We start from the raw sequence: 113,828 nt of genomic DNA, 5'->3' as shown, positions 1-113,828 counted from the left end.
CCTCGCGGGAGAAAACGCTGCCCATCGGATTGTGCGGGTTGTTGACCAGGACGATGCGGGTGCGCTCCGAAAAGGCCGCTTCGAGTGAGTCGAGGTCCGGCTGGAAATCGGGGGCGAGGAGCGGGGCCGTGGTGTGCCGGGCTCCGGCCAGGCCGATGATCGCCCCGTACGCGTCATAGAAGGGCTCGAACGTCAGCACGTCGTCGCCCGGTCCGCTCAGGGCCAACAACGTCGCTGCCAGCGCCTCGGTCGCTCCGGTCGTGACGATGATCTCGGTTTCCGGGTCCGGTGACAGGCCGTAGAACCGCTGCTGGTGGGCGGCAACGGCGCTGCGCAGCGTGAGTGTTCCCTTGCCCGGCGCATACTGGTTGGCTCCGCCGCGGATGGCGTCAATGGCGGCGGCGGCGATTTCCGCCGGGCCGTCCTCGTCGGGAAACCCCTGCCCCAGATTGATGGCGCCGGTCCGCGCGGCAAGGGTCGTCATCTCCTCGAAAATGGTGAGGCCGAGGCCTCCGTCGTCGCCGAGGAGGTTCGATCCGGCCGCGGTCCGCTGCCACGGCGCCGGAACGCCGGCCCGCCGGCCGTGAACGAGTTGCCGCATAGCTGTGCTCATGACTCCCAGTATTACCACCGAAGCGTGGTGCACCGCCCGCCCGGATCGACTAGATTCGACTCTATGCGCCGTGCCGTCTGCCCAGGATCCTATGACCCGCTCCACAAAGGCCACGTGGAAATCATTGCCCGTGCCGCCAGCATGTACGACGAGGTCATCGTCGCCGTCTCGACAAACTATGCCAAGAAATACCGTTTCAGCCTGGACGAGCGGCTGACCATGGCCCGCGAGACGCTCTCCTACCTCCGCGGCGTGAGCGTTGAAGCGATGGGTGAAGGCCTGCTGGCCGAATACTGCCGCAGCCACGGCGCCGGCGTCATCGTCAAGGGCCTGCGCTCGTCGCAGGACTACCACTACGAGCTGCCGATGGCCCACATGAACCGGCATCTGGCCGGCATCGAGACGGTTTTCCTCGCCGCGGAGAGCAGCTACACGCACCTGTCGTCGACCTTGATCAAGGAGATTGCCTCGCTGGGCGGGGACATCTCGGAGTTCGTGCCGAAGGCCGTACTCGCCGGTTTCCGCGCCGCGGAGCAGCCCCGGTAGCCCGGCCCGGATCGCTTCCGGCGGTTGCGGCGGAGCCCGCGTTTGCTAACGTTTGACCATGCCTCAAGCTCAATCCGTACGAAAAGCCGTTCTGCCCGCCGCCGGGCTGGGGACCAGGTTCCTGCCGGCCACCAAGGCCATGCCGAAGGAAATGCTGCCCGTCGTCGACAAGCCGGCCATCCAATATGTCGTCGAAGAAGCGACGCGCGCCGGCCTGGACGACGTGCTGATGATCACCGGGCGCAACAAGCGTTCCCTGGAGGACCACTTCGACCGGGTCCCGTTTATCGAGCAAACCCTGGAGGACAAGGGCGACGCCGACAAGCTGGCCGCGGTCCGGGAATCTTCCCAGCTGGCCGACATTCACTACCTGCGCCAGGGCGACCCCAAGGGGCTCGGCCACGCCGTTCTCTGCGCCAGGCAGCATGTGGGCAACGAGCCCTTCGCCGTCTTGCTGGGCGATGACCTGATCGACGAGCGCGACGAACTGCTCACGGAGATGATCGCGGTCCAGCAGGCGACCGGCGGCTCCGTCATTGCCCTGATGGAGGTCGATCCGGAAGCGATCAGCGCCTACGGGTGCGCGGACATCAGCCGCATCGACGGCGCGGCGCACGTGAAGGTGAACGGCCTGGTGGAGAAGCCCGACGCCGCCGAGGCGCCGTCGAACCTGGCCGTGATCGGACGTTATGTCCTGCACCCCGCGGTCTTCGACGTCCTGGAGGAGACCCCGCCGGGCCGCGGCGGAGAAATACAGCTGACGGACGCGCTGCAGGTGCTGGCCGGCTCCGAGGAGGCCGGCGGCGGTGTTTATGCCGTGGTCTTCAAGGGGCGCCGCTACGACACCGGCGACAAGCTCAGCTATCTCAAGGCCGTCGTCTCCCTGGCCACGGAGCGCGAGGACCTGGGACCCGAGCTGCGTTCCTGGATCGTCGACCTGGCATCACAGATCCAGGCCGAGAGGCCGTTGGAGCCCGCCGGACGGGACTGACACCCCCGCAGCGCCGCCGGTTTGGGCCCGCGGGAGATCCGGGCTAAGATGATACGTCGGTCGTATGTTCTTTAGGAGTTCTCAGTACTGTGGTCTTGAACCATGATCAAAGTTCGGCCTTGACCCTTGCGGTCAAGGACCTCGGGCGCAGCCCGGGCACCATGCGGACTCTTGAAGAACGTATCGCTGCGCCGAAGGATTTCGGGGCAGCACTCATTGGCGTTCAGGAAGGCTCCGACATGGAGCTGGACCTGAAGCTTGAGGCCGTGCACGAGGGAATCCTGGTTTCCGGCACCGTTTCCGTGGCAGTCACGGGCGAGTGCGGGCGTTGCCTGGATCCCATCGCGTACGACCTCGACGTCAATGTGCAGGAACTCTTCTACTACGAGGAAGCTGAACTCCTCGAGGAAGAAGAACAGGACGAACAGCGGCGGGTTGAGCGCGATCTGATCGATCTCGAACCGGCGCTGCGGGACGCAGTGGTGACCGCCCTGCCGTTCCAGCCGGTGTGCCGGGAAGACTGCCAAGGCTTGTGCCCGGAATGCGGGATGCGCCTTGAAGAGGATCCGGGTCACCACCATGAGGTCGTGGATCCTCGCTGGGCAGCCCTTGCCGGGTTGGCCGGTACGGCCGCCGACGAGGCGCCCGAAAGTAAAGAGTCAGACGAGAGAGAAGAGAGTTAGCCGTGGCTGTTCCCAAGCGGAAGATGTCCCGCTCGAATACGCGCGCACGCCGGTCCCAGTGGAAGGCCACTGCGCCCAACCTGGTCAAGACCGTTGAGAACGGCCGTGTCACCTACAGCCTGCCGCACCAGGCCAAGGTTGTCACCGACTCGGCAGGCACCGCGCTGTTCCTTGAGTACAAGGGCCGCAAGGTAGCCGACGCGTAACAACGTCCGGCATGCCTTCAACTGAAGAGCTTTTGGAGCGTCTCGGCGTTGATATCGACGCCGAGACGCTCCGTCTTGCTTTAACCCACCGTTCCTACGCCTACGAGCACGGCGGACTGCCGACCAACGAGCGCCTGGAATTCCTCGGCGACTCGATCCTGGGCTTTTCCGTGACCGACGCGCTGTACCGGGACAACCCGGACCTGCCCGAGGGCGAACTGGCCAAGCGGCGCTCCGCCGTCGTCTCCACCCGGGCGCTGGCCGGCATCGCGCGCAGCCTGGACGTCGGCCGGCATGTGCTGCTCGGGCAGGGCGAAAAGCTCACCAACGGGGCCGACAAGTCCTCCATCCTGGCCGACACGATGGAGGCCCTCTTCGGCGCCGCCTACCTGTGCCAGGGCATCGAAACGGCGCGCCAGCTGGTGATGCGCCTCGTCGGGCCGCTCCTGGCGGACGCCGACGCCCTGGGCGCGGGCACAGACTGGAAGACCAGCATCCAGGAGCTGGCCGCCGCCCGGAAGATGGGCACCGTGACCTACCGGGTGGACGGATCGGGCCCGGACCACGCCCGGACCTTCGTGGCCACGCTGCTGATCGGCACCACCGAATACGGCCGCGGCACCGGACATTCCAAGAAGGAAGCCGAGCAGGAAGCGGCCGCCACCACGTGGCGGGCGCTGCGTGCCTCGCTGCCCGTATCGGTGACGGAGACCGCCGACTCCGATGCCTGAACTGCCTGAGGTGGAGGTTGTCCGCCGCGGGCTCGCCCAGTGGGTCCGCGGGCGGACGATCACCGGAGTGGACGTCCTGGACGAGCGTTCCATCCGGCGCCACGCCCTCGGAGCCGACGACCTGCGCGGCAACCTCATCGGCGCCCACGTGGCCGACGTCGCCCGGCGCGGGAAATTCCTCTGGATGCCGCTGCTGGAGACCACGCCGGACCCTTCGCCGCACCCCGGCGCCGTTAACGCCGTGCCCGACGAGCCCAAACTCGCCCTGATGGCGCACCTCGGCATGAGCGGCCAACTGCTGGTCGAAGACAGCGGGCAGCCCGACGAGAAGCACCTGAAGGTCCGGTTGACGCTCAGTCCGGCCGGCGAACCCGACGGCCCGCCGATGCCGGCCGAGCTGCGGTTCGTGGACCAGCGGATATTCGGCGGCATGTTCCTGGCCGACCTGATGCCCACTCCCGACGGCCATGCCGGCGGGATGTCCGAGACCGGCCTGCCGCTGATCCCGGTCGAGGCCGCCCACATCGCCCGCGACCCGCTCGACCCCGCCTTCTCCTTCGAGGCGTTCTACCAGCGCCTGCGTGCCCGCAAGACCGGCATCAAGCGCGCCATCCTGGACCAGGCACTGGTCTCCGGCATCGGCAACATCTACGCCGACGAAGCCCTCTGGGCCGCGCAGTTGCACTACGCCCGCCCGACCGACACCCTGCGCCGCAAGGAAGCGGAGCGGCTGCTCAGCGCGTGCCGGGACGTCATGAGCAGGGCGCTCGAGGCCGGGGGCACCAGCTTCGATTCCCTCTACGTGAACGTCAACGGCGCCTCCGGATACTTCGAACGGTCACTGAACGCCTACGGCCGGGAGGGCGGGCCCTGCCACCGCTGCAGCGCCCTGGGCCTGTCCACGAAGATCCGCCGGGACACCTTCATGAACCGGTCGTCCTACACCTGCCCGGCCTGCCAGCCGAGGCCCCGGAACGGCCGCTGGTAACGGGCTACCTTCCCAGCTCCGCCAGCACCGCGTCCGTGTAATCGGGCCACGCGTCTGCGGCCCAGGGCCCGAAGTCGCGGTCGGTGAGCGCGATGCAGGCGGCGCCGGCCTCCGGATCCACCCAGAGGAAGGTGCCGGACTGGCCGAAGTGGCCGAACGTTTTCGGCGAGCTCTTGCTGCCGGTCCAGTGCGGCTCCTTGTGGCCGCGGATCTCGAAACCCAGGCCCCAGTCGTTGTTCTGCTGGCGGCCGAACCCCGGCAGCACACCCGCCAGCCCCGGGTAGGCCACCTGCGTCGCCTCCTGCACCGTGGCGGCGGCCAGCAGCGACGGCCGCTGCAGTTCCGCTGCGAAACGGGACAGGTCGGCGGACGTGGAGGTCGCCCCGGCCGCGGGGGAGCCGTCCAGGCTGGTGTCCTTCATGCCGAGGGGAACGAGCACGCCCTCGCGCAGGTAGTCCGCGAACGCCATGCCCGCCGCGGCCTCAAGCGTCTCGCCGAGCACCTCGAAGCCGGCGTTGGAGTAGAGCCGCCGGTCGCCGGGGGAGAACCGCACGGTGCGGTCGCCGAAGTCGTAGCCGGCGCTGTGCGCCAGCAGGTGGCGGACGGTGGCGCCGTCGGCGCCCGCCGCCTGGTCCAGTTCCAGCGCGCCTTCCTCGACGGCCAGCAGCACCGCATAGGCGCTGAGCAGCTTGGTCACGGACGCCAGCGGGAAGCGCCGCTGCTGGTCGCCATGGGAGGCAACGACGGCGCCGTCGGCCGCGACGACGGCGGTGGCCGCGTTGTCCACCGGCCAGGAATCGATCAGCTTCACGCTTTCCAATGCTTGCTCCTACCTCGTCGTTCCGCCGTAGTGGGCTGCCAACCGTCGCAGCCCTTCTTCGATGCTGACCTCGGGCACCCAGTCCAGCACCTCGCGGGTGCGGCGCTGGTCGAACCAGTGCGCGGTCGACAGCTGCTCGGCGAGGAAGCGCGTCATGGGCGGTTCGTCGCGGACCAGCCCGCGCGCTCCGGCGGCCGTCCAGGCCCGTTCGATAACCGAACCGGCGCCGCGGGCCAGCCAGCCGGGAACCGACCAAACGGGCGCCATCACGCCGGCGGCCCGGCAGATGCCGGCGATCAGTTCGCCTACCGGCCGGGGCTGGCCGTTGGTGACCACCAGGGCTTGGCCGTGCGCCTGGTCCATCCGTTCGAGCGCACGGACAATGGCTGCCGCGGCGTTGTCGATATAGGTGGTGTCGATCAGCGCGGCGCCGTTGTCCAGCAGCGGCAGCCGGCCGGCCCTGGCCCGCGCAATGACGCGTACCACCAGCTGGGTGTCGCCGGGGCCCCAGACGATGTGGGGGCGCACGGCCGCGACCCGGAAGCCGGGGGAGTCCGCGGCCAGCGCGAGCAGCTCGGCGGCGGCCTTGGACCGGGCGTAGTTGCCGCGGGCACGGTCCGGGTCCGCCGTCCCCGCGCCGGCGCCGGCGATGGCCTCGCCGACATGGGCGACCGAGGGGGAGGACACGAACACCACGTCGCGCACGCCCGCCGACCTCGCCGCGTCCAGCAGCGTGCGCGTGCCGTCGATGTTGGTGGCCACGAACTCGCTCCACTGGCCGGTGAACGAAACTTTCGCCGCCAGGTGGATCACGGCGTCGACTCCCTCGACGGCCCGGGCGACGGCGCCGGCGTCCGTCAGCGAACCGAGGACGGTCCCGACGGCGGAGCCCACGCCGGCGGCGGGGCGGCGCTGGAAGGTGCGGACGCCGTGGCCCTCCGCCAGCAGCAGCCGGGCCACGGCGGCGCCGAGCATCCCGCTGGCACCCGTGACGAGGACGGTCCGGGTTTCGGCGGCGCTCACGGTGCGGTGATCCGTCCGCCGGCCAGCGCCTTGCCGGCCCACACGGCCAGCCCGGCGCGGTCGATCTTGGAGTTGTGCCGGATGTCGGTGGGCAGCTCGGGCAGCACCAGGACGGCGGCCAGCTCCAGACCCGTGGCGCGGGCGACGGCGGTGCGCACCTCGGCGCCGAGGGCGTACGGCGCGGTGTCCGGCTTCGAGGACGGCGGCGCGGTCTCCAGCACCGCGACCGGGACCTGGGCGCCCGCGGGACCGACGCCGACGACGGCGGCAAGCCGGACGCCGTCGTGCGTTTCCGCGGCCTGCTCGGCGGCCACCGGGGTGGCGACGCCGTTCGCCGTCGTGATGATGTGCGCCAGCCGGCCCTCGACCCACAGGCGCCCGTGGGCGTCGAGATGGCCCACATCGCCGGTGCGGTGCCAGCCGGGCACGGACGCGCTGTGCCGTTGCGTGATCCAGAGCCGGTCGTACCGGTCCTTGACGTGCGGGGCGCTCACGAGGATCTCCCCGGTGACGTTGGGGTCGGTCGTCGGCAGTTCCGCCACGCTGCCGTCCGGGGCCACCGCAGCGATGGCCACCGTGGCCCCCGCCACCGGGGTGCCGACGCAGACGCCGTTTCCGAAACCGGCCGCGCGGATTTCCGCCAGGCTGATGTCCGTCACCGGCAGCGCTTCGGTCATGCCGTAGGGGGTGTGCAGCTGGGCGGACGGCATCAGCGACTGCACCTTGGCCAGCAGCGGCTCGGGGATCGGCGCGCCGGCCGAGAGCAGCAGCTTCACGTCGGCCAGGGCCACCCTGTGTTCGTCCGTGAGGCCGTCGGCGGTGGCGAGCACGTTCGCGAGGGCGGCCGGCGAGGCGAAGACGGCGGTGGCGCTGACCGCCGCGGCAGCATCGGCCAGGGCCGCGGCGGTGAGCGTCTTGGGCGCAGTGACGTCCATGTCCGGGGTCACCGAGGTGGCCCCCAGCGCCGGGCCCAGCAGGGCGAACGGCGCGAAGCCGGCCACCAGCGAGGTGCCGGCTTCCAGCCCGTAGGTCTCCTTAAGGGTGTCCCGCATGGCGGCCAGCCGGCGGTGCGTATAGACGACGCCCTTGGCCGGCCCGGTGGAGCCGGAGGTGAAGAGGACGGCGGCGTCGTCGTCGGGCTTGGGGGCGGTGCGCCCGGCGCGGCCGCCGCCCGGGCCAGCCGCAGCAGCGGCGGCGGATTCGAGCAGTTCGGGCACGGTGTAAGCGACTCCGTAGAGCCGGCGCTTGGCCCCGCCCATTTCGGTCACGCTGATCCGCTCGCCCGGCCAGTCGAACAGCCGCGCGGCCGCGAAGGCACGTTCGATGCCGATGATGAACCGGGGGCCGGCCCCCTCGATGGCGCGGCTCAGGCCGGCGGGTCCCAGCCCGGCGTCCGCCACCACGATAACGGCGCCGAGCTTCAGGCAGGCGTAGATCAGGCTGGTCAGTTCGATGCCGGGCGGCACCAGCAGGTTGACGCGGTCGCCTGCTTTCACGCCGATCCCGGCCAGGCCGTCGGCGAGCAGGTCCACCTGGCCGGCGAGCTCGGCCCAGGACAGCGTCCGCTTTCCTGCCGCCGCGGCGCCCAGCGGGGCCATGTCGACGACGGCGGGGGAGTCGTCGGTCCGGCGTTCGTCCAGTTCGGCGAGCATGGAGCGGAAGGGGGCCGCAACCCGCGGCCCTTGGGCGGCGGCCGCGTGCCCGCAGCCGGACACGGCGGCGTCGAGCCAGGTGAACACGGGGCCGGCGATGTCGCGGTCTTCGGGGAGCAGGTGTCCGGCGCCTTCGAAGCGGTGCACATCGGCCTGCGGCAGCCGGTCCAGCAGGTCGCGCAGGTAGCGGTCGGAGAACACCGGATCCCTGGGGCCCCACAGGATCAGCGCCGGAACGTCCAGGCTGCGGATGCCCTCGGCCACCCCGTTCAGCGCGTCCCAGCTGGGCGCGGCCTCGTCGGCCGGGATGTCGGCCACGAAGTTGCCCACCCCGGTGCGGCGGGCCGCGTGCCGGTACGGGGCCATGAACGCGGCCCTGACGTCCTTCGCCAACGGAGGATGCGCCAAGGCGTGCGTGACGCGCAGGAAGGCGGCCGACGTCGTCGTTCCCCAGCGATGCACGGCGGGGTGCAGCGCCAGTTTGAGCGGGGCGGGCAGCCCGAACCCGGCGGGGTGGACGGCGGTGTTGGTCAGGACGACGCCGGCGAGCTGGTCGCGGTGCCGGGTGGCCCAGCCCAGCGAGATCACGCCGCCCCAGTCGTGTCCGACGGTGACGACGGGGCCGGTGATGCCCAGTTCTGCGGTCAGGTCGCCCAGGTCGGTGATCCGGTCCTCGAGCCTGCGGAAGCTTCCGGTGCGTTCGGAGAAGCCCATGTCCAGCTGGTCGACGGCGACCACGCGCCACGGGGCCGCGGCGTCACCGGCGGCGGCCAGCAGGCTGCGCCACAGGTAGGACCAGGTGGGGTTGCCGTGCACGCACAGCAGGGTGCCGGCTGGTTCGATGCCGCGTTCGGCCAACTGCGGGCCGTTGTCCAGGAGGTGCCAGGTGTGGGCGCTGCCGGCCTGGTCTACAGCGGCGGTGGAGCGAACGCGGACGCGGCGGGACCAGGCCGGGTCGACGCCGGGCCAGAGGGGGGTGTCTACCACGCAATCTCCATCATGGTGGTGTTCAGGCCGGAGCCCACGCCCATGCAGAGCACGCGGTCGCCGGTGCCCAGGGTCTGGGCCTCCTGGGCGAGGGTCATCGGCAGCGAGGCCGGCCCCACGTTGCCCCACTTCGGGAAGGTGATCGGCACACGCTCGCGGACCAGGTTGACGGCCTTGATGATCGCGTTGGTATACGAGGTGGAGACCTGGTGCGTGACGTACCGGTCCATGGCGGTCCAGTTCCAGCCGTCGCGGTGGGCCTCGTGCCAGGCGTTGACCACCAGTTCCAGCCCGTTCTCCAGCAGGCCCTTGGTGTCCGTGAACATGCCGGCCGGCCCGCCGACGCACAGCTCGTGGTGTTCGGTGCCCGCGCGGGAGACGCCGCCGAGGATCCGGTGCGAGCCGGGGTGGGCGTCGGCGGGGCCGATCACGGCCGCGGCGGCCCCGGACCCCAGGGTCAGCGTGGCGAATTCGCGCAGGTAGTCGGCGCGGGTGGAATCCGGGTGGTTCAGCCGCTCGAAGGTGGTTTCCTGGGTCGGCTGCGCGTCCTCGCCGGCGACGATCAGCGCGTACTTGATCTGCCCGGCATCGATCATGTTGGCGGCCAGCGTTATTCCGTTGACGAAGCCCAGGCAGGCGTTGGCCAGGTCGAAGTTCATGGCCGACGACGGCAGCCCCAGCCCGTGGTGGATCTTCACCGCGACGGACGGCTCAAGGTTCTTGCGGGTGACGGAGGTGTTGATCAGCAGGCCGATCTGGCCCGGCTCCACGCCGGCCTCGGCGAGGGCCTTGGCGCCGGCTTCGATGGCGGCGTCGTCGAATGATGAACCGGGCGACCACCAGCGGCGTTCGGTCACGCCGGCAACACGTTCCAGCAGCTTCCGGGAGAGCTTCAGGCGCTTCAGGCTGGGTGCCAGCCGGTCGTCGAAGTCGGCGGAAGTGACGGCTACCGGGGCCTCCACGCTCGAGACGGCCAGCAGCGCCGTGTTGTCATGTCGAAACGTCGCGTTACCGATCAATATCCAGCCTTTATTCGTCTTCGGGGACGTTCACCTGTACACGGAAAATCCCCCATTGGTACCCGAACTCTTAACTATGCACCCCGAACCAGCGTTCCGCACATGCAGAGAATGGCATGCGTGTGTGGTCATTGTCTCTCCGGCTGCCTTTGCCCGTGCCTCGGATCGCCTTGCAGACGTTACTCGGGGGCCCCGGAGCGTGATTCGAGGGGGCGTTCGGATCCACCTGGATGCGGGCTGGAATCTTTTGGAATTCCCTTGTTGTTTAAGCGGCGGTCCGCCAGAAAGAGCACCCCTGCAAGTGTGCAGGCGACGGCGGGCCAATAGCTGTAGCGGTAGTCGGCTGCCGGCACAATGGGGAAGTACCCCACCAGGTAGAGGAGCGCCGACCAGCCCAGGGCCGCGACCTGCGGCCGCAGGTGCCGTGTCTTGGGGAGGGCCACGATCAGCGCTATCGAGGCGGCGAGCCAAAACCAGGCTTTAAAAAACCAGGGAAAAGTCTTCAGGCCGAACTCAACCACGTAGTCGTAGAGGATGTTGTCCGCCTTCGACGGCTCCACGCGGTACTCAGCGGGGACAACCTCTGCGCCGGTACCGACGAATTCCAGCTTGCTGGTGAAGAGGAACCGGGCGTACGTCTCGGCGCGGTAGTACAGGTAGCGGGCCGGATGCGTCACCACTTCATCAATCCACAGGTCCCGGACCTCCGACTGATAAGCGATCGGTTCAAAGGATTTGCCGGTTGCCCCACGGCCGTAGCACTTCCAATAGGCATCCCAAATAGCTTCTTCGGCCCGGCATTTTTCGCCCGCGGCAAGCAGTTTGTCTTCCAGTTCCTGGGGGATATCCGCGTCCCTTATCTCTTCGGCGGGCACGGTGAAGATGATGTCGTCGAGGAAGACTTGGGATAGCTGGCCGGTGGGTTTGGGCTGGAATGCGGCGTTGAACGCCGCGCCCGTGCCCAGTATCAACACCAGGAACGTCGCGGCGGCCACGACATATCCGCCCCGCACGCGTCGCCGGTTGGCTGTCAGCCGCCTGCGCCGCTTGGGGGATGCGTTCCGCCAGGCCCGGTAGAGGAGGAAGACGAGGGGAAGGATCGCAAAGAACGCGTTTTTCCGGACCATCCCTCCGTACAGCAGGAACAACAGCGACAGGGCGAGCAACGGATACCGGAGCCTCGGGAAGCGCTCGGCGAGCAGGATGAGGACGGTGCCGCTGAAGAACGCGATCATCATGTGCACGTCCTTCCACAACACGCCCAGGAACGTGATGGTGAACGGCAGCAACGGAATCGCGAGGGCGAGCGAGGACATGAGCCGGCTGCGGGTGAGATCGTGAAGATAGATGGCCAAGAGCAGCGCGGCACTGAACGTCACCGCGACCTGCACCAGCACCAGCGAGCCGACGTCGCCGGTCAGCCTGTACAAACCTGTCCAGCCGACGGTCATGACGGCGGGGTGCCAGTCGTCCAGCGGAATCAGGCCGAGAACCTGCTTGAGCTGATGGGCGGAATCATTCGTCATCCGCCCGGGGTGGTTCGCCACCCACAGAAAAGCCGTGGCCAGGAAAGCGGAGGCGCCCAAGACTGTAAGCCACCCGTAGTCCGCCGCAGTCCAAGCGGTGCGCACACCCCTCGGGCCGCCGGCCCGGGCACGGGGGGAACGTGCCGATGCATCGCTCACGTGTTCGTCCCGTCCAGACGCGCGTGGGCCGGGTCCGCCCACGCCCCGCCTGCATCCTGCCGGTGCTGCGGCGGCTCCAGGCGCAGGTATGCCAGGCGCGCTGCTTCATGCCGTCCCCGCTTAAGGCCGTCGAGGATGATGCCGATACAACCCACCAGTACCGCCAGGCCCATCACGGCAGCAGCCAGGATCGCCGTCGGGAAGCGGGGCACCAGGCCGGTCTGGAAGAACTCGACGACCACGGGCACCCCCAACCCCAGCGAAGCCAGTGCCAGCACCGCGGCGATGATGCCGTGGAAGAGGGCCGGCCGTTCATGGCGGACGAGCTCGAAGATGAGGGACAGGATTTTGAAGCCGTCCGAATAGGTATTGAGCTTGCTTTCGCTCCCCTCGGGCCGTTGGCGGAATCCGACCTCGACCTCGGCCTGCGGCAGCCGCAGTGACGTGACGTGCACCGTGAATTCGGTCTCGATTTCGAATTCCTTGGACACGGCGGGGAATGACTTAACGAAGCGGCGCGAAAAGACGCGATATCCCGACAACATGTCCGAAACCTGGGATCGGAAGAGGACGCTGACGACCCGGTTGAACATCCGGTTCCCCATGGCGTGCCCCGGGCGGTACGACCCGGTTTCCGACGTGTCGGCACGAACGCCGAGCACATGATCGTAGGGTCCGTCCAACAGGGCGTCGATCAGGCGTGGCAGGTCCGCTGCCTCGTACGTGTCGTCGCCGTCGATCGTGACGTAGATATCGGCGTCAATATCGGCAAACGCCCGCCGGATGACGTTGCCCTTGCCCTTGCGCGTTTCCGTCCGGACGATGGCGCCGGCGGCCCGCGCCAGCTCGGCGGTCCGGTCGGAACTGTTGTTGTCGTAGACATAGACCGTTATCCCCGGGACGGCGAGCTCCAGATCCCGGATGACGGTGGCGACTGTCTGTTCTTCGTTGTGGCAGGGGACAATGGCGGCAATGCGCTGCCCTGGATGACGGGCTGGATCTGACACTGGCGAAAGCACTCCTCACCGGACGTGGACTGGCCTTCAGGGTAGTTCTCCGTGGCCCTTACACAAGGTTGCCACCCCGCCCGCCGGGATGCGCGCACCTGCACACGCCGGCCGCTCCACACGTTTGTCCACCGCGACAAGCCCGTCGTGCCCGTGTATCCGCGGCGGACACGGTAGATTGAGGCAAGGAAAACGTCCGCCGCGGGAGACACAACGTGCATCTTAAATCTCTGACTGTGCGGGGCTTTAAGTCTTTTGCGTCGGCGACGACCTTCGACTTCGAGCCCGGCGTCACCGCCGTGGTCGGTCCGAACGGGTCGGGAAAGTCCAACGTGGTGGACGCCCTCGCCTGGGTGATGGGGGAGCAGGGCGCCAAGACGCTGCGCGGCGGCAAGATGGAGGACGTCATCTTCGCCGGCACGGCGGGCCGCCCGCCGCTGGGCCGGGCGCACGTGTCGCTGACCATCGACAATGCCGACGGCGCCCTGCCGATCGAATACTCCGAAGTCACCATCTCCCGCACCCTGTTCCGCACGGGCGGCTCCGAATACGCCATTAACGGCAGCAGCTGCCGGCTGCTGGACATCCAGGAACTGCTCTCGGACTCCGGGCTGGGCCGGGAGATGCACGTGATCGTCGGCCAGGGCCAGCTGGACAAGGTGCTGCACGCGACGCCGGAGGACCGCCGGGGCTTCGTGGAGGAAGCCGCCGGCATTCTCAAGCACCGGCGCCGCAAGGAAAAAACGGTGCGGAAGCTGGAGTCCATGCAGGCCAACCTGCAGCGGCTGACCGACCTCACCGGCGAGATCCGCCGGCAGCTGACGCCGCTGGGCAAGCAGGCCGAGGTGGCCCGCCGGGCCCAGCAGGTCCAGTTCGAGGTCCGCGATGCCCGGGCCCGGCTGCTCGCCGACGAGCTGGTGGAGCTGAGCACCTCACTGGCCCAGGAAGTGGCGGACGAGGCCGCGCTGAAGACCCGGCAGGCCGAGGTGGAGAAGACCCTGGAGTCCGGGCGCCGGCGCCTGGCCGAGCTGGAGCGGCTGGCGGCCGAAGCCACCCCGGAGCTCAATGCCGCGCGCGAGCGCTGGTACCAGCTCTCGTCCACCCGCGAACGCTTCCGCGCCCTCGCCGGCCTGGCCAATGAACGACGGCGGCTGCTCGGCTCCGCGGACCGGGAACCGGAGGGCGGGCGGGACCCGGAGGTCCTGGAACAGCAGGCGGCCGAGGTCCGCGAGGAGCAGGCCGAGCTGGAGTTCGAGCTCGAGGACCGCCGGGCCGCCCTCGACGACGCGATCGAAGGCCGCGCCGCCGCCGAACGGGCTGCCGAGGACGAGGAAAAGCGGCTGACCGGCATCCTGCGCGCCGCCGCGGACCGGCGCGAGGGACTGGCCAGGCTGGCCGGCCAGGTGGGGGCAGCCAGGTCCCGGGTGGAGTCCGCCGAGGCCGAGCTGGGCCGGCTCCGCGCCTCGATCGGCGAGGGCGAGGAACGCCGGCGCCAGGCGCAGGCCGAATTCGCCGCGCTGGAGTCGCAGGTGGCCGGGGTGGAACAGGGCGAAGAGGGCCTGGACGCCGCGTACGAGGACGCCAGCGACGAGCTCGCCGTCATTGAGGCGGAGCTGGAGCAGCTGCGGGCCGACGAACGCGAGGCCGAACGCGAACGCGACGCCCTCGCCGCGCGCAAGGAGGCGCTGGAAGTCGGGCTGAACCGGCGGGACGGCAGCGAGCTGCTGCTGGCCTCCGGAACCGAGGGCGTGCTGGCCCCGCTGGCGGACCTGGTCACGGTGGAGCCCGGCTATGAGGCGGCGATTGCGGCAGCCTTGGGGCCGCTGGCCGAAGCCGTCGCCGTCGCGGACCCCGACGCCGCCGTCCGGGCGCTGGAACTGATGAAGGCCGACGACGCCGGCCAGGTGGACCTCCTCATCGCCGGCGCCCCGGTGCCGGCGGGCGGAAGCGCCGACGGCAGGGCGGAACTCCCGGACGGGGCGATCCCCGCGGCCGGCCTGGTCCAGGCCAAGCGGGGCGTCGAAGGAACGGTCCGCACGCTGCTGGGCTCCGCCGTCGTCGTGGCGGACCTCCCGATGGCGGCAGGGGTCATCGCGGCCGACCCGGCGCTGACCGCCGTCACCCGGGACGGGGATATTTTTACCGCCTGCTCGGCGCGCGGCGGGTCCGCCGGCGGCCCCAGCCTGCTGGAGGTCCAGGCAGCGGTGGACGAGACCATGCACAAGCTCGAAGCCGCCACGGCCCGGGCCGAGCGGGCCAAGTTCGCGATCGCCGGCGCCACCTCGCGCCGCGACGAGGCCAGGCTGCGGGCAGAGGCCGCCCTTGAGCAGCTGCACGAGTCCGACGCCCGGCTGGCCGCGGTCGCCGAACGCCTGGGGCAGCTGGGCTCGGCGCTGCGCTCCGCCACCGGGGAGAGCGAACGGCTGGCCAAACTGGTGCAGGCCGCCGAGGCCAACATCGTCACCGAACAGCAGAAGCTGGCCGACATCACCGCGCGGCTGGCCGCGGCACAGGCCGCCGAGGATGCCCCGGCCGACGCCGAACCGTCCACCGAACAGCGGGACGCGCTCGCCGCGGCGGCCGCCCGGGCACGCCAGGTCGAAATGGAGGCGCGGCTGGCGCTGCGCTCGGGCGAGGAACAGCTGACGGCCATCGGCAACCGGGCGGCCTCGCTGGAACGGGCCGCCGCCACCGAACGGCACGCCCGGGCGCAGGCCGCCGAGCGCGCCCGCAAGCGCCGGCTCCAGGCCGCCAAGGCCGCCGCCGTCGCACAGGGCGCCCGGGAGGCACTGGCCTGGCTGGACGTCTCGGTGGACCTCGCCGAGCGGGAACGGGACGAGGCCGAAGAGGTGCGCGCGGCGTGGGAGGCGGAGCTGTCCACGGTCCGCTCGTCGACCGACGCGCTCGCCGCCGAACTGCGCGAACTGACGGACACGGTGCACCGCGACGAGCTGGCACGGGCCCAGCAGCGGCTGAAGATCGAGGCCCTGCAGACCCGGTCCATCGAGGAGCTGGGCCTGACCCCCGACCACCTGATCGCCGAATACGGGCCGGACCAGCCGGTGCCGGTCGCCACCGCGGCGTCGAACGACAAGTGGGCCGCCCTGCGGGCGCCGGTGGACGAGGACGGCAACGCCGTCGCCGAGGGTGTCCCGTTCGTGCGCGAGGAGCAGCAGAAGCGGCTCAAGAAAGCGGAGCGCGACCTGGCCGCGTTGGGCAAGGTCAACCCGCTGGCGCTCGAGGAGTTCGCGGCGCTGGAGGAACGCCACCAGTTCCTGAGCACCCAGCTGGAGGACCTCAAGGCCACGCGCAAGGACCTGCTGGAGATCATCAAGGAAGTCGACGAGCGGGTGGAACAGGTCTTCACCGAGGCCTACCGCGACACCGCCGTGCAGTTCGAGCGCGTGTTCGGCCGGCTTTTCCCGGGCGGCGAGGGCCGGCTGGTGCTGACCGACCCGGAGGACATGCTCACCACGGGCATCGACGTGGAAGCCCGGCCCGCCGGCAAGAAAATCAAGCGCCTGTCCCTGCTCTCCGGCGGCGAGCGCTCGCTAACCGCGGTGGCCCTGTTGGTGGCGATCTTCAAGGCCCGGCCGTCCCCGTTCTATGTGATGGACGAGGTGGAAGCGGCGCTGGACGACACCAACCTGGGCCGGCTGATCACCATTTTCGAGGAGCTGCGCGAATCCAGCCAGCTGATCGTCATCACCCACCAGAAGCGCACCATGGAAGTGGCCGACGCGCTGTACGGTGTAACGATGCGCGGCGACGGCGTCACCACCGTCATCTCGCAGCGGCTGGAACACGCAAAGGCTCTGGTCGACTGAGCAGAAAGGCAGGCGAATTGGCGGGAATACCGGGCGAGACAGCCCAGATGCTGACCATCGACGGATGCGAGGTCCGCATCCGGACCGTCGGCTCCGGGCCCACGGTCTTCGTGCTGGTACACGGCATCGGCGTCTCCGGACGCTACTTCGAACCCCTCGCGGCCGAACTGGCACGGCACGGAACGGTACACCTGGTCGATCTGCCCGGACACGGCGGAACCGCCAAACCCGACCGGGCACTTTCGCTGGTGGACTTCGCCGGGCTGGTCGACGCGGCCATGGGCCGGCTGGACATCGGCCCCGCCGTGCTGGTGGGCCACTCGATGGGCTGCCAGATCGTCGTCGAGATGGCGCTGCACCACCCGCACACCGCCGCCGCGCTGGTGCTGCTGGCGCCGACGGCGAACCGCCGCGAGCGCACGGCCTGGCAGCACGGCCTCCGGCTGCTCCAGGACGGGTTCCGGGAACCGCTGACCGTGGACATGATCGAGGCCACCGACTACCTGCGCTGCGGGCCGCGCTGGTTCCTGAAGACACTGCCGGCCATGCTCGACCAAAAGCTGGAGCAGCGGATCGCCGGGGTGCAGGTGCCGGTGCGCATCGTCCGCGGCGACCGGGACCCGATCGTGCCGCTGGACTGGTGCCGCGAACTGGCCGATGCCTGCCCGGGCGCCACGGTGGACAGCATCCCCGGCGAGGCGCACGTGATGATGTTCCGTTCGCCCGGTCCGGTGGCCCGCCTGTGCCTGGCCACGGCCGGCTTCGACGATGCTGCCGTCATAGACCGGCAATGAACCGTCTGCTCCCTCGACTGCGGCTGGGCCGGGCCTGGCTGCTGGACTACGCCTACATCGGCCGCCGGCAGGTCCGCGGACTCTTCGACCGGACCGGCCCGGCGCGGTACCGGGAGGCCGGAACCCGCGCGGCGGACCCCGTCGTCGTACTTCCGGGCATCTACGAGTCCTGGAAGTTCATGCGCCCGCTGATCGAGCACGTCCACGGGCGCGGGCATCCGGTGCACGTGATCGAGCCGCTGGGCTTCAACGTGGGCAGCGTCGAACGGATGGCCGGGCTGGTCGCCGACTACCTGCGCGGGCAGGACCTGGACAACGTGACCATCATCGCGCACAGCAAGGGCGGACTGATCGGCAAATACGTGATGACGGGCGCGGAGTCCGGGGCGCGGGTGAAGCGCATGGTGGCGATCGGAACGCCGTTTTCCGGCTCCCGCTACGCGTCCTTCGCGGTGACGCCGATGGTCCGGGCGTTCGCGCCGAACAACCGCGTCCTGCGGCGGCTGCTGGCCAACCTGGCTGTCAACCACCGGATCGTGTCCGTCTACAGCGCCTTCGACCCGCACATTCCCGGCGGCTGCCGGCTCGAGGGCGCAACCAACATCCGGCTCGAGACCAGCGGGCACTTCACGATCATTGCCGAGGACCGCGTCCGGGACATCATCGACCGGGTGTTGGACGGCGCGACGCCGGAATAACCGGCCCGATGCAAGCTGCGGCGCCTAGTCGCCAGCGGAGGGCGGAGCGGTGACGACGGAAGCCTTGATATACGGCTTCCGATCCCATGGGGCAAGAACCGCGTCGTCCGGGCCGGTGCCGGTTTCGTCGTCCAGATACGGAAGATTGAGGACCGTATGGAGGATCCCGGTGATTCGAATTGGCTCTCCCGGCGACAGGTCGTCGAGGTCGGTGTCGTAAATGATCAGCAGCGGTTCAACGGCGGGGTCCGCCGGGTCTGCGATGGTGAAGGCTTCGGGCGCGACCACTTCTTCCACCGCCCCGGTCACAGTGACCGACTTTCCCTCGAGCGAGTCCAGCGTGTTGACGAAGCCGCGGTCGTAAGGCCCCTCATAGTCCGGCGCGCTGCAGCCGGCCAGTCCCAGGCCCAGCAGTGTGAGCAACGCGACGGCGGCAACGCGGGCTTTGCATGCTGCGGGAGTGGAGGCAGGCACTTCTTCTCTTCCTTTCAGCCCGTCGGCTCCCCGGGCCATCTGTCCGTGCACACCGGTGCTCCGGTGTGCCGGGACTTATCCGGTGCCGGAAGATTGCCGCGGGGACCGGCTCCGAGCCACCCTAACGGGAACCACGGGCGGACCGCTACCGCCCGAGCGCCCATTGTCCGTGCCCCGGTTGGGCGTTAGTGTCGAAACCAGAATCGACCCCTCCCGGGCTGCAGGCAAACGGCCGGGCGAAGCGCAGGTGCGCACGCCCGGGGCCAGGAGGCTGGGAGTGTGGTCGGCTACCGATGCGAGAGGGCAGCCGCCGAGCCGTGACGGCTGCCCCGGGGCAACAAAAAAGGAGGCAACATGGCTGGATCGTTCGAGGGAGGCACGCGATGGGCTCCGTAGTTATTTTCGCTCCCTCGCCCGTGCTCACCGTGACGGTGGAGGACGTCGAGGGCACCGCCGATATCCACCTGCACGCCGGTGGCCAGGGCGTCTGGCAGGCGCGGATGCTGACCGCACTCGGCGCGTCCGTCACGATGTGCGCGGCGTTCTCTGGCGAAGCCGGCGGCGTGATCCGGCATCTGATCGCCGACGAGGGGGTCAAGGTCCTCCCGGTAAAGGGCGAGGGCAGCAGCGCGGCGTACGTCCATGACCGGCGCGGCGGCGACCGGGAGGTCATCGCCGAGAGCCCCGGGGAAAAACTGACGCGGCATGAGCTCGACGAACTTTACGGCCTGACCCTGCAGGCCGGGATCGAGGCGGGCACGGCGATCCTCAGCGGCGCGGTCCGCGAAGACGCCGTACCGCACGACGTCTACCGGAGGCTTGCCGCCGACCTGCGCACCGCCGGCTGCCGGGTGATCACCGACCTCACCGGCGACCGGCTCACCGCCGCGCTCGCCGGAGGCGTAAGCGTGGCTAAAATCGCCGACGACGAACTGACCGAGAGCGGGCGGGCCGCCTCGGACGAACCCGAGGCGATCATTGAGGCGATGCGCGGCATGCACGACGAGGGGGCCGGCACGGTGATTGTCACCCGCGCGCACCTGCCGTCCCTGATGCTGCACGACGGCGCCCTGAGCGAGATCCGGGTCCCGGAGATGCAGAGCGTGGACACCCACGGGGCGGGAGACTCGCTGACCGCCGGGGTCGCGGCCACCTTGGCCGACGGCGGCACCATGCACGAGGCGGTGGTGCTGGGCACGGCCGCCGGCGCGCTGAACGTGACCCGCCACGGCCTGGGCACCGGGGAAGAGGGCGCCATCCGGAACCTGACCAAGCTGGTGACGGTCTCGCCGTACGACGGCGGCGGGAAGGCAACAGGCCGGAAAATCAGCCCCGACGAGTTGGCGCGGAAGGTTCAAGAACAATGAGCAAGCCGAAGATGGTCCTGATCACCAACGACGACGGCATCGACTCCCCGGGCCTGCACGCCCTGGCAGCGGGAGTCCTGGAGGCCGGCCTGAACGTGACGATCGCGGCGCCGGTTGCGGAAGCCAGCGGCAGCAGCGCGTCCATTACGGCCCGGGAGGACGAGGGCCGCATCCGGATCGAGCGGCGCACGTTGAAGGGCCTGGAGTCCGTGCCGGCGTTTGCCGTGCACGGCACGCCGGGCTTCATTGCCATGATCGCGCCGCACGGTGCCTTCGGGGACGGCCCGGACGTGGTGCTCTCCGGCGTGAACCGCGGCGCGAACGTGGGCCGGGTGATCCTGCACTCCGGCACGGTCGGCGCCGCGCTGACCGCGGGCGTGAACGGCGGCCGCGGGATGGCCGTGTCGCTGGACACCGGGCTGGAGCCGGAACAGCTGAACTGGAACACCGCGGCGCGGCTGGCGACCGGGCTGCTGCCGTACCTGATGGACCAGCAGACCGGAACCGTGCTGAACCTCAACGTGCCCAACGTGGACGGCACCCGGCTGCCCGAATACCGGTCCGCGACGCTGGCCGAATTCGGCATCGTGCAGACCACGCTGGCCGAACGCGGCGACGAGGACCTGCGCCTGGCCATCGCGGACAGCCAGGAGGAAGCCCCGCCGGAGAGCGATTTCGCGCTGCTGGCCGCCGGCTTCGCCACGGTCACCGGAATCCAGCCGGTCACCGAGAGCAAGATCCCGGAGCTGTCGGCCACCATGGCCAGGGTTCAGTGGTAATCGCGAAAACCCCATGAGGGAGGCCAGGGTCCGGATGGATCCTGGCCTCCCTTTTCTTAGTGCGCCGCCGGCTGCATGTCCAGCCCCCTGGTCAGACGAGCTGCCGGGGGATGCTGCGCTGCCAGTTCTGCGAGTAAACGCGGGGGTTGCCGCTTACCTCGTCCAGCTCGTACGCATCCAGCTGCGCGTTCACCACGAAGTCGGTCGGCGTCGACGTCAGCACCGTCCTGGTCTGCACCTCGACCCGCCAATCGCCGCGTTCGTAGCGGCGCACCGTCTGGGTTTCGCCGCGGACGGAGTTCACGTCGTTCCCGCGGGAGGTGTACCACTCATTGGTGACGCGCCGGATGTCGGTGCCCGTTTCGTCGATCCGGAACCGGCCCTGGTCGTTGATGATCTCCACCGTTGATGTGCCGGCCTCCAGGTCGCGGATCGTGCGCCAGTGGTGGTTGCCGGGGTTCAGCAGCGTGGTCTCCAGCTCCGGGGCGGTCTCCGGCTCCGCGAAGGGACGCAGTTCGCCGTCGTCCGCCCGCGGCTTGCGCACCGGAAGGTCGAGGGTGCCGCCGGCGAAGACGGTGACCGTCGCCGGTTCCGGCGACGGCCAGACCAGCGGCCAGTACGACGTCGACACCGAGAGCCGCAGACGGTGCCCGGCCGGGAACGACTGGGCCAGGCCGTTGAGCGGTATCTCGACCCGGTAGCGCTCGCCGGGTTCCAGCGGCTCCGGATGCTCGCTGCCGTCGCGGTGCGTCAGGTTGAGCAGGCCGTAGGTGACCCGCGTTGCCTCGCCGTTCGGTGCGACGTCGGAGAGCCGGACCACCAGCTGGGCGACCGGCTTGTCCGTGGCAACCTCGAAGGCGGCGACGGGGCGGCCGAAGACCTCCACGTCGCCCTCCAGCGGGTCGGTCTCGTAGACGAGCGCGCCGCCGTCCTCCTCGCGCTGGTCGGACGGCAGGTCCGGCAGCGCCGCGTAGGACGCCCACTTGCCGGCGAACATGCCGACGCTCAGCGGCGAAAGCAGGTCGACGCTGCCGCCGGGCTCCACCGGCGAGCCCTCCGGGAACAGCCCGTAGCGGCCCAGCTGCCACCGCTGGTTCTCGATGTTCGGCGACGGCCAGGACGGTTCGGCGACCCAGTGGCCGGGCCTGTCCTCATAGGACGGTTCGGGGGAGACCGCGTCCTGCATCCAGGCCCGGACCATCGGTTCCTCCATCAGGCCGGTGTCCTTGCCCTTCAGCCAGTGGTCCCACCAGCGCACCGTTTCCTGCAGGAACCCGATGGCCGGGCCGGGCACGCCCAGATGCGGGTACTTGTGCCCCCACGGTCCGATCAGTCCCTTGCGCGGTACCTCCAGGTTCTCCATCAGCCGGAAGATGGCGTTGGTGTAGCCGTCGGCCCAGCCGCCGACCGCCATGACCGGGATCTTGATCTGCGAATAGTCTTCGCAGACCGACGCCGGCTTCCAATAGTCGCCGCGGGTCTGGTGCTCCAGCCAGGTCTCCAGCCAGAGTCCGCTGCCGGAGAGCCGCTCGTGCCACATCTCGCGCCACTTCTCGCCGACGATTTCCGGGTCCGGCGGCAGGCTGTTAAACGCGAACATGACGGTGGCCTCGGAGAGGTTGTCCGCCAGCAGGCAGCCGCCCATGTAGTGCATGTTGTCCACGTACAGGTCGTCGGTGGCCGAGGCGCTGATGATCGCCTTCAGCGCCGGCGGCTGCCGGGCGGCCATCTGCAGGCTGTTGAATCCGCCCCAGGAGATGCCCATCATGCCCACGTTGCCGTCGCACCAGGGCTGGTCCGCCAGCCAGGCGATGACGTCTTCGGCGTCTTCGTGTTCCTGCGGCCGGTATTCGTCCACCAGCACGCCGTCGGAGTCGCCGCTGCCCCGCATGTCCACCCGGACGCTGACGTAGCCGTGGCCGGCCATGTAGGGGTGGTTCAGCTGGTCGCGGCCGCGCGAGTTGTCCCGCTTGCGGTAGGGGATGTACTCAAGGATGGCCGGCACCGGCCGATCCTCGGCATCGGTCGGCATCCAGATCCGCGCGGCCAGCCGGGCGCCGTCGCGCATGGGAATGAAGACATTTTCGATCGAACGGACGTCGTGCGGAAAGCTTTCAACAATGTTCATGCAGTGCTCATTGCTCCTTTCTGCCGCCGCCGCGGCGGCGGTTGGTGATCGCCTGCAGGGCGGCCGCGGGGGCAAGCCGCACGGGCTCCCACGACCCGGGGACCCGGGGAGACTCGCAGACCGCGGCGGCTCCAGGCGGCGTGACGGCGGCCGGAGGCGGGCGGGATGACGGGAGTCTGCCCGGGTCGGCACAGGCTTATCGGGAGGCGGCGGCGACGGGTTCGAACTCGAAGGGCAGCGCTTCCAAGGCGGCGTCGTAGCGCTGCACCAGCTGCTCCCGGTCGTCGGCGCCGAGATACAGGATGCCGATGACGTAGCGGTAGCTGTCCTGGTTGGGCAGTTCGGAGAGCCGGTCGCCCACATTCACCTGCGGCGTGAAGTTGGCGTGCGGGATCTGCTTTGCCAGCCGCGCCGTGTCCTGCTCGTCCGGCACGCGTGTCACGATGGCGTCCTCGTCGTGGAAGACCATGCACTGGGAAGCGACGGCAAATTCGCCCTTGCGGTGCGGCATGGACGGCTCGACGCCCAACGCGATATCGATGGCGACCTCGTGGTTGGAGACGCCGTCCACCTTCGCAAACAAGTCGCTGTGGGACTGGGAGATGCGGGTGTTGACCTCGATCAGCCAGAGCTGGTCCTCCGCCTCGTCCCACATGAACTCGGCATTGAAGCAGCCATTGTCGAAGCCCACATGGCGCAGGTACCGCTCGGACAGGTCGATCATGCGCTGCTGGACGGACTCCGGGACGCTGTTGGCGGGGTAGTCCAGCCGCTCGAAGCTGGTGCCGGCGGCGTCCTTGTGCATGTCGAACACGCCGTGGGCGTTGTATTTTCCGCGGAACATGGTTCCCTCGGGGGCGGCCTGGGTGCCGGTGACGAACTGTTCGGCCAGGCAGGTGTTGCCGCCGGCGTCCTGCAGTTCGGGCGGCAGGTCCACCATCTGCAGGACCTCGTTGAAGGCGTCGCCGACCTGCGCAATTTCCGCGCGGATCGCCCGGATGGCCTCGTCGAAGTCCTCCTCGTTGCGGATCTGGAACCCGAGGTTGGACGAGTGCGCCTTCACCGGCTTGACCCAGAAGGGGAACGGGATGTCGATCTGCTGCAGCGCATCGTCGTTGAACGGGTTGAAGGAAGCGAACTCCGGGACACACTCGGGGATGGATTCCCGCTGTTGCAGCCGGCTCCAGTACTTGTGCTCGCACTTGAGCACGCTCTCCAGGGAGGGAGCAGCGATCCCGTATTCCTTGGCCAGGATCGGCCCGATCACGCTGGTGGGGAAGTCCCAGTGGGAGACGATGGCGTCCACACTGCCGTCAAACTCGCGCAGTTGCTGCCGCGCCGCGTCCAGCAAGGCGGTGAAGTCGATGTCCTTCTCGCGGACCAGCCGGTCGTAGTCGAGCAGGCTGTGGAAGGTGTAGTTCTCGGCGCCGCGGACGGTCTGCAATTCGCCGGCTTGGAAATCGGTCAGTCCGAGGATAAATACGTTCTTCAAATTAGTGCCTCCCGTTCTTGGTGATGAACCTCATCGGCCGGTGCGAGGGGCGAAAGGTCATGGGGACGCGCTGGTTGATTGGTTGGGGGGACAACTTCGACACAACCATGCACCGGATAGGCCGTCAAGGCGGCATCCGTCCCCCCCAGGGCGTCCGGCGGCGGCATCGGCGTCCAGTACGGCATGATGTGGGCATGGCGCAGAAACAGGCAACAACCGGGCAGCTGATGGACGACTTCGTGCGGGGCTTCGACTATCCGATGTACATCGTCACGGCAGCGGGGGCCGGAGGCGAGCGGTCCGGCTGCCTGGTCGGTTTCGCCACGCAATGCAGCCTGAAGCCGGCCCTGTTCCTGGTGTGCATCTCGCAGCAGAACCGCACCCATCCCGTGGCGCTGGAGGCAGGCGTGCTTGCGGTCCACGTGCTCGGGCGCGGCCAGCGGGCGCTCGCAGAACTGTTCGGCACCGCGACGGGCGACGACGTGGACAAGTTCGCGCATTGTGACTGGCTGCCCGGACCGGAGGATGTTCCGCTGCTGGCGGACGCCGCCCGCGTCATGGTCGGGCGCGTCGTGAAGAAAGTCGATCTCGGCGACCACACCGGTTTCCTGCTGTCCCCGCTTGAGACCCGTGGCGGCGACATCACCGACCTTTTGTCGTTCAGCGACGTCCAGGATCTCGACGCCGGCCACCCCGCCTAGGGATTTCCGGCGCCAACCACCCGCCCAGGATCCTTCGGGGGCGGCCATCCCGCTAGGATTCGACGGTGACTACACCGTGCGCCAGCCCCGACCGTGATGCCGCCCTGCAGATGTGGAGTGAGTACGCAGCCGCGCGGCCGGAAGCCATCAGCCCCGGTGAGGAAGCCGTCGTCGACCATTTCGGCGACAGTGCCGCGCTCGCGGACGCGCTGCTGGGGCTGGTCATCGCCGGCCCGAAGCGCGCCACGGCCGCGCTGGTGGCCGAATTCCACCGGCAGGGGGAACGGCTTCCGCGGATCGGGGACCACTGGGTGGCCTGCGACGGCTCGGGCAAGCCCCGGGTCATTTTGCGCTCCACCGAGCTTCGGCTGGGGCCGCCGGACAGCGTGGACGACGCGTTCGCCTGGGATGAGGCCGAAGACGACCGGCAGCGCTCGACCTGGCTGGAGCAGCACTTGATCTACTGGAAGCGGGTCTGTGCCGCGCAGGGGATCGAGTGGCGCGGAGACAACGAAGTCGTGTTCGAGCGCTTCCGGATCGTCTGGCCGCCCGAGTTGGCGGACTGACCTTTCACCGCTTTGGTTACTGCCCCGCCAGCCGCCCGCGGACCATCTCGCTGACGGCCTTGCCGTCGAAGCGGCCCGCCACCTTCTCGGTGACCGGCTTCATCACGGCTCCCATCTGCCGCATGGACAGCTCCGCACCGTCCGCCTTGAGCCCGGCGATGGTGTTGTCCACGATCTCCGCGACCTCGGCCTCGGTGAGCGGCTGGGGCAGGTACGCCTCGATGACCTCGGCTTCCGCGATTTCCGCGGCGGCCCGCTCCGGCTCTCCGGCTTCCGCGTAGATGCGGGCCGTGTCGCGGCGCTTGGCGGCTTCCTTCTGCAGCAGCGCGGTGGTCTGGGCATCGTCCAGCTCCACCGGCGTCTTGCCGGACTTTTCCTTGGTTGCTATCTCGCCCAAAACGTTGCGCACCGTGGTCAGGGCCGTCTTGTTCCCTGCCTTCATGTGGGCGACGACGTCGGCCTGCAGTTGCTCTTTCAAACTCATTCGGTTCCTCGTTCCGGTGGGGTTCGTGGGGTTCGGTGGGTGCTGTGTCGGTCGGTGGCGTAGCGGGTGACGAAGTTGCGAAGTATCCGCTGCGGGATCGTCACGGTGCGTCCGCGCACCCGTCCCATGACGGCATCGGCCTGGTCCGGCGGGAAATAGCCGGCGTCCCGGTAGATCCAGATCCGGGTCAGCAGGCCGTCGACGTCCAACTCGGCGTGGAACTGGGTGGCGTAGAGGTTGTCCTGCAGCCGGAACATCTGGTTGGGGCAGTGCTCGGACCCGGCCAGGCGCACTGCGCCCGCGGGCAACACCGAGCATGCCTCCTTGTGGCCCACGAAGGCGCCGAACTCGCGGGGCAGGCCGGCCAGCAGGGGATCGGCGGCGCCGTCGTCGGTCAGCACGATCTGCGCCTCGCCGATCGGCTCGCCGTACTGCCGGTCCACCACGCCGCCGCCGTACCGGCCCAGGGTGCCGACGCCGTAGCAGGCGCCCAGGAACGGGAAATCGTGGGCGACGACGGTGTCGAGCAGCTGCTCCAGCTCGGCCTCGACGCGCAGCTGGGCGGCGGACTTGAACGCGTCGTCGTCGCTGGAGGTGTACGGGCTGCCGCCGAGGATGATTCCGCTGTAATCGTCCAGATCGATGGCCGGCATTGGTCCGGCCTCCAGCCGCACGCGCTGCAACTGGCCCGGTTCCAGGCCGCCAAAACGGGCGAAGGCCGCGTACTCCTCATCGGCTGCGGTGTCTTCGGCGCGCGTGGCCAGGAGCAGGAACGGCTTCATGCGTCGATCGTACAGTCGCTGCGCCGGGCCTTGGAACGTGGATGTCCGGCCGCGCCGCCCGACCCGTGACGCGGAACGGTCAGCGGCTAGGCTAGGAACCGTGGACGCAACCATGATCATCATTTACGTAGTTATCGCCATTGTCGTCATCGGTTTGGTGGCAACGCTGCTGCTGCGGGGCCGCAGGACCCCGCCCGGCACATACACCACCACCCGGGACGCGAACGACCCGGCCATGCCGCCGACCGGGGGCGGTACCGGCACCCTGGAAGCGCCCCGCGGACAGACGGCCCCCGCACCGCCCCTCGGCGCACCGACCGAGGAGGAACTGCCGCCGGCCGACGTCGAAATTCCGGAGGACGCCGCCGCGCTGGAGACCATCCCGGTGGAGACGCCGGCGCCGGTGCAGGGCCGCCTGTCCCGGCTGCGCGCCCGGTTGGTCAAGTCCAACAACGCCCTGGGCAAGGGGCTCCTGGCGCTGCTCGCCAGCGACAAGATCGACGACGACGTCTGGGACGAAATCGAAGAGACGCTCCTGCTGGCCGACCTGGGCACCGAGCCGACGATGGAACTCGTGGACGCGCTCAAGGACCGCGTGAAGGTGGAGGGCAGCCGCAGCCCGGAGCAGGTCAAGGCCATGCTGCGCGAGGAACTGATCAAGCTTGTGGACCCGTCCATGGACCGATCGCTGGCCGTGATGCGCCATGCCGACCGCCCCGCGGTGATGATGGTGGTGGGCGTCAACGGCGTCGGCAAGACCACCACGGTGGGCAAGCTGGCCCGCGTGCTGGTGGCCGAGGACAAGGACGTGATCCTCGGTGCGGCGGATACCTTCCGTGCGGCCGCGGCCGAGCAGCTGGCCACCTGGGGATCGCGCGTGGGCGTGCCCACCGTGAAGTCCGACGTCGATGGCGCGGATCCCGCGTCCGTCGCCTTCGAGGCGGTAAAGGCCGGTATCGAGCAGGAAGTCGATGTGGTCATGGTGGATACCGCCGGGCGCCTGCAGAACAAGGTGGGCCTGATGGACGAACTGGGCAAGGTCAAGCGCGTGATCGAGAAGCAGGCCACGGTGGACGAGGTGCTGCTGGTGCTGGACGCGACCACCGGCCAGAACGGCCTGAACCAGGCCAAGGTGTTCGCCGACGTCGTCAACATCACCGGCATCGTGCTGACCAAGCTGGACGGCACCGCCAAGGGCGGCATCGTCGTCGCCATCCAGCGCAGCCTCGGCGTGCCGGTGAAACTGGTGGGCCTGGGCGAAGGCGCCGACGACCTGGCGCCGTTCGAGACCGAGGACTTCGTGGACGCTCTGCTGAACTAGCGCCAGCTGGTCTGGTCCGCCAAACGGGCGTTGCTGCCGGACGGGCGCCGGTCGCTGTCCGGCCGGTGCCCGTCGCTGCCAGTCATGCGTCACTCTCGGTCGTGTGCCCGTCGCTGACCACCCCGGCCGCCGTGACGGGTTTTTCACCGGCGGCCGACTCCGGGCCCGCGACACGCAGCGCGATGAGCAGCCCCCAGACAAGGGCCGCGACGGCCAGCACTGTGACGTCGACGCTGCCTCCTGTTTCCGGCCCCAATAGCCAGCTGGTGCCCAGCGAGACGGCACTGAAGGCCAGCACGGTGCGCAGCAATGCGCGTGCGGGCGGCCAGAGCGCGTGCAGCAGGCCGGCGGCGGCCAGCGTGATGCCCAGGGCGCCTTGGACCGGCCAGTGGTCTATGCCCATGGTCCAGTACTCGGGTTTCGAGCCCGCGGCACGCGAGACCCCGACGGCGTACCAGGCGTAGGCGGCCCAGAACGGCAGGGCCAGCACGGCCAGCACCATCAGCGGCCAGTCCACCGCCATCCGCGGCGCCGAAAAGCGCGTCCCGGCGCGCCGGGACGACCACCACAGGCCCCAGGACATGATGCCGAGTGCCGCGGCCATCACCACGGGTCCGGGGCTCGCGCCGAGCAGGGCACCCAAGAGGAGCGCCGCCGTCGTCAGCCACAGCAGGGCGAGCACCGGCGCGATGTCCCTTGGCCGGAACGCCGCCCAGCCGAAAGCCAGTGCGACGGCGAAGGTGGTGAGCACGCCCCAGCTGGTTTCCAGCGCCGCAACCTCGGCGAAATAGGAATCTTCGACGAACATGGTCGACAAGTCGGTCAGTCCGAACCCGGGCAGTACGGCCCAAAACACGACGGCCACCGCCGCCACAACGCGTCCCCCAACGGTCATGGATCAGAGACTAGCGGCGAACGCGGCGCCTGGCTACCGCTGGAATCCAGGTGGGGCTAACAGCTGTTTCCAGGGTTGTTCGCTGCCGGGATCAGCCCGCCGCAGGTTCCTCCTGGGGCTTCACCAGCGTCTCGCGGCCGAAGAGCAGCCACAGGAGCGCCGCCGCCAGCATGATCGCGCCGGTGACCCCGAAGGCCCAGGCGTAGTTGAGCCGGTCGGCGAGCGCTCCGGCCAAGACCGGGCCGATGATCGCGCCCGCGTCGGTGCCCATCTGGAAGACGGCCAGCACCTTGCCGCCGCTGCGGTCGTTGCCGATGATGTCCGCGACGGCGGCCTGCTGCGCCGGTCCGAGCAGTCCGGACCCGAAACCGGCGATGACCGAAGCTGCGACGAACACCGGAACGGACTCGGTGAACCCGATGGCTGCGATCGCGAGCCCGGCCACGGTCAGCCCGGCGACCACCAGGGGGCGGCGTCCGGCGGTGTCCGAGAGGCGGCCGGAGAAGGTCAGCGCCAGCGCGTTGCCGACCGCGAAGACGGCCAACGCCAGCCCGGCGGTCTCCGGGCCAGCGCCCAGCACAGCCGCGGCGAAGAGCGGAATCAGCGCCATGCGGACCCCGAACGTGGCCCAGCCGTTGGCGAAGGCGGACACGACGGCGGCCCGGTACCCCGGGTCCGAGAGCGCCTCGCGCAGATCCATCGCCTCGGGAGCCGGAGCGTCGTTGGCCGTGCGGGCGGCGGGTTTCTTGAGCATGACGGCGACGACGGCGGCCGCCACGAGCAGCGCGAGGGCATAGACCACGAACGGCATCCGCAGCCCGAATCCTGCCAGCAGGCCGCCGGCCACCGGGCCGAGGATACCGCCCATCAAGAACGTGCCGGCATACAGGCTGGAAACCCGGCCGCGGCCGTCCGGCGGGGCCAGCCGCAGGATCAGCGCCATGGCCGACACCGTGAACATGGTGGAGCCGAGGCCGCCCAGGCCCCGGAAGATGAGCAGCTGCCAGTAGTCCTGCGCCAGCGCGCAGGCGCCGGTCGAAGCGGCGACTATCAGCAGCCCGGTCAGGTAGACCCGGCGTTCACCCCAGCGGCCCACCAGGGCGCCGCCCGCCGGCGCGAAGACCAGCCGGGCGAGGGCGAACACGCTGACGATGATGCTGGCAGCCGCGACTCCGACGTCGAAACTCGCGGCGAACTGAGGCAGGACTGGCGCCACCAGTCCGTATCCCAGCGCGATGACGAAGGCAGCGGCAACGAGGACCTTGATGTCGCGCGGAATCGGAGTGGGTGCAGGCTTGCCCGGTCGCTGGTGGCCGGACAGGCGAAACTGACGCGCCGTGCGGCGGAAAACTGGCATGCCAACCAGCGTAGCCCGACCCGCGCGCCGGCTCGGTGTCAACGCCGGGCCGCGCACCGCCGTCGTCCTCTATGCCACTCTGTGCCGCCGCTCTGTGCCGCCGCTCTGTGCCGCTCTCGGTGCCGCGCGAAACACTGCCGAAACACGCCGGTTGCACCGGTTTTACCTGCGCGGGCTTCTTGTAACGCGGCCGCAATGAAGCATCCTGCTGGCCGAAACACGCCGTCGTCAGTCTTGGTTCATCGGTGGGAAATTACCCGCCAACGAACGAGGGGACGTGAAACATGGATCTGTCGGCAGGTCACGTCTGGGTAATGATTTCGGCGGCCTTGGTGCTGCTCATGACGCCGGGACTGGCATTCTTCTACGGCGGGATGACGCGGGCCAAATCGGCCCTGAACATGATGATGATGAGCTTTTCCGCCGTCGCGCTGGTGGCGGTGGTCTGGGTGCTGTGGGGTTACTCGATGAGCGGGGGCGAGGGCGTGGCCCAGCTCTTCGGCAATCCGTTCGCCGCGTTCGGCCTGGAAGGGCTGCTTAGCACCCCTGACCTGATCAGCGCCGGGTACGGTGCCACGTTCGCGATCATCACGGTGGCACTCATCTCCGGCGCCATCGCCGACCGGGCAAAATTCAGCGCCTGGGCGGTCTTCGTGCCGGTCTGGGTCACGCTGGTTTACTGCCCGCTGGCCTTCATGGTCTGGGGCGGCGGCTTGCTGGGGGCCGAGGGAGCCATCGGCGCCTGGGCCGGGGAGGCGATCGATTTCGCCGGCGGCACGGTGGTGCACATCAATGCCGGTGTAGCGGGCCTGGTCCTGGCCCTGATTCTGGGCAAGCGCAGAGGCTTCGGCAAGGACCCTGCACAGCGCCCGCACAACATCCCGCTGGTGATGATCGGCGCAGCGATGCTGTGGTTCGGCTGGTTTGGATTCAACGGGGGAGCGGCGGGCACGGCGGAGGAAGCCGGGCTGATCTGGGTCAACACCATGGCCGCCCCGGCAGCCGCCATCGTGGGCTGGCTGGTGACCGAGCGCCTCCGCGACGGCCGCCCCACGTCCCTCGGGGCGGCCTCGGGTGTGGTCGCGGGTCTGGTGGCCATCACCCCGGCCTGCGCCAACGTATCCCCTCTGGGGGCGGTGGGTCTGGGCCTGGTGGCGGGCGTGCTGGCCGCGCTGGCGGTGGGGCTGAAGTACAGGCTGGGCTACGACGACTCGCTGGATGTGGTGGGCGTCCACCTGGTTGCCGGCCTGGTCGGAACGCTGGCCCTGGGCTTCATCGCCCTGCCGGTCGAAGGTGCAGGCGGTGGTCTCTTCTACGGCGGCGGCGTCGCCCAACTGGGGGCGCAGGCCGTGGCGGCGCTGGTCTCCATGGTGTTCTCTGGCGTGCTGACCCTGATCATCGGCTTGGCGATCCACAAGACCCTTGGCTTCCGGGTGACTGCAGAGGATGAGGTCACCGGCGTGGACCTCGCCCAGCACGCCGAATCCGCCTACGAATTCGGCGGCCTGGGCACCGGCGGAACATTCATCCCGCACCCGGCAACCGACCCCAGCGCCCGCAGCACGATCAAGGAAGAGGTCAACGCATGAAACTGGTCACCGCAATCATCCGGCCGGAAAAGCTGGAGGCAGTCCGCAACAGCTTGGAAAGCTATGGGGTCCAAGGGCTGACCGTCAGTGAGGCCAGCGGGTACGGGCGGCAGCGCGGCCACACGGAGGTCTACCGCGGCGCCGAGTACACGGTGGACCTGCTGCCCAAGGTCCGCGTCGAGGTCTTGGTGGGGGACGATTTGGCCGACGACATCGTCGACGTCCTCGTGGCCACCGCCAACACCGGCCGCGCGGGCGACGGCAAGGTCTGGCTGGTGGATGTGCAGGAAGCGGTCCGCGTCAGAACCGGCGAACGCGGCGAGGCTGCCATCTAGGACTGGAACCTTTGGCAGATTTCCCTGGCCCGGTTGTTCCGGCCGCCCCTGCGGCGTCCGGAGCAACCGGTTCCTGTGCGCGGGTGCACTCGCGGTGTCTGCGGCGGCCCGGAAACCGCGGCGGTGCCGCGGTTTCGTCGCATGACGGTGGGCTGGTTTCCCCTCAAGACGCACCCGTCTGCTTCGCGTTTAGCCGTTAGCCTGCTGAGTTGTCCTACACAGGGAAGGACGGTTCCCCGTTCAGCCATTGGCTGGCTGAGTTGTCCTCCACAGGGAAGGACGGTTCCCCGTTCAGCCGTCCGAACGCTGAGTTGTCCTACACAGGGGAATGACGGTTCCCCGTTCAGCCATTGGCCGGCTGAGTTGTCCTCCACAGGCAGCTGTCGATGGCAGGTTATGCACTTTCCTCGAAGATTCGTTCTACCCGGGGCGTGGGCTGCGTAGCGTTGAAGTATGGCAGCGGAACCGTTCGACGAGGCACAGGAGCCGGAGGATCACTCCGGTACCCCTGCCGCGTCCGACGACGGTGCCGGGCCCGACAATGGTGCCGCCGAACCGGTACCGGTCCCGCGGGGGTGGGCGGACGACTGGCGGGAGCTGGGACCGGCGGAACTGGCCGGCCTGCTCGCCGGTACGGACCCGGCGGCTCTGGACGATTGGTCGACCCTCGACTACCTTCAGGCGGTGCGCAAACACGAGGCCTGGACCCAGTCCCGCCGCCTGCGGGCCGTGCACCGCCTGGCGGTGCTCCGCCCGGCAACCGGGCCCGACGCCGGGGCACCGGACGGGATCTGCCGGCACGCCGCCGCCGAGCTCGCACCCATCCTGGCCGTGCCCCGCCAACGCGCGGCCGCGGAACTGGCCGACGCACACCAGATCGCCACCTGCCTGCCCGCCACCCTCGCCGCCCTCGACGCCGGCGACCTCGACCTGCCCCGCGCCACCGCCATCGCCCGCAAAGGCGCCGGCCTGCCGCCCGAGGTCCTGGCCGGCTATGAAGCCCGCGTTGTTCCCGGCGCCGGGATTATCACCCTGGAATCCGTCCAGGCCAGGGCCCGCACAGTCCGCGACCGGCTGCACCCCGAATCCCTCGAGATCCGGCACCGGGCCGCGATGGAACGCCGCACCGTCCACTACCAGCCCCAGGACGACGGGATGGCCGAACTTTACATCCGCACCAGCGCCGACAAAGCGCTGCTCGCCTACAACCTGATGCAGGCCCACGCCCGCAAACTCCAAACCGTCGACGAAACCCGCACCCTGGGCCAACTCCGCGCCGACGTGTTCACCGACATGCTCCTGCGCTACCCCGGCCACGCCTACCAGCCCACGGCCACCGCCACAGACACAGACACCGGACCCGCCGCCGGCGACACAGCCGCCACCCAGACGGCCACCGACAACTGCGGAACAGCGGCCACCCAAACCGCAGCCAACCCGCGGGAAACGGCCCAGTCCGGAACTGCTGCCGCAACCGGGTCCGCAGCCGCCGGGACTCTACCGGGCAGCACCAAAGGAACCGGCCCAGAAATTCCGGACACAGGAGTTGCGGCGTGCACCGCCCGAAACACGGCAGCCGGAGGGACGGCAGGGCAGGGGCCCTGTAGCTGCGGTGCCGGGAACGTGACCGCGTCCGTCGCCGTGACCGCACCCCTCGCCACCTTGTTGCGCCTTTCCGAAGAACCCGGCGACTTCACCGGCTACGGGCCGATCCCGCCGGGCATGACCCGCGACCTTGCCGCGCTCGCCAAATCCTGGTTGATCGTGCTCACCGATGACTATGGCAAGGCAGCCGCCGTCGCCAAAGACCTGCGCCACCCGCCCGAATGGCTCAAACGCCTCGTCCGGCTACGCGACCGCCACTGCCGGGACTTCGGCTGCACCGTCCCCGCAGACCAATGCGACATCGACCACACCATCGCCTGGGAAGACGGCGGCAAAACAGTCTTGGAAAATCTCAGCGCCAGGTGCAAACCCGGGCACAAAACCAAACACCACGGCGGCGGAACCGTCACCCAAGACAGCGACGGGACCCTCCACTTCACCACCCGCTCCGGCCACACCCACACCACCACCCCCGACCAAGGCTGGACACTCACGCTCCCCTCAGCCCCCGGCGCAGAAGAAGCCACGGAAAGCCCGGGCAACGGGGCCAAAAGTCCCCGGGGCTGTACCGGCGGCGAGGGCGACACCGGCGGCGACGAAGCGCCGGACGGCCCATGGGACAACACTCAGCCGCCGTTCTAGACACCCCGCCGCCCGTTCTAGTTACTTGGCGGCCTGCATCTCCGTCAGGGGAGCGGCCTGTCGCTCCGGGAAGTTGACCAACCGGCGGGGCCGTTGCTGCCCGCTTCGTACTCTTCCAGCGGCACTTCGTCTTTTTCCCAAGCCTTCAGCACGGGCTCGACTATCCGCCAGCACTCCTCGGCGGTATCCCCGCGGACGGACAGGAGCGGGTCGCCGCGCAGCACGCCTTCCAACACTTCGCCGTAGGGCAACAGATCGGCCGAGTGCAGGTCGGCGCTCATGACCGCCCGGTCCAGAGTGAAGATGTCCCCGGGACCGTTCACATCGATCTCAAGTTGAAGGGTTTCGGGTCCGAGCCCGATCCGCAGCCGCGTCGGGGCGTCGATGCCCTTGAAGCCCGTCGGCAGGTGGTTGACCGGCCTAAAGGTGATGATTACTTCCTTCTGCGGCTTGCCCAAAGCCTTGCCCGAGCGGAGGATGAACGGCACGCCGGACCACCGGGAGTTGTTGATCGAGACTTCAACCTCGGCCAGGGTTTCGGTCTTCTTGGCCGGGTCCACGCCCTGTTCGTCGGCGTAGTCCGGGGTGTCGCGGTCGCCGATCCTGCCGGCGGTGTAGCGGGCACGTCGAGTGCTCTTGCCGAAATCCGGGTTGACGCTGCTGGCGCGCAGGACGCTGCCGATATGGTCGCGCAGGTCCCGCTCATGGATGGTGGCCGGGGCGTTGAGGGCGGTCAGCGCCATCACCTGCAACAAGTGGCTTTGGATCATGTCACGCAGCGCGCCGGCCCCGTCGTAGTAACGGGCACGACCCTCCAAGGCCAGCCCCTCATCGTAGAAGATCTCGACTTTCGCCACATGTTCATTGCTGAGCAGCGGCTCCAGCAGGCGGTTGGCGAAGCGCAGGCCGAGGATGTTGAAGACCGTTGCCTTGCCCAGGAAGTGGTCCACCCGATGGATATGGTCCTCCGGCACCAGCTTCAACAGCGTCTTGTTCAGCGATGCGGCCGATTCACGGCTGGAGCCGAACGGCTTTTCCAACACCAGCCGTGTTCCCTCCGGCACGTCCTCGGGCCGGAGAAGCTCGCAGGCTTTCTGGCTGACCGCGGGCGGCAGGGCAAAGAACACGGCCACCGGGCCATCCAGCGCGGCCAGCAATTCCGCCAGTGCGCCCTCCGCCGTCACGTCCACCGAGTGGTACCGCGTGTTTTCCTGGACCTCGCGCAGTTGCCGCCGTCCGTCGTCGTTCGCGTCCCTCGCGCAGGAATCAAAGGCGCCGCGGACGCGTTCCTGCCACCTGCCCTCGTCCCAGTCATCCGACCCGGCGCCCACTACTTTCAGCCCGCTGGTCCTGCCTTGCGCGATCAATTTGCCCAGCCCGGGCAGCAGCAGTCGGCCGGTCAGATCGCCGGAAGCCCCCAAAATCAGCAACGTCCGGATCTGCAGCGGCCCGTCGGCAGCGGGGGCGGACACGTCCTCGGGCTGGGTCTTTTCCTGTGTCTGGGTCTGTTCAACGCTCACGTTCCCACCTTGCCACGGCTGTACGGCAGGGGGAACGGTCCATGGGCCGGGCGAGCTCGCACCCCACCGGCGTTCCTCCTTGCCGCGGTTCCTCGGCGGGATATGAGCCGACGGCCGAGTGGTCGCGATTTCCGGCGCGACTGCTGCCACCGCCAGTTGATACCCTTAAGTGCTGAACTCCGGCGCGGCCCGGGGACTGTGAACCAGATCGACGAAAGTAGACACGGCGCGTGTTCAATTCACTCTCTGACCGGTTGGCCTCGACCTTCAAGAATCTGCGCGGCAAGGGACGGCTGTCCGAGGCCGACGTCGACGCCACCGTTCGCGAAATCCGGCGAGCCCTGCTCGACGCCGACGTCGCGGTGCCCGTGGTGCGCGAGTTCGCGGCCCACGTGAAGGAACGCGCGCTCAGCGAAGAGGTCTCCGCGGCCCTGAACCCGGCCCAACAGGTCGTCAAGATCGTCAACGACGAGCTGGTCAACATCCTCGGCGGGGAGACCCGGCGCATCAAGCTGGCCAAAACCCCGCCGACGGTGATCATGCTCGCTGGCCTGCAGGGTGCCGGCAAGACCACCCTGGCGGGCAAGCTGTCCAAGTGGCTCAAGGGCCAGGGCCACAGCCCGCTGCTGGTGGCGGCCGACCTGCAGCGACCCAATGCCGTGACCCAGCTCCAGGTCAACGGTCAGCGCGCCGGCGTGCCGGTCTACGCCCCGCACCCGGGCGTGCAGTCCGAGTTCGACGCCGTTACCGGCGATCCGGTGGCCGTGGCCCGCGACGGCGTGGCCGAGGCGCGGCAAAAGCTGTACGACGTCGTCATCGTGGACACCGCCGGACGGCTGGGCGTCGATGCCGAGATGATGCAGCAGGCAGCTGACATCCGCGCCGCCGTCAACCCGGACGAAGTGCTCTTCGTGATCGACGCGATGATCGGCCAGGACGCGGTCAACACCGCGCAGGCCTTCAACGAAGGCGTCAATTTCACCGGCGTTGTCCTCTCCAAGCTCGACGGCGATGCGCGCGGCGGCGCGGCGCTCTCCGTCGCGTCGGTGACCGGCAAGCCGGTGATGTTCGCTTCCACCGGCGAAAACCTGGACGACTTCGAGATCTTCCACCCGGACCGGATGGCCAACCGCATCCTCGACATGGGCGACATGCTCACCCTGATCGAGCAGGCGGAGAAGTCCTGGGACAAGGGCGAAGCCGAGCGGATGGCGCAGAAGTTCGCCGACCAGGAAGACTTCACCCTGGACGACTTCCTCGCCCAGATGCAGCAAATCCGCAAAATGGGCTCGATGAAGAAGATGCTCATGATGATGCCCGGCGCCGCCAACATGCGCCAGCAGCTCGAGAACTTCGATGAACGGGAAATCGACCGCGTGGAGGCCATCGTCCGGTCGATGACCCCGCACGAGCGCGTTGCCCCGAAGATCATCAACGGCTCCCGCCGAGCCCGCATCGCCAAGGGCTCCGGTGTGCACGTGTCCGAGGTCAACGGCCTGCTGGAGCGTTTCGGCCAGGCCCAGAAGATGATGAAGAAGATGGCCCAGGGCGGCGGCATCCCGGGTATGCCGGGCGTGGCCGGGCCGGGTGGCTTCGGTGGCGCCCGGAAGAAGCAGCAAACCGCGAAGGGCAAGAAGAAGGCCCGCTCCGGCAACCCGGCCAAGGCGGCACAGGAGCTGCGCGAGGCCGAGGAACGCCGGAAGAACAAGGCCTCCGTTCCCGCCGGCAGTGCCTTCGGCGTCCCGCAGGACGGGCAGGACTTCGACCCGTCGGCGCTGAACCTGCCCAAGGGATTCGAGAAGTTCCTCGGCAAGTAGCCCCGAAGCTGTACCGCGAAGGCTGTAATGCGGCAGGTAAATGCCCCGTCGTTTTCCGGCGGGGCATTTTCCGTGGGCCGGCGAGGGCGCTTATCCACGCCGCGCCGCGCTTTCCATGCTCCGGAAGGTAAGCTGGTTGTCGAATCGTTTCAACGGGGACTCGCACCGGCGGGTTACGCGGCTCCTCAACACGGGCGGCCCATTCGCCCGGCGACGACCGGCCACCGGCGGCAGCGCAGCGAAGGAGTTTTGTGGCAGAGCAGGCACGCGGCGACGACGACGGCCAGCCCGGAAAGCGGCGGGACACCGTCGCGGTGATCGTGCGCAGTGTCGGCGGCTCCGTGGTGCTGGTGGACAATCCCGGCGGGCCCCGACTGCCGGCGACGCCTGTCCGGCCGGGCGAAGACCCGCGCGCGGCAGCGGCCCGGGTGCTCGCCGAGTCCTCCCTGCTCGTACCGCCCGGGCGCATCCTCGCACTGGATTACCAGCCGCTGGACGGCGAAGCCGCGGAAGCCATTACCTTCGTGTACGACGGCGGAACGTACGACGGCGGTGCGCTCGCCGCCGGTGCCGGGGGACAGGCGGTCTTCCTGCCCGTCGAGCAGGCCGAAGCCGTCCTGGACCCGGCGCAATCGGCGCAGCTGGCCGCGGGGCTCCGGGCCCACGAACTGCTCACCGTGGTTGAACTGCGCCACGGGCAGCCGCTGCGGACCGGGCAGTTGCGCGTCCCGGAACGAGAACTGGTGCCCCACGTCTGGGCGGCGGAGGCCGCCGGCGACTCCAAGGGAACCGTGGGTTCCGGCGTTTAGTATTTCTCCCATGGCAGTCAGTGGCAGCGGAGAGCGGGTGGTCTTTGTCCACGGCACCGACAGCTTCGGGGCTGCAGCCTGGCCGCGCCAGCACCGCCTGGCCGGACGCTACGACTGCCTGTTCCTGCGCCGCCACGGGTTTGATCCGCAGGCTGAGCCCCGGCCGACCGACTTTGACGAGGACGCCCGGATCGTCGGCCGGCACCTCGGCCCGGGTGCCCACGTCGTCGCTCACGCCCAGGGCGCCGTCGCGGCGATGATGGCCGCGGTCGAACACCCCGGCAGCGTGCACTCGCTCACGTTGTTCGAACCCGCCTGCCTGTCCTTGACCGCGGACCTGCCGGCCACCCGTGCCTACCGCGAGCGGCTGGAGCCGTTGTTCGACGCGCGGCGGGAGCTGACCGACGAGGAATACCAGCGCGCCCTCGTCCGGCTGGTGGTCGGCGCCGAAGCGCTGCCGCTGGCCACCGTGGCGGACCGGGCACAGGCGATGCGGGTCCGCCTGCAGGCGCCGCCCTGGCAGGCGCCGCTGCACATCGTCCCGGGCCTGCCCACCCTGGTGGTCACCGGCGGCTGGGAACCGCTGTACGAGGAAGTGGCCGAATACCTGGCCGCGACCGGCGCCGTCCACCGCCACGCCGGCGGGCACCACCGCCCGCAGGACACGGACCGGGGCCATGCCCTGCTGGCGGCCTTCCTGGCCGGGGCAACACTGCCGGACTGATCAGAGGTTGCTAGCGTGGAGCTATGAATGAATCAGCCTGGGAACCGGCGTCAGGACAGCTGTGGTGGCCGTGGCCGCTGGACGAAGCGGGCGTGGCCGCCCTGCAGCAGCAGCTCACCGACCGTTCGCTGCTCGGTGCCTTCGCGGGCGGCGCCCCGCAGGCCGGCGACAGCGTTGTCTCCGTGCTCCTGGCCGTGAACGGGGAACAGCGCGCCGCCGTCCTGGATCCGGCCGGCCGGGCAGTGCCCGGGCCCGACGTCGCGGCCCTGGTCCGCGGGCTCTCTGCCGACCTGGGGGCGGCCGTGGAGATTGACGGCATCGAATACGAGGCACCGGCACCGGACGCGGCTTTGGAAGTGGAGGAGATGCCGGAACCGGACGAGGCCGAGGAGCTCGAAGCGCCGGACGCCGCCGAGCTGCGCACCGTGCTGGTGGGCCGGTTCCGGCGCGAGGACCTGATGATGTTCGGCGCCCTCAACGGCGTGGAACTCCACGTCCTGGAGCCCGATGCGGGCACGCCGGGCGCGCCGGGCACGCAGGGCACGCCGGGCACGCCGGGCGCGCCGGACCGGGCCGCACCCGGCCAGCGGATCGTCTTGGTCTACGGGGAGGCCGCGCCCGGGCTCTACAACTGGCCGGCCTCGGCCAAACCGATCGTGGCGCTGATGGACCTGGACGGCTTCCGCGCCGTCGAGGCATGGCTGCCGGGCACGCGGAGCGACCCGGACACCAGCTTCTGGCACGCCTGGGAGGCACCGGCCAAGCCGTTCCCTTCGGCGTCCCGGGCCGACGCCGAGGCGCTGCGGCTGCTCGGCCGGATCGTGCACCCGGAAGGCCCCGACACGCAACGGCTCAGCGATGTGCTGGGCCTGGAGCCGGGCGCCGTCGAGGGGCTGCAGGACCTGCTGTCCTCCCCGGACGAGCCCGGAATCCTGGCCCGCGCCGGCCAGTTGCTGCAACTGCCGCCGATCGCCGCCCGGCTCGCCGAAGGGTCGCTGCAGCCCGACCGGGTCCCCGGGATGGAATCGATTCCCGTCCAGTCCATCGGCAAGGCGCTGCTGGAACTGGCCAGCACTCCGGCCGAGGGCAGGGGCCCGTTGGCGGCGTGGCAGCGCGCCGTCGTCGCGCGCCCGGCCCTGCTGGCCGGCAGCGCCGCAGCGGCCGCCACCGGCGCCGCCCTGCTGTTGCGCGCCGCCGGACGCCGGCCCGCGAGCTCCCGGTTCCTGCGCGCGGGCGCGCTGGGGCTGGTGCTGCAGGCGGCCGGAGACGTGGCCCTGGGCAGCTACCTGGCGTACCGGCGCCGCCGCTGACCACTGATACACCGGCAGGCGTTCGGACTGGAATAAACGTGAAGCTTCAAGTATTGTTAATTGCATGAACATTCAAGTAAACCCCCAGGACCTGCTCTCGGCCGACCTCAGCATGGGCACCGTGATGCTCAAGGTCGGCGACATGAAGAACATGACCAACTACTACCAGCAGGCGCTGGGGCTGGACCCGGTCTCCGAGGGGCTCGGCGGGGTTTACCTGGGCCGCGGCACCACGCCGCTGCTCCACCTGGCCCCGGCCAACGGGCTGCAGCTGCCGTCCCGCGGCGAAGCCGGCCTCTTCCACACCGCCTTCCTGTTCGAGAACCAGTCGGACCTGGCCGCCACCGTGGCCACCGCGGCGCAGACCGACCCCTCCCGGTTCGCCGGCAGCGCCGACCACCTGGTCAGCGAGGCGTTCTACTTCACCGACCCGGAGGGCAACGGCATCGAGCTCTACTGGGACCGCCCCCGCGACCAGTGGTCCTGGAACGAGACCGCCGACGGCAAGGAGGTCCACATGGACAGCCTGGCCCTGAACCCGCAGACCTACCTGCAGAGCCACCTGACCGAGGAGTCGCTGTCCACCCAGCGCGAGGCCGGCGCCGGGATCGGCCACGTGCACCTGCAGGTCGGCGACACCAACGTCGCCGAGGAATTCTACGTGAAGACCCTCGGCTTCGAACGCACCGCCGGCTGGCACGGCCAGGCACTGTTCGTCGCCGCCGGCGGCTACCACCACCACATGGCCATGAACGTCTGGAACAGCCGCGGGGCAGGGCCGCGAAAGGACACCCTGGGCCTGGGCGAGGTGCTGATCCACGTGCCGACCGAGGATGAGGTCGGCGCCCTGACCGAACGCCTCACCAGCGCCGGCATCGCCCACCACCACACCGGGGCCGAGCTGCGCTTCGAGGACCCGTGGCGCAACCAGCTGCGCGTCGCCGTCGGCTGAGGCGGATTCCCGCCCGGTGCGGCTAGGCTGAAGAGGTACCACTCGGTCTAGCCGCGGAAGGACCTGCAGATGTCCGGAACCACCGAAATCTTCGTCGCCACCCACGATGTCGCCGTCCGGCGCGCCGCCGAGCTTGAGGCCAGCGTCGACTCCCGCGGGGAAACCGACGGGCCGATGGCCGAGGTCGAGGATGCGCCCAGCCTTCGCCTCAACGGGGTCACCGACCTGGAGGTCGAGATCCTCGGCGGCCTGGCCGCGAAGGCCGTCGGCGCCGCCGGCGGCGAGGCCCTGGACATGGCCGACGTCTCCAGCGACTACCTGATGGTGGCCCCGGATGCCATGGTCCAGTCGCTGGCCGAACTGCTGACCTACACCGACGACGACGGTGCCTCCCTGATCCCGGAGGTTGCCTCGCGGTGGGCCGCGGAAGAGGACATGCCGTTCAGCGGGGCCATCGCCGAAGACAACGTGCGCCGGATTGCACAGCTGGCGTCGCTGGCGGAGCAGGCCGAACGCCAGCAGCTCTACGTCTGGTCCACGACCGCCGAAGCCTGACGTTTCCCGGGTCGAGCGGCCTGAAGTGCCTGCCGCCGAACCGGTGGCAACGCGCCGCCGTCGCCAAGTCGCGCGGATTGGTTCCCATCTGGCACAATAGACAGGTACTCGATCTGCGCGGCCCCTCTCTCCGCGTGTGTATCTTGTCCTTTGAACCCCAACCATGGCCCGCCCCACGGGAGCAGACATACGGGTTCGCCCATTTTCAGAACCAGGAGTGACCACAACAGTGGCCGTAAAGATTCGCCTTAAGCGCTTCGGTAAGAAGTTCTCTGCCCACTACCGCGTCGTTGTCATGGATGCCCGCGCCAAGCGCGACGGCCGTGCCATCGAGGAGATCGGGCAGTACCACCCGACCGAGGAGCCCTCGTTCATCGAGATCAACTCCGAGCGTGCCCAGTACTGGCTCGGCGTCGGCGCCCAGCCGACCGAGCAGGCCGAAGTTCTGCTCAAGATCACGGGCGACTGGCAGAAGTTCAAGGGCATTGAGGGCCAGGAAGGCACCCTCAAGACCAAGGCTGCCAAGGAAGCCTTCGTGGCTCCCGAAAAGGACTCCGTGATCGTCCCCGAGGCCATCACCCCGAAGGCCAAGAAGGAAGAAGCTGCCGAGGCTCCGGCCGAGGAAGCAGCCGCAGACGAAGCCGAAAAGGCTGAGTAATGCTGGCCGAAGCGCTCGATCATCTGGTCCGCGGGATCGTTGACAGTCCTGACGACGTCAAGGTAACGCAGAAGAGCAACCGCCGCGGTGACATCATCGAGGTGCGTGTTCATCCGGAGGATCTGGGCCGCGTCATCGGCCGCCAGGGCCGCACCGCCCGCGCACTGCGCACCGTGGTGAACGCCTTGGCCGATGACCAGGTCCGCGTGGATGTGGTCGATACCGACCGCCGCCGCTGATCCGGATCGGCGCCTGCCCGGCATCGAGCCGGGCACCCATTCCATAGCCTCCGGCCCCTGTACCAGATAATGGTCCAGGGGCCGGACGTTTTTCTTCCAAAGGAGTCTGCATGCAGGTACAAGTTGCCCGGATCGGCAAGCCGCACGGCATCCGGGGCGAGGTCACGGTGCAGGTGCTGACCGACGCTCCGGCCGATCGCTTCGTCCCCGACGTCGAACTGACCGTGGAGCCGGCCGGTTTGGGGCCGCTGACGGTGCGCAGTGCCCGCTGGAACAAGGACATCCTGCTGCTGGGTTTCCATGAAGTCGCCGACCGCAACGGCGCCGAAGAACTCCGCGGCGCCAGGCTCTTCGTCGACACCGAGGATGTCGAGGACGACGACGACGCGTGGTACGAGCACGAGCTCGTCGGCCTCGAGGTGCGCATCGGGGAAGACGTGGTCGGCAAGGTCTCCGGCCTGAACACCATGCCCGCCCAGGACCTGCTGGTCGTGGAGGACCTGGACGGCGGGGAAGTCCTCGTGCCGTTCGTCGAGGAGATCGTGCCGGAGGTGGACGTGGAGGCCGGCTTTGTCCGGCTCACCCCGCCGGCCGGGCTGTTCGAGCTGAACTCGCCGGATGCGCAGGAGACCCCCGACGACGGCGAGGGGGAGCGCTAGGTGCGCATCGACGTCGTCAGCATCTTCCCGGAGTACCTGGCCGCGCTGGATCTGTCGCTGATCGGCAAGGCGCGCCAGGACGGGCTGCTGCAGTTGCAGGTCCACGACCTGCGCGACTTCACCACCGACCGCCACCGCACCGTCGACGACACCCCGTACGGCGGCGGCGCCGGCATGGTCATGAAGCCCGAACCCTGGGCGCAGGCGCTCGAGTCGGTCGTCGCCGCGGGCCCCGGTGAACTGCTGCCGGCGCCCCAGGATTCCGCCGCGGACACGGTCCCCAAACCGGCCGCCGCCCGGCCCGTCCTGATCGTCCCGTCCCCGGCCGGCGAGGTCTTCAACCAGGCCCTCGCCTACGAACTGGCCGCCGAGGACCACCTGGTGTTCGCCTGCGGCCGCTACGAAGGCATCGACGAGCGAGTCCTCGACTGGGCGGGCGGGCATTTCCGGGTCCGCCCGGTCAGCCTCGGCGACTACGTGCTGAACGGGGGAGAGGTGGCGGTGCTGGCGATGGTCGAGGCCGTGGGCCGGCTGGTCCCCGGCGTCGTCGGCAACCCCGACTCGCTGGTGGAGGAGTCCCACTCGGACGGGCTGCTGGAGTATCCGGTCTACACCAAACCCTCCGAGTGGCGCGGCCGCGGTATCCCGGACGTGCTGCTCAGCGGAAACCACGCCAAGATTGCCCGGCACCGCCGCGACGAACAGCTGCGCCGCACCGCCGCGCGCCGCCCGGACCTGGTCCTGGACCTGGATCCGGAGACCCTAAACAAGCAGGACCGCGCCACCCTGGCCCAACTCGGTTACACCGTCACGCCCGAGCGGGTCGTGCCGGATTCGGCGCACCCGGAGCTTCAGCCGCGCCGCATGTAGGGCTGGGGCGGCATGTAGGGCTTGGGCGGCGGCGGAATTAGAGCTTGGGCCCTGCCGTGTGGCAAAATAGAGGATTGTGTCCGCTGGGCACGTTCCTGCCACAGGGGGAGCGTCGCCAACAGCCGGACTCTCCGGCCGCCGATTCCCGGATGGCCGGTTTCCTGAATTTCGGCAGCGACCGTTGCAGGCACCGCCTGACCGTCCTGCCGTGACCAAAGTGAATGACCTGTGGCGTTCACCAGGAGTGAGAAATGCATATCCTCGACTCTGTTGACGCAGCATCGCTGCGCAGCGACGTTCCCGAGTTCCGCGCCGGCGACACCGTCAAGGTGCACGTGAACATCATCGAAGGCAAGACCGCCCGTATCCAGGTTTTCCAGGGTTTCGTCATGGGCCGCCAGGGCCATGGTGTCCGCGAGACCTTCACCGTCCGCAAGGTTTCCTTCGGCGTGGGCGTGGAGCGTACCTTCCCGGTACACTCCCCGATCATCGACCACATCGAGGTCGTCACCAAGGGCGACGTGCGCCGCGCCAAGCTGTACTACATGCGCAAGCGCCACGGCAAGGCAGCCCGCATCAAGGAGAAGCGCGACTTCGGCACCGCCAAGTAAAGTTGCCCACCGGCAGCTTCTTGACCTAACCAGTGCAGCACCTCCCTGGTTCCCCCGAAGCCTCGGGGGAACAACCAAGACGCCGGCCCGGACTTCCGGGCTGGCGTTTTGTGTTGGCCGTCGTCGCCTGCGCCGTGGTGCTCAGCGCCGTCGTGCGCGCCACGCTGCTGGACGTGTACTACATCCCGTCCGGCTCGATGGAGCCGCTGCTGGAGACCGGCGACCGTGTCCTGGTTTCCCGCACCGACTACCACTTCGGCGGGATCCGGCGGGGCGACCTGGTGGTCTTCGACGGGCGGGGCTCGTTCGCGCCCTTCAACAGCGGCAAGTCCCCGTTCGTGGACGCCGCGCAGCAGGCCGGCCAGTGGCTGGGCATTGCCGGCAGCGACACCATCTACGTGAAGCGCGTGATCGGCCTGCCGGGGGACTCGGTCGAGTGCTGCGGCCCGGACGGGCGGCTGCTGGTCAATGGCGAGCCCGTCGAGGAGGATTACCTCTTTCCCGGCGACGCGCCCAGCGAGGTGGAGTTCTCGGTCCAGGTGCCCAAGGATAGATTGTGGTTAATGGGGGACCACCGGTCGGCCTCGGCCGATTCGCGGGCCCTCCTCGGCGCGCCCGGCGGGGGCATGGTCCCCGTCGAGCGCGTCATTGGCCGCCCGCTGAGCATCATCTGGCCGCTCGACCGGGTGTCCGGGCTGGAGCGGATACAGTTGGATGCCCAGCCAGCGGAGAATCGAGGATAGTGAGTATGGACCAGGACCCGAAGGACACTGGCGGGTACCAGCCGGATGCCTCCGGGCCGCGGAAGCGCGAACGCCAGCGCGAACGGCAGAGCGAACGGAAGAACGCCGGACGGAACTCCCTGTTGTCGTGGCTGAAGGAGATCGCCACGATTGTCGCGGTCGCCGTCGTCCTTTCTTTCCTGATCAAGACCTTCCTCTTCCGCGCCTTCTTCATCCCGTCCACCTCGATGGAGGACACGCTCGAGGTCGACGACCGGATCTTCGTGAACCTGCTGGTCCCGCAGCCGTTTGAGCTCAGCCGCGGCGACGTGGTGGTTTTCCAGGACAAGCTCAACTGGCTGCCGCCGAACGGGGCGGATGAAGGCAACTGGTTCCAGCAGATCCTCACCTTCGTCGGGCTGATGCCGGACGCATCCCAGCAGCACCTGGTCAAGCGCGTCATTGGCCTGGGCGGCGACCAGGTGGTCTGTTGCGACGCCGATGGCCGCATCTCGGTCAACGGGGAGCCGCTGGACGAGGATCCCTACCTGGCGCCGGGCTCGGACAACACCCGGATTCCCTTCGACGTGACGGTGCCCGAGGGTAAAATCTGGGTCATGGGCGATAACCGGAACCATTCCGCGGACTCGCGCGAACACCAGGACGAGGCGTCGAGGGGCTTCGTGGACCTCGAGTCCGTCGAGGGCAAGGCCAGCGTCATCGCCTGGCCGCTGGACCGGCTGGGCTTCCTGGGCAATTACCCCGAGGTGTTCGACGGCGTCCCGGAACCGTCCGAAGCGTCCGGCGGCGGGAAGCCGGCCCTGGCCCGGCAGGACGAGGCGCCGTGACCGGCAGGAACCCCACGCTGCGCTTCGAGCGGTCCTTTGCGGAGGCGGGCCACCGGCTGGTCGCCGGTGCGGACGAAGTGGGCCGCGGGGCCCTGGCCGGACCGGTCAGCGTAGGGATGGTGGCCATCGACGCGACCTCGGCCAAGCAGATCCGCGGCGTCCGCGACAGCAAACTGCTCAGCCCGGCGGACCGGGTGGCCCTGGTGCCTAAGATCCACAAGTGGGCGACGGCCTACGGCGTGGGGCATGCCAGCGCGGCCGAAATCGATGCGCTGGGCCTGATGGCGGCCCTGCGGCTGGCCGGCGCGCGGGCCTGGGGCCAGGTCCTGGCCACCGCGCGCCCGGACATCGTGATCCTCGACGGCAACCACGACTGGCTGTCGGCGGGGGAGCCGTCGCTCTTCGACGACGTCACGCAGCCCGGCTGCGACGCGCCGGTCCGGACCAGGATCAAGGCGGACCTGCAGTGCCTCAGCGTGGCCGCGGCCAGCGTGCTGGCGAAGGTGGAGCGCGACGCGATGATGACCGGCTACGCCGCGGACTATCCGGACTACGCCTGGGACATCAACAAGGGCTACGCCACCGCCGCGCACCGCGCCGCCCTGCTTGGCATCGGTCCCTCGGAGCTGCACCGCCGAAGCTGGCGGCTGACCCCCGAGGAACCGCTGATGCCCGCCGTCGAACTCGCGGAGTAAACGCCGCGGGGCAATCTGGGGCAGGATGGATACATGAGCGCCGAAGACCTTGAGAACTACGAGACCGACATGGAGCTGCAGCTCTACCGGGAGTACCGCGACGTCGCCGGCCTGTTCAGCTACGTCGTAGAGACCGAGCGCCGCTTCTATCTGGCCAACCACGTGGACCTGCAGGCGCGCTCTGCCGACGGCGAGATCTACTTCGACCTGACCCTGCAGGACGCGTGGGTCTGGGACGTCTACCGTTCCGCCCGGTTCGTAAAATCCGTCCGTGTGATCACATTCAAGGACGTCAACGTCGAGGAGCTGTCCAAGAACGACGACCTCACCCTGCCCAAGGGCGGGCTCGAGGGCTGAGCGGCTACCGGCCGCCGATCCCGTCCAGAGTGATGTAGGTCTTGCGGACGGTGTCGTGGACTTCCCACGTGCCCTTCCAGCCGGCGGGCATGACGACCGTGTCGCCGGCGCTGGCTTCCACCGGCTTCTGCCCCTCGGCGGTGATGGTGACCCGCCCGGCCAGGATCTGGCAGACCTCGTGGTAGCCGTCCCGCACCGCGGTGAACAAACCGGGGGAGCACTCCCATATGCCCACGTTGAGGCTGTCCGCGCTCCAGATTTCGCGCGATGCCTCCTGCTGCCCCTCCGTGACCGCCGTGGGCTTGGGCTCGGGCGCTCCGAGCGCGGCGTGGGGCGCCGCCGGGAGGTGAATGGTGTCAATGGACATGGTTGATCCTTTCCAAGGGGTGGGCCGCGCTGGTCGGGCAGGGCATGCTCGCGCCGCCCGACCAGCGCGAAGTACTTCAGGCGCGGCCGGAGATGAGGTCTGCGGCCTTGGCAATGGGGGAGGTTGAGGTGCGGCCGGAGTTCTCCGACTTGTCCGCGGCGTAGTACGCCGCGTACATGGCCTGGACGGCAATCCAGCGCAGGGGTTCCACTTCCCAGGTGCGCACCCGGCGGTTCACCCACGGCATGGTGGTCAGTTCGCTCTCCGTATCCAGCACCAGGTCCCGCAGCGTGCGGCCGGCCAGGTTCGTCGCGGTCACGCCGGTGCCGACATACCCGCCGGCCCAGCCGATGCCGGTCTCCCGATCCAGGCCGACGGTGGCCTTCCAGTCGCGCGGGACTCCCAGCACACCGGCCCAGGCATGGTCGATCCGTGCGCCGCGGGTGGCCGGGAACATCTCGTGCAGGATCGCGGCCAGGTTCTGGATCGTCTCGGGCTGGGTGGCCCCGTCCGTGTCCGTCTTGGAGCCAAACCGGTAGGGCACGCCGCGCCCGCCGAGCGCAATCCGGTTATCGGCCGTGCGCTGGGCGTACATGTAGGCGTGCGCCATGTCGCCCACGGTATCGAACTCATTCCACCCGATCGCCGCCCAGACGTCGTCTCCGAGGGGCTCGGTGGCGATCATCGACGAATTCATCGGGAGCCATTCGCGGTGCGAGCCCTTCAGGTTCGCGGTGAAGCCCTCCGTCGCCCGCAGAATGTACTCGGCCCGGACATCACCCCTCTCCGTCCGCGCCAGCCGGGGGCTGATTTCGGTGACGGTGGTGTCCTCGTAGATGCGCACGCCCAAGGCCTCCACCCTTTCCGCCAGCCCTCGCACCAGCTTGGCCGGATGGATTCGGGCACAGTGCGGCTGGTGGACGGCGCCGAGCGGGCCGGCAATCCGGACCCGCTCGTTGCTTTCGGCCGCGCTCAGCAGGCGGACGCCGGCCTCGGGCCACTCGGCCTCGGCTGCGGCCAGGGCCTTAAGCCGTTCCAGCTGGGCCGGATTGCGGGCCACATTCAGCTCGCCGCCCTTGCGGACACCGGCGTCGATGCCCTCCGCACCGGCGACCGCGATAACCTCGTCCACCGTCTCGTTCAGCAGCGTCTGGAAGCGGCCCACCAGCGCACGGCCGTGCGCCTTGACGTACTGGCCGCGGCCGCCGGTGATGCTGTTGGTCAGCCAGCCGCCGTTGCGGCCCGAGGCGCCGAAGCCGGCGAAGCGGCTCTCGAGCACGACGATATCCAGCTCCGGCCGGGCCTTCTTGAGGTAGTACGCCGTCCACAGCCCGGTGTAGCCGGCGCCGACGATGGCGACATCGGCCGTCGTGTCGCCGGCCAGGGCCGGCCGGGGCGCGGGCAGCCCGTCCTCGGCAAACCAGAAGGAGACGTTGCCGTTAACCGTCGAGGCCGTCTCGGTGATCAGTTTTTTGTTCATGGTGGGGTTTCCTAGGTCGTGGAGACGAGGTCGGAGTCTTCGAGCAGCACGCCGTCCCGGGCGGACCAGTAGACGACCGCATCGTCTCCGGGCCGCAGGCCGTTGCTTTCGGACAGCGGGGTGCGGACGATGCCGGTGGAGCCGTCGGGCAGCTGCAGTTCATACTTGTGGCCGGAGCCCAGATAGATGTTCTGGACCACCTTGACCGGGACGGTGACGGCGCCGCCAGGGACTTCCTCCGCCTTCGGGGCGACGCGCAGCTGCTCGGGCCGCAGGACCAGGGCACCCTTACCCGAGACGCTCCGGCCGGCGGGGCCGCGGAGTTTGGCCCCGTGGAAGTCCATGGACCACTCCGGGCCGGCCGCATCGACGTCGGCACGGAAAATGGTGGACTCGCCCATGAACTTGGCCACGAACAGGCTGGAGGGGCGCTCGTAAAGCTCGGCACTCGTACCGACCTGCTCGATCCTGCCGTTGTTGAAGATGGCGATGCGGTCGCTGAGGATCAGGGCTTCTTCCTGGTCATGGGTGACGAAGACGAAGGTGCGACCGACTTCCTGGTGGATCCGCTTGATCTCCAGCTGCAGCTTCTCGCGCAGGTTCTTGTCCAGCGCGCCCAGCGGCTCGTCCATGAGCAGCGCCCGGGGGTTGAAGACCATGGCGCGGGCGAAGGCGACGCGCTGCTGCTGGCCGCCGGAGAGTTCGCGCGGGTAGCGGTCCTCATAGCCGGACAGTCCGACGGTCTTGAGTGCCTCGGCAATCAGCGTTTGCTGTTCGGACTTAGGGGTCTTGCGCTGCTGCAGCGGAAACGCAATGTTCTCGGCGACGCTCATGTGCGGGAACAGGGCGTAGTGCTGGAAAACGACGCCGAGCCCGCGCTTGTGCGCCGGCACGTTGTCCACGCGCTGGCCGTCGATCTCGATCGAGCCGCTGGTCAGGTCCGTGAAGCCGGCAACGAGGTTCAGCGTGGTCGTCTTGCCGCTGCCGGACGGGCCCAGCAGGGTGATGAATTCACCCGGCTCGATGGTCAGCGAGACGTCGTCCACGGCGGTGGATTTGGCATAGCGCTTGGTGACATTCTGGATGTCGATCCGGGTGCCGGCCCCGGTGAGCTTACTGGACACGTTTCCTCCTACGCATACTGAGCAGCCCGACGGCAATGATGATTGTCGTCAAGAGCATGATCAAGGTTGCTGCGGCCGCGATGGTTGGGTCCGTGTCCCTGGTGACGGACGAATACATCTTGACGGGCAGCGTTTCCAAGTACGGACTTTTAATGAAGATCGACAGCACGACCTCGTCGAACGAGGTCACGAAGGCGAAGAGCGCGCCCGAAACGACTCCGGGCAGGATGGACGGCAGGATGACCTTGAGGAACGTGGACCATCGGTTCGCGCCCAGGCTCGCGGCCGCCGTCGCCAGCCGCTGATCGAAACCGCTCAGGGCCGCCGTGACGGAGACCACCACGAACGGCACGGCCAGGACCGTGTGGGCGAGCACGAAGCCGGTCAGGGTGCCCAGCATCTGCAGCCGCAGGAAGATCGCGTAGATGCCGATGGCGAGGATGATCGCCGGCACCACGATCGGGGCCAGCAGCAGCGCCTGCAGCGTCTTGGCAGTCCGGCGCCGGACGAACTTTTGCAGGCCCATCGACGCCGCGGTGCCTATGACGGTCGCCGCGACGGCAACGATGACGGCGATCAGTATCGAATTGCCGAGGGCGGACATCCACGCCCGGTCGGTGAAGAAATTCTCATACCAGCGCAGCGACCAGCCCGACGGCGGGAAACTCAGCGAGGCCTTGTCCGTAAAACTGAGCGGAATGACGATCGAGGTCGGCGCGATCAAGATGGCGGCCACCAGGCCCGCATAGACCAGCAGCAGGGACCGGGTCAGCACGGAATGTTTCACAGCAGTCCTCCTTCATCGCCGGCGGCACGTTTGCTCTTGCGCAGCAGCAGCGCCAACAGGCCCAGCAGCAGCAGCGTGGCAAGGAGCAGGATGACGCCCAGTACGCTGCCGCGACCCCACTGGAGTTGGCCGTTGACCTGCACGTAGATGTATTGCGAGATCAGCATCTCGGACGGCGAGCCGAGCAGCGCCGGGGTGATGTAGAAGCCCAGCGCCTGGATGAAGACCAGCAGGGAGCCGGACACCACGCCGGGCATGGCCAGCGGCATGAAGATCCGGGTGAAGGAGACGAAGGGAGCGGCGCCCAGGCTGCTGGAAGCCTGCAGCAGCCGCAGGTCCACGTTCCGCATCGACGCGTACAGCGGCAGCACCATGAACGGCAGCAGCACCTGGACCATGCCGATCAGGACGCCCGTGGTGTTGCGGATCAGCTCGAACGGCCCCAGCCCCAGGAACCCGAGCATGCCGTTGAGCAGGCCGTTGTCCTGCAGCAGGATGATCCACGCGAAGCTGCGGATCATCAGCGACGTCCAGAACGGTATGAGGACTATGACCACCAACGCCGCACGCATCTTGGGGCCCGAAATCACCATGAAGTACGCGTACGGATAAGCCAGCACCAGGCAGATGGCTGCGGACAGCAGCGCGACCCACAGGGTCCGCCCGAGCACGGCCCAGTTGCCGGCGTTGGCGGCAAACCACTCGTAGTTCTGTGTGCCGGGCACCGGGTCCGCCACGCTGCGCCACATCGCCTCGGCCAGCGGGTAGGCGAACACGCCGGCCATCAGCGCCAGCGCCGGGAGCAACAACAGCAGCGGACTCAGCCGCGGGCGCCTTCCGGCCGACGGCGCTGCGCCGCCCTCGCCATTCCCCGTCCGGCCGGCCGGGGCTGCCGGCCGCACGGGGTCTTTGACTGCATTGCTCATTAGGAGACCCAGGCCGTCCAGCGTTCCAGGGTCGAGGCGTAGTTCTCGCCCCACCATTCGAAGTCGGAGACCAGGACCTTGTCGGCGATCTCCGGTTCGGTGATCAGGAACTTCTTGCCGTTTTCATTCACCGCCGGCTTGGCGTCCACGTGGACCGGGGAATACGAGGTTTCCTCGGTGAGCTTCTCCTGCTGTTCCTTGCCGAGTGCGTAGTTGATCAGCGCCATCGAGGCCTTCGGGTTCTTGGCGTTCGTGGGAACGGCCAGGACGTCCATGACCACGACGCCGGCCTCCCAGACCGGCTCGAACGGGGCTCCGTTTTCCACGGCTCCGTAGGCGCGGCCGGACCAGACGATGGCCATGTCCACTTCCTCGGCCTCAAGCATCTGCTGCGACTGGGCTCCCGTGGTCCAATACACGAGGCTGTCCTTGATGGTGTCCACCTTCTTCAGCGCCCGCTCGACATCGAGCGGGTAGAGGTCTTCCTCGGCCACCCCGTCTGCGATCAGGGCGCCCTCGAGGAGGCCGCCTCCGACGTCGGCGCCCTGGACGGCCCGCTTGCCGGGGAACTTCTTGGTATCGAAGAAATCGGCCCAGCCCTGGGGCGCCTCGCTGTACTTCTCGGTGTTGTACACGACGACCGCCGCGTACTGCATGGCCGGCACGTAGCAGTCGCTGGCCAGGCCCTCGGGGATGTTGGACTTATCGATGATCGAGTAATCCAGCTTCTGCAGGAGCTTTCCGCATTGGCCGGCCGCCCAGTTCGAATCGGTGTCGACGACGTCCCACGTCACGTTGTTCGACTCCACCTGCGCCTGGATCTTCGCATACTCCATCGGCCCATCGGACAAGACGTTCGCCCCGGACTCCTCGGCGAACGGCGTCACTGCCGCCGCCATCTGTCCGTCCTGGTAGATGCCGCCGTAGGAGGCAAAGGTCATGTTCAGGCCCTCCAAGGCGCCGGCTTTGACCGTTCCGGCCTCCGCGGGACCGGTGCCCAGGTCGATGTCGGCCGAGGCGGCACTGCCGCCACCGCCACAGGCCGACACGAGCAGCGCGACTGCTGCCGCCATTCCAACCGGCAGGGCCCGCCGGCGGCGGGATGTGCTAAGTGCTGACATTATTTCTCCTCTTTCGTGTGGAACGCTGAGTGCGGAAGCGCCGGCTGTCGAACCGTTCGGCCCGCTGCTTTAGATGGTTGGAGGGCTGATGATCCACATGACCTCGGACGTGCCGTGGGCCAGGTTCCGAAGGCCGTGCGGCGCGGACGAGAGGTATTCGACGCTGTCCCCGCCTTCCAGGACATGGGACTCGCCGGAGAAGCGGACCTCCACCCGCCCCTTCAGGCAGACGAGGACCTCCTGCGCATTCCCGTGGGCGTACAGTTCCTCGCCGGTCCCGCCGTGCATGTCGAGTTCGCCGGCGTAGACCTCCAGGTTCCGCTGCGGGGAGCCGGTGAGCAGGTACTTGTTGAGGCCGTCGCCGGCATGGAAAACCGGCCGGTCGGCCTTGCGCAGTACCCGGCCCTCGGGCCTGGTGCCGTCGATCAGCTCCGCCGTCGTCGTTCCGAGGGCTTCCGCGATCTTCTTGAGCGTGGCGACGCTGGCGTTCGAGTGCGCGTTTTCCAGCTGGCTCAGGAAACCCGAGCTGACGCCGGTCAGCTGGGCCAGGCTGCGCAGCGAGATGCTCCGCAGTTCCCGTGCCGCACGAATGCGCTGGCCGATCGGCTGCTCGTTATCCGCCGTACCGCTCATCGAACACCTCCTTTAGTCTTCCTAACGCGGTGATTTATGTCACTTATCACCGTGTTTAGTAGACCCTAGCCCGGTTGTTCAGCCGAAAACAAGCGTTTCACCGATTTTTTTGTGAGCCGCGTCTCGGGGCTGGCCGAAAAACCCGTCCGCTTCCTTGGGGCCTCACTCGCCGAGGTCGGCGCCGAGCTGAAGGCGCGCCGCCGCCAGCAGCAGCGACTTGGTGTAGTCCGGCGTGATTTTCGGGTCCTTCGTGGCCACGGCCATGATCAGGCCGTCGATGAGTGCGACCAGGGTGTCCACGATCTGTTCCACCGGGATCGCGGGGGTGAAGCGGCCGGCATCCGTGCCTTCGGCAATTGCTGCGGCCAGCGCCTTCCGCCACAGGGTGTTGGTGTGCAGCACAACGGGTTGCACCTCCCCGTGCCTGCTGGCCGCCGCGCAGGATTCCAGCCAGACGGTGCAGTGCTCCGGATCCGTGACCGCGCCGGCGAGGAGCGCCCGGATTTTCGCGGCCGGGTCCTCCTGCCGCTGCGCGGGCAGCTGCCATTCCGTCGCCCTGCGCTCACACGCGGTGACCAGCATTTCGCGGACCACGGCGTCCCGGCTGGGGAAGTAGTGCTGGATCATTCCAATGGAGATTCCCGCTTCCGTGGAGATGTCCCGCAGGCGGATTCCGTCGAATCCGCGGGCCGCCAGCAGGCGTTCCGCCGCCTCGAGGATGAGGCGCCGCCGCGGCTGATCCTCGACGGTCAGCGCGCGGCCAGGGGCGGCAACGGGGCTCATGTTTTCCCTTCGATGGGCTGTGATACCGTTCACAATAATTCATTATTAACGCGAAGGACAGCGGCCCGAGTGCCCCATCCGCGGCGGGCCCGTGGACCGCACGGCGGGCCAGTGACCTGCTGCCGACAGAAGCGAGGAAAACCATGGACCGGCTCGTAGACCGCACCATCAGCGCGGCAGCCTTCACCGAAGAGGCCCGCGGGCCGCTGCCCGCCCGCGCGCGCACCGTCGTCGTCGGCGGGGGAATCATCGGGGCCAGCATTGCCTATCACCTGGCGGCCTCGGGGGAGACGGACGTCGTCCTGCTCGAAGCCAACGTCCTGGGCAGCGGCACCACGTGGCACGCGGCAGGCCTGGTGACCGGCGGGAGGACGACGACGGCGATGACCAAGCTGGCAAGTTACGGCCTCGAGACCTACGGCACGCTCGAAGAACGCTCCGGGCTCGACGTCTCGTTCCAGCAATCCGGCTCGGTGATGGTGGCGCGGACCGCCGGCCGGGTGGATGAAATGCACTACGCCTGCGACGTGGCCCGCCAGAACGGCACGGAGGCGGAGATCCTGGATGCGGCCGGCCTGGGCCGGCTGTGGCCGCTGGCCCGGACCGACGGAGTACTCGGCGCGCTCTACCTGCCCGACGACGGGCACATCAACCCCGGGTATGCGGCGCTGTCCTTCGCCAAACTTGCCCACGGGCTCGGCGTCGCCCTGCGCGAAAACGTGTCCGTCACCGGCATCCGCCACGGCCGGGGCGGGGTGACGGGCGTCGTCACGGATCAGGGGACCATAGAGGCCGAACGGGTGATCCTCGCCTGCGGGCTGTGGACACGCGACCTGGCCTCGACCGCCGGGGCGCATGTGCCGCTGTATGCCGCCGAGCACGTGCACGTGCGGAGCGGGGAGATCGACGGCGCCGTGCCCGAGCTGCCGGTCTTCCGGGATCTGGACAACAGCTACTACATCCGACACGAGTCGGGGCGGCTGCTGGTCGGCGCCTTCGAGCCCGACGGGTTGCCGCGGCCGGTGAGCGGGATCGGCAGAAGCGGTTTCGCGGAGTTCGAGGCCGACTGGGAACACTTCGCGACGATCCGCGGCAAGGCGGAGGCGGCGGTGCCGGCACTGGCGCAGAGCCGTTACGACCGCTTCCTCAATGCCCCGGAAAGCTTCACCCCGGATTCCAACTTCGTCCTCGGGGAAACGTCCGAGGTGCGCAACCTCTTTGTCGCGGCCGGCTTCAACTCCCAGGGCATCATTTTCGCCCCCGGCGCCGGTCGGGAACTGGCCGAGTGGGTGATCTCCGGATCGCCCGGCTTCGACGCGGCCGCGGTGGACGTCCAGCGGTTCTCGCGGCACCAGAGCAACCGGCGCTACCTCCATGCCCGGACCCGGGAGGGGCTTGGACGCCTCTACGCCATGCACTGGCCGCAGCTGCAGCCGACCACGGCCCGGAACGTGCGGCGCTCGCCGCTGCACGCCCGGCTCGCCGAACTCGGCGCCTGCTTCGGGGAGCTCAACGGCTGGGAACGGGCCAACTGGTACGGAGACCCCGGGACCGCGCCGCAGTATGAGTACAGCTACGGCCGGCAGAACTGGTTCGACCGTGTCGGCGAGGAGCACCGTGGCGCACGGGAAGGGGTGGTGCTGTTCGACCTGAGCTCCTTCGCGAAGATCGAAGTGGCAGGTCCGGACGCGCTGGCGGTCTGTCAGCAGGCCTGCACGGCAGACGTCGACGTCCGCGTCGGCAAGGCCGTCTACACCCTGATGCTCAACGAGGCCGGGGGGATCGAGCTGGACGGCACCGTCACCAGGCTCGGTGAAGACCGGTTCCTTGTGGTGACGCCCGCCTTCAGCCAGGACAAGACGCTGGGGTACCTGCGGCGGCTGGCGCAAGGCAAGGCGGCCGCGGTCTTCGATGCGACGGCCGGCCTGGCGACGATCGGGGTCATGGGACCGAAGAGCCGGGAACTGCTCGGCCGGGTCTCGCCCGAGGACTGGTCGGACGCCGCCCAGGCCTACACCGAGGGACGGACCGTGGAGGTTGCCGACGGCTTCGCCTACGCCCTGCGGGTGAGCTTCGTCGGCGAACTCGGCTACGAGCTGTACCCGGGCACGGACACGGCCCTCAACGTGTTCGACGCGTTGTGGGAGGCCGGCCAGGACCTCGGCGTGCGGCTGGCCGGCTACCACGCCCTCGACTCGCTGCGCAGCGAGAAGGGTTTCCGCCATCTCGGGCACGACATCGGGCCCGCCGACGACCCGTACTCCGCAGGACTCGGCTTCACCGTGGCGCTGGACAAGCCGGGCGGCTTCGTGGGCCGGGACGCGGTGGCCAAGCTGGACCCGGCGGCGCCCGCCCACCGGACCGTCTACCTGGCGCTGGAGGACCCGGAGGCATTGTTCGTGCACGACGAGACCGTGTTCTGCGACGGCGTGCCGGTGGGCCGCATGACCAGCGGCAGCTACGGCTACACGCTGGGACGCGCCGTCGGGCTCGCTTCGGTCGCCGCGGATACGGACCTCTCCGGAACGTTCACGGTCGAATGCCGGGGCCGGCTCGTCGCGGCCACAGTCTCACGGCGCCCGTTCTACGATCCGAAAGGGGAACGGCTGCGCGGTTAGCAGCCGGCCTGCCGGTCGAGGCCTGACCTGCACCTCGGTGCGGCGGGGTGTTCCGCGGCCGATCAGCGGCCCAGCGCGGTCGGAACACCCCAGTCGGCGCTATCCGCGGCCTCGAAGCGACCCAGCCGGTAGGGGCTGATGTCAGCCTCAGGCTGCTTGTCCTCGGCCAGGTCGGCGACAATGATGCCCATCAGCGCCGAATACTTGAAGCCCTCGCCGGCATCCCCGCAGGCTACAACGACGCCGGGGACCGGCGAATCGACGACGAACCTGCCGTCGGGGGTGTCGGTCCACACGCAGACCTGCGCGTCGAGCACATCAGGTTGCAGCGACAGCAAGTCGCGGCGCAACCGTTCGCGGATCATGCCGGTGCGCACCTCATCCGGGGACCTGTCGGCGTCCCCCTCGATGTAGTGCCGCAGCGGACTGTCCAGGCCGACCTTGTAGCCTATGCCGGGGCTGCTCATGGCGTAGATGCCCGGTGCTTCGTCAGTCGGGCCGTCGAAAAAGCAAGGATAGTCGTCGGTGGCGCCCCGCGCGCCGCCGAAGTGGACCACCTGCTCCAGGTACGGCCGAAGCGGCGCAGGCAAGCCAAGCTGTGCGAGCAAGGTGCCGCTCCCCGGACCGGCCGCAATCACCAACACGTCCGCATCGACGCGCCGGCTATCGGAAAGGGAAGCGCTGACGGTTCCCGAAGCCGCCGAAACCTGGGACACCGTGGCTCCGTGCAGGAAGGTGCCGCCGGCCGCGGAAAACAGCCGGAACTGGGCCTGCAGGCTCGCATCGGCCAGCACCACGCCGGCGTCCCGCTGCCAAATGGCATCCCGGCCGTCCGGCCTCAGGCCGGGCAGGAACGCTGCAACGTTGTTCGCGTCGACCTCCTCGAAGGGCACATCTTCGGCCAGGAGGGTCGACCGCAGGCGCGGCAGCGACAACGTGTCGCGCCACAGCAGGCCCTTTTGGTGGTAAACGGGTTGCCCGGCCCTGCTCGAGAGCCGCTTCATGGCCTCCAGCCCCAACCTGGACAGCCGGACCCGGCCGGGGTCCGGGTCGGCAATGCGCCACATGCGCGTCGGCCCGTAAGAGGACGACAGGGGGTTGGATACGCCGAAGCGGTCAATCAGGGTGACGCGATGACCCCGGCCGGCCAGCTCGGCCGCTGCCGGCAAACCCCATGCACCGGCTCCGACGACAGTTATCCTCACTGCAATGTCCTTCCTGCGCCCCGGGCCGTTCCTGTACCGTGCAGCATGCCGGCGCCCGCTTGCGCGCGACGAGAGGCTGAACCGGTGGCCGATATGGAGCGCAGGCCGGGGCGTGCTGCGCATCACTTCTTCAGCGTAACGGAGGCTGTCGCCCTGCCCTGCACAGGCCGCCGCACGGGGCGGGATTTCCGCATCCCGGGGGTCACGTGAAGCTGCCCTCCGCCGTCCGCCGCCACGCTGGAGGGCATGAGAGCGAAAGACGACCTGGGCCGACGCGGTGAGGAGATGGCCGCGTCCTATCTTTCCGGCGCCGCCAGCGTGTCATCGACCGAAACTGGCGCAGCCCCGACGGCGAACTGGACATCGTCTCCGTGGACGGGGCGACCATCGTGGTCTCCGAGGTCAAGACCCGGCGCAGCACCGACTACGGCCACCCCTTCGAAGCCATCACCGACGCCAAGGTCCGCCGACTCCACTTCCTGGGGCACCAGTGGCTGCGCGACCACGGCATGACCGGGACGGCGATGAGGGTGGACGCCGTCGCGGTGCTCTACGGGCAGGGGCGCTGGCCCGTGATCGAGTACCTGAAGGGCGTCGGCTGATGGGGCTCGGACGGACATTCTCGGTGGCGCTGGTGGGACTGAACGGGCACATCGTCGAGGTAGAAGCGGACATCGGCCAAACCCTCCCGGCCTTCATTCTCCTGGGGCTGCCGGACGCGGCCCTGACCGAGGCCAAGGAACGGATCAAGGCCGCGGCGAAGAACGCCGGGGTCCCGCTCAGCAGGCGGAAGATCACCGTCAACCTTGTCCCCGCTTCGCTGCCCAAGAAGGGCTCCGGCTTTGACCTGGCCATCCTGATGGCCTCGCTCCAGGCGGCGGGAGACGTCCGGCCCAGCGGCCGCAACATCTTCCTGGCCGAGCTGGGACTCGACGGGAGGCTCCGGCCGGTCAGGGGTGTACTCCCGGCGGTGATGGCGGCCGTCGAAGCCGGGTATCCGCATGTTGTCGTTGCCGACGCCAACGCCGCCGAGGCCGCGCTGGTGCCGGGCGCCCGGGTGCGCAGCTTCAGCAATCTGGTTGAGGTCTTGATGGCCTTCGGCGCCGACGCGAACCGGCTGAATCCCGCCCCGCCGGAGCGGCTGGGCCCGTCCGTCCCGGCCGCAGCACCTCCTGCGCCCGCCCCCGACCTGGCGGACGTGGCGGGGCAGCATGAAGCCCGGGAGGCGCTGGAAGTAGCCGCTGCGGGCGGCCACCATTTGCTGCTCGTCGGTCCGCCCGGTGCCGGCAAGACGATGCTCGCCGAACGGTTGCCGGGCATCCTGCCCGATCTTTCCGACCACCATGCCATGGAGGTCACCGCCATCCACTCCCTGAGCGCCACGGCCGCCCCGCTGACCGAGCTGGTGCGGCGGCCGCCGTACGAGAGCCCGCACCACACGGCAACGGCGGTCTCCATCATCGGGGGCGGCTCCGGCATGCCCCGCCCGGGAGCGGCCTCGCGGGCACACCGCGGGGTGCTGTTCATGGACGAGGCACCCGAATACGACCGGCAGGTGCTCGACGCGTTGCGCCAGCCGCTGGAGAGCGGGCGGCTGGTGGTACACCGGGCAGCGGGCAGCGCCACCTACCCGGCCCGTTTCCAGCTCGTCATGGCGGCGAACCCCTGCCCGTGCGGGCTCTCCGGCGGCAAGGGTTTGGATTGCACATGCACGCCCGACCAGAGGCGCCGCTACTTTGGCAAGCTCTCCAACCCCCTGACCGACCGCATCGATCTGCAGTTGACTCTGCCACGGCTGACGGTGGGGATGATGGCCATGGGTGCGCAGCGGGAAGACAGCGCGGCCGTCGCCGCCCGGGTAGCGGTGGCACGGACGGCACAGCGGGCGAGGCTGCAGCCGTGGGGCATCGGGTTGAACGCGGAGATCAGCGGCGAACTGTTGACCGGGAAGCTGCGGCTTCCGGCCGCTATCACCAGGGACCTGGACCGGGCCATGGAATGCGGAGTGCTGACCGGCCGTGGCTACTCGCGGGTCCTGCGCGTTGCGTGGACGCTCGCCGACCTGTCCGGCCTGGACCGACCGGACCGGGACTGCGTCGGCACGGCGCTGGCCTTCCGCCAACAGGTCAAGGCGGCGTGACCATGCCGTCCCCATCTGCGGCCGCAGGCCAGGAGGAGATGACCAGAATGACGCAACTGCCGTCCAGCGACGAACGCCTTGACAGGGCGGCGCTGTCCCGGCTGATGGAGCCGTCTGACTGGATCGGCCAGGCTCTGGTCGCTGCTGCCGGCGCCCACGACGCCCTCAGGGTCGCCACCGGCCAGATCAAGGCCGGGCACGGTCTGCAGGCGGAATTGCTGCGCGCCCTCGACCGCGTACCCTCTGCCGGCAACGCCCAGCCGCTCAGCGACGCCCTCGAGCGGTGGGCACCGCGCATCAAGGACCTTGCGCCCGAACGCGACCTGGCCGTGATCGGCAGGCTAGGCGGCACCGTGCTCATACCCGGAGACGCCGTGTGGCCGGCCGCGTTGAAAGACCTCGGGCTGGGCGAACCGCTCTGCCTCTGGGCGCGGGGAAGGTTCACGGACGGCATACCGGACGTCCGGACAACGGTGGCCGTTGTCGGTTCCCGTGACAGCACGAATTACGGCAACCAGGTGACCGGCGACATCAGCAGCGGACTCGCGCAGCGGGGCTATTGCGTGATTTCCGGCGGGGCCTATGGGATCGACGCGCAGGCCCATCGTTCGGCCCTGGCGGCGGAGACCGAACATGTCGCCACCATGGCGGTCATGGCCGGCGGCCTGGACCGGTACTACCCGGCCGGAAACGAAGAACTGCTCCGCACCATCGCCAACCGGGGGATCCTGCTGGCCGAAGTGCCGCCCGGCGCCGCACCAACACGTTGGAGATTCCTGCAACGAAACCGGCTCATCGCGGCGTTGGCCGCCGCAACCATTGTGGTGGAGGCCCGCTGGCGCTCCGGGGCACTGAATACTGCCCATCACGCCGCGGGGCTGGGCCGCGGCGTGGGCGCCGTCCCCGGATCCGTCTACAGCGCGAACTCGGCCGGTACCCATCGGCTGCTGCGCGACGGGAGCGCAACTGCCGTCACGGATGCCGCAGAGGCGGCCGAGCTCGCGGGACCGCTGGGAACAGTGCCCGCCGGGGGCCAAGAGGTGCTCGCCGACCACGACGGACTCGGCGTGGACGACCTGCTGCTGCTCGACGCCCTGCCGGTTCGCCGGGGAAGCACCGTTGACAAGCTCGCCACGGTTGCGGGCATCCCGGTCCGCACCGTCCTCGCGGGGCTCGGCCGGTTGGAAGCGGCAGGACTGGCCGTCCAGGACGCCACCGGCTGGCGCCGGGGGCGGCGGGACTGAGTAGGACACAGGGAAGGAGCGCGGCGGCAATTCAGCCGTGCCCCCGTGCGCCTCCTTGAGTTCGGCTGGCCGGACCAGCAAAGTGAGGGGATGAGCTCTGCAGACCAACCCGAACCGCAGGGCACCGAGCCGCTCCCGCAGGCCTTCGACGCGGCCCTCGATGGCTTCGCCCGCTATCTGAAGGCGGAACGGGCGCGCTCGGAACATACCATCCGCGCCTATGTGACCGACGTCCGGCACCTGCTCGGCTACGCAGCGGAAACCGGTGCCCGGGAGCTGCCGGACATCACCCTCGGGACCCTGCGGTCCTGGCTGGGCGCGATGAACGGAGCCGGCATGGCCCGATCCACGCTGGCGCGGCGCACGGCCACCGCCCGCACGTTTATGGGCTGGGCGTTGCGGGAAGAGCTCATCCACACCGATCCGTCGCTCCGGCTGAAGGCGCCCAAACGCACCGGCTCGCTGCCCACCGTGCTGCGCCCGGCCCAGGTCGACGAGCTGTTCCGAACGCTCGCCGAGGAAGCCGCCGAGGGGGAGCCGATGCCCCTGCGGGACCGGGCGATGATCGAACTGCTCTATGCCACCGGAATCCGCGTCAGCGAACTCGCGGGCCTGGACATCGACGAAGTGGACAACGAACGCCGGACCATCCGAGTGCTCGGCAAGGGCAACAAGGAACGCACCGTTCCGTTTGGACTGCCGGCCGCCGTCGCCATGGACGACTGGCTGCGCCGCGGCAGGCCCAGGCTCGCCACCGCGGAAAGCGGTCCGGCCCTGTTCCTCGGCCAACGCGGCAGGCGCGTGGACCCGCGCCAGGTGCGCTCCGTCGCGGCGAGGCTCTTCGGCCTGCTCGGCGACACCTCAGCCACCGGGCCGCACGCCCTCCGGCACAGCGCCGCCACGCACCTGTTGGATGGGGGAGCGGACCTGCGGGCCGTCCAGGAGATCCTCGGCCACAGCACTTTGGCGACCACCCAGCTCTACACCCACGTCTCCGTGGACCGACTGCGCCGCAGCTACCAGCAGGCGCACCCGCGGGCCTGATCGCGGACAGCAGCGGCGGGCGGGACCGGCCGCCCGCCCGGAACGCGGCCGCCCCGGGTGGCCCCCGGACCGGCTGCACTGGCGGAACCGGCGACACGCCATAACACATTGGTAGTTACACTGGCGCAATTCGATGCCGTACGGCACAATGAGGAACGAAGCGTCGGAAACAGCAGTACTGACAAGTTCCATCCGTTGACAGGCTGAAGGTCGTTGGGGAAGACGTACCTACAGCAAATGGAGGATGGGATGTCTGTTGTGATGACGCGTGGAGTGCTGTTTGTGCATTCAGCACCTTCGGCACTGTGCCCGCATATCGAGTGGGCCGTCGGATCCGTCGTGGACAAGCGAACGGATCTCGAGTGGACCCCGCAGCCTGCCGCGCCCGGAATGTACCGGGCCGAGCTGTCGTGGGTCGGCGCGCAGGGGACCGGCGCCATGCTGGCCTCTGCCCTGCGCGGCTGGGCCCATTTGCGCTATGAAGTCGCCGAAGAGCCGAGCGCCGGGGTGGACGGCGGCCGCTGGTCGCACACGCCCGAACTCGGCATTTTCCACGCCATGACCGACGTCCACGGAAACATCATGGTGAGCGAGGACCGCATCCGCTACGCCTACGAAGCCGGTGCCGGCGATCCCGCAGCCGTCTACCACGAACTGTCCCTCGCCCTGGGCGAGGCATGGGACGAAGAACTCGAGCCTTTCCGCCACGCCGCTGAAGGCGCCCCCGTCCGCTGGCTGCACCAGGTCGGCTGACGCCGGCTCTTCCCTCCCTCCTCCATCCACGCAAAAAGGGAGGGCGGCCGGTGAAAACCGGCCGCCCTCCCTTTCGTGCTGCCCGCAGGCAAGCACCGGAATGAACCGTCAGACGTTGCGGAACACGACGACGGCGTTGTGGCCGCCGAACCCGAAGGAGTTGTTCAACGCGACGATGTCGCCCTGCGGCAGGTCGCGGGACGAGGTGACCACGTCCAGCGGAATCTCCGGGTCCTGGTTCTCCAGGTTGATCGTGGCCGGAGCGCGGCGTTCGTAGACGGCCAATACGGTCATCACGGACTCCACGGCACCCGACGCGCCGAGCAAGTGGCCGGTCTGCGACTTGGTCGCGGAGACCGCAACGTTGTCGACATGGTCTCCGAGCGCGGCCTTCAGCGCAGTGTATTCCGGCTTATCGCCGACAGGGGTGGACGTGGCGTGGGCGTTGACGTGCACCACGTCGGTCGCCTGTGCCCGGGCGTCGAACATCGCGGCCTTCAGCGCGCGGGTGGCGCCCAGTCCCTCGGGATCGGGGGCGGTGATGTGGTAGGCGTCGGCGGTGACGCCGGAGCCGGCAAGCTCGGCATAGATGCGGGCACCGCGGGCCAGGGCATGTTCCTCGGCCTCGAGCACCAGCGCGCCGGCGCCTTCGCCCATCACGAAGCCGTCCCGGTCCAGGTCGTACGGGCGCGAGGCACGTTCGGGGTCGTCATTGCGCCTGGACAGGGCCTGCATCGCGCTGAACGCCGCGATCGGCATGGGGTGGATCGCGGCCTCCGCGCCGCCGGTCATGACCACGTCGGCCTTGCCGGCGCGGATCAGGTCGATGCCCAAGGCCATGGCTTCGGTGCCGGAAGCGCAGGCGGAGACCGGGGTGTGGGCGCCCGCGCGGGCACCCAGGTCCATGCTCACGGCCGCGGCCGGGCCGTTCGGCATCAGCATCGGCACCGTCATCGGCAGCACCCGCCGCGGCCCGCGGTCGCGCAGCGTGTCCCACGCATCCAGCAGCGTCCACACGCCGCCGATACCGGTGGCGAAAGCCACGGCCAGGCGGTCGTGGTCAACCTCTTCGATGCCGGAGTCTTTCCAAGCCTCACGGGCCGCCACCACGGCGAACTGGGTGGAGGGGTCCATCCGCTTGGCTTCGACCCGGGTCAGTACTTCGTCCGGGCGGTTGCTGGCCTGGGCAGCGAACGTCACCGGCAGTTCGTACTGGGCTACCCAATCATCTTCGAGGGTACGGGCCCCGGAAACGCCCTTGAGCGCATTCCGCCACATCGTGGGGACGTCGCCGCCGATCGGGGTGGTGGCGCCGAGGCCGGTGATGACTACTTTGCGTGCCATTGATTCATTCTCTCAATAGTGATTGGGCAATAAATCCGGTGCGGCGGCCGGACCGGGGGTCACCGGCCGGCCGCCGAGTCCCGGGAAGCCCCCGGGTGGCGCGGAACTAAGCCTGGGCGTTGACGATGAAGTTGACGGCGTCACCGACGGTCTTGAGGTTCTTGACCTCTTCGTCCGGGATGCGCACGCCGAACTTTTCCTCGGCGTTGACCACGATGGTCATCATCGAGATGGAATCGATGTCCAGGTCATCGGTGAAGGACTTGTCCAGCTCGACAGCCTCCGGGGCCAGGCCGGTCTCTTCGTTGACGATCTCGGCCAGTCCGGCCAGGATTTCTTCGTTGCTAGCCATGGTGGCTCCTTTTCTTGTGCTGCCGGACGGTGTCCGGACGGGGTGTCAAACCGCGGTCTGCGGCCTGGTTCTGGTGGGATTGTAGGGGAGGCCCGACTACCGCAAGGCAGTCTACGGCAGGACGATGACCTGCGCGCCGAAGACCAGGCCGGCGCCGAAGCCGATCTGCAGGGCGAACCCGCCGGAGAGCGCGGGGTTCTCCTGCAACAGGCGGTGCGTGGCCAAGGGGATGGACGCCGCCGAGGTGTTGCCGGCATCGGCGATGTCGCGCGCCACGACCACGCTCTCGGGCAGCTTCAGCTGCTTGACCATCTCGTCGATGATGCGCATGTTCGCCTGGTGCGGCACGAAGGCGGCGAGGTCCTCGGGCTGCAGGCCGGCCGCCTCGAGCGCCTGCTTGGCTACCTTCGCCATTTCCCAGACCGCCCAGCGGAACACGGACGGCCCGTCCTGGCGCAGCGTGGGCCAGAGCTTGCTGTCCGTCTCGTCGAAGGTGTCCGAGACGGCCGAGAGCGAGCCGGCGGCCTCTGCGGCCAGCGATAGCTCGCGGACGTGGCTGAGCGAGTGGGTCATGCTGATGGTGTCCCACTTGCTGCCGTCGGAGCCCCAGACCGGCTTGCTGATGCCCGGGGTGTCGGACGGGCCCACGATGACGGCGCCGGCGCCGTCGCCCAGCAGGAAGGAGATCGTCCGCTCGGTGTTGTCGATGACGTCGGAGAGCTTTTCCGCGCCGACCACCAGCACGTAGTCGGCGGTGCCGGAACGCACCAGGGCGTCGGCCTGCGCGATGCCGTAGCAGTATCCGGCGCAGGCGGCGGAGATGTCGAAGGCGGGAGCCGGGGTGGCGCCGATCCGGTCGGCCAGGGCCGCGGCGGCCGACGGCGTGGCGTAGGGATGGGAGACGGTGGAGACGAGGACGGCCCCGAGCTGGTCGCCGGTGATGCCGGCCTGAGCCATCGCTTCCTTGGCGGCGCCTTCGGCCATGTCCAGCACGGACGTGTTGGCGTCCGCCCGGTGACGGGTGACGATCCCGGTCCGCTGGCGAATCCATTCGTCGGAGGAGTCGATCCACTGGCAGACGTCGTCGTTGGTGACGATGACGTCCGGACGGTACGCTCCGATGCCCAGGATGCGCGTGAAGTCGCGTAGCGGGGTCTGCTGGATGACGGGTGTGCTCACTGCTCGGATTCTCCAGACGTGCTGTTCAGGACGGGGGTCTGTTCGGTGTGCTCGGCGATGAAGGCGCGAGCCGCTTCCAGGTCTTCCGGCGACTTCAGGGCCATGGTTGCCACGCCCTTCATGCCGCGCTTCGCCAGCCCGGCCAGCGTACCGGCCGGCGGCAGTTCCAGCAGTCCGGTGACGCCGACGGACACGAGCTTCTCCATGCACTTGTCCCAGCGGACCGGGCGCGACACCTGGGCGATCAGGCTGTCCAGGTTTTCGTCGCCGCCGAAGACCGGTTCGCCGTCGTAATTGGAGAGCAGGGTCAGCGACGGCAGGGCCGGCTTCAGCTGGGGACGCAGGGTTTCCAGGGCGCTGACCGCCGGGGCCATGTGTTCGGTGTGGAATGCGCCGGCGACCTTCAGCGGGATCACCCGCGCCTTGGCCGGCGGATTCGCGGCGAACGCCTGCAACTGCTCGAGCGTGCCGGCGGCGACCGTCTGGCCGCCGCCATTGGCGTTGGCCGGGGTGAGCCCGGCCGCTTCGATCGCGGCGAGCACTTCGTCCGGATCGCCGCCGAGCACGGCGCTCATGCCGGTCGGGGTCTGGGCGGCGGCGCGCGCCATGGCGTTGGCCCGCTCGCGCACGAAGTTCATGGCATCGTTCTCGGTCAGCGCGCCGGCGATGGCGGACGCCGTAATCTCACCCACCGAGTGGCCGGCGACGACGGTGGACAGGTCGAGGGGCTCCTCGGCGGTTAGGGCGCGGGCGGCCAGCAGGCCCGCGGCCACGATCAGCGGCTGGGCGACGGCGGTGTCCTTGATGGTCTCCTCATCCGACACGGTGCCGTGCGTGAGAAGGTCCAGCTGGGCGATGTCGCTGAGCAGTCCGAGGTGTTCGGGCACACCGGGGACCTCGAGCCAGGGATTGAGGAATCCGGGCGTTTGGGAACCCTGGCCCGGGCAGACTATTGCAAGCACGTATTCAAGCTTTCCAAAGAGGAGGCGGTTTCCACGGTGTTTCGGCACACGAAGCTCGCCGAACCGCTTTGTAGGAAGTCTACAAGGTGGCGCAACTACTGCCGAGCCGCCGCGCGGTCCTTCGGGCTCCGCGCTGGAGCCACCAGACGTCCCACGCCGAGGGCGGTCTGCAGCACGAAGGCCTCCCGCGGCAGCAGCGGATCCCAGCCGGTCACATCGCACACCCGGCGCAGCCGGTAGCGCACCGTGTTGGCGTGGACGAACAGTTCCCGCGCCGTGGCCTCCAGCGAATGCCCCAGCGACAGGTAGCTGGAGAGCGTTTCGACCAACCCGTTGCCCGCGTTGAGCAGCGGCACGTAGATGTACTTGTAGAGGTCGCGTCGCGCGGCGTCGTCGCCGGACATCACCCGTTCGGGCCACAGGTCGTTGGCGGCGACAGGACGCGGCGCAGCCGGCCAGGCCTTGGCCGCGTTGAGCCCGGCGAAGGCGGCCTGGGCCGAGGTGCTGGCGTCCACCAGCGAACGGGCCTCCGGGCCGTAGACCACCGGCCCGGGCCCGAAGAGTTCGGCCAGCCGCACGAAGGCGGTGTCCTGGTCCGACAGGCCGCCCAGCACCAGGATCAGCCGCTCACCCTGGATGCCCACCAGCGTGTCGGCGGCGTAGCGGGAGCTGGCGCGGCGCAGTTCGGTCACGAAGCTGGGGCCCGGTTCACCGGGGGAGCCGCCCACCATCACCGTGATGGGGCCGGTGGTCTTCCAGCCGACCGCGGCGATCCGGGAGCGCAGCGCATCGGAGCTTTCGCCGCGCAGGATCGCGTCCACGACCAGCGCCTCGAGCCGGGTGTCCCAGGAACCGCGCGTCTCGGCGGCGCGGGCGTAGACGTCGGCGGCGGCGAAGGCGACCTCGCGGGAATAGCGCAGCACTGCTTCGCGCAGTTGGGCCTCGTCGCTTTCGCCGGCAAGGTCCGGCACTTCGTCTTCCACGGCTTCGACCACCACGCGGATCAGCTGCAGGGCGCGTTGCAGGCTGATGGAGCGGGTCAGCTCGGTGGGGGCGGTGCCGAAGACGTCGTTCATCACCCAGGCCGGGGACGTGGGGCGTTCATACCACGTCACGAAGGACGCGATGCCCTTCTGGGCCACCAGACCGAGGGCGGAGCGTTCGTCCGGCCGCAACCCGCGGTACCAGGGCAGGTCCGAATCCAGCCGCTTCAGGGTCACGGTCGCCAGCGCGCCGACCTTGGTCCGCAGCCGCTCCAACGTCGCCGGGTTGCCGGTCGCGGCCCGGTCGCCCTTCCGCCCGGCGCCGGCGCGCCGCCCGGCCGCACCGGATGTCGAGGGCGGCGCCTGCTGTGCCGCGGTTTTCTTGGCGGCCGTCGTGCCCGGTGGGGCAGCCGTCTTGGCAGGTTCGGTCCGGGCGTGGGGCATGCAACGAGCATACGCACTTGGCCGGGCAAGCTCCATTCCGGCTTTTGTGTGGTTCCTACTAAAACAGGCGGCGGACCCGGCCGCAAAGGGCCGGGTCCGCCGCCCGTCGGGTGGCGTGTTGCCGCGGTTTAGGAGTCGCCCCCGGCGTTGCCCGAGGTGCCGGCGTTGACGTCCATCAGGCGGTACTTGTCGAACGCGTCCCGCGGCACATTCTGGTCGACTTCGCCGCGGCGGGCCAGCATCTGCAGTGCCCGGACCACGATCGAGTGGCTGTCGATCTTGAAGAAGCGCCGGGCCGCGGCCCGCGTGTCGGAGAACCCGAAGCCGTCGGCGCCCAGGGTCGCGAACTCGTTGGGCAGGTACTGCCGGATCTGGTCCGGCACGGCCGCCATGTAGTCGCTGACCGCCACGATCGGGCCCGTCGCCCCTTCGAGCTGCTGGGCCACAAAGGGCTTGCGCGGCTCGGCGCCGGGGTTCAGGAACGCCTCCTCCTCGGCGGCCAAGCCGTCGCGGCGCAGTTCGTTCCAGCTGGTCACCGACCAGACATCGGCGGAGACGCCCCAGTCATCGGCCAGCAACTGCTGGGCTTCCAGCGCCCACGGCACGGCCACGCCGGAGGCCAACAGCTGGGTGCGGGGCCCGTCGACCTTGGCCGGAGCCAGCAGGTAGATGCCCTTGACCAGGCCCTCGACGTCCAGCTCCTCCGGTTCGGCGGGCTGGAGGATCGGTTCGTTGTACACGGTCAGGTAGTACATCACGTTGGGATCCGGATGGTTCCCGCCGTACATGCGCTCCAGGCCGGCGCGCATGATGTGTCCGATCTCGTACCCATAGGCCGGGTCATAGGTGACGACCGCCGGGTTGGTGGAGGCGAGGACCGGGGAATGCCCGTCCGCGTGCTGCAGGCCCTCGCCGGTCAGGGTGGTCCGTCCCGCGGTGGCGCCGATCACGAAGCCGCGGGCCATCTGGTCGGCGGCGGCCCAGAAGAAGTCACCGGTGCGCTGGAAGCCGAACATCGAGTAGAAGATGTAGATCGGCACCAACGGCTCGCCGTGGGTGGCGTAGGAGGTACCGACGGCGGTGAACGCGGCGGTGGAGCCGGATTCGTTGATGCCGGTGTGCAGGATCTGGCCCTGCGGGGATTCCTTGTACGCCAGGACCAGGTCGCGGTCCACGGACAGGTAGTTCTGGCCCTTGGGGTTATAGATCTTGGCGGTCGGGAAGAACGAGTCCATGCCGAAGGTCCGCGCCTCGTCCGGAATGATCGGGACCACGCGGGCACCGAATTCCTTGTCCCGCATCAGGTCCTTCAGCAGGCGCACGAACGCCATGGTGGTGGCCGCCTGCTGTTTCCCGGAGCCGCGCTTGGCAACCTCGTAGGCCTTGTCCTCGGGCAGGTGCAGCTGCTGGTGCGCGGTTCGGCGTTCCGGCACGGCGCCGCCGAGCGCGGCACGGCGCTCCATCATGTACTTGATCTCCGGGGTGTCCGGTCCCGGCCGGTAGTACGGCGGCCGGTACGGATCGGCCTCGAGCTGCTCGTCGGAGATCGGGATGCGCAGGTGGTCGCGGAAGTCCTTCAGGTCCTGCAGTGTCAGCTTCTTCATCTGGTGGGTCGCGTTGCGGCCCTCGAAGTGCGTGCCCAGGCCGTAACCCTTGACCGTCTGGGCGAGGACCACCGTGGGCTTGCCCTTGAATTCGGTGGCGGCGCGGTAGGCGGCGTAGACCTTGTGGTAGTCGTGGCCGCCGCGCTTGAGGTTCCAGATCTGCTCGTCGGTCATGTCCGCGACCATTTCCTTGGTCTGCGGGGTCTTGCCAAAGAAGTGCTCGCGGACGAACCCGCCGGATTCGGCCTTGTAGGTCTGGTAGTCGCCGTCGAGGGTGGAGTTCATGATGTCCACCAGCGCGCCGTCATGGTCCTTGGCGAGCAGTTCGTCCCACTCCCGGCCCCAGGTCACCTTGATGACATGCCAGCCGGCGCCGCGGAAGAAGGCCTCGAGCTCCTGCATGATCTTGCCGTTGCCGCGCACCGGCCCATCGAGGCGCTGCAGGTTGCAGTTGATCACGAAGGTGAGGTTGTCCAGCTTTTCGTTGGCTGCCAACTGCAGGAAGCCGCGCGACTCCGGTTCGTCCATCTCGCCGTCGCCCAGGAAGGCCCAGACGTGCTGGTCGGAGGTGTCCTTGATCCCGCGGTTCTGTAGGTAGCGGTTCAACTGCGCCTGGTAGATGGCGTTGGCCGGGCCGATGCCCATGGAAACGGTGGGGAATTCCCAGAACTCGGGCATGGAGCGCGGGTGCGGGTAGGAGGGCAGGGCGTGGCCTTCGCGGGACTTCTCCTGCCGGAAACCGTCCAGGTCCTCCTCGGACAGCCGGCCTTCGAGGAAGGCGCGCGCGTACATGCCGGGGGAGGCGTGGCCCTGGAAGAAGACCTGGTCGCCGCCGCCGGGGTGGTCCTTGCCGCGGAAGAAATGGTTGAAGCCCACTTCATAGAGGGTGGCCGCGCCGGCGTAGGTGGAGATGTGTCCGCCCACGCCGATGTCCGGACGCTGGGCCCGGTGCACCAGCATGGCCGCGTTCCAGCGCATCCAGGCGCGGTAGCGGCGCTCGATCTCCTCGTCGCCCGGGAACTCCGGTTCCTGGTCGACCGGAATGGTATTGACATAGTCCGTGGTGGTCACCATCGGCACGCCGACGCTCTGCGCACCCGCACGCTGCAGGATGGAGCGGACAATAAACTGGGCCCGTTCGGTGCCCTGGCTCTCCACCAGACCGTCGAAGGACTCTATCCATTCGGCGGTTTCTTCGGGATCGCGATCCGGCAGCTGGCTTGTCAGCCCGCTCAGGATGTGCGAGGTATCTTCTCCTGCGCTCACGTCCAACCTCTCATACGTGCAGATTGTGTCTGCGCCTTACGTGGCATAGCGACCCGGCGCATGGTCCGGCCGGGAGATATTCTTCAGTGCCACTCTAACTGTTCACGGCATTACAACGCAGCCGGAGCCGGCCGTGCCAGTTGTTACGACGACGTCGGAGGCCGCCGCGCCGTCGCCGTCGTCGGACCCACCGGCGCCGGTCCCCGCGGGCGCCCGCCGTCGTCCCTTAAGAAAGAGGCGTAAAGCGGCGCCGCGGCGCGGCAAAAAACGGCAGCGTCCTGCGGGTGGCTTGAAGCGACGGCGATTAGGGTGTTGGCTTGTAACTAGCAACACGCCCATCGCCGTCGGCGGGGTGAATCAATACGTTCCATACAGGAGGAGCACAGTGGGCGAGGCCGAAGCCGCCGCGGTAGAGAATGTGGCAGGCAATTTGGGTTTCAAAGACGGGGACCTGATCCAGGAATTCGGCTATGACGAGGACGTGGACTTCGATCTGCGTGACGACATCGAGGACCTCACCGGCTCCGAACTGCTCACCGAGGACGACCACGACGTGGTGGACGCGGTGATCCTGTGGTGGCGCGACGGCGACGGCGACCTGGTGGACGCGCTGGTCGACACGCAGACAACCCTCGGGCCGGGCGGAGTGGTCTGGGTGCTGACGCCGAAGTCCGGCCGGGACGGTTACGTGCCGCCGGCCGACGTCCAGGAAGCGGCGCCTACCGCCGGCCTGCACGTGACCACTTCCGCCGGCGTCTCCGGCGATTGGGCCGCCACCCGGCTGGTCAGCAAGCGGACCAACAAGTGACCGCGGACGCACCCCGGACCGGGCTGCCCGCACCCGATTTCGAGCTGGCCAACCAGTTCGGCGAACCCGTCAGGCTCTCCGCCCTGCGCGGTGAGAACGTCGTGCTGGTCTTCTACCCGTTCGCCTTCTCCGGCATCTGCACCGGCGAGCTGTGCGAGCTGCGCGACGACCTGGGCCTCTTCCGCAGCGAGAATGCCCGCGTGCTGGCCGTGTCCGTTGACCATAAGTTCGCCCTGCGCGCGTTCGCGGAGCAGGAAGGCTACGAGTTCGACCTGCTGGCCGACTTCTGGCCGCACGGCGACGTGGCCAAGGCCTACGGCGTGTTCGACGACGGCTCCGGCATGGCGCTTCGCGGCACCTTCATCATCGACGCCGAAGGCATCCTGCGGCACGTGATCCGCAATCCCCGCAGCCAGGCCCGCGACATCCAGGAATACCACCGCGTGCTGAAAGAGCTCTAGCCGCCATGGAGTTGCTGCGGCCGGCGCTCGAGATCCTGGCTGGACACCGTCTGGCCGTGTTGACCGGCGCTGGCCTCAGCACCGATTCCGGCATCCCGGACTACCGCGGACCCACCTCCGTCCCGCGCGCACCGATGACCTACCAGCAGTTCGTCGGCGACGAGGACCTGCGCCGCCGCTACTGGGCGCGCAACCACATCGGCTGGCGGCACATGCACCACGCCGCGCCCAACCTCGGCCACTACGCGCTGGCAGCGATGGAGCAGAACGGCCTGCTCAGCGGCCTGATCACGCAGAACGTGGACCGGCTGCATGAGGACGCCGGCAGCGTGAACGTGATCGACCTGCACGGGCGTTTCGACCGGGTGATCTGCCTGGACTGCGGGGACGTGACCAGCCGCTCCTCGCTGGCGGTGCGGCTGGAGGAACTCAACCCCGCCTACGCCGCCGCCGGCGATGCCGGCGACGTCGCTCCGGATGCCGACGCCGACGTCGCCGACACCTCCCGTTTCGTCGTGGCCGACTGCCTGGTTTGCGGTGGCATGCTCAAGCCGGACTTCGTCTACTTCGGCGAGAATGTCCCCAAGGACCGGGTGGCGGCGGCCTACGCCATGGTGGACGACGGCGAGGCGCTGCTGGTTGCCGGGTCCTCGCTCACCGTGATGAGCGGCCTGCGGTTCGTCCGGCACGCCGCCAAACAGGGCAAACCCGTGGTGATCATCAACCGCGGCCCTACCCGCGGCGACGACTTGGCCGACCTGAAGCTGGAAACGGGCGTCTCCGAGGCTCTTGGCCACCTGGCGGCGGAGTTGCCGGGCCGGCTCCAGAAGCCGGCCTGAGACGCGGCCAGGAGGACCGTGCCGCCCCTTCGATGCGCCGGCTGTTGACCCTGAGGGAGGTCTCAGGTTACAGGTTGCATCGTGTTGATCCGCACGTAAATTTGGTTGGCGTTCACGCCGGTTTATCCGGTAGAGTAAATCCTCGTGATGTTGCGGCGGATAACGCTCCGCGGTCCCGCTTTCGACATTACAACGGGTCTTTAGCTCAGCTGGTAGAGCGCCACGTTTACACCGTGGATGTCATCGGTTCGATCCCGGTAGGACCCACGGACAAACCCCGCACTGTCAGGCAAGACGCCTGGGAATGCGGGGTTTTTTCGTGCCCAGCTCCACTGGCCGGGCTGAGCCGCAGTCTCCGGTTTCTGGGTTCAGCTTCGATTCCTAAGTGAATCTTGAGGTCCAGCGGGCGCCTGCCGGTGTAACGTGGGGCTCCCGGTGGCCGCTGCAGGGGGCAGTGGAACCGGATGGATGAGGTAAGGGCCCCGCCCGCTGTTGGGGGATGGGCGGGGCTGTCCCTCAGCGTTGCAGATGCCGGATAAGGTGTTCGTCCGCGCACAGCATTCGACCGCGTCGAAGCCCCTTTCCCGCGAATCCGACACCCGGCCCGGCGGCCCCATCTTCCGCACCGCCCGGCAAGGACACGCCGTCCTGCCGCGCCGCCGCATGGGCTCGTGCGGGACATCTACCGGCACGTGAAAAACTTGTCAGCCATACTCGTCGCTCGCGAGAAATCTCGTCTCGGGGATCACAGCCGGCACACAGGTCCAAAGGGAAAGGCACTGTCCCGTGAGGGACAGTGCCTTTCGGGGCAGCCGTTAGATGGGGGATCAACGGAACTGCCAGGGGATAAGCGGTGCAGCAACCGGGGAGATGGGGGCTCCCGGGCGTTCAATGCCACCGCCAAGCCACAGTCTGCCATGACCCGTGGGCATTTCTCAACCACCATGATTGATCAGTTAAGCGTGTCGCTCGTTATCGGCAAATACGGGTCAAAACACGGCACGCGCCCTTACCATCCGCGAGCCGCCGAACGGTGCTGCCGAGTACTTATTGTGCCGATCTTATGCCAAGACAGAGCGGCCGCTGCGTCATGCAATAACGGTTAAGCAACGGCGCCGTGAAGCTCTCTACAACCGGCCTCCGGTCTGCAACGCTGGACCGATCATGCTGGTTTTCACGAGGGGCAACAATGGAGAAGTTCTGCCGGACTGCAGGCCACGCTTTCGTCCCTGCATGCACCGTCTCGGCACGGCGTTGTGCCTGCTCCGGAACGCACCGCCGGCCGTGGACCGGACAGGACCTCGGCCTGCTACCGGCGCAGGACCCGCTGGATGAAATCGGGCTGCCCGCGGCCTCGCCTCGAGCGTTGACCCCCCGCCCGGATCCCGGCACGGACGCCATCGCCGGCAGGGGCTTTCCCGGCGCCACTGCCGGCAGGGGCTTTCCCGGCGAGGACGACGCGGACGATGACGCAATCGACGCCTGGCTGCGCTTCCGCCCCTCGGCTGCCCCCGGCGAATGAGTCATAGCTAACGTCAGCCCGCTTAGCCGGTGCCGCCGGTCGGGATTAGGCTTGAGGAGGAACCACGGCCCGCTCGGGCTGTACGCTGACGTCCCTGACCGCGGGGACCGCACACATGGAGACTCAATGAGCGCACACATCGGTGTGACAGGTCTGGCCGTCATGGGCGCCAACCTGGCACGGAACTTCGCCCGCAACGGCTACACGGTCGCCCTGCACAACCGCTCGGTGGAAAAGACGGACGCCCTGCTGTCCGCCCACGGCGACGAGGGCGACTTCATCCGCACCGAGTCGCTGCAGGAGCTGGTGGAGAACCTGCAGAAGCCCCGCCGCGTGCTCATCATGGTCAAGGCCGGCAAGCCGGTCGACTCCGTCATCGAGCAGTTGGTGCCGTTGCTGGAAGAGGGCGACATCGTCATTGACGCCGGCAACTCGCACTACGAGGACACCCGGCGCCGCGAGGCCGCCTTGGCCGAGAAGGGGCTGCACTTCGTCGGCATCGGGGTCTCGGGCGGCGAGGAAGGGGCGCTCCTCGGCCCATCCATCATGCCCGGCGGCTCCCGGCAGTCCTACGACTCGCTCGGCCCCATGCTGGAAAAGATCTCCGCCAAGTACGACGGCGAACCCTGCTGCAGCTGGGTGGGCACGGATGGCGCGGGCCATTTCGTAAAGATGGTGCACAACGGCATCGAGTACGCGGACATGCAGGTCATCGGCGAGGCCTACGACCTGCTCCGCACCGGTGCAGGCCTGGAACCGCAGCAGCAGGCCGAGATCTTCACCGCGTGGAACAAGACCGAGCTCTCGTCCTTCCTGATTGAGATCACCGCCGAGGTGCTTGCCCACACGGACGCCAAGACTGGCAAGCCGTTCGTCGACGTGGTGGTGGACTCGGCCGGGCAGAAGGGCACCGGGCGCTGGACCGTCGTCTCCGCGCTCGAACTCGGGTCGCCGGTCTCCGGCATTGCCGAGTCGGTTTTCGCGCGCGGCCTTTCCTCGCAGCGCGGCCAGCGCGCCATAGCCCAGGACGTGCTGGCAGGACACGAAGAAGACGTCAAGGTCCCGCAGAGCTTCGTCGAGGACGTCCGCCAGGCGCTGTTCGCCTCCAAGCTGGTCAGCTACGCCCAGGGCATCGACATGCTCGGTTCCGCAGCGGGCGAGTACGGCTGGGATCTGAAGCTGGATGAGATCGCCTCTCTCTGGCGCGCCGGCTGCATCATCCGCGCCGAGCTGCTGGACGACATCATGAAGGCCTACGCCGGCGACTCAAAGCCTGAAAACCTGCTCTTCGCCCCGGCCTTCGCCGATGCGATCGGCGCGGCAGTCCCGGCGTGGCGCCGAGTCGTGGCCACCGCCGTCCAGCTCGGCATCCCGGTACCGGTATTTGCCTCCTCGCTGGCCTACTACGACGGGCTGCGCCGCAAGCGCCTGCCGGCCGCCCTGACCCAGGGCCTGCGCGACCTCTTCGGCGCACACACCTACGGCCGGACGGACGCGGAAGGCACCTTCCACACCCTGTGGAGCGGCGACAAGTCGGAGGTCTCCGCCGTCGACACGCACTGACTCGGACGGCGGACAGCCGCCTGAGGAGCTTCCGGAGCCCCCAACCGACTCTTGCGGTTGGGGGCTCCGTCGGCTGCCACCGCTTTCGTCGGAAACTACGCCGCCGACTTCTGTACCTTCGAGTAGAAGAACTGGAGGAGGTCGGATCCGAATTCCGCGGTGAGCAGGGCGGCGGCCCAGCGGGTTGGCTTCGGAGCCAGCAGCAGCCCGAAGATGAAGCCGCTGGCCACCCATTGGCCCAGGCAGAACGGGCACGTCAGCAGTTCGCCGATGGCTTTCCGTGGTCCGGTGCCGCGTACGTCTTCGGCCAGTTCGGCTGCTCCGCTTTGCCCTTCGAAGGAAGTGAAGGGAGCCCGCAGCGGGCTGGTGACCGGGGCCTTGGTCAGCAGTCGGGAGAGCTTGTGTGTGGCGACGGCGATCAGCGCCAGGTCGCTCCACCGGGGTGCGTCCGGCACGGTGCGGCCGGAGCGGTGAACGGCGGCTGTCCCCAATGCCAGTCCTGTGCCGTGGACGCCCATCAAGATCAGGAAAGAGCCCAGCGGCAGGTGCTCTCCGTGGCTGTATTCGTCCTTCTCGCGCCGTAACCGGGCCCGTAATCTTTGAGCTGTTTCCTGATACATGTGGTGCTTGCCCTCCCGGTCTGGTGCCCTGGGGGCGAGTTTATCGGCGCCATGGGCGACGCAACAGGGCAGGACACCCGTGGAACCGCACGACCGGCGGGCTAAAACCGCACCGTTAAGCGGAAATCGGCCCCTCCTCGGAGAGTTGAGGAGGGGCCGATTGTCTCAGGTTTGAGTCCGGCTATCGCTTCGAAGCGCGGTAGCCGGCAGCCCGAGCTGCACTTTCGGTGGCAAAGCACTCTTCGGGGCTGGTGCGCGAGTAGAAGCCACCGCTTGGGACGTGATAAATCCACTCGCCCGAGGAGCTTTGATTGCCTTTGATGGGGTATCCGGCCGGGCAATAGTGTCCGTTGGGGGCACTTCGGGTGGGCTTCTTTCCGGCCGTGATCGCGAGAGCCTGCGTCTTCGTCGCGGTGCGCGTGTAGGTCGAGGACGGCAACCGGTACTTCACCGTCGTGGTGACCTTGTACCTGCCGGCCCGCAGGGAAACCGACTTCTTGTTCTTGGTTACGGTCTTACTGCCGGCTTTCACCGTCAGCGTCTTGGACACGACTTTCACGCCCTTGGCAGACGAAACATTCGGCTTGATGGTTGCCGTGCCGTTGTAAGGAGCCTTCTTTCCCGCAATGGTCTTCAGCGCAACTGCAGTGCGGACCACGAGCTTCTGCGTCTTCGACGTCGTCTTGAGGGTTCGAGTAGACGCGCTGGCCGTCCACTTCTGCGTACGTCTTGTACTTCACGGTTGTGGCAACCGAGTAGGTCCCGGCCTTGAGCTTCGCGCTCTTCTTGTTCCTGAGCACGGTCTTGCTGCCTTGCTTAACCGTGATGGTCTTGGCTGTCACGGTGACCCAGCCGGTGGCGGCAACCGTGGGCTTCACCGTTGCAGTGCCGTTGACGGGGGCAACCGGGCTGCCGATATTTTTGATCGCCACGCTCGTTTCGGGCGCAGGCGTCGGGACCGTCGCCCCGACGGCGGGACCAGTCACCGCGGTGGCGGCCTGGACGGGAGCCGCGGTTGCGGCAGTGACGGAGCCTAGAAGGAGCGAGGCAGCGGCTGCGAACGCAGCGGCGCCACGCACGTGAGGTGCGAGTTTCAATTTCCCCAACTTTCCCGGGCGCAGCCCGGAACCATAATGATTTACTGGTTAATCGTACGAGCAATAATGCTCAGGCACCTAGAATCCTTGGACGTACTCAACGGAGTCGTCGTACCAATCGGTGATGCGCCAGACTCCGCCCTTGACTGCAGCGGCCGGGACATCGGCAAAAACCACGCCGTAACCAATGGAGGAATCAACGTCCACCGTCGGCGGAAGCAGCGGCCCCATGTCGAGATAGGAATCTATTACCGTATACCCGGAGTCGTCGTAGGTGTTCCCGTCTGCACCGATGTATTCCACGACGATCCAGTCGGCCGGATCCATGGTGGAATCGCTGCTGTTACCCAAGAGCAATTCCACGTAAAGATCCGCTTTTCCTGACTCTGTGTTGCTTGGGTATTGACGTGGTTCGAAGAACAGCACGTTCCAGTCAGGCAAAGTGAATATTTTGTCGATAGCGAAGGGGTCTTGCCTCGACGATCGTACAAACAGCACCATTTCGGCTGAGGTCGCTTTTCCGGCTTTGTTCGTTACTACGACCCGGTAGGTATCCAGTTCGTTCTTCGACCGTGCGGTAAACGTGTAGTTCGCGCTTGTTGCTCCCGAAATCCTCTTCCACGAGACCTTTCCGTCGGTTCCTTCGACCCCACGTTCCCACGCGTAGGACAGGGATCCGCCCGTGGCTTGGCTCTTGATAGTGATGGATTGGCCAGTGGTGGTCTCAATCGAACGCGGCATCTTAACCGTCGGTTTGACGACGGTCGTGACCTTCACGCTGTTGGAAGTTGCCTTTCCCGCCTTGTTGCCCGCTACGGCCCGGTACTCGGTTACTGACTGTCCGAAGGGAGTTGTGAAGGTGTGGGTTGACCTGGTGGCCGAGGAAATGTTCGCCCATTTGGATCCTGCCTTACGCTGCCACTGGTATGACATGGCTCCGCCACTCGCTTTGACTGAAAGCGTTACCTTCGATCGTGCCGGAGTGGTCACGTTCTTGGGCTCGGTTGTGATCCTGGGTGAGGTGACAACGGTGAGCGTGGCGCTCCTCGACGTGATCTTTGAGCGGGAGTTGGAGACGATCACGCGGTACTGCGCTCCATTAAGGCTGGCCGTGGCCTTGACCTTGAGAGTGTGGGTTTTGGCAGAAGCTCCGGTGGCTTTGACCCAGTTGTAGGACTTAGGTTTTTTGACCTGCCATTGATACCTGAGTTTGCTGCCGACTGCCTTGACGTTGAAGCTATGGGTCTTGCCGCTGGCCACAGTTGAGGACTTCGGGGCACCCGTGATCGTTGCCTTCACGACTGCCGTGGAGACCGCTGTCGTTGAAGCGACGGTAACGCCGACTGGGTTCGCCTGAGCCTGAGCGAGTGTTATTGGTGCAGTAAATAAAAGAGTGGCCATTGAAACTGTAACGGCGCGCTGAAGTAGCCTTTTCAAGAATTTCCCCCAACAGGAATGACAACAGAGCAGACGGAAGAGAAAGCTCCTCGTCAGGTTGAGGAGTTATCCGAATAATACTCAATCATTCGGCATAAGCAGTCAACGGCGTCATCGGAGCCCGAGAAACCCTGACAGACAGCGAGAGGCCCCTCTGCTCCGCGCAGAGGGGCCTCTTAGGATCGATGGTCGAGCCTACCGGTAGACCGCGACGAGTTGCTACAGCAACTCAGCGCGCAGTTCCGCCGCAGATTTGGGGGAGAGCAGGCCGGGCGGTACGTCGAAGACGGTGACCGCGCCGAACCGGCCCTGCCGGTGCAGGCGGTGCACCGCCCTCGCGTAGGCCACCAGGACACTGGCGGTGAACTCCGGGTTGCTCTCCAGCGAGAGTCCGTACTCGATGACCTGGGCGTGTTCCTCGCTCGTGTTGCCGCTGCGGATGGTCATCCCGCCGTGCGGCATGGCGCTGTGGTCGCGGGCCAGCTCCTCGGCGGTGATGAAGTGGACCTCGGTGTCGTACTGGTCGAAGTAGTGCGGCATGGTCACGATGGCTTCCTTGACCGCTGCGGGGTCGGCGCCGTCTGCCAGCACCACGAAGCATTCACGGGTGTGCTTCTGCCGCGTTTCCAGCTGCGGGCGGCTGCCGTCGCGCACCTGTTCAATCGCGGCTTCCGACGGCAGTGTGTACTGCACCCCGGCTGCGACACCGGGAACCCGGCGGACGGCGTCGGAATGTCCCTGGCTCAGACCGCGGCCCCAGAAGGTGTAGGTGTCGCCGTCGGGCAGGAGGGCCTCCCCGTACACCCGGTTGATGGAAAACATGCCCGGGTCCCAGCCGGCGGAAATCAGCGCTGTCTTCCCGGCGGCCCGCGCCGGCGCGTCGACGGCGTCGAAGTATTCGGGAATGCGGGCGTGCGTGTCGAAGCTGTCCACCGTGTTAAAGCGGGCCGCCATGACCGGACCCTGCTGCGGGAGGTCCTCCTTGGAACCGCCGCACAGGATCAGCACGTCGATGCTGTCTTCGTGGGCGGCCAGGTCGTCCATGGCGTATACGGCAGTCTCCTCGCGCAGCGTGGCAAGGTCCCCGGGGGACCGGCGGGTGAAGACCCCGGCCAGTTCCATGTCTGGGTTCTTGGCTACCGCGGCCTCCACGCCGCGGCCCAGGTTTCCGTAGCCGGCTATGCCGATGCGGATCGATTCGCCCACGGCTTGTCCTCTCGTCAGGTTCAACGTTTATCGGGCAGCAGTGGACGTTAGATCCACATCGCCGGGTCGATGTATTCGGCCGGGTCGACGGCCGGCTTGGTTTCGCGCTGCGGATCGCGGTGCCGGAAGGTGGCCGGAATGCCGGTGATGATCGATTCCGGCGGAGCGTCCTTGACCACCACGGCGTTCGCCCCGACGGCGCTGTCGGCCCCGATGACCACGGGGCCCAGCACTTTGGCCCCGGCACCGATGACCACCCGGTCGCCGATGGTTGGGTGGCGCTTGACCTTGTCCAGCGAACGGCCGCCGAGCGTGACGCCGTGGTAGAGCATCACGTCGTCGCCGATTTCGGCCGTCTCACCGATCACCACGCCCATGCCGTGGTCAATGAAGAACCGGCGGCCGATGGTCGCGCCGGGATGGATCTCGATGCCGGTCAGGAAGCGTCCGGCCTGCGAAATCAGCCGGGCCGGCAGCCGCAGCGACGGTTTGGCCCACAGCCTGTGGGTCAGCCGGTGGATCCAAATGGCGTGCAGCCCGGAGTAGGCCAGGAAATTCTCCACGTGGCCCCGGGCCGCCGGGTCGTGCGACCGGGCGGCCTCGAGGTCTTCACGCAGTCGCGCTAGGAAACCCATGTGCTCTTTCTGCTTGAACAGCGCCGCTCGGCGGCAGGGGAAGCTGGTTAGCCGCGGATGTCGTCGTACAGGATCGTGGAAATGTAGCGCTCACCGAAGTCGGGCACCACGGCCACGATCAGCTTACCGGCGTTCTCCGGGCGCTTCGCGACTTCCAGCGCCGCCCACACGGCCGCACCCGAGGAGATGCCGCCGAGGATGCCTTCCTTGATGCCCAGATCGCGGGCGACGGCGACCGACGCCGACGTCGGCGCGTCCAGCACCTCGTCGTAGACGCTGGTGTTCAGCACCTCCGGCACGAAGTTGGCGCCGAGGCCCTGGATCTTGTGCGGGCCGGGGCTGCCGCCGGTGAGGATGGGGGAGTCTTCCGGCTCGACGGCGATGATCTGGACGCCGGGCTTGCGCTCCTTCAGCAGGCCGCCGGCGCCGGTGATGGTGCCGCCGGTGCCGATGCCGGCCACCAGGATGTCCACCTGGCCGTCGGTGTCGGCCCAGATTTCCTCGCCGGTGGTGGTGCGGTGGATCAGCGGGTTGGCCTCATTGGCGAACTGCTGCGCCCAGATGGAGTTTTCCGTGTTGGCCACGATCTCCTTGGCCTTCTCCACAGCGCCGCGCATGCCCTCGGAGCCGGGGGTCAGCACGATTTCGGCACCGAAGGCGCGCAGCATGACCCGGCGCTCGGTGGACATGGTCTCCGGCATGGTCAGGATCACCTTGTAGCCGCGGGCTGCCCCTACCATGGCCAGCGCGATGCCGGTGTTACCGGAGGTGCCCTCCACGATGGTGCCGCCGGGCTTCAGCGCACCTGCCTTCTCGGCGGCGTCGACGATGGCCACGCCAATCCGGTCCTTGACCGAGTTGGCGGGGTTGTAGAACTCCAGCTTCACGGCGATCTGGGCCGGCAGGCCCTCGGTGAGCCGGTTCAGGCGCACCAGCGGGGTGCGCCCCACAACCTGGGTGACGTCGTCGTAAATCGGGGCCATGTTTTCCTGCCTTCTGGCCGTTCGGGCCGTTACAGATGGGGGTAACAAAACTTCTTCCACACTAGTCAGCGCGGCGAGCCGTGAGCTAAGCGGTGAGCCATTCGGCGTAATATTTTCGGGCCTTGGCCAGCTTCGGATTGATGATCACCTGGCAGTAGCCGGCATCGGGATGCTTGGCGTAGAAGTTCTGGTGGTATTCCTCCGCCGGATAGAAATCGGGCAGCCGCACGACCTCGGTCACGATGGGGTCCTGCCAGTCGGACTGTGCGCGCTCGATGGCAGCCTCGAAGGTTCGCTTCTGTTCGTCGTCGACGTAGAACATCGACGAGCGATACTGCGTCCCGACGTCGTAGCCCTGGCGGTTCAGGGTGGTGGGGTTGTGCGATGCGAAGAACATCCCCAGGATGACGTCCTCGGGCACCACCGCTTCGTCGAACGTCACGGCCACCACCTCTGCGTGCCCCGTCGTTCCGGAGCAGACCGCCTCGTAGGAGGGACTCTTCACGTGGCCGCCCGTGTAGCCGGAAACCACCTCCGTGACACCGCGCGTCCTGTTGTAGACCGCGTCGAGGCACCAAAAGCAGCCACCACCAAGCACAAAAGTCTTCATGGCTTAACAATGTCACGGACCCCCTCGAATGTTCCCGGGCCGCGAACGCGGGCGGCGGTCGGTGGGATGACCACCGCGGATGGGGTAGAAAAGGATTCATGGTCGACGACGAACAGCTCCGTACCGGGGATGCCGAAGCCCCAGCAGGCACCGAAGGCTCCGCAGGCACCGAAGGCCCCGTGGGAACCCAGGCTGCCGAGGCAAACGCAACGCCCGACGGCGCCAACGCCCCCGAGGGAAGCGCAACCCCCGAAGGAAACGAAGTCCCCGCAGGAACCGAAGCCGCCGAGGGAACCGAAGCCTCGGTGCGGGACGAAGCGCGGCCGACTACGCCGGTGCTGGGCGATGTGCTCCTGGCCATCGAAGAGCTCTGGCCCGAATCGCTCGCCGAGCAATGGGATGCAGTGGGCCCCGTCGTCGGCCGGCCCTCCTCCGCCGTGCAGAAGATCATGTTCGCCGTGGATCCGACAACCGAAGTGATCACCGAGGCCATCGAGTGGGGCGCCGACCTGCTGCTCACGCATCACCCGCTGCTGCTGAAGCCGGTCAACTCGGTCGCAACCACCAGCTTCAAGGGAGACGCCGTGCACCGGCTGATCGAAAGCGGCTGCGCCTTGGTCACGGTTCACACCAACGCTGACAGCGCCGTCGGAGGTGTCTCCGACGTGCTCGCCGACGCGCTCGGGTTGCGGGACGTGCGGCCGCTCTCGCCGGCCGACAACGGGTTGCCGGAAGAAGGCATCGGGCGGGTGGGGGAGCTGGCCGAGGCCAAGACGCTGGGCGAGTTCGCCGAGCAGGTATTCAGCATCCTGCCGGCGGTCGCCGGGGGAGTGAGGGTGGCCGGCGACCGCAACGGGATCATCCGCAGTGTGGCCGTGTGCGGCGGTGCCGGCGACTCGCTGCTCGATCAGGTCCGCACGTCGCGGGCGGACGTTTATGTCACGGCCGACCTGCGCCACCACCCGGCGTCCGAAGCGCGAGAGGGGGCCGTGGACGGCCGGCCGTATCTCATCGACGTCTCTCATTTCGGCAGTGAATGGTTGTGGCTGACGCCGGCGTCCGTGGCGCTGGACAATGTCCTGGCCGACCAGGGCTACTCGGTGGAAGTCAAGGTCAGCGTCACCAACACCGATCCGTGGGATTTCGTCCTGACTCCGGGGTAGCAGCGCTTCGTCCGGACTGTAGGCTTGGACGAGGCTGAACCGCAGTGGTTCCGCAGCGTTTTGAAAGGACGTACATGGCGAAGGCACCGGCTTCCGAGCAACTGAGGTTGCTCGACCTGCAGGCACTGGACGGCAAGCTCACCCAACTGAGCCGCCGCGCTGCAGCCACCGCCAAGAACGCCGACATCGACGCGCTGGCGGAGAAGCTGGCGGCCGCCGACTCGTCGCTGGTCGCCCTTAACACGGAGATTGCGGACACCGAACGCGAGCTGAAGCGCGCCGAAGGCGACGTGGAAACTGTCCAGTCGCGGATCGAACGCGACCAAAAGCGTCTGGACAGCGGAGCGGGTTCGCCCAAGGACCTGACAGCGCTGCAGCACGAACTGGTGTCGCTGAACAGGCGCCGCGGCGACCTGGAAGACGTGGAGCTGGAAGTGATGGAGCGCCTCGAGGGGCTCCGCACCCGGCAGGCCGAGCACCAGCAGGCCAACGACCAGTTGCGCGAAGAACTGTCCGGTTTGGAGCGCGCCCGCGACGAAGAGCTCGCCGGCATCGAAAGCGAACGTGCCGCGGCAGCCGCTGAACGCCAGAAAGTTGCCGGCAGCTTCGAGGCCTCCCTGCTGGCCGTCTACGAAAAGACCCTTGCCCACCGGGGCATCGGCGCCGCCCGGTTGTTCCATGGCAAGTCGGAGGGCTCCGGCATGCAGCTCAGCCCTGGCGACCTGGCCGACATCCGCAAGGCCGCAACCGACGACATCGTCTTCTGCCCCGACTCCGGCTGCATCCTGGTCCGCTCGGAGGAGTGGGGCAGCTAGCGGTCACCTTCGGGCCGGGCATGCATGGAGACGGCGCTCACCGGCTGTTTTTGGTGGCGGGAGCCAGCCCAGGTTTCCGAGCTTGTCCTCGATAACGTCCCGCAGGACCGCACAGCCCGCCGCATTCAGATGCGCACTGTTGCTGGAGAGACTGGGCGGCTTGTTGCCCCTCGCCTGTTCTGAGAGGTCCTCCGGCGTCGGCCGGATGCCTGCCATCTCCCAGATCCCTCGATGCGTCAGCAGGTGGTCCAGATCCAGGTACCGCGAGCCGTACCGCGTCTTCAGGGCATCATTGACTCGGTAGATGCGCCGCCGCACGAGCGACGATGCGTGCGTCCCGGTATTGACAAAATGTCCCCAGATCAGCACGTGTCCGCCGGCGGCGGACAGCCACTCGTCAGCCGCCTGCGCCCACCCGAAAATGGTGTCCGGGTCGGTCGTTGCATGGTGTTTGCCGGTGAGGTTGTTCTTGCCGATGTTCAGGTGGCTGATGCCAGCACGGTACCCGCTTCCCTCGGCGGGGATAAACGGGGTTCCGTGAGGGATCCGCGTGCGATTGCCGGGCTGGGACCGGCGGAAACTGTAGCCAGGTTGGGCGCCGTGAGCCTTGGATAGCTTCCCCGATATGCCCGCGAGGGAGCCCGCAGCGCTGAACGATGCAGCACTCGCGGCGCTCATCGACGGCGAGGTCAGGAGGACGGAGCCGGAGGACGGTATGGCACCGGCATCAAAGCGCGCCGGCCGGGACCCCAGCCGGGCGAGAATCTGCTCAGCGGTCTGCCCGCCGGCGCCGCCGTTGAAGTACGTCATCCCGTAGGCGGAGGCTAGGAACGACAATTCCCGGAACATTCCTGCAGCTGTCGACGAACCCCAGCAGGCCATCTCCAGCGCGCCCGAGCGCAACGGGCCGGCCGCCATCGGAACCGCCGGATTACCGGGGAAATCGGCAGCTACCGCACAGGGGACTGCGGCCAGTACCAGCCCAAGTAAGGCTCGGCGCCGGACGGGGCGCTGAATCGAGGACATAGTGCCTTCCGTTCGGTCAGACCGTCAGTGACAGTGCCCCTGTCACCGATGAAAATGGAGCCGTTCGAGCGCACGCCCAATATAGGCCGTCAGGACGCTGCGGATAAAGTGCAGCAGGGTCTGGTCACCTCAGCACCAGGCGGGACAGCCGCCGTTTGATCTTTCGTCGAATCCTCCGCTGCAGTTCCCTTGGGCGGACCAACCCCGAACCCCGGCGACTCAGAAGTGCTGTGTGGTGCATGGTGGCGCTTGTGGTGCCGTCGCCGTCGGCAGGGCCGATGTCGACGGTTTTGCCGGTGGGGAGGGTGTAGAGCCCAACGGCGCAGCTGAGGCTGACGGAAACCTGGTACGTGCCCGGCGGCAGCGAAGAGACGTCGACGCCGGCGCCCTTGCGGGTGCCGAAGTGCGCGCCGGAGTAGTCGCTGAGCCCGTCGCCGAAGACGTTCGGGTCGCCGCGGAATCCGCCGGCGGCCAGGGTGAAGGCGTGGGTGCCGGCGGGTCCGTGCAGCACCAGGTAGTAGCGGGCAGCTTTACTGTCGGGGATTTCCACGCCGCGGACGGCGAAGTCCCCGTCCAGATGAACCCGGAGCCCGCGGGCCCAGCCGGTGTGCAGCCGGAAGTAGGCCTCCGGCGGTGCGGTGCCGAGGACCGGCCGCACATCCAGCACGGCGCCGCCGGGCCGGGTGCGGAAGCGGTACAACAGTCCGTCCAGCTGTGATTCGGTGTAGAACGGTGTGCTGGAGGCCAGCGGCAGCTCGGCCTCCCGGCCCGGCACCGCCAGTCGCAGCCGCAGCTTGTACGTTCCCGCCGGCAACCCGGCCAGATCGATGCCCTGATGGTTGCGCGAGGAAAACCGTGCCAGTCGGTAATTGCAGTAGGCCTGCTGGAAGTACCGGAAGGAGATGCCCGCGTCCGCGTTCGCACCCAGCTCAAACTCGTGTCGGGTGTCTTCCCCGCCGAGCACCAGGGAGCTGACCAAATCCGCCCACTGTCCGGTGGGGTGCCCGCGCAGGAACCCGACGCCCTCGGGGAAGAACACCGAACCGGCCAGCCTTGCCCCTGTGAGATTGGCCACGGCAGTGCCGGCCTCCCGCTGCCGCGCCAGCACGTCGGCGCCTAGCTGGGGTTCCAGCCGGTTCCCGTTGCGCACCGAGCCGTAGCGCGGCGCAACGTTATCCGCGAGCGCATAGAGAGTGGCCAGAATCAGTGGCACGTTGTAGCGGGTCACATCCGTGTGCTCGTTGACCAGGTCCGACTCTGTCTCGATGTAATTGAAGTTCGGATACTTGGCGAACATCGGCAGTGCGGGCACGATCTGCGCCGCGTGGAACTGGTCCCGCGGGGAGCTGAACAGGTAAATGTTCTTCGCCGTCTGTACATCTGCCGCCACGGCGTCAGGCAGCAGCCGGTCCAGCTCTTCCAGTTCGGACTGCCCGCCCCCACCGGTCAGATGCGTGAAGATCTTGGGCCGGTTCGCGCGGGTATGTGTACCGACATAGATCTGTGGAGCGCTGGCGAGGATATTGCCGAAGTTGTACTTGATGCCCAAATACAGCGCAGCGAACCCGCCCTTGGAAAAACCCGCCAACGTGCATTCTTCGCTGGTCAGCCCCAGCCGCTGCAGCTCTGCATCAATCAATGCAACCACTGCCTGCTCGATGGAGAAGTCCAGATGCCGGCACAGGTAGTACGCGTGCTGCCCGTCGAACTTGTCCTTGATCCAGAGCCAGTGCGCCTGGCTGTCGCTGGAAGCTCTGCCGTCAAACTCGTAGCTGTCCAGCCGTCCTACACCCGCGAACATGACGATCAGGTGTCGCCGGTCCAGCTTGGCCGCGCGCCGCTTGTACTGCACCAGCACGCTGCCGTGGACAAAATCCAGCTCTCCGTCGGCCATGCGCCCAACGCCTCCATCACTGCTTCAAGTACTCGGTCGCCCCGAAACTACGTGGCCTTGATGAACGTCAGGCAAACTCGCGGGTCCGGCATCGACCCCCCCTACCCGGTGATCGACCAAGGGCCGCCAGGCCCGCGTGGAGATCTACTCGCCCAAAACAACGTTCAGCGCGTGCGCCTTGCGGGCCGTTCCATCCACGAGCTCGGCTTGCCAGACTTCCTGCGCCGCCTTTAACAGCGCGGCCGGTGTCTCGGGCGCCTTGCCGCGGCGGGTCAGCAGGTGCCGGGCTAGTTCGCCGCGGGTGTGCTTGGCAAAGTGCGAAACGACCGTGCGCTTGCCGTCGCGTTCCTGGAAAACGTTGACCACCACGGTGCGGGTCGGCTCCGGCGTCCAAGCCGCGGCGTAGGTGCTGGAGCGGCAGTCGACCATCAGGTGCCCCTCGGCGTGCGTGTCCAACGCTTTCGGCAGCCGCTTCTTCCAGTACGAGGCCAGCTTCCCGGTTTCCGGCAGACCCACAGACATGGACAGCCGGTAGGCCGGAATGCTGTCCGCGAAACCGATGGCACCCCAGAGCGCTGAGATGACGACGACGGCGGCGTCCGCCTTGCGCTTTTGCGTGGGGGTCATGGTGCGGTAACCGAGTGCGTCGTACAGCACACCGGAGTAGACGGTGTGCGCCGGGGCGGAGGGTTCGTCGTGCAGCCGGGTGTTTCGCTCCACCTCCGCAGCCAGCGAGGCTCCGACGCCCAGACGGGCGAGCGCCTCCGGGCTCCGGCTGACGTGGGCCAAGGCCGCCAGCACTTCCTCGCGGGCCGGGTTCAGCTCCGGAAACTGCAGGTCCTGCAGCTCGAACGGGTGCCCCTTGGCGGCAGCGGTCTTCCCTTCGGAAGGCGGAAGAAGAATCAGCACCGTAAGAGCCTACCGTCGGACGGCGCCGCAGGACGAAAGGCGGCCCGCCGCCGTCGTCCCCGAAGGGAAGCGGCAGGCGCGGCAGATTACGGGTCACGGGCGGGCAGGCCGTATCCTGAAGGCGGGACGGGTTGGCTGGGCGATCGCGTCGGGCTGGTCCGCGAGGACGAGTCCGCCGAGGAAAGTCCGGGCTCCACAGGGCAGGGTGGTGGGTAACGCCCACTCGGGGAAACCCGCAGGCAAGTGCCACAGAAAACAGACCGCCAGGACTGCTCCGGCAGGGCTTGGTAAGGGTGAAACGGCGGTGTAAGAGACCACCAGCGACCCGGGCGACCGGGACGGCTAGGTAAACCCCACCCGGAGCAAGGCCAGACAGGGCACGATCGAGGGCTGCTCGCCCGAGTGTCCGGGTAGGCCGCTTGAGGGTACCGGCAACGGTGCTCCTAGATGGATGATCGCCACCCGGCGGCGGGCAACTGCCGCAGGTGACAGAACCCGGCTTACAGACCAACCCGTCCCTTTATCCTTGTGCTCGATCGACGACGCTACCGGTGCGACCGTTGCACCATGTCACCGAGGATGAGCCAGCGCCGGCTAACAGTTTGATGTGGTATTAGAGCCGAGAACTGCGGGCAGGTCCTGAAGCTAGACGGCACGGCGGCGGGCTCAACAAGATCCAGATGGCGGTGATTTTTCGCACGAGACCGATGAAAGAGTCGAACGGGAACGAGTAAAGAGGACCACGATAGGGCGGCGGACCTTAAGCATCTGGCGGCATGCGGTGTCTCTTGAGAGCTATTGTGCAGGCGAGTCCGTTTTGCTTGTCCCCTGAATGACGGCGCGAAAGGGGGGGTGTCCCTATGTTCTTCGTCAAGGGGTCAAGCCGAGCTGAGACGTTTCGTGAGGGTCATGTCGCGGAGCATGGCGAAGAGGACATCGCAGCGTCGTCTGGCTAGGGCGGTGAGGGCTTGGGTGTGGCGTTTCCCCTCGGCGCGTTTCCGGTCGTACCGGATCCGGTTCGAAGCAGCCGTCGCCTGCTGCGCCGGGTCATCGTCGAAGCCCCAAAGCATCGACAGTTCCGCAGCCTGTTCATCGGCTAAGTGGCGCGCAGGGTGTGGGGCATGGTTCGGGCAGCCTCGGCGATGATCGCCGCGTCCCGGGCATCGGTTTTCGCCTCGCCTCCTTTGCAGGAACACCGGTGGCAACGCAATTGATGGGGATCCGTTTGGTGACGATGCTGCCGATCCGATCACCGTTCCATCACCTATGGAAGCGCCGCCCAGCACAGCAGCGGATCGGGCCAACCAGACGTAATTGCCGATGCTGAGCGACTTGGATACGTTCACCCGGTCACCTGCGGACATCAAAGATCGCGTGCCCGTCGTCGGCGCGGACTTGGTTGTCGCTGGCGAACATCACATCGTCTCGGCGAACATCACATCGTCTCCAACACGGATCGTCGTACCCTCCGTTGCAGATATGACGACTGCCGTCGTGGTGGAGACGATGTTCCCGATCAGCACTTGCGCGTCTTGCTCCACCCTTATGCTCTGGCCGAAAATGCTGGAACACCCTTATTGCTGCCAACCTCGACCACGCCGTTATCGCAATCGAAGTTGATGCTGAGGCGTCCGAGACGGGCGTCGGGAGCGACCGCCAGACGGTTGTTGGATCCGGTGAACTTAATCTAGATGTCCTGCTCTATGGTTCCGGGATAGACGATCTCGTTCCCTGAGCCGTCGGAATAATTTTGTATTCGATTAACCCTTACCATTGGAACAGCTTAGTAGATTCCGCCGCCAGGCCTACCCCCAATTGATCACCGCAACGCGATGTAACTGCCTGTAGGTCTGGCACCAGAAGAGAGAAACATGTGACAGACCTGTCAGTAAGGAAACCGCTGCCTGCCCGTACCGGGAAACCCTCCAGCTTCCGCCCGGATATCCAGGGAATCCGAACCATCGCGGTCCTATCCGTACTTCTGTACCACGCCGGTGTGCCGTGGCTACCTGGCGGGTTTGTCGGGGTTGATATTTTCTTCGTCGTGTCCGGATTCCTGATTACGGGCGGCCTCGTCAGGGAACTGCAGGAGCATGGGCGATTTTCGCTCAAGGACTTCTATATTCGGCGCATGGCCCGCATCCTGCCGGCGGCATCAGTCACCCTAGTCGCAACCGTTGCTGCCACTTGGCTCCTACTCCCAGAAACGCGTTGGGGGCAGGTTGGCAGAGAGGCTTTCGCGAGCGGCCTGTACTTCGTCAACTGGCTGTTCGCGGAAAGCGCTGTCGATTACCTCGCGCAAGACCAGGCGCCGAGCCCACTGCAGCATTTCTGGTCGCTTGCGGTGGAAGAACAGTTCTACATAGTCTGGCCCCTCCTACTGATAGTGGTGGCATGGCTTGCCCTCCGTTCGAAGGTCGGCCTGCGAAACGGTCTATTCGCGGCTTTGGCCCTGATCGCCATACCGTCTATGGCGTGGTCCATCTACTACACCAATGAAAACCCGGGCGGCGCCTACTTTGTAACGACGACCCGTGTTTGGGAGCTCGCAGTTGGTGCTGGCCTTGCCATCTTGATGAGCAGGTCGCCGGCTCCGTCCAATCTGTTGGCCGGAGTCGTCGGATGGTCTGGACTTGCCGCGGTTTTGGCCGCAGCGTTGCTTTTCAGCGGCCGCTTGCCGTTTCCGAGCTACACCGCCCTGCTGCCCGTTCTCGGCACAGCGGCCCTGATCTGGGGTGGTTTAGTCGCGGGCAGCGGTCCGGCGCGCCTACTCTCTCTGGCACCCATGGTTTGGGTGGGAGGCATTTCCTACTCGTTATACCTTTGGCACTGGCCGCTGCTCGTTATCACTGCAGCACTAGTGGGAGAACTGTCCCCGGCGACGGGGCTCTTAGTGGTCATCGCTGCGATGCTCCCGGCCTGGCTAAGTACCCGGTTCATCGAGAAGCCAGCCCAACGTTACATTCGTGGATTCATGGGAAAGGAAGGAAGTCGCGGCGCGAAGCTGACTCTCGGGGCTGCAGTCTCAGTTTTTGGGGTCATCCCCGCCATGCTGTTGGTCTTAGCCGTGCCGACCGCGCAGACTTCAACGGCCCAACCCGGGCAAGGACCGATCGGCGCTGAAGTGCTGGCCAAAGGTGAGAAAGTCACCGTAGTCGATTCTTTCCCGTCTGTTATCCCTGCTGCCGTCAACGGCGCCAAGGACATGCCGGCCGCCAACACGAACGGGTGCATGCTCGACCATACGACGGTCGAACCGAAGGTCTGCGCGTACGGCGACTTGAAGTCCGACAAGGTGGTAGCCCTCGCTGGCGACTCCCACGCGGCCATGCACATCCCTAGCCTTGACCTGGTAGCGAAGGACGCCGGCTACCGGCTGGATACTTACACCAAGGGATCCTGCCCCTTCGTTACAGTGCCCATCGATTTCCAAGAAAAGCACTACAAAGAGTGTGGCGAGTGGGTGGGCAATGTCACCGACAAGCTCGTCAAGGAAAAGCCTGAACTGGTGATCACCACTATGAGCCGCGCCTATAAGGTGTTCGGATCAGGCTTGAGCTTTGAGGAGAGCAAGCAGCCGATCGCCGATGGCTTGGTCGAAAGGTGGGCCAAGTTTGAGGATGCTGGCATTCCTGTTGCGGCGGTGCGCAGCGTTCCGCGGGCCGGCATTGTGGTCCCGGACTGCGTAGCGGAGAACATGGATCGGCTCTCGGCGTGCAGCTTCGGGCAGGACGAGGGACTCTGGAACGATGGGTCAGAGCTCCGTGCGGCCCGAGCCCTACCAAGTGTCACAGTGGTTGACTTGACTCCCGCATTGTGTGGAGACGGCCGATGCCCGGCTGTGATTGGCGGGGTGCTGGTCTACCGGGATACCAACCACATAACGGCGACTTACTCGCGCACACTGCATCAGCAGATGGCGGAACGCTTGGCTCCGCTCTTGAAGTAGGAAATTGTATGGAGTGTGATCGTTGTCCCCGATACACGCGCAGCATAAGTTGTCCCTCACGCTATTCGGCAGCGTCGTCCTAGCCACCGCGACCGCAACGAGACGCTATTGACCACGGTGCGGTCGGCGACCGGAAACAACCAAGGATCAAGTTCAGTGTGGTTCGGTCCTAGTAGGCGCGTATGGACGGGAGCCTTCAGCGCGGAGATGGCGGAGAAGGAACAGGGCGCGTTTCAGGACTTTATTGCCCTTCTTCGACGGATGGTCGCCGCGGTCGAAGTACCCGATCTCCAGGTCACCGGGGCGAATCCGGAGTAGGAGGCCAGATGTTCTGGGGAGGCGAAGACTTCGCCGACGATCTCGGTGATGATCCGTGCTTCCCTCCTGGCAGCGGCCGCCGGCATGGAGGTCAGGACGAGGTAATGAGGGTGGGCCCTCCACCAGTTCTTAGACCGGGCCAGCACTTGGGCTCGGGAAGTTCGCAGCTGCACCCGTTACGCGGCCAACTGCGGCAATAGGACACCGGCCGCGCCCGCACCGGAGACCACCAGGGCCTGCTCACCCAACGCCGTGAACACCTCGACCGCCCAAGCGCTTGCCAGCCCGCGGCGCAAACCTGACCAGCAGCGCAGCCACCGGGCCTGACCGGCCTTTCACGGGGCATCCGGAGTTAACTATTTGACCAGTAGCTCCGCCATCGCAGGGTGAACCAGATGTGGTCGTCGTCGAAGCCGCGAAGCATCGACAGTTCCACAGCCTGTTCGTCAGCTAAGGCGATGGTGCGCACGGTGTGCGTCTGGGCCGCCTCGGCGATAATGGCAGCGTCCCGGCATCGATCTTGACCTCGCCCGGATGCAGGGCCGAGATGCGGGGCATCGCCAGGCCGGGCAGATAAGCGATCATGATGCAGCGCGACCGCGTGATGGTTGCTCTTGCCACGTCATCCTCGGCAAAGACAGCGACCAAATGGTGCTCTTTGATCACGCCGACTCCAGACATCAATCGATTACGCGTGCTGGCATATCCTGCGGCGGCATAGTCCGGCATCCACGACGGGCGATCTGCCGCCGTCCAAGCTCCGCTAGGTCTTTTCCTCATCAGCGACCCTCTGGCGCCTGTCGATCCCTGGTGACAACACCCACCCGGATTATGAACGACTGGGGGGTAGACACGTGCCGAGGCCCCGACTGGCCAGCGACCCTGATTTTGCCTTTATGGGTCTTCAAAGAAGGAAAACACTGCGACTTCCGCGGAGCGTAGGCTCCCGGAGCTCGACGCGGCAGAAATGTACATCATTCCGGACGGACGCCTGCCTAACTGGTTCACAGGCGCCCCCATAGCTGTTTTGAGCTACTGCTTCAGACGTCTCAAACCCGAAGCGACCAGCCGGGCGCCACCCCATACCCGAGATGAGGATAGGGCCGCATCGTTGCGTTCATCAGCAATTGTCAATGTTAAGTTCAGAGGCCGGGTGAATACCCCGTTTCTCATGAGGGAACTGACATAGAGTTCGTATCGTCCAGATAGGAAGTCTGGTAGTTTTACTCCTCGATACTGAGGAGTCGCAAAGTATCCCTTCGAATAATCGTTCCATGGATCTGCGGTCAATACGGAGACACCATCCCGATGGTCGCTTGCAAGTCTCACTGAGACGACATCTGCGCCCTTACCTATGGGCACAAAAACTAGCCAGTATGATACGTCGGCCGAAGCGGCTACTGGCTGACTCGTGACAGCGAAATATCCTTCAACATGAATCTTCTGCCCAGATAACCACGACTTGCGGAGCTTGAAAAAGGCAGGACTCGTAGCGTCCCCGAGTAAGGGACGCTTTTGGAGAGCCAAATTACCTGCCGAACTGGTCAGGTAATAGGCCGAATCTTTATAGGCGGTTCTTGAGTTTTTCAGGGCAGGAAAATCCGCAGCCTCAGCTTCGATTCCAGCGTGCTTCACTCTTATGCCGATCTTATACACTCCGTGAGGAACGGGTGATAAGTCAATGCCTCTTTCTCCGAGGCTCGCGAAACTACCCGCACGATATTCACAGTAGGTACTTTCAAAGTACTTGGCGCTAAGAGTTGAATCCAGCACGCTCCCCAGGGGGAACTCTAGATCGTCTGTCACGGAAGTAAGACGGAGATGGGACTTCACACTGCCGTGCTCGGCAGCTGGATAGCCCAAAATGAAGGCATGGCCCTTCGGGTAAAGCTTTCCTTCGGCAATAGTGGCGTCATTAATGGCACAGGCAAGTTGCCGCCGCTCCTGCAATTCAGATATCCGGTGTGTATCTTCTGTTGAGCCGATGCAACCGCTCCCATTAGTGACATTTCCATACCGGGGCACCAGACCATCTGCTAGTGCTCCGACCGTAGAGATCATGAAGGGAACGTTGTACCGTATGACTTCCGAGTGTTGACGCACTATTGGACTTATCGTTGTTATGAAATTGAAGTTTTCATATTTTGCATAAAGATCCAAATAGGGAAGAATTTCGGTTTCATACTGCACGTCGGCCGGAGAGCTCACTAAGTATAGGTTGCGTTTTCTGTTGGAGTCGGCAGCTAGGACGTCGGGTACAAGGCTGTCCAAAGCTACGACTTCCTGGTCTGAACCACTCGATGTAAGGCCTTTGAGTACGTCTGGTCGTTCTTCGCGGTTCCCGCTTCCAATCCGTAGGCGCGGAACCACGGCCACTATACTTCCATAGTCGTATTTCGCGCCGTGATAGAGGCTTGCACTTCCACCCTTCGACGCTCCCATTAGCGTGCACTGTTCTTTGGACAATCCCAACCTAATGCGGGTCGTCTCAATAAGCTCGTGAACGGATTCTTCTGGTGTGAATCCGCTCGAGTCGCGGATATAGTAAGTGTTGAGAGGATCCCGGATCCACAAAATCGCGCACCGGAGGGACCGCGCGGCGATCCCCTGAAAATCGTAAGTGCCTGCGAAGCCGCTTGAGAATATCACAAGAAGATGGCGCCGATCTTGTTCCGCTTTCTTATACTTGTAGTAAACGGAATGGCCATTGTACGAGTATGATTGTTCCGGAATGTCATTCATGCAATTCTCTTTGGGTTGCGTTGGGTTGGATCGAGGTTCGGTTGCATCATCTGCCCCTGCGCCTGACGCAAGGGCAGATATTGCCGGCGAACAAGTATGGAGCTCAGCCCGAAAATTCTAGCAGTCGGTGATGTAAGCCCGGGATGCAGGATGCGAAAGCAGGGGAGGGGCGGTATCTTGGGCTTCGCGGCGGTCGTGGCGTGTTCGGAAGGGAGCGATTCGTATAAGAACTCGATTCTTGTTTGGACTTGCCTGAGATTCGTAGCGTTTGATGCAGCTCATCGTCGACAGCGGTTTTCTCCTTCGAACTAAGAGTTCTTACAGGGTAGGTGGCAAAGTTAAGGATCTAGGGCGTACAGCGGACCGGCCGGTCATCAATCCCCCTCGCTGTGAGGCAGTTCACCTGTAACGGTGCCTCCCTGCTCCGCGCAGTCTCTAGAATGGATAATGGACAGGCTTCCGCCGCCGCCGATCGAGGGTCGGCGACGGGAACGGGCCGATCCGCAAGCTTCCCGCCGGCACTTGGCGGTGGCGTGCCGTGTGGCCGGACAGACTGTCTAGCCAACCGGCGTCGTCGTGAAAATCCACGGCGGTGACAACCGGGCTCGAGGGAGAACCCGGCTGATGTAGGAAGGTAATTCTGTGAACCAGATGTCAGAGTCGGCCCTGGATACGTGGACCAACCGCGAGGCACTTGCCGAAGCGATGATCCCGATGATCGGGCGCTTGTACCGCGAAAACAACGTAGTCACCTCCATCCACGGGCGCAGCCTGATCAACCAGTCCGTGGTGGGCATCCTGAAGGCGCACCGCTTCGCCCGCCAGATTGACGACGCCGAACTGCCGCTGGAAGAGACCTTCCCCGTGCTGCAGGCGATGAGCGAACTGGACCTCGGCGCGGGTTCCGTGGATCTGGCCCGCCTGCTGGTGAAGTTCAAGAACGAGGGTGACGGCGCCGAGCTGAAGGACTTCGTGCGCAACGAACTGGCGGACATCGTCGGCAAGCGCGGCGCCGACGAGCGCACCAGCACCGACGTGGTGCTCTACGGCTTCGGCCGCATCGGCCGTCTGCTGGCCCGGATCCTGGTCGGCCACGCCGGCGGGGGCCACGGCCTGCGCCTGCGCGCCGTCGTCGTCCGCAAGGGCAGCGACGACGACCTGGTCAAGCGCGCCAGCCTGCTGCGCCGCGATTCGGTGCACGGCCCTTTCGAGGGCACGATCTCCGTGGATGAAGAAAACAACACCATCCAGGCCAACGGCACCCTGATCCAGTTCATCTACTCCAACGACCCGGCGTCCGTCGACTACACCCAGTACGGCATCAAGGACGCCATCGTGGTGGACAACACGGGCAAGTGGCGCGACGAGGCCGGGCTGTCCCAGCACCTTCAGTGCCCCGGCGTTTCCCGCGTGCTCCTCACCGCTCCCGGCAAGGGCGGCCTGAAGAACATCGTGCACGGCGTGAACCATGCAGACATCACCGACGAGGACAAGATCGTCTCCGCCGCCTCCTGCACCACCAACGCCATCACCCCGGTCCTCAAGGCGCTGAACGACAAGTTCGGCATTGCCCACGGCCACGTGGAGACGGTGCACTCCTACACCAACGACCAGAACCTGATCGACAACTTCCACAAGGGATCCCGCCGCGGCCGCTCCGCCGCGCTGAACATGGTGCTGACCGAGACCGGCGCGGCCAAGGCAGTGGCCAAGGCCCTGCCGGAGCTGGAAGGCAAGCTCACCGGCAACGCCATCCGCGTCCCCACTCCGGATGTTTCCATGGCCATCCTGAACCTCAACCTGGAACAGGACGCCACCAAGGAGAGCCTGAACGAGTACCTGCGCGGCATGTCGCTGAACTCGGACCTGCGGAAGCAGATCGACTACATCGACTCTCCCGAGGTCGTCTCCACCGACTTCGTCGGGTCCCGTCGTGCCGGCATCGTGGACGGCCTGGCCACGATTGCCAGCGGCAAGAACGCCGTGCTCTACGTCTGGTACGACAACGAGTTCGGCTACAGCTGCCAGGTGGTCCGCGTTCTCGAGGAGATCGCGGGCGTCAACCCGAAGATCTTCCCGGCCGTTCTGGAACCGGTGGCCGAGACGGTCTGATCGCCCTGAGACGGCACTAACGACGGCGGGGCCGGCGGCATGCGAATGCCGCCGGCCCCCGTCGTTAACCGGCCGGTGGCATCGGGAACGTCATGCTGGTTTGTGGGCGTAGCGATCCAAGCGGCTAAGCCGGCTGTGGGCGCCCGCGCGACTGCCGCCGCTATGGCTTTGCGGCGACGCCGTTCCTACAATGGCCGCATGGTAGAGATGACGCGTTGGGAACGGGCGCAGGTCAATTACAAGGAGGCCCAGCGGCTGCTGGACGCGGCGCACGACGCGTACGCCCGCGGCAATGTGACGTCGAAGCGCATCGACGAACTCAAACGCCTTCGGGACATCGCGCTGGAAGATCTGCATCGCTGCGAAAAGGACCATCGATCCAGTCTCACGGACAGTTGACCGGAATCCTGCCGCTGCGGGCTTGAGACCTCGAAGGATCAAGATCTCGCTTCCCACAGGGCGGACGGCTAGTGGCCGAACGGGTCCGGATCGACTCCCGGCAGCCACGTGTTGCCGGGGACGCCCCAGCCTTCCTTCTTGATGTTCTTGCGGGCGCGTTTGCCCCATCGGTCATTGAGCCGGTCGATGTACAGCTTGCCGTCCAAATGGTCGTACTCGTGCTGCATTACCCGGGCGAACCAGCCCGTCGCCTCAAAATCCACCGGGCTGCCTTCTGCGTCAAACCCCCGGACGCGGGCCCACTCGGCCCGCTTCAAAGGATAGCTGTGCCCGGGCACGGACAGGCAGCCCTCGTTTTCCTCGTCGGGGTCGGGTTCCGCGCCCGAGACCTTGCCGAGGACCAGTGTGGGATTGACCAGGACGCCCCGAGGCGGGACGTCGTCGTCGTTGGCGAATTCATAGGTGAAGATCCGCAGTCCCACCCCGATCTGCGGAGCCGCCAGTCCTACGCCGTGAGCCTCGTCCATCGTCTCGAACATGTCAGCGATGATCGCGCGGAGCTCGTCGTCGAAATTCTCGACCTCAGCTGCACGGCGGTGCAGCACCGGCTCGCCGGTGATAGTGACGGGGCGGACGGTCATTTCTCTCCTTCGCTCAGGATGTCGGCGCGGGGCGCCGCCGTCGCGGCCGGACATGCGAAGAGCCGCCCCGGCGTCGGGACGGCTCTGCCTGCCGGCTGCTGCCGGACCTTCGGGGTGAGTAACGGGGATTGAACCCGCGACCTCCTGGACCACAACCAGGCGCTCTGCCAGCTGAGCTATACCCACCACGTGCCCTCTTGTTCCTCCCGACGGGCCCCGCTCCAGCGGTTCCTGCCGGTCTCCAACCAGTAAGGCAACGCAGACTAGTTTACATGCTTTTCATCTGGCTTTTGCCACTTTAGGCGATTCCCGCAGTGAAAGTGGCGCAGCTAACATCCTAGTCCCCGGACGTGGCGCCGATGCTTGCGGCGATCTTCTTCGCGGTGGCCGAATCCGGGCCGGGGGAGGGGACGAAGACGGCCTGGCGGTAGTACCGGAGCTCATTGATGGAGTCCTTGATGTCGCCCAGTGCCCGGTGTCCGCCGCTCTTGGCCGGCGCTTGGAAGTAGGCCCGGGTGAACCAGCGGCGCGAGAGTTCCTTGATCGTGGAAACGTCGATGATCCGGTAGTGCAGGTGATCAATGACGCGGGGCATGTCGCGGGCCAGGAAGGTCCGGTCCGTGCCAACGGAGTTGCCTGCCAACTGCGCCTTGCGGGGTTCGGGAACCCACGCCGTGATGTATTCCATCACCTTGTCTTCGGCCTCGGCCATCGTCATGCCGTGCGGGAGTTCGTCCAGCAGCTTGGAGGTGGTGTGCATGGTGCGGACGAAGTCGTTCATATGGGCGAGGGCCTCTGCGGTGGGCTTGATGACGACGTCGACTCCCTCCCCCAGGATGTTGAGTTCCGAGTCGGTGACCAGGACTGCGACCTCGATGAGCGCGTCGGCTTCGAGGTCCAGTCCGGTCATTTCGCAGTCGATCCAGACAATATGTTCATTAGAGATTGGCACCCGATAAATGTATCGCGTCGGCGCGCTGCCGCGCGGGAGAGCGGCAGGGAATGCCGCCGGCCCGGTGCTAACATGCAGAGAGCACCTCAAGCAGGCGTGCCTCCCACGCTGCCTTCGACTGACCGTTCCGAGGCGTGCAGACCACCCCCGCGGCACGCGCCGCACCGGACCAGGTGTACTGACCCCGGAGTGATTGGACCGCCGAGAAGATGACTGCCCAAAGACCCGCGACTGAACCTTCCAGCTCACGCAGCGGAAGCGTCGTCAAGGAGCGGTCTACCCGGAGCATCCTCGAGGGCGCCATCGGCTCGATCATGATGTTCCTCGGGTCGCTGGGGGTGGGGTGGCTGGCCTCGGTGTCCGAGCTGCGGCGCTGGCCGCTGCTGATCTTCCTGCGGGTGGAACTGGTCGGTGTGATCCTCTCGGTGATCCTGCTCGCCCTCGGGGGCATGATCCTGGTGCGGGCCTGGCTGCGGCTCGGCCAGCAGTTCACCGTCTGGGGCGAGTCCGCACGGCGGGCAACGCTGACCGCCATCGTTGCCTGGGGCACCCCGCTGGCACTGTGTATCCCGCTGTTCAGCCGTGACGTCTACGCCTATATTGCCCAAGGCAAAGTCATGGTCAACAACCTTAATCCGTACGTGGACGGGTACGACCAGCTGCAGAACTATCTGCAGACCGGAGCCGACGACCTCTGGGCACGCAGCCCAACGCCTTACGGACCGATCTTTCTCTGGATGGAGGAGTTCACCGTCTGGCTCACGGGCGGCCACCCGGAATACTCCATCATCATGTTCCGGATCCTCGCCATCGCCGGTGCCGCAATGTGCGTCTACTACGGACCGAAACTTGCCGAACTGCACGGCATCAACCCCAACCGGGCGTTGTGGCTGGCCTGCGCCAACCCGTTGTTCCTGACCACCTTCATCGCCAGCATCCACAACGATGCCCTGATGCTGGGGTTGGCTCTTGCCGGTCTCTACTACGCGGCGAACCGACGGGTACTGCTGGGCATCTTGCTGGTGACACTCTCGATAGGCATCAAACCGATCACCCTGATCTTCCTGCCGTTCGTCGGCCTGTTGTGGGCGGGCAAGGGTGCCAGTTGGCCGCGCAAATTCGGATACTGGGCACTGACGGCCGGGATTTCCTTCGGGCTGCTGGCGATTCTGGGGATGATCAACGGGCTGGGATTCGGCTGGGTCGGGGCCCTCAGCCAGCAAGGAGCCGGCCTGATGATCTGGTACGCCCCGGTCGGGCTGCTGGGGATCTTCCTGGGCCTGGTCTCCGGCGGCTTGGGGCTCGACGGCGCGATGGTGCAGTCCGCCGTCTACACCGGCGGCCGGCTGGTGGCCGTGCTGATCGTCCTCTACACCATGTTCCGCGGCAGCTACGACCGGATTGTTCGTCGGCTCGCGCTGGCACTGGCCGCAGTGGTGTTGCTGGGCCCGATGATTCAGCCCTGGTACATCGTGTGGCTGCTGCCGCTGTTTGCGGCCACCGGGATCCGGAACGACTGGCAGGTACAGACCGTCTACGCGGTGACGTCCTTCCTGATGATCTACGCGATCACCGACCAGCTGGACATCTTCCCCTACATCGAGTTCGACCTCGACATGGCGCGGCTTCTCGCCTGCATCGTGGCGGTAGCCTTCGCGCTGTACCTGGTGTTTCTGGATCCGAAAACCCGCAAGCTCTTCCGCAAGAAATACGCCGACTCGCATGACCAGCGACTCTTCTGACGCGCTCGGCAAACGATCTAGGAGAAACAGGGCATCATGAACGACGCCGAACACATCATCGCCGCCGACTTCGACGTCACCGACTGGGTGCCGGAACCCTATGAAGTCGAGGGAACAAGCTCGGACCTGAGCCGGGTCCGCGTGACCAAAGTATTTGACGGATTGATCACAGGCACCAGCCGCGCAGAACTGCTGATGGCCGGCAACAGCACCGGAGCGGGATACGTTGCCTCCGAAGTTTTCACCGGCTCCGTCGATGGCCGCGAAGGCACGATGGTGATCCAGCACTGGGGCCTCGCGGAGGGCGAAGCCGCCGCGAGCGACGGGCACATCATTCCGGGCTCGGGCACGGGAGCGCTGGAGGGAATTGGGGGGAAAGCCATCTACGTCCAGGACACCGCGGGCCAGCACAGCCTTGAACTGCGCGTGTTCTTCCGGGAGGGCGAATCCGCGGTTCGGGGCTGAATCATCTAAACTCGGTAGGTGCACCGCCGGTCCCTCAGGGGTGGCGACGCCACCGTCCACCTGTAAGTAAGGGAAACTACCTGGCATGAGCCTTGCCGAATATGCGAGCGAGAACCGCCTCCACCGAGTCGGTGCCCGCCCTTCGCTTTTCCGCTATCTCGCGGAAGCATGGACCCGTCGTGACTTCGCCATCGCCATGGCGAGGTACAAGATCGAGGCGTCGAACCAGCGCAACCGACTGGGCATGCTCTGGGTGTTCATCAAACCCACACTGAATGCTCTCCTGTACGGCGCGATCTTCGGTATCTTGCAGGGGGCCAGCCGGCCGGAGAACTTCCCGATGTATGTGGTAATCGGCGTGTTCCTCTTCGAGTTCTTTTCCACCTCGATGAACAACGGCGCCAAATCGATCACAGGAAACGGCGCCCTGGTGCAGTCCTTGGCCTTCCCACGGATAACGCTGCCCGTCTCCACCGTGATCCAGCAGCTGATGACACTCGTGCCAATGCTTGCCGTGATGTTCGTGTACATCCTGATCTTGGGTGCGCCGATCAGTGTGGAATGGCTGCTGATCATTCCGTTGGTTGCAATCTTCACGGTGTTCAACCTGGGCGTAGCCCTGATCGGCGCCAGACTCACGGTCCACGTCAGGGACCTGACCCAGTTACTCCCGCTCGTCACCCGGATCCTCTTTTACACCTCCGGCGTTCTGTTTTCCATCGACCGCATCCTGGCATCGCATCCTTGGGCCATCGCGCTGTTCGACTTCCACCCGCTGCATGAAATCCTCTCCATTGCCCGAGGGGTTCTCATGCCGGGTATGGACTACGATCCGATCTACTGGCTCTACTTTTCCGTCTGGTCCGTAGCGGTCTTCGTTGCCGGAGTCTTGTTCTTTTGGGTAGCTGAGGAGCGGTATGGCCGAGTCGACTAAGACTGGAGAAGCGTTGATGGGCACAGATGCGGCCGGCGCCGCCCGTAAACCCGTGGTCGTCGTCGATGATCTGCATGTGAAGTACTACGTCCATGCCGGCGGAAAGCCGGTCAAGGGCACCGGGCGATCGCTGCTGCAGCGGGGAGCCGGCAGGCTCCGTACAGTCCACGCGCTCAAGGGAATCTCCTTCACCGCCTACGAAAATGAATCCATCGGGGTCATCGGCTCGAACGGATCCGGCAAATCCACGCTGATGCGCACGCTCGTCGGGCTGACGCCTCCAGCGCAGGGTGCCGTCTATGCCTCCTCTCGTCCGAACATGCTGGGCGTGGGGGCGGCCTTGATCCCGGACCTCTCGGGGGAAAAGAACATCCAATTGGGCGGGCTCGCGCTCGGGTTCTCTAAGCAGGAAATCAACGGGCTCCGGGACGACATCGTCGAGTTTGCCGAGTTGGAAGAGTTCATCGACCTTCCCATGCGGACCTATTCATCCGGAATGCAGGCGCGGCTGAAATTCGCCATCGCCGCCTCCAAGCAGCACGAGATTCTCATCGTGGATGAAGCACTTGCGGTTGGCGACCAACGCTTCCGGCAGAGGAGCGAGGCCCGCATCCGTGAGATACGCGAGAACGCCGGTACCGTTTTCCTTGTCTCGCACTCGATGAAATCGATACTGGATACCTGCAGCAGGGTCATCTGGATCAATAAAGGCGTGCTGGAAATGGACGGCGACCCGAGAGAAGTCGTGGACGCCTACAAGGAGTCCAGGAAATAGTGACTTCGGCATCCGTCCTGCCTCCGCTGGAGGAGTACCCTGGCGTGTCCTACATCATGCCCGTCCTCAATGAGGCGGCGCATATCGAGGACGCGGTCCGCAGCATCCTGAACCAGGAATACCCCGGGCCAAAGGAAGTGGTTCTGGCGCTGGGGCCTTCAACGGATGAGACTGACCGGATCGTGGCGGACCTGCAGGCGAGGGAACCGCGGTTACGCAGCGTCAACAGCCCGACCGGCCGTACCCCGGCCGGACTGAATCTTGCCCTTCAAGCTTCGAGTCATCCGGTCGTTGTCAGGGTGGACGCACATACGGAACTAGAGCCTCACTACACGAAGCGCGGGGTGGCAACGCTGCGGCGGACCGGTGCGGCTGATGTCGGGGGGCTCATGGACGCCCGAGGCAAGACTCCCTTTCAGCGGGCAGTCGCAGCCGCCTATGTATCGCCTCTGGGACTCGGTGGGGCGGCGTATCACAGCGGGGCACCTGAGGGCCCTGCAGAATCCGCTTATCTCGGCGTCTTCCGACGCGAGGTCTTCGACGAGGTCGGATTTTTCGAGGAGACGCTGTGGCGGGGCCAAGACTGGGACATGTGCCTGCGCCTGCGCCAAGCCGGCTACACGGTCTGGTTCGACCCGGAGCTGAAGGTCGTCTATTGGCCGCGCGCGCAGTGGGGAAAACTGGTCCGGCAGTTCTACGCCGCGGGCATCTGGCGGGCAGAGCTGGCTAACCGGCACAAGGAAGGAAAATCCGTCAGGCACTTCCTGCCGCCAGTACTGGTGGCCGCGTTGGGCGTCGGCGTTGGCTCCGCCAGCATGCTCGCCACCGGCACGGCCAAGACGTGGCCGGCTAGCCTGCGGCTTCTGGCGGGTGCAGTGGCCGCCGTCCCTGCGTTTTACGGGGCGGGCGTCACGTACGCCTCCGCAAGCATGCCAGGCGACCTTGGTCGACCCGAACGACTGCGGCTGCTGGCGGTGCTGCCAGGAATCCACATCAGCTGGGGGCTGGGATATCTCCGCGGACGACTGTTCGGAGCGGCAGGAACCGTAGATACCAGCCGGAGGAAGTCGTGACGGCCGTTCAGCGGCCGGCGCGCCCCACCCTGGAGCAGCTCCGCTCCGTGGCCCAGCCGCCAGAGGTCCGAAGCAGAAAAAACGCTGAGCACTGGACCGCCGAGCTCTATCTTCGGCATATCTCCATCTACCTCACCAGCGTCCTGGTCCGCACCCCGATCTCCGCGAACGGCGTCACAGGCCTCATGATTCTGTCGGGCTGGGCAATTTCCGCATCGCTGCTCGTACCGGGAATCTGGGGACCGTTGCTCGCGGTCTTCTTCTCGCAACTGCAGTTGTACTTCGACTGCAGCGACGGGGAAGTCGCGCGGTGGCGCGGCACTCAAAGCCCCAAAGGCATCTTCCTTGACAAGATCGGCCACTACACGACCGAGGGGCTGATTCCCATCGCACTCGGGCTGCGGTGCCTGGGAGACATGGGCCTGCTGAGCCGCGACCCGGGGCAGGCCTACCTCTATCTGTTCCTCGGTGCGCTGCTGGCGTTCCTTATCGTCCTTAACAAGGCCCAAAACGAGATGGTGCACGCCTCCCGGGCGTTGGCAGGGATGGACAAGCTCCCAGATACGGCAGAGGCGAAAGCCGTTCCCGCCACGTCCTTTGTCGGCAGGCTTCGTCGGCTTGCCCGGTTCCTGCCCTTCCACCGGGTGTTGCATTCGGTGGAGATGAGTTTGCTGGTCCTGGCCGCCTCCATCGTGTCGGTAGCAGCCGGTCAGCAGGTAACGGGGGAGCGTTGGCTGCTCTTCGTCCTGGTGCCCGCCGTCCTGTTCGTAAATATCGGCCATTTCGTCGCCATCATGGCCTCGCCTAGGCTGCGGAAGTGAGCGGCATGCAACAAGACATGAGATCCCAGGAACCGACCTTCGGGGTGGTCATGCTTACTCAGGGAACACGCCCCGCCGAATTGCAACGAGGATACGAATCGTTGCAACGGCAGCAAGGGGTGAGGCTGGATGTCGTAGTGGTGGGCAATGGCTGGGATCCGGAAGACGTGCCGGCCGATTTCAAAACGCTGCATATCGAGGAGAACATCGGCATCCCCGCTGGGCGGAACGCCGGCGTGCCGCATGTCAAAGGGGAGTACCTTTTCTTCCTCGACGACGATGCATGGCTGCCGGACCCTGACTTTCTGCTCTCCTGCGTCCGGCTCTTTCGAAAGCATCCGGACCTCGGCATGGTTCAGCCCAGAATCGAGGACCCTGCCAGTCCTGTTGCCCCGCAGCGCTGGGTTCCTCGGCTCCGTAAGGGCGACGTACGGGCGTCGAGCAATGTCTTTTCCGTGGTGGAGATGGCCATCGCGATGCGCCGGGACGTTTTCCAAGCCACCGGAGGCTGGCCGTCCAGTTTCTGGTACGCGCACGAGGGTATCGAATTTGCGTGGCGTGTCTGGGACGCGGGCTTCCGGACGTGGTACGCGGGGGACCTGCGCGCCGGACACCCGGTAATCGATCCTCGCCGACATGAGGAATTCTTCCGTCTCAACGCCCGCAACCGCGTCTGGCTGGCCAGACGGAACCTGCACTGGCCGTTCAGCTGGGCTTATGTGGGCTCGTGGACGCTAATACAGGTTGTTCGCTCGCGCCGACAACCGCACCAGCTCAAACCCTGGTTCTCCGGCTGGTGGGCCGGGTGGAAGCATGATCCTTGGGGGCCGCAAGAATTTCGGCGCAAACTCAGGTGGAAAACCATCTTCAGGATGGGAAAAGCCGGAAGGTGGCCTGTGATTTAGGCGACGCGATGCTTGGGATCGCAGGGACGATGGAAGCGGTTGGCCTAAGCTAGATTCTGGACTACCTAGAGACTACAACGAGATTTGAGGTGCCACGTGGGTAAAACCGTTCTCACTTATGGGACGTTCGACCTGTTCCATATTGGGCATCTAAACATCTTGAAGCGGTTAAGCGCTCTCGGCGACAGACTGATCGTCGGTGTTTCCACCGATGAGTTCAACGCCATCAAGGGTAAGAAACCGATTGTTCCGTTCGATCAGCGGATCGAGATCGTCCGATCGATCCGGTACGTCTCAGAGGCCATACCTGAGGAAAGCTGGGATCAAAAGAGCCATGATATTGATGTGTTTCGAGTTGATATATTCGGCATGGGTGAGGACTGGCGAGGGAGATTCGACGAATTAGAGGACAGGGTCGAGGTCGTCTACCTGCCACGTACAAGCGGAATTTCTACAACTGAACTGAAACGAGTCCTTTCCGCCTTTGACGAGAGACACGTTGACGAACTAAAGCGAACCCTGGACAGTATCGGACAAATTGTACGAGAACTCACATGAGCGCTTTTTTCCATGGACAAAAAATCAATGCCACCAGTTTTTAGTGCGAGTTGAAAAATGATTAGAGCTTCTGTCAAGCGGGTAACCGATCGAGTACTAGTAGAGACATCTCGCCATGTTTCTGCTCGCGCCATTACTGCTCGTGCCCGCATGCAGGGTCTGAGCGGTGCTTACGGAATTCACTCGTATGGACGGCTTCCTATCGTCGCTCGAACCAATCCGGAGTTGAAGCTGCCTGAACAGCGCAAATTTTCCAGATCAAAACTAATGGAACTGCTCGTTGACCTGAACATTCCGTTTTGGGCGATTCCTACGCCACCCCACCAGCCGAGCGCCCTCGGGATAGATGCGTCCTACCGAAAAAAAGTGCTTACCGCTCTGAGTAAAAACCCGAAGTTTCGCGGCTGGTATTGTACTGGTCTAACCTTTGCCAATGTTCCCAGTAGGGTTGTCAAGGGAATCGATGCGGCTGGCACCGTTTCCTGGCCAGCCGTAAGGATATGGGAGTTCGTCCGGGCTACCGAGGACTCAGCCTTCCAAGCGGACGCGGCTCAAGGAGTTGACCTCGAATTTTGGTCCCGGGACGCCAGCGGCATACTGCATCCTCCTGTCTGGCGGGAACAGTCCACCACTCTGTCGGAACTCGAATCTGCAGCAGTTGACACCAACTATGTGCCAAAGTCGTGGTCGGACTACCGTCATCTCTCCGTGTCCCAAATGAAAATTGACGTTGTCTACACATGGGTTGATGGTTCGGATGATGCCTGGCTGCGAAGCAAAGGGGAAGCCGCGGGCTCGGCCGATGTTGCTGCTTTCACCGAACGAGCGCACCACGATGCCCGGTTCGCAGATCATGACGAACTTCGCTTTAGTCTGCGTTCTCTCGAGCAGTTTGCGCCGTGGGTTAACAAGATATGGATAGTGACTGCAGGCCAGACGCCTGCCTGGCTTGACCTCAACCATTCCCAAGTAGAAGTCGTCGACCATCGATCCATATGGCCAAGTGATGATGGTTTACCTAACTTTAATTCTCATGCAATTGAAGCTAACCTTCACCGCATTGAAGGTTTATCTGAATACTTCCTATACCTCAACGACGATATGTTTTTGGGCCGTCCCGTTAGCCCTGAGCACTTCTTCCACCCAAGCGGCATCAGCAAAGTATTTCAGTCTAGGGCTTTGGTGGACTTCAGGGAGCCGGAACCGGGGGAGATTGCTTCATCTACCGCTGCTAAGAGAGCCCGTGAGATCTTGAAGCAAGAATTCGGTGTCGTCGCAACGCGGAAGTTTTATCATACGGCGGCGGCTTTACGGGTCTCCGTCCTTCAAGAGATTGAAAGAAAGTTCCCCGCTTTTTTCGAAGAGACACGGCGCGCAACATTTCGAACGACCAGGGACATAGCGGCTGCAGGGTCCCTGTATTTGAACTATGTGCTCGCCAGCGGCCAAGGTGTGCCGGGCACGCTGCGGTATGAGTACATCGACCCAGCTACGGGCGAGGGGTTAAGGCGCCTTGAACGAATCGCAAGGTTCAGGTCCTACGATGCATTTTGTATCAACGATGGCGCCACCGATCAGCATCAGAGCCAAAGGATAGCCACTGACTCTATCATACGTCAGTTTTTGTCTTCCTACTTGCCGGTCCCAAGTCAGTTCGAGTCCACCAACGTATGATTTGTGGGGCTACCAATCCGAATAAAGCCGCGCGAATAAGCAAGGCGAAAGAGGTTATTACAATGCAACATGGAGGATTTTCTCTGGTTGTGGCCATGTACAACGTGGCACGCTTTCTTCCCGATTTTTTCCAATCCCTTGAGGCGCAAGATTTTCCATTTGAGGAATTAGACGTCGTACTCGTGAACGATGGGTCAAGCGATGAAACAGGGACGGTGGCGGAAGAGTGGTCATCTCGCTTCGATAATGTTTCGGTTGTCCACCAGGAAAACGGCGGGCAGGCTTCCGCGAGAAACGCTGGGTTGAAGGTCGCAAAAAACGAATGGGTTTGTTTTGTCGACCCTGATGATATGTTGGATCCAAGGTACTTCGCCGAATCCTTCCGGTTTATGGTCGAAAATACGGGCTTGTCCGCGTCGCTCTACGCAACAAATCCAATATACTTTGAAGAAAATACCGGAAAGCTCCGTGACGGCCACCCCTTGAGGGGGCGGTTTCGGGGCGGCAACCGTTTGGTAGATCTCCAAGGCTTCCCAAACTCCATACAGATGCAGGCGACTACTGCATTCTTTCGTCGTACTATTCTCGTCGAACACGGCATCGAATTTGGCACTCTCATCCGTCCTACATTTGAGGACGCGCACTTCGTCTCACATTATTTGTTACATTCCAGCAACGTTGTGATCGGCATCGTTTCTTCTGCGAAGTACATATACAGGCGACGAGCTGATGGAACATCAACACTTCAGACATCGCACGGGGATGCCAGGAAGTACACTGATGTGCCGCGTTATGGACTGCTTGACATACTACAGAAGGCCATGCGGATTCAAGGAAGCGTTCCTCAATGGCTGCAGAATGTCATTCTCTATGATGTTTTTTGGCTATTCAAGAGCGACCGTTCTATCTATTCGACAAGCGCAGGCCTACCGGACGCGGTGTTCGATGAATTCCATGACCTCCTTAAGGATATTCTGTCATACATCGACTCTGCGTCCATTATGGCCTTCGATGCGATGCCTATTGATGCCTGGATGCGTCAGGCGCTCATCGCCGGCTATAAGGACAGAGGATTTCTTACGCCCTGCGCTTTGGTTCGTCCTTTGGACATAGCTCAGGGTCTGGTTAAGCTCACCTACCGCTATGCCTCTGTACTTCCCAAGGAAGAAATTATCATCCGCGGAATGAGAGTTCAGCCGCGGCACGCCAAAGTCCAAGCATTGTCCTTCTTCCGTCGTACGGTTTTATATGAGCGCACACTATGGGTTTCTTCGTCGGGCACCGTGAGGCTGATGCTCGACGGGAAGCCGGTGCACATGATCTTCAATGAGACAAATCGGCCCGATTTCTCGCTCCTTCCAAGCAAGTTGGAAGCAATGAGGTCTGCCCTGACTGACACCGTTCCCGTTCGATATAGGAATAGGCAGTCTTCTCAGCTTCGCTTTTTTCTGCGATGGGCAAAAGGTCATGCCTGGGCGTTTCGCCGAGCAACCCGGGTAAAAAACGTTAAGGACATATGGACTGCTTGGGTTCTGCGTTCGCAAAGAATCAAATCAAAGTACGGCGACGCTTGGGTGCTAATGGATCGCGACAATGAAGCGAACGATAGCGCTGAAGAGTTGTATCACTGGTTGGCTGCAAATCATCCCGAAATAAACGCATGGTACGTTTTGCGGCGGGATGCAGCTGACTGGGATCGTCTGAGGAGAGCGGGAGTCAAGCTGGCAGCGTACGGTTCCTTTCAGTGGCGTTTACTCATGTTGTCGGCGGTGCATTACGCTTCTTCTCATATAGATAAGTATGTTGTACAACCTATCAGCACACGCAAGTACGGTCATCCGCAGTGGCGCTTTACGTTTTTACAGCATGGTGTTATCAAAGGTGATTTATCCCGTTGGCTAAATGGCAAGTCTCCTGATCTCTTTATTACCTCCACTAGTGCTGAGTACGAATCTATAGCAGGTGACCACTCGCCGTATAAGTTCAGCTCCAAAGAAGTCCGTCTTACGGGACTGCCGCGTCACGATGCTTTGCTGCGTAAACGCGCAGCGGCAGGCACTCCGGACGTCATCCTAATCGCGCCGACATGGCGTAATTATCTGGTAGCGGCAAACAAAGACAGTTCGGCTGCGCGGGGATATAATCCGGCTTTCGTCGAGAGTAAATATGTGTCGAGCTATCGGGACCTGCTGCGGTCGGAGCAGCTTCGGCGGACCGCAGCGGAGTTCGGATATCGAATTGCTTTCATGCCGCATCCAAACAGTCAGCCCTACATGGAGGTGTTTGACGTCCCAGAGTATGTAGAAACGGTAAAATATGGCGAGTCAGACGTGCAAGAGATTATGGCACGAACAGCGATAATGATCACCGACTATTCGTCGATTGCTTTCAATATCGCATATTTGGACGGTGCCGTGGTCTACTATCAGTTCGATGCTGACGAATACTTCGGTGGTGGACATACGGAGCGACCCGGCTACTTCTCCTACGAGGTGGACGGATTTGGTCCGGTCGTCACATCAGTCAGTGATGCCGCACGCGAAGTGAGTGTTATCGCTCAAAACGGGGGGCCGCTACCAGAGTACTTAGAGCGCATCAGAAAGACTTTTCCGGTCAGGGATGGTGGTAACTCTCGACGGGTTTATGAGGCGATGATCGATACGTCTCGTAAGCTCAGCTTCGAGGAAGCAACTCAACCCTTTGAAGCATCCGACGTCATGAGCTTGTCCGGAGAGAACGAATCTATACGCTGATGCAAATCGGCGCAAAGAAGCATTATCGGGCTGGAGGTCCAACATTTACTCTGCATTCAAGGCGTACGACGTCCGCGGGATCGTGGGCGAAACCATTACGGCGGCGACCGTCGAGGCGACCGGCGCCGCGTTCGTGGACGTGTTGTCCCTGGCCGGGCAGACGGTGCTGGTGGGCGGCGACATGCGCCCGTCCTCGCCGGAGTTCGCCGCCGCGTTCGCCCACGGCGCGGCCGGCCGCGGGGCCAACATCCAGATGCTGGGGCTGATCTCCACCGATGAGCTCTACTACGCCTGCGGGTCCCTGGACGCCGCAGGGGTGGTGTTCACCGCCAGCCACAACCCCGCGCAGTACAACGGCCTGAAGATGGCCAAGCCCGGGGCGGTGCCGGTCTCCTCCGACACCGGCATGTTCGACATCCGCGACCTGGCGCAGAAGTACCTCGAGACCGGGATCCCCGACGGCACCGAGCCCGGGACCATCAGCGAAACCAACGTGCTGGCCGGTTACGCCTCCTACCTGCGCTCCCTGGTGGACCTGGCCGGCATCCGGCCGCTGAAGGTAGTGGTGGACGCCGGCAACGGCATGGCCGGGATGACCACCCCCGCCGTGCTCGGCGACACCCTGCTGCCGGCGCTGCCGCTTAAGGTCGTGCCGCTGTATTTCGAGCTGGACGGGACGTTCCCCAACCACCCGGCCAACCCCTTGGAACCGGAAAACCTGGTGGACCTGCAGGCCGCCGTTATCGAGCACGGGGCGGACCTCGGCCTGGCCTTCGACGGCGACGCCGACCGGTGCTTCGTGATCGATGACACCGGGGCGGTGGTCTCCCCCTCGGCGATCACCGCGCTGGTCGCCCGGCGCGAAATCGCCCGCGCCCGCGCCGCCGGCGAAGAAAGCCCGGCGGTGATCCACAACCTGATCACCTCCCGCGCCG

Annotated in this window: 103 protein-coding genes, 2 tRNA genes, 1 other RNA gene and 2 pseudogenes (1 of these 108 running past the window's edge); 61 read left to right on the top strand and 47 right to left on the bottom strand. The window is 66.4% G+C overall.

Annotation, left to right across the window (positions count from 1 at the left end):
• A protein-coding gene (locus tag AC5RVG_RS00540; protein ID WP_494012333.1) for an aminotransferase class I/II-fold pyridoxal phosphate-dependent enzyme crosses the window boundary here: on the bottom strand, positions 1-613 show its 5' end (the start). It extends 629 nt beyond the left edge of the window; only the first 613 of its 1,242 coding nucleotides appear in the window; it begins with the start codon at positions 611-613; its stop codon lies beyond the left edge, outside the window.
• 63 nt (positions 614-676) lie between these two features.
• Here AC5RVG_RS00540 and coaD point away from each other — a divergent pair, with 63 nt between their 5' ends.
• The 6 genes from coaD (at position 677) to mutM (ending at position 4,758) form a co-directional block, all read left to right on the top strand.
• Positions 677-1,159 carry a pantetheine-phosphate adenylyltransferase gene (gene coaD / locus AC5RVG_RS00535; protein ID WP_493999999.1) on the top strand — a complete coding sequence of 161 codons (483 nt, stop codon included), beginning with the start codon at positions 677-679 and terminating at the stop codon, positions 1,157-1,159.
• Between the two features lie 58 nt (positions 1,160-1,217).
• Entirely contained in the window at positions 1,218-2,150 is a 933-nt protein-coding gene (galU, locus tag AC5RVG_RS00530; RefSeq protein ID WP_494012332.1) for a UTP--glucose-1-phosphate uridylyltransferase GalU, read from the top strand.
• A 119-nt stretch (positions 2,151-2,269) separates the two neighbouring features.
• Positions 2,270-2,833 (top strand): YceD family protein, encoded by a 564-nt coding sequence (locus tag AC5RVG_RS00525; protein ID WP_494012331.1) that lies wholly within the window; start codon positions 2,270-2,272, stop codon positions 2,831-2,833.
• Positions 2,834-2,835: 2 nt separating this feature from the next.
• Positions 2,836-3,039 carry a 50S ribosomal protein L32 gene (rpmF, locus tag AC5RVG_RS00520; RefSeq protein WP_127511582.1) on the top strand — a complete coding sequence of 68 codons (204 nt, stop codon included), beginning with the start codon at positions 2,836-2,838 and terminating at the stop codon, positions 3,037-3,039.
• 11 nt (positions 3,040-3,050) lie between these two features.
• A complete protein-coding gene (gene rnc, locus AC5RVG_RS00515) occupies positions 3,051-3,770 on the top strand; it encodes a ribonuclease III (protein WP_493999996.1) in 720 nt (239 codons plus the stop codon).
• A complete protein-coding gene (gene mutM / locus AC5RVG_RS00510; RefSeq protein WP_494012330.1) occupies positions 3,763-4,758 on the top strand; it encodes a bifunctional DNA-formamidopyrimidine glycosylase/DNA-(apurinic or apyrimidinic site) lyase in 996 nt (331 codons plus the stop codon). Before rnc ends, mutM begins: the two co-directional genes overlap by 8 nt.
• A gap of 4 nt (positions 4,759-4,762) precedes the next feature.
• On the opposite strand, the gene AC5RVG_RS00505 is transcribed toward mutM, so the two are convergent.
• The 6 genes from AC5RVG_RS00505 to AC5RVG_RS00480 form a co-directional block, all read right to left on the bottom strand.
• Positions 4,763-5,578: a serine hydrolase domain-containing protein gene (locus tag AC5RVG_RS00505; protein WP_494012329.1), complete on the bottom strand. Its 816-nt coding sequence runs from the start codon at positions 5,576-5,578 to the stop codon at positions 4,763-4,765.
• Positions 5,579-5,587: 9 nt separating this feature from the next.
• On the bottom strand, positions 5,588-6,553 hold the full coding sequence (locus AC5RVG_RS00500) for an NAD-dependent epimerase/dehydratase family protein (RefSeq protein WP_494012983.1): 966 nt from the start codon (positions 6,551-6,553) through the stop codon (positions 5,588-5,590).
• A 44-nt stretch (positions 6,554-6,597) separates the two neighbouring features.
• Positions 6,598-9,240 carry an alpha/beta fold hydrolase gene (locus tag AC5RVG_RS00495; RefSeq protein WP_494012328.1) on the bottom strand — a complete coding sequence of 881 codons (2,643 nt, stop codon included), beginning with the start codon at positions 9,238-9,240 and terminating at the stop codon, positions 6,598-6,600.
• Positions 9,234-10,259, bottom strand: coding sequence for a 3-oxoacyl-ACP synthase III (locus AC5RVG_RS00490; RefSeq protein ID WP_493999991.1), 1,026 nt, complete (start codon positions 10,257-10,259; stop codon positions 9,234-9,236). The genes AC5RVG_RS00495 and AC5RVG_RS00490 overlap by 7 nt, the downstream gene beginning before the upstream one ends.
• A gap of 179 nt (positions 10,260-10,438) precedes the next feature.
• The gene (locus tag AC5RVG_RS00485) at positions 10,439-11,785 is read right to left on the bottom strand and encodes a hypothetical protein (protein ID WP_494012327.1); all 1,347 of its coding nucleotides are present in this window, start codon (positions 11,783-11,785) and stop codon (positions 10,439-10,441) included.
• A gap of 155 nt (positions 11,786-11,940) precedes the next feature.
• Positions 11,941-12,951, bottom strand: coding sequence for a glycosyltransferase (locus AC5RVG_RS00480; RefSeq protein ID WP_494012326.1), 1,011 nt, complete (start codon positions 12,949-12,951; stop codon positions 11,941-11,943).
• A 215-nt stretch (positions 12,952-13,166) separates the two neighbouring features.
• Here AC5RVG_RS00480 and smc point away from each other — a divergent pair, with 215 nt between their 5' ends.
• The 3 genes from smc to AC5RVG_RS00465 are packed head-to-tail and all read left to right on the top strand — an operon-like array spanning position 13,167 to position 18,270.
• The gene (gene smc / locus AC5RVG_RS00475) at positions 13,167-16,778 is read left to right on the top strand and encodes a chromosome segregation protein SMC (RefSeq protein WP_494012325.1); all 3,612 of its coding nucleotides are present in this window, start codon (positions 13,167-13,169) and stop codon (positions 16,776-16,778) included.
• A gap of 17 nt (positions 16,779-16,795) precedes the next feature.
• Positions 16,796-17,572: an alpha/beta fold hydrolase gene (locus AC5RVG_RS00470; protein ID WP_494012324.1), complete on the top strand. Its 777-nt coding sequence runs from the start codon at positions 16,796-16,798 to the stop codon at positions 17,570-17,572.
• Complete coding sequence (locus AC5RVG_RS00465) at positions 17,569-18,270, top strand: esterase/lipase family protein (RefSeq protein ID WP_494012323.1); 702 nt, start codon at positions 17,569-17,571, stop codon at positions 18,268-18,270. Before AC5RVG_RS00470 ends, AC5RVG_RS00465 begins: the two co-directional genes overlap by 4 nt.
• A gap of 24 nt (positions 18,271-18,294) precedes the next feature.
• On the opposite strand, the gene AC5RVG_RS00460 is transcribed toward AC5RVG_RS00465, so the two are convergent.
• Positions 18,295-18,744, bottom strand: coding sequence for a hypothetical protein (locus AC5RVG_RS00460; RefSeq protein ID WP_493999985.1), 450 nt, complete (start codon positions 18,742-18,744; stop codon positions 18,295-18,297).
• Positions 18,745-19,127: 383 nt separating this feature from the next.
• Between AC5RVG_RS00460 and AC5RVG_RS00455 the strand changes: the two genes are divergently transcribed.
• A complete protein-coding gene (locus tag AC5RVG_RS00455; RefSeq protein ID WP_494012322.1) occupies positions 19,128-20,111 on the top strand; it encodes a PfkB family carbohydrate kinase in 984 nt (327 codons plus the stop codon).
• Positions 20,108-20,890: a 5'/3'-nucleotidase SurE gene (surE, locus tag AC5RVG_RS00450; protein WP_494012321.1), complete on the top strand. Its 783-nt coding sequence runs from the start codon at positions 20,108-20,110 to the stop codon at positions 20,888-20,890. Before AC5RVG_RS00455 ends, surE begins: the two co-directional genes overlap by 4 nt.
• A gap of 91 nt (positions 20,891-20,981) precedes the next feature.
• Here surE and AC5RVG_RS00445 read toward each other — a convergent pair whose 3' ends face one another.
• Both AC5RVG_RS00445 and AC5RVG_RS00440 read right to left on the bottom strand, forming a co-directional pair.
• Positions 20,982-23,018, bottom strand: a complete 2,037-nt coding sequence (locus tag AC5RVG_RS00445; protein ID WP_494012320.1) for a CocE/NonD family hydrolase — start codon at positions 23,016-23,018, stop codon at positions 20,982-20,984.
• 196 nt (positions 23,019-23,214) lie between these two features.
• Positions 23,215-24,510: an ATP-grasp domain-containing protein gene (locus tag AC5RVG_RS00440; protein ID WP_494012319.1), complete on the bottom strand. Its 1,296-nt coding sequence runs from the start codon at positions 24,508-24,510 to the stop codon at positions 23,215-23,217.
• A 194-nt stretch (positions 24,511-24,704) separates the two neighbouring features.
• On the opposite strand from AC5RVG_RS00440, the gene AC5RVG_RS00435 reads away from it, so the two are divergent.
• Positions 24,705-25,211: a flavin reductase family protein gene (locus tag AC5RVG_RS00435; RefSeq protein WP_494012318.1), complete on the top strand. Its 507-nt coding sequence runs from the start codon at positions 24,705-24,707 to the stop codon at positions 25,209-25,211.
• A gap of 65 nt (positions 25,212-25,276) precedes the next feature.
• Positions 25,277-25,777: an ASCH domain-containing protein gene (locus AC5RVG_RS00430; protein WP_494012317.1), complete on the top strand. Its 501-nt coding sequence runs from the start codon at positions 25,277-25,279 to the stop codon at positions 25,775-25,777.
• 16 nt (positions 25,778-25,793) lie between these two features.
• On the opposite strand, the gene AC5RVG_RS00425 is transcribed toward AC5RVG_RS00430, so the two are convergent.
• Both AC5RVG_RS00425 and AC5RVG_RS00420 read right to left on the bottom strand, forming a co-directional pair.
• Complete coding sequence (locus AC5RVG_RS00425) at positions 25,794-26,261, bottom strand: GatB/YqeY domain-containing protein (RefSeq protein ID WP_494012316.1); 468 nt, start codon at positions 26,259-26,261, stop codon at positions 25,794-25,796.
• A complete protein-coding gene (locus tag AC5RVG_RS00420) occupies positions 26,258-27,043 on the bottom strand; it encodes a glutamine amidotransferase (protein WP_494012315.1) in 786 nt (261 codons plus the stop codon). The genes AC5RVG_RS00425 and AC5RVG_RS00420 overlap by 4 nt, the downstream gene beginning before the upstream one ends.
• Before the next feature lie 112 nt (positions 27,044-27,155).
• Here AC5RVG_RS00420 and ftsY point away from each other — a divergent pair, with 112 nt between their 5' ends.
• On the top strand, positions 27,156-28,364 hold the full coding sequence (gene ftsY / locus AC5RVG_RS00415) for a signal recognition particle-docking protein FtsY (protein WP_494012982.1): 1,209 nt from the start codon (positions 27,156-27,158) through the stop codon (positions 28,362-28,364).
• A gap of 82 nt (positions 28,365-28,446) precedes the next feature.
• Here ftsY and AC5RVG_RS00410 read toward each other — a convergent pair whose 3' ends face one another.
• Both AC5RVG_RS00410 and AC5RVG_RS00405 read right to left on the bottom strand, forming a co-directional pair.
• Positions 28,447-29,259 (bottom strand): hypothetical protein, encoded by an 813-nt coding sequence (locus tag AC5RVG_RS00410; protein WP_494012314.1) that lies wholly within the window; start codon positions 29,257-29,259, stop codon positions 28,447-28,449.
• 91 nt (positions 29,260-29,350) lie between these two features.
• Positions 29,351-30,616 (bottom strand): MFS transporter, encoded by a 1,266-nt coding sequence (locus AC5RVG_RS00405; protein WP_494012313.1) that lies wholly within the window; start codon positions 30,614-30,616, stop codon positions 29,351-29,353.
• A 284-nt stretch (positions 30,617-30,900) separates the two neighbouring features.
• Between AC5RVG_RS00405 and AC5RVG_RS00400 the strand changes: the two genes are divergently transcribed.
• The 3 genes from AC5RVG_RS00400 to AC5RVG_RS00390 all read left to right on the top strand — a co-directional run bounded on the left by AC5RVG_RS00400 (position 30,901) and on the right by AC5RVG_RS00390 (position 34,787).
• The gene (locus tag AC5RVG_RS00400; protein ID WP_494012312.1) at positions 30,901-32,205 is read left to right on the top strand and encodes an ammonium transporter; all 1,305 of its coding nucleotides are present in this window, start codon (positions 30,901-30,903) and stop codon (positions 32,203-32,205) included.
• Complete coding sequence (locus tag AC5RVG_RS00395; protein WP_493999973.1) at positions 32,202-32,540, top strand: P-II family nitrogen regulator; 339 nt, start codon at positions 32,202-32,204, stop codon at positions 32,538-32,540. The genes AC5RVG_RS00400 and AC5RVG_RS00395 overlap by 4 nt, the downstream gene beginning before the upstream one ends.
• Positions 32,541-32,993: 453 nt before the next feature.
• Complete coding sequence (locus AC5RVG_RS00390) at positions 32,994-34,787, top strand: HNH endonuclease signature motif containing protein (RefSeq protein ID WP_494012311.1); 1,794 nt, start codon at positions 32,994-32,996, stop codon at positions 34,785-34,787.
• Between the two features lie 44 nt (positions 34,788-34,831).
• Here the strand turns inward: AC5RVG_RS00390 and AC5RVG_RS00385 are convergent, their stop codons facing one another.
• The gene (locus AC5RVG_RS00385; RefSeq protein WP_494012981.1) at positions 34,832-36,226 is read right to left on the bottom strand and encodes a glucose-6-phosphate dehydrogenase; all 1,395 of its coding nucleotides are present in this window, start codon (positions 36,224-36,226) and stop codon (positions 34,832-34,834) included.
• Positions 36,227-36,537: 311 nt separating this feature from the next.
• On the opposite strand from AC5RVG_RS00385, the gene ffh reads away from it, so the two are divergent.
• The 15 genes from ffh (at position 36,538) to AC5RVG_RS00310 (ending at position 48,133) form a co-directional block, all read left to right on the top strand.
• On the top strand, positions 36,538-38,124 hold the full coding sequence (gene ffh / locus AC5RVG_RS00380; RefSeq protein ID WP_494012310.1) for a signal recognition particle protein: 1,587 nt from the start codon (positions 36,538-36,540) through the stop codon (positions 38,122-38,124).
• 251 nt (positions 38,125-38,375) lie between these two features.
• Positions 38,376-38,933 (top strand): NUDIX hydrolase, encoded by a 558-nt coding sequence (locus AC5RVG_RS00375; protein ID WP_494012309.1) that lies wholly within the window; start codon positions 38,376-38,378, stop codon positions 38,931-38,933.
• A gap of 10 nt (positions 38,934-38,943) precedes the next feature.
• On the top strand, positions 38,944-39,657 hold the full coding sequence (locus AC5RVG_RS00370; protein ID WP_494012308.1) for an alpha/beta hydrolase: 714 nt from the start codon (positions 38,944-38,946) through the stop codon (positions 39,655-39,657).
• Positions 39,658-39,680: 23 nt separating this feature from the next.
• Entirely contained in the window at positions 39,681-40,967 is a 1,287-nt protein-coding gene (locus AC5RVG_RS00365; RefSeq protein WP_494012307.1) for an eL24 family ribosomal protein, read from the top strand.
• A 64-nt stretch (positions 40,968-41,031) separates the two neighbouring features.
• A complete protein-coding gene (locus AC5RVG_RS00360; RefSeq protein WP_493999967.1) occupies positions 41,032-41,919 on the top strand; it encodes a VOC family protein in 888 nt (295 codons plus the stop codon).
• Positions 41,920-41,988: 69 nt separating this feature from the next.
• Entirely contained in the window at positions 41,989-42,474 is a 486-nt protein-coding gene (locus AC5RVG_RS00355) for a hypothetical protein (protein ID WP_493999966.1), read from the top strand.
• Positions 42,475-42,703: 229 nt separating this feature from the next.
• Positions 42,704-43,132 (top strand): 30S ribosomal protein S16, encoded by a 429-nt coding sequence (gene rpsP / locus AC5RVG_RS00350; protein ID WP_493977360.1) that lies wholly within the window; start codon positions 42,704-42,706, stop codon positions 43,130-43,132.
• Entirely contained in the window at positions 43,132-43,371 is a 240-nt protein-coding gene (locus tag AC5RVG_RS00345) for an RNA-binding protein (RefSeq protein WP_493977361.1), read from the top strand. Before rpsP ends, AC5RVG_RS00345 begins: the two co-directional genes overlap by 1 nt.
• 110 nt (positions 43,372-43,481) lie before the next feature.
• A complete protein-coding gene (rimM, locus tag AC5RVG_RS00340; protein WP_494012306.1) occupies positions 43,482-44,030 on the top strand; it encodes a ribosome maturation factor RimM in 549 nt (182 codons plus the stop codon).
• The gene (trmD, locus tag AC5RVG_RS00335) at positions 44,031-44,900 is read left to right on the top strand and encodes a tRNA (guanosine(37)-N1)-methyltransferase TrmD (RefSeq protein WP_494012305.1); all 870 of its coding nucleotides are present in this window, start codon (positions 44,031-44,033) and stop codon (positions 44,898-44,900) included. It begins immediately after the preceding gene.
• Between the two features lie 251 nt (positions 44,901-45,151).
• Positions 45,152-45,511 carry a 50S ribosomal protein L19 gene (gene rplS, locus AC5RVG_RS00330; RefSeq protein ID WP_493941266.1) on the top strand — a complete coding sequence of 120 codons (360 nt, stop codon included), beginning with the start codon at positions 45,152-45,154 and terminating at the stop codon, positions 45,509-45,511.
• Positions 45,512-45,543: 32 nt separating this feature from the next.
• Positions 45,544-46,254, top strand: a complete 711-nt coding sequence (gene lepB / locus AC5RVG_RS00325; protein ID WP_493999963.1) for a signal peptidase I — start codon at positions 45,544-45,546, stop codon at positions 46,252-46,254.
• 5 nt (positions 46,255-46,259) lie between these two features.
• Positions 46,260-47,081, top strand: a complete 822-nt coding sequence (gene lepB, locus AC5RVG_RS00320; protein ID WP_494012304.1) for a signal peptidase I — start codon at positions 46,260-46,262, stop codon at positions 47,079-47,081.
• Positions 47,078-47,776, top strand: coding sequence for a ribonuclease HII (gene rnhB / locus AC5RVG_RS00315; protein ID WP_494012303.1), 699 nt, complete (start codon positions 47,078-47,080; stop codon positions 47,774-47,776). Before lepB (AC5RVG_RS00320) ends, rnhB begins: the two co-directional genes overlap by 4 nt.
• A 33-nt stretch (positions 47,777-47,809) precedes the next feature.
• Complete coding sequence (locus AC5RVG_RS00310; RefSeq protein ID WP_494012302.1) at positions 47,810-48,133, top strand: DUF2469 domain-containing protein; 324 nt, start codon at positions 47,810-47,812, stop codon at positions 48,131-48,133.
• A 4-nt stretch (positions 48,134-48,137) separates the two neighbouring features.
• On the opposite strand, the gene AC5RVG_RS00305 is transcribed toward AC5RVG_RS00310, so the two are convergent.
• The 8 genes from AC5RVG_RS00305 to AC5RVG_RS00270 all read right to left on the bottom strand — a co-directional run bounded on the left by AC5RVG_RS00305 (position 48,138) and on the right by AC5RVG_RS00270 (position 55,354).
• On the bottom strand, positions 48,138-48,500 hold the full coding sequence (locus AC5RVG_RS00305; protein WP_494012301.1) for a cupin domain-containing protein: 363 nt from the start codon (positions 48,498-48,500) through the stop codon (positions 48,138-48,140).
• A gap of 76 nt (positions 48,501-48,576) precedes the next feature.
• Positions 48,577-49,980, bottom strand: coding sequence for an NAD(P)/FAD-dependent oxidoreductase (locus tag AC5RVG_RS00300; protein ID WP_494012300.1), 1,404 nt, complete (start codon positions 49,978-49,980; stop codon positions 48,577-48,579).
• An 11-nt stretch (positions 49,981-49,991) separates the two neighbouring features.
• The gene (locus AC5RVG_RS00295; protein ID WP_493999957.1) at positions 49,992-51,104 is read right to left on the bottom strand and encodes an ABC transporter ATP-binding protein; all 1,113 of its coding nucleotides are present in this window, start codon (positions 51,102-51,104) and stop codon (positions 49,992-49,994) included.
• Positions 51,094-51,891 carry an ABC transporter permease gene (locus tag AC5RVG_RS00290; RefSeq protein ID WP_494012299.1) on the bottom strand — a complete coding sequence of 266 codons (798 nt, stop codon included), beginning with the start codon at positions 51,889-51,891 and terminating at the stop codon, positions 51,094-51,096. Before AC5RVG_RS00290 ends, AC5RVG_RS00295 begins: the two co-directional genes overlap by 11 nt.
• A complete protein-coding gene (locus tag AC5RVG_RS00285) occupies positions 51,888-52,817 on the bottom strand; it encodes an ABC transporter permease (protein ID WP_494012298.1) in 930 nt (309 codons plus the stop codon). Before AC5RVG_RS00285 ends, AC5RVG_RS00290 begins: the two co-directional genes overlap by 4 nt.
• Positions 52,817-53,938, bottom strand: coding sequence for an ABC transporter substrate-binding protein (locus AC5RVG_RS00280; protein WP_494012297.1), 1,122 nt, complete (start codon positions 53,936-53,938; stop codon positions 52,817-52,819). The genes AC5RVG_RS00285 and AC5RVG_RS00280 overlap by 1 nt, the downstream gene beginning before the upstream one ends.
• A gap of 69 nt (positions 53,939-54,007) precedes the next feature.
• Positions 54,008-54,571 (bottom strand): helix-turn-helix domain-containing protein, encoded by a 564-nt coding sequence (locus AC5RVG_RS00275; protein WP_493999953.1) that lies wholly within the window; start codon positions 54,569-54,571, stop codon positions 54,008-54,010.
• Positions 54,572-54,733: 162 nt separating this feature from the next.
• Positions 54,734-55,354: a TetR/AcrR family transcriptional regulator gene (locus AC5RVG_RS00270; protein WP_494012296.1), complete on the bottom strand. Its 621-nt coding sequence runs from the start codon at positions 55,352-55,354 to the stop codon at positions 54,734-54,736.
• Positions 55,355-55,497: 143 nt separating this feature from the next.
• On the opposite strand from AC5RVG_RS00270, the gene AC5RVG_RS00265 reads away from it, so the two are divergent.
• Entirely contained in the window at positions 55,498-57,972 is a 2,475-nt protein-coding gene (locus AC5RVG_RS00265) for a GcvT family protein (RefSeq protein ID WP_494012295.1), read from the top strand.
• Positions 57,973-58,034: 62 nt separating this feature from the next.
• Here AC5RVG_RS00265 and AC5RVG_RS00260 read toward each other — a convergent pair whose 3' ends face one another.
• Positions 58,035-59,300, bottom strand: a complete 1,266-nt coding sequence (locus AC5RVG_RS00260; protein ID WP_494012980.1) for an FAD-dependent oxidoreductase — start codon at positions 59,298-59,300, stop codon at positions 58,035-58,037.
• Between the two features lie 123 nt (positions 59,301-59,423).
• Here AC5RVG_RS00260 and AC5RVG_RS00255 point away from each other — a divergent pair.
• From AC5RVG_RS00255 to AC5RVG_RS00235, 5 genes and pseudogenes are all read left to right on the top strand, one after another.
• A pseudogene (locus AC5RVG_RS00255) lies at positions 59,424-59,779 on the top strand (YraN family protein).
• Positions 59,779-61,317 carry a YifB family Mg chelatase-like AAA ATPase gene (locus AC5RVG_RS00250; RefSeq protein ID WP_494012294.1) on the top strand — a complete coding sequence of 513 codons (1,539 nt, stop codon included), beginning with the start codon at positions 59,779-59,781 and terminating at the stop codon, positions 61,315-61,317. The pseudogene AC5RVG_RS00255 and the gene AC5RVG_RS00250 overlap by 1 nt, the downstream one beginning before the upstream one ends.
• A gap of 38 nt (positions 61,318-61,355) precedes the next feature.
• Positions 61,356-62,561, top strand: a complete 1,206-nt coding sequence (dprA, locus tag AC5RVG_RS00245) for a DNA-processing protein DprA (protein WP_494012293.1) — start codon at positions 61,356-61,358, stop codon at positions 62,559-62,561.
• A 90-nt stretch (positions 62,562-62,651) separates the two neighbouring features.
• Entirely contained in the window at positions 62,652-63,605 is a 954-nt protein-coding gene (locus tag AC5RVG_RS00240; RefSeq protein WP_494012292.1) for a tyrosine recombinase XerC, read from the top strand.
• A 249-nt stretch (positions 63,606-63,854) separates the two neighbouring features.
• Complete coding sequence (locus AC5RVG_RS00235) at positions 63,855-64,358, top strand: DUF3145 domain-containing protein (protein ID WP_493977382.1); 504 nt, start codon at positions 63,855-63,857, stop codon at positions 64,356-64,358.
• 108 nt (positions 64,359-64,466) lie between these two features.
• On the opposite strand, the gene fabF is transcribed toward AC5RVG_RS00235, so the two are convergent.
• The 6 genes from fabF to aceE form a co-directional block, all read right to left on the bottom strand.
• Positions 64,467-65,702 carry a beta-ketoacyl-ACP synthase II gene (fabF, locus tag AC5RVG_RS00230; protein ID WP_493999945.1) on the bottom strand — a complete coding sequence of 412 codons (1,236 nt, stop codon included), beginning with the start codon at positions 65,700-65,702 and terminating at the stop codon, positions 64,467-64,469.
• A gap of 106 nt (positions 65,703-65,808) precedes the next feature.
• Entirely contained in the window at positions 65,809-66,054 is a 246-nt protein-coding gene (locus tag AC5RVG_RS00225; RefSeq protein WP_136786952.1) for an acyl carrier protein, read from the bottom strand.
• A 111-nt stretch (positions 66,055-66,165) separates the two neighbouring features.
• Positions 66,166-67,233: a beta-ketoacyl-ACP synthase III gene (locus AC5RVG_RS00220; RefSeq protein WP_494012291.1), complete on the bottom strand. Its 1,068-nt coding sequence runs from the start codon at positions 67,231-67,233 to the stop codon at positions 66,166-66,168.
• On the bottom strand, positions 67,230-68,195 hold the full coding sequence (locus AC5RVG_RS00215) for an ACP S-malonyltransferase (protein ID WP_494012290.1): 966 nt from the start codon (positions 68,193-68,195) through the stop codon (positions 67,230-67,232). Before AC5RVG_RS00215 ends, AC5RVG_RS00220 begins: the two co-directional genes overlap by 4 nt.
• A gap of 95 nt (positions 68,196-68,290) precedes the next feature.
• A complete protein-coding gene (locus AC5RVG_RS00210) occupies positions 68,291-69,622 on the bottom strand; it encodes a PucR family transcriptional regulator (protein WP_494012289.1) in 1,332 nt (443 codons plus the stop codon).
• A gap of 128 nt (positions 69,623-69,750) precedes the next feature.
• Complete coding sequence (gene aceE, locus AC5RVG_RS00205; RefSeq protein ID WP_493999941.1) at positions 69,751-72,492, bottom strand: pyruvate dehydrogenase (acetyl-transferring), homodimeric type; 2,742 nt, start codon at positions 72,490-72,492, stop codon at positions 69,751-69,753.
• A gap of 385 nt (positions 72,493-72,877) precedes the next feature.
• Between aceE and AC5RVG_RS00200 the strand changes: the two genes are divergently transcribed.
• The 6 genes from AC5RVG_RS00200 to gnd all read left to right on the top strand — a co-directional run bounded on the left by AC5RVG_RS00200 (position 72,878) and on the right by gnd (position 77,685).
• Positions 72,878-73,300 (top strand): DUF3052 domain-containing protein, encoded by a 423-nt coding sequence (locus tag AC5RVG_RS00200; RefSeq protein ID WP_493986977.1) that lies wholly within the window; start codon positions 72,878-72,880, stop codon positions 73,298-73,300.
• Positions 73,297-73,761, top strand: coding sequence for a peroxiredoxin (locus tag AC5RVG_RS00195; protein ID WP_494012288.1), 465 nt, complete (start codon positions 73,297-73,299; stop codon positions 73,759-73,761). The genes AC5RVG_RS00200 and AC5RVG_RS00195 overlap by 4 nt, the downstream gene beginning before the upstream one ends.
• Before the next feature lie 5 nt (positions 73,762-73,766).
• The gene (locus AC5RVG_RS00190; RefSeq protein WP_493999939.1) at positions 73,767-74,600 is read left to right on the top strand and encodes an NAD-dependent protein deacetylase; all 834 of its coding nucleotides are present in this window, start codon (positions 73,767-73,769) and stop codon (positions 74,598-74,600) included.
• A 194-nt stretch (positions 74,601-74,794) separates the two neighbouring features.
• A tRNA-Val gene (locus tag AC5RVG_RS00185) sits at positions 74,795-74,867 on the top strand.
• 1,099 nt (positions 74,868-75,966) lie between these two features.
• A complete protein-coding gene (locus AC5RVG_RS00180; protein WP_494012287.1) occupies positions 75,967-76,122 on the top strand; it encodes a hypothetical protein in 156 nt (51 codons plus the stop codon).
• Positions 76,123-76,248: 126 nt separating this feature from the next.
• Entirely contained in the window at positions 76,249-77,685 is a 1,437-nt protein-coding gene (gene gnd, locus AC5RVG_RS00175) for an NADP-dependent phosphogluconate dehydrogenase (protein ID WP_493999937.1), read from the top strand.
• A gap of 95 nt (positions 77,686-77,780) precedes the next feature.
• Here gnd and AC5RVG_RS00170 read toward each other — a convergent pair whose 3' ends face one another.
• The 8 genes from AC5RVG_RS00170 to msrA all read right to left on the bottom strand — a co-directional run bounded on the left by AC5RVG_RS00170 (position 77,781) and on the right by msrA (position 84,273).
• The gene (locus AC5RVG_RS00170; protein WP_494012286.1) at positions 77,781-78,305 is read right to left on the bottom strand and encodes a DUF1360 domain-containing protein; all 525 of its coding nucleotides are present in this window, start codon (positions 78,303-78,305) and stop codon (positions 77,781-77,783) included.
• Positions 78,306-78,486: 181 nt separating this feature from the next.
• Entirely contained in the window at positions 78,487-78,855 is a 369-nt protein-coding gene (locus AC5RVG_RS00165; RefSeq protein WP_494012285.1) for a sunset domain-containing protein, read from the bottom strand.
• The gene (locus AC5RVG_RS00160) at positions 78,821-79,237 is read right to left on the bottom strand and encodes a hypothetical protein (RefSeq protein WP_494012284.1); all 417 of its coding nucleotides are present in this window, start codon (positions 79,235-79,237) and stop codon (positions 78,821-78,823) included. Before AC5RVG_RS00160 ends, AC5RVG_RS00165 begins: the two co-directional genes overlap by 35 nt.
• A gap of 243 nt (positions 79,238-79,480) precedes the next feature.
• Positions 79,481-80,803: a hypothetical protein gene (locus AC5RVG_RS00155; RefSeq protein ID WP_494012283.1), complete on the bottom strand. Its 1,323-nt coding sequence runs from the start codon at positions 80,801-80,803 to the stop codon at positions 79,481-79,483.
• A 255-nt stretch (positions 80,804-81,058) separates the two neighbouring features.
• The gene (locus AC5RVG_RS00150; protein ID WP_494012282.1) at positions 81,059-82,045 is read right to left on the bottom strand and encodes a diaminopimelate dehydrogenase; all 987 of its coding nucleotides are present in this window, start codon (positions 82,043-82,045) and stop codon (positions 81,059-81,061) included.
• Positions 82,046-82,092: 47 nt separating this feature from the next.
• The gene (gene epsC / locus AC5RVG_RS00145) at positions 82,093-82,680 is read right to left on the bottom strand and encodes a serine O-acetyltransferase EpsC (protein ID WP_493977395.1); all 588 of its coding nucleotides are present in this window, start codon (positions 82,678-82,680) and stop codon (positions 82,093-82,095) included.
• Positions 82,681-82,727: 47 nt separating this feature from the next.
• Positions 82,728-83,663: a cysteine synthase A gene (cysK, locus tag AC5RVG_RS00140; RefSeq protein WP_493977396.1), complete on the bottom strand. Its 936-nt coding sequence runs from the start codon at positions 83,661-83,663 to the stop codon at positions 82,728-82,730.
• An 85-nt stretch (positions 83,664-83,748) separates the two neighbouring features.
• The gene (gene msrA / locus AC5RVG_RS00135) at positions 83,749-84,273 is read right to left on the bottom strand and encodes a peptide-methionine (S)-S-oxide reductase MsrA (protein ID WP_494012281.1); all 525 of its coding nucleotides are present in this window, start codon (positions 84,271-84,273) and stop codon (positions 83,749-83,751) included.
• A 98-nt stretch (positions 84,274-84,371) separates the two neighbouring features.
• Here msrA and AC5RVG_RS00130 point away from each other — a divergent pair, with 98 nt between their 5' ends.
• Both AC5RVG_RS00130 and AC5RVG_RS00125 read left to right on the top strand, forming a co-directional pair.
• On the top strand, positions 84,372-85,436 hold the full coding sequence (locus AC5RVG_RS00130; RefSeq protein ID WP_494012280.1) for a Nif3-like dinuclear metal center hexameric protein: 1,065 nt from the start codon (positions 84,372-84,374) through the stop codon (positions 85,434-85,436).
• A gap of 74 nt (positions 85,437-85,510) precedes the next feature.
• A complete protein-coding gene (locus AC5RVG_RS00125; RefSeq protein ID WP_494012279.1) occupies positions 85,511-86,251 on the top strand; it encodes a zinc ribbon domain-containing protein in 741 nt (246 codons plus the stop codon).
• 3 nt (positions 86,252-86,254) lie between these two features.
• Here the strand turns inward: AC5RVG_RS00125 and AC5RVG_RS00120 are convergent, their stop codons facing one another.
• From AC5RVG_RS00120 to AC5RVG_RS00110, 3 genes are all read right to left on the bottom strand, one after another.
• The gene (locus AC5RVG_RS00120) at positions 86,255-87,277 is read right to left on the bottom strand and encodes a hypothetical protein (RefSeq protein WP_494012278.1); all 1,023 of its coding nucleotides are present in this window, start codon (positions 87,275-87,277) and stop codon (positions 86,255-86,257) included.
• 124 nt (positions 87,278-87,401) lie between these two features.
• Positions 87,402-89,171 carry a hypothetical protein gene (locus tag AC5RVG_RS00115; protein WP_494012277.1) on the bottom strand — a complete coding sequence of 590 codons (1,770 nt, stop codon included), beginning with the start codon at positions 89,169-89,171 and terminating at the stop codon, positions 87,402-87,404.
• A 144-nt stretch (positions 89,172-89,315) separates the two neighbouring features.
• Positions 89,316-90,080 carry a YaaA family protein gene (locus AC5RVG_RS00110; RefSeq protein WP_494012276.1) on the bottom strand — a complete coding sequence of 255 codons (765 nt, stop codon included), beginning with the start codon at positions 90,078-90,080 and terminating at the stop codon, positions 89,316-89,318.
• 127 nt (positions 90,081-90,207) lie between these two features.
• On the opposite strand from AC5RVG_RS00110, the gene rnpB reads away from it, so the two are divergent.
• Positions 90,208-90,599: RNase P RNA component class A (rnpB, locus tag AC5RVG_RS00105), an RNA gene on the top strand.
• Between the two features lie 488 nt (positions 90,600-91,087).
• On the opposite strand, the pseudogene AC5RVG_RS00100 reads toward rnpB, so the two are convergent.
• Positions 91,088-91,260, bottom strand: a pseudogene (locus tag AC5RVG_RS00100) (IS110 family transposase); the annotation flags it as partial.
• Positions 91,261-91,953: 693 nt separating this feature from the next.
• On the opposite strand from AC5RVG_RS00100, the gene AC5RVG_RS00095 reads away from it, so the two are divergent.
• Positions 91,954-94,029, top strand: coding sequence for an acyltransferase family protein (locus tag AC5RVG_RS00095; protein ID WP_494012275.1), 2,076 nt, complete (start codon positions 91,954-91,956; stop codon positions 94,027-94,029).
• A 233-nt stretch (positions 94,030-94,262) separates the two neighbouring features.
• Here AC5RVG_RS00095 and AC5RVG_RS00090 read toward each other — a convergent pair whose 3' ends face one another.
• Together AC5RVG_RS00090 and AC5RVG_RS00085 are read right to left on the bottom strand one after the other, a co-directional pair.
• Positions 94,263-94,433 carry a transposase gene (locus AC5RVG_RS00090; RefSeq protein ID WP_494012274.1) on the bottom strand — a complete coding sequence of 57 codons (171 nt, stop codon included), beginning with the start codon at positions 94,431-94,433 and terminating at the stop codon, positions 94,263-94,265.
• A 946-nt stretch (positions 94,434-95,379) separates the two neighbouring features.
• Positions 95,380-97,089 carry a hypothetical protein gene (locus tag AC5RVG_RS00085; protein WP_494012273.1) on the bottom strand — a complete coding sequence of 570 codons (1,710 nt, stop codon included), beginning with the start codon at positions 97,087-97,089 and terminating at the stop codon, positions 95,380-95,382.
• Positions 97,090-97,740: 651 nt separating this feature from the next.
• Here AC5RVG_RS00085 and AC5RVG_RS00080 point away from each other — a divergent pair.
• Together AC5RVG_RS00080 and AC5RVG_RS00075 are read left to right on the top strand one after the other, a co-directional pair.
• Positions 97,741-99,201, top strand: a complete 1,461-nt coding sequence (locus tag AC5RVG_RS00080; RefSeq protein WP_494012979.1) for a glyceraldehyde-3-phosphate dehydrogenase — start codon at positions 97,741-97,743, stop codon at positions 99,199-99,201.
• 198 nt (positions 99,202-99,399) lie between these two features.
• The gene (locus tag AC5RVG_RS00075; protein ID WP_494012272.1) at positions 99,400-99,600 is read left to right on the top strand and encodes a hypothetical protein; all 201 of its coding nucleotides are present in this window, start codon (positions 99,400-99,402) and stop codon (positions 99,598-99,600) included.
• 68 nt (positions 99,601-99,668) lie between these two features.
• On the opposite strand, the gene def is transcribed toward AC5RVG_RS00075, so the two are convergent.
• The 3 genes from def to orn form a co-directional block, all read right to left on the bottom strand.
• Positions 99,669-100,241 (bottom strand): peptide deformylase, encoded by a 573-nt coding sequence (def, locus tag AC5RVG_RS00070; protein WP_494012271.1) that lies wholly within the window; start codon positions 100,239-100,241, stop codon positions 99,669-99,671.
• A 113-nt stretch (positions 100,242-100,354) separates the two neighbouring features.
• Positions 100,355-100,427: transfer RNA gene (locus AC5RVG_RS00065), tRNA-His, on the bottom strand.
• A 151-nt stretch (positions 100,428-100,578) separates the two neighbouring features.
• On the bottom strand, positions 100,579-101,193 hold the full coding sequence (gene orn, locus AC5RVG_RS00060; protein ID WP_494012270.1) for an oligoribonuclease: 615 nt from the start codon (positions 101,191-101,193) through the stop codon (positions 100,579-100,581).
• Between the two features lie 209 nt (positions 101,194-101,402).
• Between orn and mptB the strand changes: the two genes are divergently transcribed.
• From mptB to AC5RVG_RS00005, 11 genes are all read left to right on the top strand, one after another.
• A complete protein-coding gene (gene mptB, locus AC5RVG_RS00055) occupies positions 101,403-102,935 on the top strand; it encodes a polyprenol phosphomannose-dependent alpha 1,6 mannosyltransferase MptB (protein WP_494012269.1) in 1,533 nt (510 codons plus the stop codon).
• 36 nt (positions 102,936-102,971) lie between these two features.
• Positions 102,972-103,400, top strand: a complete 429-nt coding sequence (locus AC5RVG_RS00050; RefSeq protein WP_494012268.1) for a DUF3224 domain-containing protein — start codon at positions 102,972-102,974, stop codon at positions 103,398-103,400.
• An 85-nt stretch (positions 103,401-103,485) separates the two neighbouring features.
• Complete coding sequence (locus AC5RVG_RS00045; protein WP_494012267.1) at positions 103,486-104,334, top strand: ABC transporter permease; 849 nt, start codon at positions 103,486-103,488, stop codon at positions 104,332-104,334.
• Positions 104,318-105,109 carry an ABC transporter ATP-binding protein gene (locus tag AC5RVG_RS00040; protein ID WP_493999919.1) on the top strand — a complete coding sequence of 264 codons (792 nt, stop codon included), beginning with the start codon at positions 104,318-104,320 and terminating at the stop codon, positions 105,107-105,109. Before AC5RVG_RS00045 ends, AC5RVG_RS00040 begins: the two co-directional genes overlap by 17 nt.
• Entirely contained in the window at positions 105,109-106,182 is a 1,074-nt protein-coding gene (locus AC5RVG_RS00035; protein WP_494012266.1) for a glycosyltransferase family 2 protein, read from the top strand. The genes AC5RVG_RS00040 and AC5RVG_RS00035 overlap by 1 nt, the downstream gene beginning before the upstream one ends.
• Positions 106,179-107,003 (top strand): CDP-alcohol phosphatidyltransferase family protein, encoded by an 825-nt coding sequence (locus AC5RVG_RS00030; protein ID WP_494012265.1) that lies wholly within the window; start codon positions 106,179-106,181, stop codon positions 107,001-107,003. Before AC5RVG_RS00035 ends, AC5RVG_RS00030 begins: the two co-directional genes overlap by 4 nt.
• 5 nt (positions 107,004-107,008) lie before the next feature.
• A complete protein-coding gene (locus AC5RVG_RS00025; protein ID WP_494012978.1) occupies positions 107,009-107,908 on the top strand; it encodes a glycosyltransferase family 2 protein in 900 nt (299 codons plus the stop codon).
• 96 nt (positions 107,909-108,004) lie between these two features.
• The gene (locus AC5RVG_RS00020) at positions 108,005-108,466 is read left to right on the top strand and encodes an adenylyltransferase/cytidyltransferase family protein (RefSeq protein WP_494012264.1); all 462 of its coding nucleotides are present in this window, start codon (positions 108,005-108,007) and stop codon (positions 108,464-108,466) included.
• Between the two features lie 150 nt (positions 108,467-108,616).
• Positions 108,617-110,140: a Stealth CR1 domain-containing protein gene (locus tag AC5RVG_RS00015; RefSeq protein WP_494012263.1), complete on the top strand. Its 1,524-nt coding sequence runs from the start codon at positions 108,617-108,619 to the stop codon at positions 110,138-110,140.
• Positions 110,141-110,229: 89 nt separating this feature from the next.
• On the top strand, positions 110,230-112,893 hold the full coding sequence (locus tag AC5RVG_RS00010; protein WP_494012262.1) for a CDP-glycerol glycerophosphotransferase family protein: 2,664 nt from the start codon (positions 110,230-110,232) through the stop codon (positions 112,891-112,893).
• Between the two features lie 82 nt (positions 112,894-112,975).
• Positions 112,976-113,828: phosphohexomutase domain-containing protein (locus AC5RVG_RS00005; RefSeq protein ID WP_494012261.1), on the top strand; the 853-nt coding region annotated here is incomplete at its 3' end.

It is taken from the genome of Arthrobacter senegalensis, from assembly GCF_059091765.1.
This window is presented reverse-complemented; position numbering and strand designations above follow the sequence as displayed.

What these genes read in the sequence shown, in the direction of transcription:
- gnd (WP_493999937.1), top strand. Translation starts at nt 76,249, where the DNA reads ATGAGCGCACACATCGGTGTGACAGGTCTGGCCGTCATGGGCGCCAAC.
- AC5RVG_RS00210 (WP_494012289.1), bottom strand. Translation starts at nt 69,622, where the DNA reads ATGCCCCACGCCCGGACCGAACCTGCCAAGACGGCTGCCCCACCGGGC.
- AC5RVG_RS00050 (WP_494012268.1), top strand. Translation starts at nt 102,972, where the DNA reads ATGAACGACGCCGAACACATCATCGCCGCCGACTTCGACGTCACCGAC.
- AC5RVG_RS00025 (WP_494012978.1), top strand. Translation starts at nt 107,009, where the DNA reads ATGCAACAAGACATGAGATCCCAGGAACCGACCTTCGGGGTGGTCATG.
- AC5RVG_RS00395 (WP_493999973.1), top strand. Translation starts at nt 32,202, where the DNA reads ATGAAACTGGTCACCGCAATCATCCGGCCGGAAAAGCTGGAGGCAGTC.
- AC5RVG_RS00045 (WP_494012267.1), top strand. Translation starts at nt 103,486, where the DNA reads ATGAGCCTTGCCGAATATGCGAGCGAGAACCGCCTCCACCGAGTCGGT.
- rnc (WP_493999996.1), top strand. Translation starts at nt 3,051, where the DNA reads ATGCCTTCAACTGAAGAGCTTTTGGAGCGTCTCGGCGTTGATATCGAC.
- def (WP_494012271.1), bottom strand. Translation starts at nt 100,241, where the DNA reads ATGACCGTCCGCCCCGTCACTATCACCGGCGAGCCGGTGCTGCACCGC.
- AC5RVG_RS00400 (WP_494012312.1), top strand. Translation starts at nt 30,901, where the DNA reads ATGGATCTGTCGGCAGGTCACGTCTGGGTAATGATTTCGGCGGCCTTG.
- AC5RVG_RS00405 (WP_494012313.1), bottom strand. Translation starts at nt 30,616, where the DNA reads ATGCCAGTTTTCCGCCGCACGGCGCGTCAGTTTCGCCTGTCCGGCCAC.
- AC5RVG_RS00240 (WP_494012292.1), top strand. Translation starts at nt 62,652, where the DNA reads ATGAGCTCTGCAGACCAACCCGAACCGCAGGGCACCGAGCCGCTCCCG.
- mptB (WP_494012269.1), top strand. Translation starts at nt 101,403, where the DNA reads ATGACTGCCCAAAGACCCGCGACTGAACCTTCCAGCTCACGCAGCGGA.
- AC5RVG_RS00190 (WP_493999939.1), top strand. Translation starts at nt 73,767, where the DNA reads ATGGAGTTGCTGCGGCCGGCGCTCGAGATCCTGGCTGGACACCGTCTG.
- AC5RVG_RS00445 (WP_494012320.1), bottom strand. Translation starts at nt 23,018, where the DNA reads ATGAACATTGTTGAAAGCTTTCCGCACGACGTCCGTTCGATCGAAAAT.
- AC5RVG_RS00420 (WP_494012315.1), bottom strand. Translation starts at nt 27,043, where the DNA reads ATGAAGCCGTTCCTGCTCCTGGCCACGCGCGCCGAAGACACCGCAGCC.
- AC5RVG_RS00040 (WP_493999919.1), top strand. Translation starts at nt 104,318, where the DNA reads ATGGCCGAGTCGACTAAGACTGGAGAAGCGTTGATGGGCACAGATGCG.
- AC5RVG_RS00125 (WP_494012279.1), top strand. Translation starts at nt 85,511, where the DNA reads ATGGCGAAGGCACCGGCTTCCGAGCAACTGAGGTTGCTCGACCTGCAG.
- AC5RVG_RS00170 (WP_494012286.1), bottom strand. Translation starts at nt 78,305, where the DNA reads ATGTATCAGGAAACAGCTCAAAGATTACGGGCCCGGTTACGGCGCGAG.
- lepB (WP_494012304.1), top strand. Translation starts at nt 46,260, where the DNA reads ATGGACCAGGACCCGAAGGACACTGGCGGGTACCAGCCGGATGCCTCC.
- AC5RVG_RS00235 (WP_493977382.1), top strand. Translation starts at nt 63,855, where the DNA reads ATGTCTGTTGTGATGACGCGTGGAGTGCTGTTTGTGCATTCAGCACCT.
- AC5RVG_RS00260 (WP_494012980.1), bottom strand. Translation starts at nt 59,300, where the DNA reads ATGCGCAGCACGCCCCGGCCTGCGCTCCATATCGGCCACCGGTTCAGC.
- AC5RVG_RS00360 (WP_493999967.1), top strand. Translation starts at nt 41,032, where the DNA reads ATGAACATTCAAGTAAACCCCCAGGACCTGCTCTCGGCCGACCTCAGC.
- AC5RVG_RS00300 (WP_494012300.1), bottom strand. Translation starts at nt 49,980, where the DNA reads ATGAACAAAAAACTGATCACCGAGACGGCCTCGACGGTTAACGGCAAC.
- AC5RVG_RS00130 (WP_494012280.1), top strand. Translation starts at nt 84,372, where the DNA reads ATGGTCGACGACGAACAGCTCCGTACCGGGGATGCCGAAGCCCCAGCA.
- AC5RVG_RS00455 (WP_494012322.1), top strand. Translation starts at nt 19,128, where the DNA reads ATGGGCTCCGTAGTTATTTTCGCTCCCTCGCCCGTGCTCACCGTGACG.
- AC5RVG_RS00280 (WP_494012297.1), bottom strand. Translation starts at nt 53,938, where the DNA reads ATGTCAGCACTTAGCACATCCCGCCGCCGGCGGGCCCTGCCGGTTGGA.
- coaD (WP_493999999.1), top strand. Translation starts at nt 677, where the DNA reads ATGCGCCGTGCCGTCTGCCCAGGATCCTATGACCCGCTCCACAAAGGC.
- AC5RVG_RS00500 (WP_494012983.1), bottom strand. Translation starts at nt 6,553, where the DNA reads ATGCTCGGCGCCGCCGTGGCCCGGCTGCTGCTGGCGGAGGGCCACGGC.
- AC5RVG_RS00410 (WP_494012314.1), bottom strand. Translation starts at nt 29,259, where the DNA reads ATGACCGTTGGGGGACGCGTTGTGGCGGCGGTGGCCGTCGTGTTTTGG.
- AC5RVG_RS00115 (WP_494012277.1), bottom strand. Translation starts at nt 89,171, where the DNA reads ATGGCCGACGGAGAGCTGGATTTTGTCCACGGCAGCGTGCTGGTGCAG.
- AC5RVG_RS00365 (WP_494012307.1), top strand. Translation starts at nt 39,681, where the DNA reads ATGAATGAATCAGCCTGGGAACCGGCGTCAGGACAGCTGTGGTGGCCG.
- AC5RVG_RS00080 (WP_494012979.1), top strand. Translation starts at nt 97,741, where the DNA reads ATGTCAGAGTCGGCCCTGGATACGTGGACCAACCGCGAGGCACTTGCC.
- AC5RVG_RS00370 (WP_494012308.1), top strand. Translation starts at nt 38,944, where the DNA reads ATGGCAGTCAGTGGCAGCGGAGAGCGGGTGGTCTTTGTCCACGGCACC.
- AC5RVG_RS00265 (WP_494012295.1), top strand. Translation starts at nt 55,498, where the DNA reads ATGGACCGGCTCGTAGACCGCACCATCAGCGCGGCAGCCTTCACCGAA.
- AC5RVG_RS00270 (WP_494012296.1), bottom strand. Translation starts at nt 55,354, where the DNA reads ATGAGCCCCGTTGCCGCCCCTGGCCGCGCGCTGACCGTCGAGGATCAG.
- AC5RVG_RS00285 (WP_494012298.1), bottom strand. Translation starts at nt 52,817, where the DNA reads ATGAGCAATGCAGTCAAAGACCCCGTGCGGCCGGCAGCCCCGGCCGGC.
- fabF (WP_493999945.1), bottom strand. Translation starts at nt 65,702, where the DNA reads ATGGCACGCAAAGTAGTCATCACCGGCCTCGGCGCCACCACCCCGATC.
- AC5RVG_RS00345 (WP_493977361.1), top strand. Translation starts at nt 43,132, where the DNA reads ATGCTGGCCGAAGCGCTCGATCATCTGGTCCGCGGGATCGTTGACAGT.
- rplS (WP_493941266.1), top strand. Translation starts at nt 45,152, where the DNA reads ATGCATATCCTCGACTCTGTTGACGCAGCATCGCTGCGCAGCGACGTT.
- msrA (WP_494012281.1), bottom strand. Translation starts at nt 84,273, where the DNA reads ATGAAGACTTTTGTGCTTGGTGGTGGCTGCTTTTGGTGCCTCGACGCG.
- AC5RVG_RS00250 (WP_494012294.1), top strand. Translation starts at nt 59,779, where the DNA reads ATGGGGCTCGGACGGACATTCTCGGTGGCGCTGGTGGGACTGAACGGG.
- AC5RVG_RS00465 (WP_494012323.1), top strand. Translation starts at nt 17,569, where the DNA reads ATGAACCGTCTGCTCCCTCGACTGCGGCTGGGCCGGGCCTGGCTGCTG.
- surE (WP_494012321.1), top strand. Translation starts at nt 20,108, where the DNA reads ATGAGCAAGCCGAAGATGGTCCTGATCACCAACGACGACGGCATCGAC.
- dprA (WP_494012293.1), top strand. Translation starts at nt 61,356, where the DNA reads ATGACCAGAATGACGCAACTGCCGTCCAGCGACGAACGCCTTGACAGG.
- rimM (WP_494012306.1), top strand. Translation starts at nt 43,482, where the DNA reads ATGCAGGTACAAGTTGCCCGGATCGGCAAGCCGCACGGCATCCGGGGC.
- galU (WP_494012332.1), top strand. Translation starts at nt 1,218, where the DNA reads ATGCCTCAAGCTCAATCCGTACGAAAAGCCGTTCTGCCCGCCGCCGGG.
- AC5RVG_RS00305 (WP_494012301.1), bottom strand. Translation starts at nt 48,500, where the DNA reads ATGTCCATTGACACCATTCACCTCCCGGCGGCGCCCCACGCCGCGCTC.
- AC5RVG_RS00275 (WP_493999953.1), bottom strand. Translation starts at nt 54,571, where the DNA reads ATGAGCGGTACGGCGGATAACGAGCAGCCGATCGGCCAGCGCATTCGT.
- cysK (WP_493977396.1), bottom strand. Translation starts at nt 83,663, where the DNA reads ATGGCCCCGATTTACGACGACGTCACCCAGGTTGTGGGGCGCACCCCG.
- epsC (WP_493977395.1), bottom strand. Translation starts at nt 82,680, where the DNA reads ATGGGTTTCCTAGCGCGACTGCGTGAAGACCTCGAGGCCGCCCGGTCG.
- AC5RVG_RS00435 (WP_494012318.1), top strand. Translation starts at nt 24,705, where the DNA reads ATGGCGCAGAAACAGGCAACAACCGGGCAGCTGATGGACGACTTCGTG.
- ftsY (WP_494012982.1), top strand. Translation starts at nt 27,156, where the DNA reads ATGATCATCATTTACGTAGTTATCGCCATTGTCGTCATCGGTTTGGTG.
- AC5RVG_RS00075 (WP_494012272.1), top strand. Translation starts at nt 99,400, where the DNA reads ATGGTAGAGATGACGCGTTGGGAACGGGCGCAGGTCAATTACAAGGAG.
- AC5RVG_RS00015 (WP_494012263.1), top strand. Translation starts at nt 108,617, where the DNA reads ATGCAGGGTCTGAGCGGTGCTTACGGAATTCACTCGTATGGACGGCTT.
- AC5RVG_RS00090 (WP_494012274.1), bottom strand. Translation starts at nt 94,433, where the DNA reads ATGCCGGCGGCCGCTGCCAGGAGGGAAGCACGGATCATCACCGAGATC.
- AC5RVG_RS00310 (WP_494012302.1), top strand. Translation starts at nt 47,810, where the DNA reads ATGAGCGCCGAAGACCTTGAGAACTACGAGACCGACATGGAGCTGCAG.
- AC5RVG_RS00225 (WP_136786952.1), bottom strand. Translation starts at nt 66,054, where the DNA reads ATGGCTAGCAACGAAGAAATCCTGGCCGGACTGGCCGAGATCGTCAAC.
- AC5RVG_RS00390 (WP_494012311.1), top strand. Translation starts at nt 32,994, where the DNA reads ATGGCAGCGGAACCGTTCGACGAGGCACAGGAGCCGGAGGATCACTCC.
- AC5RVG_RS00425 (WP_494012316.1), bottom strand. Translation starts at nt 26,261, where the DNA reads ATGAGTTTGAAAGAGCAACTGCAGGCCGACGTCGTCGCCCACATGAAG.
- AC5RVG_RS00155 (WP_494012283.1), bottom strand. Translation starts at nt 80,803, where the DNA reads ATGGCCACTCTTTTATTTACTGCACCAATAACACTCGCTCAGGCTCAG.
- AC5RVG_RS00120 (WP_494012278.1), bottom strand. Translation starts at nt 87,277, where the DNA reads ATGTCCTCGATTCAGCGCCCCGTCCGGCGCCGAGCCTTACTTGGGCTG.
- AC5RVG_RS00485 (WP_494012327.1), bottom strand. Translation starts at nt 11,785, where the DNA reads ATGACGAATGATTCCGCCCATCAGCTCAAGCAGGTTCTCGGCCTGATT.
- AC5RVG_RS00085 (WP_494012273.1), bottom strand. Translation starts at nt 97,089, where the DNA reads ATGAATGACATTCCGGAACAATCATACTCGTACAATGGCCATTCCGTT.
- mutM (WP_494012330.1), top strand. Translation starts at nt 3,763, where the DNA reads ATGCCTGAACTGCCTGAGGTGGAGGTTGTCCGCCGCGGGCTCGCCCAG.
- AC5RVG_RS00355 (WP_493999966.1), top strand. Translation starts at nt 41,989, where the DNA reads ATGTCCGGAACCACCGAAATCTTCGTCGCCACCCACGATGTCGCCGTC.